98 protein-coding genes, 3 tRNA genes and 1 pseudogene (1 of these 102 only partly in view) are annotated in these 115,343 nt (G+C 48.0%); 28 read left to right on the top strand and 74 right to left on the bottom strand.

Translation table 11 applies throughout. The annotated features are described in order from the left end of the window. The 5 genes from MHI42_RS29745 to MHI42_RS29725 all read right to left on the bottom strand — a co-directional run. Positions 1-76, bottom strand: partial view of a helix-turn-helix domain-containing protein gene (locus MHI42_RS29745; protein WP_042139079.1) — the 5' portion only. Its footprint begins 1,508 nt before the window's first position; the window shows 76 of its 1,584 coding nt (coding positions 1-76); it begins with the start codon at positions 74-76; its stop codon lies beyond the left edge, outside the window. Further along, entirely contained in the window at positions 73-1,923 is a 1,851-nt protein-coding gene (locus tag MHI42_RS29740; protein ID WP_342421492.1) for a histidine kinase, read from the bottom strand. Before MHI42_RS29740 ends, MHI42_RS29745 begins: the two co-directional genes overlap by 4 nt. Before the next feature lie 215 nt (positions 1,924-2,138). Further along, positions 2,139-3,551, bottom strand: a complete 1,413-nt coding sequence (gene ascB, locus MHI42_RS29735) for a 6-phospho-beta-glucosidase (protein ID WP_342421491.1) — start codon at positions 3,549-3,551, stop codon at positions 2,139-2,141. A gap of 28 nt (positions 3,552-3,579) precedes the next feature. After that, positions 3,580-5,466, bottom strand: a complete 1,887-nt coding sequence (locus MHI42_RS29730) for a beta-glucoside-specific PTS transporter subunit IIABC (protein ID WP_039298794.1) — start codon at positions 5,464-5,466, stop codon at positions 3,580-3,582. Positions 5,467-5,617: 151 nt separating this feature from the next. Next, entirely contained in the window at positions 5,618-6,454 is an 837-nt protein-coding gene (locus MHI42_RS29725; RefSeq protein WP_039298791.1) for a PRD domain-containing protein, read from the bottom strand. Positions 6,455-6,873: 419 nt separating this feature from the next. Here MHI42_RS29725 and MHI42_RS29720 point away from each other — a divergent pair, with 419 nt between their 5' ends. Then, positions 6,874-8,523, top strand: coding sequence for an S-layer homology domain-containing protein (locus MHI42_RS29720; protein ID WP_340985884.1), 1,650 nt, complete (start codon positions 6,874-6,876; stop codon positions 8,521-8,523). Positions 8,524-8,646: 123 nt separating this feature from the next. On the opposite strand, the gene MHI42_RS29715 is transcribed toward MHI42_RS29720, so the two are convergent. Both MHI42_RS29715 and MHI42_RS29710 read right to left on the bottom strand, forming a co-directional pair. Next, complete coding sequence (locus tag MHI42_RS29715; RefSeq protein WP_042139085.1) at positions 8,647-9,594, bottom strand: oxidoreductase; 948 nt, start codon at positions 9,592-9,594, stop codon at positions 8,647-8,649. Positions 9,595-9,655: 61 nt separating this feature from the next. Further along, on the bottom strand, positions 9,656-10,117 hold the full coding sequence (locus MHI42_RS29710) for a MarR family transcriptional regulator (RefSeq protein WP_340985883.1): 462 nt from the start codon (positions 10,115-10,117) through the stop codon (positions 9,656-9,658). A 254-nt stretch (positions 10,118-10,371) separates the two neighbouring features. Here MHI42_RS29710 and MHI42_RS29705 point away from each other — a divergent pair, with 254 nt between their 5' ends. Together MHI42_RS29705 and MHI42_RS29700 are read left to right on the top strand one after the other, a co-directional pair. Beyond that, positions 10,372-11,523 (top strand): ABC transporter permease, encoded by a 1,152-nt coding sequence (locus MHI42_RS29705; RefSeq protein WP_340985882.1) that lies wholly within the window; start codon positions 10,372-10,374, stop codon positions 11,521-11,523. 66 nt (positions 11,524-11,589) lie between these two features. Then, the gene (locus MHI42_RS29700; RefSeq protein WP_042139285.1) at positions 11,590-12,117 is read left to right on the top strand and encodes a PadR family transcriptional regulator; all 528 of its coding nucleotides are present in this window, start codon (positions 11,590-11,592) and stop codon (positions 12,115-12,117) included. Between the two features lie 390 nt (positions 12,118-12,507). Here the strand turns inward: MHI42_RS29700 and MHI42_RS29695 are convergent, their stop codons facing one another. Continuing rightward, positions 12,508-13,074 carry a TetR/AcrR family transcriptional regulator gene (locus MHI42_RS29695; RefSeq protein WP_052422001.1) on the bottom strand — a complete coding sequence of 189 codons (567 nt, stop codon included), beginning with the start codon at positions 13,072-13,074 and terminating at the stop codon, positions 12,508-12,510. A gap of 114 nt (positions 13,075-13,188) precedes the next feature. Between MHI42_RS29695 and MHI42_RS29690 the strand changes: the two genes are divergently transcribed. After that, entirely contained in the window at positions 13,189-14,259 is a 1,071-nt protein-coding gene (locus MHI42_RS29690; RefSeq protein WP_342421490.1) for a TIM barrel protein, read from the top strand. A gap of 491 nt (positions 14,260-14,750) precedes the next feature. Further along, a complete protein-coding gene (locus MHI42_RS29685; protein ID WP_342421489.1) occupies positions 14,751-15,920 on the top strand; it encodes an MFS transporter in 1,170 nt (389 codons plus the stop codon). A 63-nt stretch (positions 15,921-15,983) separates the two neighbouring features. Here MHI42_RS29685 and MHI42_RS29680 read toward each other — a convergent pair whose 3' ends face one another. The 4 genes from MHI42_RS29680 to MHI42_RS29665 form a co-directional block, all read right to left on the bottom strand. Next, a complete protein-coding gene (locus MHI42_RS29680; RefSeq protein WP_342424829.1) occupies positions 15,984-16,583 on the bottom strand; it encodes an SDR family oxidoreductase in 600 nt (199 codons plus the stop codon). A gap of 299 nt (positions 16,584-16,882) precedes the next feature. Next, positions 16,883-17,263, bottom strand: coding sequence for a PfkB family carbohydrate kinase (locus MHI42_RS29675; protein WP_340985876.1), 381 nt, complete (start codon positions 17,261-17,263; stop codon positions 16,883-16,885). A gap of 294 nt (positions 17,264-17,557) precedes the next feature. Next, positions 17,558-18,931: an LLM class flavin-dependent oxidoreductase gene (locus MHI42_RS29670; RefSeq protein ID WP_342421488.1), complete on the bottom strand. Its 1,374-nt coding sequence runs from the start codon at positions 18,929-18,931 to the stop codon at positions 17,558-17,560. 189 nt (positions 18,932-19,120) lie between these two features. Continuing rightward, entirely contained in the window at positions 19,121-20,002 is an 882-nt protein-coding gene (locus tag MHI42_RS29665; RefSeq protein ID WP_039293497.1) for a LysR family transcriptional regulator, read from the bottom strand. A 167-nt stretch (positions 20,003-20,169) separates the two neighbouring features. On the opposite strand from MHI42_RS29665, the gene MHI42_RS29660 reads away from it, so the two are divergent. The 8 genes and pseudogenes from MHI42_RS29660 (at position 20,170) to MHI42_RS29625 (ending at position 29,272) form a co-directional block, all read left to right on the top strand. Beyond that, a complete protein-coding gene (locus MHI42_RS29660) occupies positions 20,170-20,856 on the top strand; it encodes a carboxymuconolactone decarboxylase family protein (protein ID WP_340985873.1) in 687 nt (228 codons plus the stop codon). 35 nt (positions 20,857-20,891) lie between these two features. Further along, entirely contained in the window at positions 20,892-22,082 is a 1,191-nt protein-coding gene (locus MHI42_RS29655; RefSeq protein ID WP_342421487.1) for an amidohydrolase, read from the top strand. Between the two features lie 159 nt (positions 22,083-22,241). Further along, positions 22,242-23,846 (top strand): ABC transporter substrate-binding protein, encoded by a 1,605-nt coding sequence (locus MHI42_RS29650; RefSeq protein WP_342421486.1) that lies wholly within the window; start codon positions 22,242-22,244, stop codon positions 23,844-23,846. Between the two features lie 82 nt (positions 23,847-23,928). After that, a complete protein-coding gene (locus MHI42_RS29645) occupies positions 23,929-24,873 on the top strand; it encodes an ABC transporter permease (protein WP_342421485.1) in 945 nt (314 codons plus the stop codon). A 25-nt stretch (positions 24,874-24,898) separates the two neighbouring features. Further along, positions 24,899-25,774, top strand: a pseudogene (locus tag MHI42_RS29640) (ABC transporter permease); the annotation flags it as partial. 42 nt (positions 25,775-25,816) lie between these two features. Then, positions 25,817-26,854: an ABC transporter ATP-binding protein gene (locus MHI42_RS29635; RefSeq protein ID WP_342424828.1), complete on the top strand. Its 1,038-nt coding sequence runs from the start codon at positions 25,817-25,819 to the stop codon at positions 26,852-26,854. Positions 26,855-26,857: 3 nt separating this feature from the next. Beyond that, entirely contained in the window at positions 26,858-27,853 is a 996-nt protein-coding gene (locus MHI42_RS29630; RefSeq protein WP_342421484.1) for a dipeptide ABC transporter ATP-binding protein, read from the top strand. A gap of 42 nt (positions 27,854-27,895) precedes the next feature. Then, on the top strand, positions 27,896-29,272 hold the full coding sequence (locus MHI42_RS29625; RefSeq protein WP_342421483.1) for an LLM class flavin-dependent oxidoreductase: 1,377 nt from the start codon (positions 27,896-27,898) through the stop codon (positions 29,270-29,272). A 216-nt stretch (positions 29,273-29,488) separates the two neighbouring features. Here the strand turns inward: MHI42_RS29625 and MHI42_RS29620 are convergent, their stop codons facing one another. Further along, entirely contained in the window at positions 29,489-30,097 is a 609-nt protein-coding gene (locus tag MHI42_RS29620) for a TetR/AcrR family transcriptional regulator (protein ID WP_340943476.1), read from the bottom strand. Between the two features lie 141 nt (positions 30,098-30,238). On the opposite strand from MHI42_RS29620, the gene MHI42_RS29615 reads away from it, so the two are divergent. Beyond that, positions 30,239-31,222 carry an NADP-dependent oxidoreductase gene (locus tag MHI42_RS29615; RefSeq protein WP_342421482.1) on the top strand — a complete coding sequence of 328 codons (984 nt, stop codon included), beginning with the start codon at positions 30,239-30,241 and terminating at the stop codon, positions 31,220-31,222. Positions 31,223-31,346: 124 nt separating this feature from the next. On the opposite strand, the gene MHI42_RS29610 is transcribed toward MHI42_RS29615, so the two are convergent. From MHI42_RS29610 to MHI42_RS29545, 14 genes are all read right to left on the bottom strand, one after another. Next, positions 31,347-32,075 (bottom strand): NAD(P)-binding domain-containing protein, encoded by a 729-nt coding sequence (locus MHI42_RS29610; RefSeq protein ID WP_340985864.1) that lies wholly within the window; start codon positions 32,073-32,075, stop codon positions 31,347-31,349. A 483-nt stretch (positions 32,076-32,558) separates the two neighbouring features. Beyond that, a complete protein-coding gene (locus MHI42_RS29605; protein WP_342421481.1) occupies positions 32,559-33,980 on the bottom strand; it encodes a glycoside hydrolase family 32 protein in 1,422 nt (473 codons plus the stop codon). 111 nt (positions 33,981-34,091) lie between these two features. Next, entirely contained in the window at positions 34,092-39,851 is a 5,760-nt protein-coding gene (locus MHI42_RS29600; RefSeq protein ID WP_342421480.1) for a GH32 C-terminal domain-containing protein, read from the bottom strand. A gap of 119 nt (positions 39,852-39,970) precedes the next feature. Then, the gene (locus MHI42_RS29595) at positions 39,971-42,247 is read right to left on the bottom strand and encodes a GH32 C-terminal domain-containing protein (protein ID WP_342421479.1); all 2,277 of its coding nucleotides are present in this window, start codon (positions 42,245-42,247) and stop codon (positions 39,971-39,973) included. Next, positions 42,244-44,712, bottom strand: a complete 2,469-nt coding sequence (locus tag MHI42_RS29590) for a PfkB family carbohydrate kinase (protein WP_342421478.1) — start codon at positions 44,710-44,712, stop codon at positions 42,244-42,246. The genes MHI42_RS29595 and MHI42_RS29590 overlap by 4 nt, the downstream gene beginning before the upstream one ends. A 28-nt stretch (positions 44,713-44,740) precedes the next feature. Beyond that, positions 44,741-46,366 (bottom strand): ABC transporter substrate-binding protein, encoded by a 1,626-nt coding sequence (locus MHI42_RS29585; protein WP_342421477.1) that lies wholly within the window; start codon positions 46,364-46,366, stop codon positions 44,741-44,743. Positions 46,367-46,472: 106 nt separating this feature from the next. Further along, positions 46,473-47,369 carry a carbohydrate ABC transporter permease gene (locus tag MHI42_RS29580; protein ID WP_342421476.1) on the bottom strand — a complete coding sequence of 299 codons (897 nt, stop codon included), beginning with the start codon at positions 47,367-47,369 and terminating at the stop codon, positions 46,473-46,475. Between the two features lie 14 nt (positions 47,370-47,383). After that, positions 47,384-48,343 carry an ABC transporter permease subunit gene (locus tag MHI42_RS29575; protein WP_342421475.1) on the bottom strand — a complete coding sequence of 320 codons (960 nt, stop codon included), beginning with the start codon at positions 48,341-48,343 and terminating at the stop codon, positions 47,384-47,386. Between the two features lie 180 nt (positions 48,344-48,523). After that, entirely contained in the window at positions 48,524-49,492 is a 969-nt protein-coding gene (locus tag MHI42_RS29570; RefSeq protein WP_342421474.1) for a LacI family DNA-binding transcriptional regulator, read from the bottom strand. Positions 49,493-49,671: 179 nt separating this feature from the next. Continuing rightward, entirely contained in the window at positions 49,672-50,076 is a 405-nt protein-coding gene (locus tag MHI42_RS29565; RefSeq protein WP_342421473.1) for a hypothetical protein, read from the bottom strand. A 29-nt stretch (positions 50,077-50,105) separates the two neighbouring features. Next, positions 50,106-54,632 (bottom strand): GH32 C-terminal domain-containing protein, encoded by a 4,527-nt coding sequence (locus MHI42_RS29560; protein WP_342424827.1) that lies wholly within the window; start codon positions 54,630-54,632, stop codon positions 50,106-50,108. Positions 54,633-54,950: 318 nt separating this feature from the next. Continuing rightward, positions 54,951-55,955 carry a LacI family DNA-binding transcriptional regulator gene (locus MHI42_RS29555; protein WP_342421472.1) on the bottom strand — a complete coding sequence of 335 codons (1,005 nt, stop codon included), beginning with the start codon at positions 55,953-55,955 and terminating at the stop codon, positions 54,951-54,953. A gap of 349 nt (positions 55,956-56,304) precedes the next feature. Then, the gene (locus tag MHI42_RS29550) at positions 56,305-56,952 is read right to left on the bottom strand and encodes a zinc dependent phospholipase C family protein (RefSeq protein ID WP_342421471.1); all 648 of its coding nucleotides are present in this window, start codon (positions 56,950-56,952) and stop codon (positions 56,305-56,307) included. Positions 56,953-57,143: 191 nt separating this feature from the next. Further along, positions 57,144-57,377, bottom strand: coding sequence for a helix-turn-helix transcriptional regulator (locus MHI42_RS29545; RefSeq protein ID WP_342421470.1), 234 nt, complete (start codon positions 57,375-57,377; stop codon positions 57,144-57,146). 99 nt (positions 57,378-57,476) lie between these two features. Between MHI42_RS29545 and MHI42_RS29540 the strand changes: the two genes are divergently transcribed. After that, positions 57,477-57,587, top strand: a complete 111-nt coding sequence (locus MHI42_RS29540) for a DUF6809 family protein (RefSeq protein WP_342421469.1) — start codon at positions 57,477-57,479, stop codon at positions 57,585-57,587. Then, the gene (locus MHI42_RS29535; RefSeq protein ID WP_342424826.1) at positions 57,551-57,790 is read left to right on the top strand and encodes a DUF6809 family protein; all 240 of its coding nucleotides are present in this window, start codon (positions 57,551-57,553) and stop codon (positions 57,788-57,790) included. Before MHI42_RS29540 ends, MHI42_RS29535 begins: the two co-directional genes overlap by 37 nt. 180 nt (positions 57,791-57,970) lie before the next feature. Here the strand turns inward: MHI42_RS29535 and MHI42_RS29530 are convergent, their stop codons facing one another. The 10 genes from MHI42_RS29530 to MHI42_RS29485 all read right to left on the bottom strand — a co-directional run bounded on the left by MHI42_RS29530 (position 57,971) and on the right by MHI42_RS29485 (position 74,132). After that, on the bottom strand, positions 57,971-59,407 hold the full coding sequence (locus tag MHI42_RS29530) for an alpha-L-fucosidase (RefSeq protein ID WP_342421468.1): 1,437 nt from the start codon (positions 59,405-59,407) through the stop codon (positions 57,971-57,973). Beyond that, positions 59,404-61,581: a 1,3-beta-galactosyl-N-acetylhexosamine phosphorylase gene (gene gnpA, locus MHI42_RS29525; protein WP_342421467.1), complete on the bottom strand. Its 2,178-nt coding sequence runs from the start codon at positions 61,579-61,581 to the stop codon at positions 59,404-59,406. Before gnpA ends, MHI42_RS29530 begins: the two co-directional genes overlap by 4 nt. A 21-nt stretch (positions 61,582-61,602) precedes the next feature. Continuing rightward, positions 61,603-62,691 carry a peptidylprolyl isomerase gene (locus MHI42_RS29520; protein ID WP_342421466.1) on the bottom strand — a complete coding sequence of 363 codons (1,089 nt, stop codon included), beginning with the start codon at positions 62,689-62,691 and terminating at the stop codon, positions 61,603-61,605. 24 nt (positions 62,692-62,715) lie between these two features. Then, on the bottom strand, positions 62,716-63,585 hold the full coding sequence (locus MHI42_RS29515; protein ID WP_342421465.1) for a carbohydrate ABC transporter permease: 870 nt from the start codon (positions 63,583-63,585) through the stop codon (positions 62,716-62,718). 2 nt (positions 63,586-63,587) lie between these two features. Continuing rightward, positions 63,588-64,466, bottom strand: coding sequence for a sugar ABC transporter permease (locus MHI42_RS29510; RefSeq protein ID WP_342421464.1), 879 nt, complete (start codon positions 64,464-64,466; stop codon positions 63,588-63,590). A gap of 236 nt (positions 64,467-64,702) precedes the next feature. Then, positions 64,703-66,838 carry a discoidin domain-containing protein gene (locus tag MHI42_RS29505; RefSeq protein WP_342421463.1) on the bottom strand — a complete coding sequence of 712 codons (2,136 nt, stop codon included), beginning with the start codon at positions 66,836-66,838 and terminating at the stop codon, positions 64,703-64,705. A gap of 153 nt (positions 66,839-66,991) precedes the next feature. Beyond that, positions 66,992-68,428, bottom strand: a complete 1,437-nt coding sequence (locus tag MHI42_RS29500) for a carbohydrate ABC transporter substrate-binding protein (RefSeq protein ID WP_342421462.1) — start codon at positions 68,426-68,428, stop codon at positions 66,992-66,994. A 185-nt stretch (positions 68,429-68,613) separates the two neighbouring features. Next, on the bottom strand, positions 68,614-70,209 hold the full coding sequence (locus tag MHI42_RS29495) for a response regulator (protein WP_342421461.1): 1,596 nt from the start codon (positions 70,207-70,209) through the stop codon (positions 68,614-68,616). After that, positions 70,202-72,013 (bottom strand): sensor histidine kinase, encoded by a 1,812-nt coding sequence (locus MHI42_RS29490; protein WP_342421460.1) that lies wholly within the window; start codon positions 72,011-72,013, stop codon positions 70,202-70,204. The genes MHI42_RS29495 and MHI42_RS29490 overlap by 8 nt, the downstream gene beginning before the upstream one ends. Positions 72,014-72,914: 901 nt before the next feature. Beyond that, complete coding sequence (locus MHI42_RS29485; protein ID WP_342421459.1) at positions 72,915-74,132, bottom strand: type I restriction enzyme HsdR N-terminal domain-containing protein; 1,218 nt, start codon at positions 74,130-74,132, stop codon at positions 72,915-72,917. Positions 74,133-74,282: 150 nt separating this feature from the next. Between MHI42_RS29485 and MHI42_RS29480 the strand changes: the two genes are divergently transcribed. After that, a complete protein-coding gene (locus tag MHI42_RS29480) occupies positions 74,283-75,011 on the top strand; it encodes a SprT family zinc-dependent metalloprotease (protein WP_342421458.1) in 729 nt (242 codons plus the stop codon). Here MHI42_RS29480 and MHI42_RS29475 read toward each other — a convergent pair. From MHI42_RS29475 to MHI42_RS29450, 6 genes are all read right to left on the bottom strand, one after another. After that, positions 75,006-75,497 (bottom strand): hypothetical protein, encoded by a 492-nt coding sequence (locus MHI42_RS29475; RefSeq protein ID WP_342421457.1) that lies wholly within the window; start codon positions 75,495-75,497, stop codon positions 75,006-75,008. The genes MHI42_RS29480 and MHI42_RS29475 overlap by 6 nt on opposite strands. Positions 75,498-75,509: 12 nt before the next feature. Then, positions 75,510-78,443: a type I restriction endonuclease subunit R gene (locus MHI42_RS29470; protein WP_342421456.1), complete on the bottom strand. Its 2,934-nt coding sequence runs from the start codon at positions 78,441-78,443 to the stop codon at positions 75,510-75,512. Further along, positions 78,440-79,675 (bottom strand): restriction endonuclease subunit S, encoded by a 1,236-nt coding sequence (locus tag MHI42_RS29465; protein WP_342421455.1) that lies wholly within the window; start codon positions 79,673-79,675, stop codon positions 78,440-78,442. Before MHI42_RS29465 ends, MHI42_RS29470 begins: the two co-directional genes overlap by 4 nt. After that, complete coding sequence (locus MHI42_RS29460) at positions 79,665-81,161, bottom strand: class I SAM-dependent DNA methyltransferase (RefSeq protein ID WP_342421454.1); 1,497 nt, start codon at positions 81,159-81,161, stop codon at positions 79,665-79,667. The genes MHI42_RS29465 and MHI42_RS29460 overlap by 11 nt, the downstream gene beginning before the upstream one ends. Before the next feature lie 159 nt (positions 81,162-81,320). After that, positions 81,321-82,052: a hypothetical protein gene (locus tag MHI42_RS29455; protein ID WP_342421453.1), complete on the bottom strand. Its 732-nt coding sequence runs from the start codon at positions 82,050-82,052 to the stop codon at positions 81,321-81,323. Positions 82,053-82,375: 323 nt separating this feature from the next. Then, positions 82,376-82,588 carry a helix-turn-helix transcriptional regulator gene (locus MHI42_RS29450; protein ID WP_342421452.1) on the bottom strand — a complete coding sequence of 71 codons (213 nt, stop codon included), beginning with the start codon at positions 82,586-82,588 and terminating at the stop codon, positions 82,376-82,378. Positions 82,589-82,724: 136 nt separating this feature from the next. Here MHI42_RS29450 and MHI42_RS29445 point away from each other — a divergent pair, with 136 nt between their 5' ends. Then, positions 82,725-83,015: a hypothetical protein gene (locus MHI42_RS29445; protein ID WP_342421451.1), complete on the top strand. Its 291-nt coding sequence runs from the start codon at positions 82,725-82,727 to the stop codon at positions 83,013-83,015. A gap of 187 nt (positions 83,016-83,202) precedes the next feature. Here MHI42_RS29445 and ltrA read toward each other — a convergent pair whose 3' ends face one another. From ltrA to MHI42_RS29425, 4 genes are all read right to left on the bottom strand, one after another. Further along, positions 83,203-84,369, bottom strand: coding sequence for a group II intron reverse transcriptase/maturase (gene ltrA / locus MHI42_RS29440; RefSeq protein WP_342421450.1), 1,167 nt, complete (start codon positions 84,367-84,369; stop codon positions 83,203-83,205). A 929-nt stretch (positions 84,370-85,298) separates the two neighbouring features. Then, positions 85,299-85,384: transfer RNA gene (locus MHI42_RS29435), tRNA-Leu, on the bottom strand. Positions 85,385-85,533: 149 nt separating this feature from the next. Next, positions 85,534-85,989, bottom strand: coding sequence for a WGxxGxxG family protein (locus MHI42_RS29430; protein WP_342421449.1), 456 nt, complete (start codon positions 85,987-85,989; stop codon positions 85,534-85,536). A gap of 76 nt (positions 85,990-86,065) precedes the next feature. Next, the gene (locus tag MHI42_RS29425) at positions 86,066-86,752 is read right to left on the bottom strand and encodes a M15 family metallopeptidase (protein WP_342421448.1); all 687 of its coding nucleotides are present in this window, start codon (positions 86,750-86,752) and stop codon (positions 86,066-86,068) included. 251 nt (positions 86,753-87,003) lie between these two features. On the opposite strand from MHI42_RS29425, the gene MHI42_RS29420 reads away from it, so the two are divergent. Beyond that, entirely contained in the window at positions 87,004-87,165 is a 162-nt protein-coding gene (locus MHI42_RS29420; RefSeq protein ID WP_342421447.1) for a hypothetical protein, read from the top strand. 36 nt (positions 87,166-87,201) lie between these two features. Here MHI42_RS29420 and MHI42_RS29415 read toward each other — a convergent pair whose 3' ends face one another. Next, the gene (locus MHI42_RS29415; protein ID WP_342421446.1) at positions 87,202-87,537 is read right to left on the bottom strand and encodes a YolD-like family protein; all 336 of its coding nucleotides are present in this window, start codon (positions 87,535-87,537) and stop codon (positions 87,202-87,204) included. 243 nt (positions 87,538-87,780) lie between these two features. Next, positions 87,781-88,371 (bottom strand): hypothetical protein, encoded by a 591-nt coding sequence (locus tag MHI42_RS29410; protein WP_342421445.1) that lies wholly within the window; start codon positions 88,369-88,371, stop codon positions 87,781-87,783. Between the two features lie 228 nt (positions 88,372-88,599). Here MHI42_RS29410 and MHI42_RS29405 point away from each other — a divergent pair, with 228 nt between their 5' ends. After that, positions 88,600-89,097: a PH domain-containing protein gene (locus MHI42_RS29405; protein ID WP_342421444.1), complete on the top strand. Its 498-nt coding sequence runs from the start codon at positions 88,600-88,602 to the stop codon at positions 89,095-89,097. Positions 89,098-89,114: 17 nt separating this feature from the next. On the opposite strand, the gene MHI42_RS29400 is transcribed toward MHI42_RS29405, so the two are convergent. Continuing rightward, positions 89,115-90,578 carry a glycosyl hydrolase gene (locus MHI42_RS29400; protein ID WP_342421443.1) on the bottom strand — a complete coding sequence of 488 codons (1,464 nt, stop codon included), beginning with the start codon at positions 90,576-90,578 and terminating at the stop codon, positions 89,115-89,117. Between the two features lie 228 nt (positions 90,579-90,806). Between MHI42_RS29400 and MHI42_RS29395 the strand changes: the two genes are divergently transcribed. After that, positions 90,807-91,247 carry a NucA/NucB deoxyribonuclease domain-containing protein gene (locus tag MHI42_RS29395; RefSeq protein WP_342421442.1) on the top strand — a complete coding sequence of 147 codons (441 nt, stop codon included), beginning with the start codon at positions 90,807-90,809 and terminating at the stop codon, positions 91,245-91,247. Between the two features lie 241 nt (positions 91,248-91,488). Continuing rightward, positions 91,489-91,626 carry a hypothetical protein gene (locus MHI42_RS29390; RefSeq protein WP_156118708.1) on the top strand — a complete coding sequence of 46 codons (138 nt, stop codon included), beginning with the start codon at positions 91,489-91,491 and terminating at the stop codon, positions 91,624-91,626. Between the two features lie 48 nt (positions 91,627-91,674). Here the strand turns inward: MHI42_RS29390 and MHI42_RS29385 are convergent, their stop codons facing one another. Continuing rightward, positions 91,675-91,830 carry a hypothetical protein gene (locus MHI42_RS29385; RefSeq protein WP_155991357.1) on the bottom strand — a complete coding sequence of 52 codons (156 nt, stop codon included), beginning with the start codon at positions 91,828-91,830 and terminating at the stop codon, positions 91,675-91,677. 174 nt (positions 91,831-92,004) lie between these two features. Here MHI42_RS29385 and MHI42_RS29380 point away from each other — a divergent pair, with 174 nt between their 5' ends. The 3 genes from MHI42_RS29380 (at position 92,005) to MHI42_RS29370 (ending at position 93,119) form a co-directional block, all read left to right on the top strand. Then, complete coding sequence (locus MHI42_RS29380; protein ID WP_171719981.1) at positions 92,005-92,181, top strand: YjfB family protein; 177 nt, start codon at positions 92,005-92,007, stop codon at positions 92,179-92,181. Between the two features lie 143 nt (positions 92,182-92,324). After that, positions 92,325-92,867 (top strand): ImmA/IrrE family metallo-endopeptidase, encoded by a 543-nt coding sequence (locus MHI42_RS29375; RefSeq protein WP_171719980.1) that lies wholly within the window; start codon positions 92,325-92,327, stop codon positions 92,865-92,867. Between the two features lie 87 nt (positions 92,868-92,954). Continuing rightward, positions 92,955-93,119, top strand: coding sequence for a hypothetical protein (locus tag MHI42_RS29370; RefSeq protein WP_342421441.1), 165 nt, complete (start codon positions 92,955-92,957; stop codon positions 93,117-93,119). A 100-nt stretch (positions 93,120-93,219) separates the two neighbouring features. Here the strand turns inward: MHI42_RS29370 and tnpB are convergent, their stop codons facing one another. The 5 genes from tnpB to MHI42_RS29345 form a co-directional block, all read right to left on the bottom strand. Beyond that, the gene (tnpB, locus tag MHI42_RS29365; RefSeq protein WP_342421440.1) at positions 93,220-94,293 is read right to left on the bottom strand and encodes an IS200/IS605 family element RNA-guided endonuclease TnpB; all 1,074 of its coding nucleotides are present in this window, start codon (positions 94,291-94,293) and stop codon (positions 93,220-93,222) included. Between the two features lie 9 nt (positions 94,294-94,302). Next, a complete protein-coding gene (gene tnpA, locus MHI42_RS29360) occupies positions 94,303-94,701 on the bottom strand; it encodes an IS200/IS605 family transposase (RefSeq protein WP_342421439.1) in 399 nt (132 codons plus the stop codon). A 397-nt stretch (positions 94,702-95,098) separates the two neighbouring features. Further along, positions 95,099-95,296: a hypothetical protein gene (locus MHI42_RS29355; protein ID WP_342421438.1), complete on the bottom strand. Its 198-nt coding sequence runs from the start codon at positions 95,294-95,296 to the stop codon at positions 95,099-95,101. Between the two features lie 116 nt (positions 95,297-95,412). Beyond that, positions 95,413-95,682 (bottom strand): hypothetical protein, encoded by a 270-nt coding sequence (locus MHI42_RS29350; RefSeq protein ID WP_171719978.1) that lies wholly within the window; start codon positions 95,680-95,682, stop codon positions 95,413-95,415. Positions 95,683-95,780: 98 nt separating this feature from the next. Beyond that, on the bottom strand, positions 95,781-96,140 hold the full coding sequence (locus MHI42_RS29345; protein WP_342421437.1) for a MerR family transcriptional regulator: 360 nt from the start codon (positions 96,138-96,140) through the stop codon (positions 95,781-95,783). 99 nt (positions 96,141-96,239) lie between these two features. On the opposite strand from MHI42_RS29345, the gene MHI42_RS29340 reads away from it, so the two are divergent. Beyond that, positions 96,240-96,950, top strand: a complete 711-nt coding sequence (locus tag MHI42_RS29340; protein ID WP_342421436.1) for an SDR family NAD(P)-dependent oxidoreductase — start codon at positions 96,240-96,242, stop codon at positions 96,948-96,950. Positions 96,951-97,022: 72 nt separating this feature from the next. Here MHI42_RS29340 and MHI42_RS29335 read toward each other — a convergent pair whose 3' ends face one another. The 4 genes from MHI42_RS29335 to MHI42_RS29320 form a co-directional block, all read right to left on the bottom strand. Then, a complete protein-coding gene (locus MHI42_RS29335; protein ID WP_042139313.1) occupies positions 97,023-97,412 on the bottom strand; it encodes a hypothetical protein in 390 nt (129 codons plus the stop codon). A gap of 180 nt (positions 97,413-97,592) precedes the next feature. Further along, positions 97,593-98,396 carry an undecaprenyl-diphosphate phosphatase gene (locus MHI42_RS29330; protein WP_342421435.1) on the bottom strand — a complete coding sequence of 268 codons (804 nt, stop codon included), beginning with the start codon at positions 98,394-98,396 and terminating at the stop codon, positions 97,593-97,595. A gap of 231 nt (positions 98,397-98,627) precedes the next feature. Then, positions 98,628-99,047, bottom strand: a complete 420-nt coding sequence (locus tag MHI42_RS29325; protein WP_245647916.1) for a hypothetical protein — start codon at positions 99,045-99,047, stop codon at positions 98,628-98,630. Positions 99,048-99,307: 260 nt separating this feature from the next. Beyond that, positions 99,308-99,496, bottom strand: a complete 189-nt coding sequence (locus MHI42_RS29320) for a hypothetical protein (protein ID WP_342421434.1) — start codon at positions 99,494-99,496, stop codon at positions 99,308-99,310. Positions 99,497-100,074: 578 nt separating this feature from the next. Between MHI42_RS29320 and MHI42_RS29315 the strand changes: the two genes are divergently transcribed. Continuing rightward, entirely contained in the window at positions 100,075-100,266 is a 192-nt protein-coding gene (locus tag MHI42_RS29315) for a DUF6199 family natural product biosynthesis protein (protein ID WP_342421433.1), read from the top strand. 569 nt (positions 100,267-100,835) lie between these two features. Here MHI42_RS29315 and MHI42_RS29310 read toward each other — a convergent pair. The 14 genes from MHI42_RS29310 to MHI42_RS29245 all read right to left on the bottom strand — a co-directional run bounded on the left by MHI42_RS29310 (position 100,836) and on the right by MHI42_RS29245 (position 114,162). After that, positions 100,836-100,909 (bottom strand) — tRNA-Ile (locus tag MHI42_RS29310). Positions 100,910-100,956: 47 nt separating this feature from the next. Continuing rightward, a tRNA-Met gene (locus MHI42_RS29305) sits at positions 100,957-101,033 on the bottom strand. An 83-nt stretch (positions 101,034-101,116) separates the two neighbouring features. Then, the gene (locus MHI42_RS29300) at positions 101,117-101,281 is read right to left on the bottom strand and encodes a hypothetical protein (protein WP_019909365.1); all 165 of its coding nucleotides are present in this window, start codon (positions 101,279-101,281) and stop codon (positions 101,117-101,119) included. Positions 101,282-101,653: 372 nt separating this feature from the next. Then, the gene (locus MHI42_RS29295; protein WP_342424825.1) at positions 101,654-103,003 is read right to left on the bottom strand and encodes an extracellular solute-binding protein; all 1,350 of its coding nucleotides are present in this window, start codon (positions 103,001-103,003) and stop codon (positions 101,654-101,656) included. A 51-nt stretch (positions 103,004-103,054) separates the two neighbouring features. After that, positions 103,055-103,219 carry a hypothetical protein gene (locus MHI42_RS29290; protein ID WP_342421432.1) on the bottom strand — a complete coding sequence of 55 codons (165 nt, stop codon included), beginning with the start codon at positions 103,217-103,219 and terminating at the stop codon, positions 103,055-103,057. Positions 103,220-103,509: 290 nt separating this feature from the next. Beyond that, entirely contained in the window at positions 103,510-103,635 is a 126-nt protein-coding gene (locus MHI42_RS29285) for a hypothetical protein (RefSeq protein ID WP_342421431.1), read from the bottom strand. Positions 103,636-103,813: 178 nt separating this feature from the next. Next, positions 103,814-104,455, bottom strand: a complete 642-nt coding sequence (pyrE, locus tag MHI42_RS29280; RefSeq protein ID WP_342421430.1) for an orotate phosphoribosyltransferase — start codon at positions 104,453-104,455, stop codon at positions 103,814-103,816. After that, positions 104,452-105,168, bottom strand: a complete 717-nt coding sequence (gene pyrF, locus MHI42_RS29275) for an orotidine-5'-phosphate decarboxylase (RefSeq protein WP_246354554.1) — start codon at positions 105,166-105,168, stop codon at positions 104,452-104,454. Before pyrF ends, pyrE begins: the two co-directional genes overlap by 4 nt. 195 nt (positions 105,169-105,363) lie before the next feature. Then, positions 105,364-108,585, bottom strand: coding sequence for a carbamoyl-phosphate synthase large subunit (gene carB, locus MHI42_RS29270; RefSeq protein WP_171719965.1), 3,222 nt, complete (start codon positions 108,583-108,585; stop codon positions 105,364-105,366). 1 nt (position 108,586) lies between these two features. Beyond that, on the bottom strand, positions 108,587-109,765 hold the full coding sequence (gene carA, locus MHI42_RS29265; RefSeq protein WP_342421429.1) for a glutamine-hydrolyzing carbamoyl-phosphate synthase small subunit: 1,179 nt from the start codon (positions 109,763-109,765) through the stop codon (positions 108,587-108,589). 76 nt (positions 109,766-109,841) lie between these two features. Continuing rightward, positions 109,842-111,122: a dihydroorotase gene (locus MHI42_RS29260; protein ID WP_342424824.1), complete on the bottom strand. Its 1,281-nt coding sequence runs from the start codon at positions 111,120-111,122 to the stop codon at positions 109,842-109,844. Between the two features lie 116 nt (positions 111,123-111,238). Further along, positions 111,239-112,147: an aspartate carbamoyltransferase catalytic subunit gene (locus tag MHI42_RS29255; RefSeq protein WP_342421428.1), complete on the bottom strand. Its 909-nt coding sequence runs from the start codon at positions 112,145-112,147 to the stop codon at positions 111,239-111,241. Positions 112,148-112,149: 2 nt separating this feature from the next. Next, positions 112,150-112,731, bottom strand: coding sequence for a bifunctional pyr operon transcriptional regulator/uracil phosphoribosyltransferase PyrR (pyrR, locus tag MHI42_RS29250; RefSeq protein WP_039304472.1), 582 nt, complete (start codon positions 112,729-112,731; stop codon positions 112,150-112,152). A gap of 609 nt (positions 112,732-113,340) precedes the next feature. After that, positions 113,341-114,162, bottom strand: coding sequence for an inositol monophosphatase family protein (locus MHI42_RS29245; protein ID WP_342421427.1), 822 nt, complete (start codon positions 114,160-114,162; stop codon positions 113,341-113,343). Positions 114,163-114,408: 246 nt separating this feature from the next. Here MHI42_RS29245 and MHI42_RS29240 point away from each other — a divergent pair, with 246 nt between their 5' ends. After that, entirely contained in the window at positions 114,409-114,999 is a 591-nt protein-coding gene (locus MHI42_RS29240; protein ID WP_342421426.1) for a GNAT family N-acetyltransferase, read from the top strand. Positions 115,000-115,343: the final 344 nt, after the last annotated feature.

Here is a 115,343-nt window from a genome sequence, read left to right as displayed (position 1 = left end):
CCGGAAGATATCGGCCTATGATCTTTATAAGCCCCTCTACAATGCCTCTCTCATCATCTACTATAACAATTCTCATATCCTATCCCTCCCGTTTCTCGGAATCAATATTTCAATTGTGGTTCCGTCCTTCACTCCGGCAACAATCGTCAGATAATACCGGTCACCATAATGTAGTTTTAAGCGTTCCGCGATATTTTGCAGTCCCAGCCCTTTTTCCGCGGGTTCATTCATATCTTCCAGTTTGTATTTGTGCGATTCCGCCCCGTCCAATAGAGCTTGAAGCTCGGATTGCTTATCAAGGCTCATTCCAGCCCCATTATCCGTAATCCGGAATAACATCTCTCCCCGTTCCGTCCAATGCCCCTCAATCACAATATTCATTCTTTGACTATAGTTTTCAAATCCATGATTGATACTATTTTCAACTATTGGCTGAAATACCAGGGGGATGATACTACATTCAAGCATCTCATCGGGTATTTTAAATTCAATCTTGAATGAATTATCGAACCGAATGTTCTGAAGCTGTAAATAATTCGCGGTATATTCCAGCTCATGTTTAACTGAATGGCGTTTTCCTTCCTTGGCTAATGCCAGACGGAACATGCGCGCCAGAATTTTAATCATGTCCGCAGTCTCGTCATCATCCTTTACCAGTGCCTTCATCCGAATTGATTCCAAGGTATTGTAGAGCATATGGGGATTAATTTGGTTCTGGAGGGCAATAAATTTAGCTTGCCGTTGTTTGATCTCCCCGATGTAAACATCTTCAATTAAAGTACGGATGGTCGTAATCATTTTGTTGTAGCTGTGCACTAAACTTCCAATTTCATCGTGAGCCTGCTCTTTCTCAATAGGGAGATATTGCCCTAATTCCGCCTGCTTCATACTTCTCCGGAGCGCCTTAATAGGCCTTGTAATCGTATAGCTTAAACCAAGTGAAAAGAGGGTTATGATCAGACAGCTCATTAGAATTACGATAACCGTCATGACTTTAATTTGATTAATTTTCTGTAGCAACCTTGAGCGAGGAATTTCAGTTTTGATCGATAACTCACCTTGTAAAGTGCTTCCTAATAACGTAATGTAATCTTTGCTTTCGTTATCCTTGATATAATCGCTTCCTGATTCGAGCACTTGTTTCCAGGACAAACGCCCGCTTGCAGCATCGGAATGGTATACAATTTGTTGTTGGAGATTACTTATAACTACGCTTATACCATACTTGTCACGTGCAAGGATGAATTCATGATCGAGCTGCAGCAATGTAAACGGATCCATGTCAATCAGCAGCATCCCTGCATATGCTCCTTCTGAGCTAAACAGCACCCTTCCTACTGTCACAACTGCCCCATCCCCTTTATCCTCGTAGTAGGAACGATCATGTAATCCAGTAATAAAGAAGGTTTCATTGGAATCACGAAGCTTTTTGTACCACTCCTGAGATAACAATAAGTTCTCGTTCACTTTATTCGTTGAAGTACTATACTGATAGACGCCATCATCTCTAGCAATCAGCATAATGGTTCCCATCTCTGATTTGAGCAAGGCAACCCGCATCAGCAACCGCTGTACAGCAAGCCTTTGATTAACGACCTCACTCAAGGGCAAACTGCTTGATTCACCGAGCTTGTAAATCAACTCATTATCTACCAATACTGACTTTGTGACCTCATCATACTCTTTAATAAATTCATTCAACGTAGTTCTTATTTGTGACGTATACAGCGAAGCAAATTCTTGGGAAGAATCTTCTAAACCCTTTGCTGCTTGCCGAAATATGAACGCGCTTACAAACAAGAGAGGAATTACACATACCAACACATATCCAAGCATTAATTTATTTTGAAATTTTATATTTCTTATTCGCAAAAAAAATTTTCGATAAAAACGACTCCAATTCATACCCAATCCTTCCTTCATTCAAAAGTTTCTCTAATCATACAAGAAAATATACTATAAGGATTTTGTAAATCAAGAGGCGTTTTTAATTTTTTTCGAGGTCATTTAAATGATTGTTCTTCATACAATGAATAGCTCTTGCCTAAAACCGAGCCTGTTGCGGGTATCATTATATATATTTCTTCTCGACAGAAAAGCCATCCTTAATGAAAGGACGGCTTTTATCTGTAAAATATTTAGTCTAAGTCAGACCCGTTAGAAGCAATTACCTTCTTGTACCAGGCAAAGCTTTTCTTCTTTATTCTTCTAAGGGTTCCTTTACCATCATTGTCTTTATCTACATAAATGTAACCATACCTCTTTTTCATTTCTCCGGTAGATGCACTGATCAAGTCAATCGGTCCCCAGCTGGTGTATCCGATTAAATCGACACCATCCTGAATAGCCTTCGAGACTTCCAAGAGATGCTCCCGCAAATAATTGATCCGATAATCATCATTAATCGTATCGTCAGCTTCTAGATTGTCTGCTGCACCCAGACCATTCTCTACAATAAATAACGGCTTCTGATAACGGTCATATAATAGATTAAGAGCAATTCTTAGACCCAGCGGATCAATCTGCCACCCCCATTGCGATGAAGGCAAATATGGATTTTTGACACCACCGAACAAATTACCCGCTGTAGTCTCTTTCCCCTCCGGATCTGCACTCACAGCACGGCTCATATAGTAACTGAAGCCAATAAAATCAACAGGGTAGCTTTTCAGAATAAGATCATCCCCGGGTTCTTTTTCAAGTACCACTTCATTCTCCTTGAAAAATTGCGCTGCATAGGATGGATAACCTCCTCTGGCCTGTACATCGCCAAACATCAGGATTTCCCTTTCACCTTGCAGGGCGGCAAAGACATCCTCCGGTACACTCGTCAACGGATATGCGGGAATATAAGCCAACATACAGCCGATTTGGGCATCAGGTATAATTTCATGACAAGCCTTTACGGCGAGTGCACTTGCTATGAACTGATGGTGTGCCGCCTGATATTGAACCTGTTTCTTATTCTCTCCTTCCCGGAGGATAATTCCACCACCTGTGAACGGATAATGGGCCAGAATATTAATTTCATTAAAAGTCATCCAATACTTGACTTTCCCTTTTAATCTCTCAAATAGAACCTTGGCATACCGTTCATAGCATTCAATGGTCTTACGGCTTCTCCAACCTCCATACTTCTTGGCCAATCCTAAAGGCATTTCATAATGAGAGATCGTAATGACAGGTTCTATATTGTATTTGAGCAACTCATCTATCAAGCCTTCATAGAAGCGGATGCCCTCTTCATTAGGAATCTCTTCATCTCCCTCTGGAAAAATACGTGTCCAGGCAACTGAAGTCCGAAAACAGCGAAAGCCCATTTCTGCGAACATTGCGATGTCTTCTTTATACCGGTGGTAAAAATCGATAGCTTCATGAGAAGGATATTCACCTTCAGGAATCTCCATGATCGGCCCTGTAATGCCACGTGGCATTACATCTGCTGTGGACAAACCTTTTCCATCCTCTAAAAAAGCGCCCTCTACCTGGTTGGCCGCTACTGCGCCGCCCCATAAGAAATTTTCTGGAAAACTGTTTGTGTTGGATTTCAAAGTGAGTCTCCTTTCTGGCCAGTTCTGCTTAGACCACAAGAGTCAGCAACTTATCTTGGGCTGTAACCGATGAGCTTGTTGTTTCAATTACATCCAAGTATTCAGCAGTATTTGAGATAATGATTGGAGTGATCGGATTGTAACCAGCTTCCCTGATCTTTTCAAGCTCAAATTCAATCAGTAGATCCCCTTTTCGCACCTGATCCCCTGCTTTAACCCGAGGGGTGAAATATTGCCCTTTTAATTGAACGGTGTTGATTCCAATATGAATCAATATTTCTGCTCCATTCTCGGACCGTAGAATTACAGCATGGCCTGATTTGAGAATGGTACCAACGGTTCCATTCACTGGAGATACGGCTTGGCCAACACTCGGAACAATAGCTATTCCTTTTCCCATAGCACCTTCTGCAAAAGCAGGATCGGGAACTTCAGTCAAGGATTTCACTTCCCCTGTTAACGGGCTGAGAAGCACCTCTTTCTTCAAGACAGATGAATGATTAGAAGAATTGGCACTTGCCTCCGGTTGAATAGCCTTCACTTCTACAGCAGGAGTTGCTTCAGTCACTGCAACAGTTTTTTTATCTTGGTACCCGAAAAGAAGCGTTAGAATCAAACCAATTCCCATAGCGGCGACAATCCCGATTAAATAGTAACCCACCGGTTCAAATGCACCGATCGAGAAAATATTCTGGAAGACAAATGCTGTAGCATAAGTATTGAAACCGCCATTAATTGCCCCGCCGACAGCTCCGGCAATAATAACATAGGGGATTGTGCGCTTGTAACGCAGCAATATACCATAAACAGTGGGCTCAGAGACCCCGGCTAACAACAGACTTAATGTAGAGGAACCAGCCAGTGATTTCAAAGTCTTTTCTTTGGATTTAAGGAAGACAGCCAGTGCCACCCCTGCCATTGCAAAGTTAGATGCTGCCCACATCGCAAGGATTGGATCGGTTCCATTCGTAAGATTTGCCAGCACGATCGGAATAATTCCCCAATGGAGCCCAAACACAACTAGGAAGAAGATTAACCCGCCAATTACAGCACCTGTTAACAGCCCGCTAACTCCCATGAGGTAATTGATAGCATCTGCGATCGCGTTTCCGAGATATACTCCAAACGGACCGAAGACTATCGCAGCAAGCGGCACAAGAATGACTAAAGACAACAACGGAACCATGAACGTCTGGAGCTCTTTATGAATGATTTTCTTTAAGTATTTCTCCACATAAGAGAAAATCCAAATGGATACGAATACCGGAAAGACCGTTGATGAATAATCCATTAAGACTACAGGAATGCCAAGAAAAGAAGAGGTGTCTCCATTCGCCAATAATCCCGTAAAGTTCGGTTCCATTAAAGCTGCACCAATAACTCCACCTACATATGGATTTGCCCCGAATTTGAACGATGCAGAAATGCCCAAGAATATAGGCAAGAAATAGAAAACGGCATTTGCTGCTGCTGCCAGAATGAGGTAGGTTCCACTATCCGCAGATAGCCATTCAAAGTTTGTGAATAAGGTTAAAAAAGCTTTAAGTATCCCCGCTCCAGCCATTGCAGGCAATAGGGGAGAAAGACTTCCAGAAATTACTGCGAAAATTCTGGACATGATCTTCTCCTTGGGTTGATCTGCATCTGCGGAAGCAGAATTTCCTGCCCCTAATTTGCTGATTTTCATAATTTCTTGATACACGTGAGCAACGTCATTTCCAATTACCACTTGGAATTGACCGCCACTTTCTACGACACTCAAAACCCCAGCTAAGCTTTTCAGCTTCTCCTTATCCGGTAGCTGATTGTCTTTGAGATTAAATCTTAACCGTGTTGCACAATGGACAAGATTGTTAACATTCTCTTCTCCGCCGATATTTTGCACGATATCTTTGGCTAATCTTTCGTATTTCATTTGTGCTCGCTCCTTTTGATCTCATTCTGGCTGGTTTTATGAAATAAAAAAGCCTGAATAGGTGATAAAGCACACTGAAAAACAGTACACTTATCACGTATCCAGGCTTTGCCCAACTAATGGTAACAACCCTGTTCTTTATTGTAATAGGTTAATCTCTGCTGGTCACACGCCTAATATGAAGCATAAAATAGACCATTTCACCTTCGGTTGTTTCAACTTGAAACTCTTCCCGTAAATAGAATCTTACCTTCTCACTACAGGCAAAAGCTTCAGGATATTTGGTAACGACTTGTTGGTAAAGTTCATCATCCTCAGAAGGAATCGATTCATGACGCATGGTGCGATAAGAAAAATATTTCAAGTGGGTCACAAAGCGGCTGTAATTTAACGAATTCTCATCCAGCTCTATCCCATAGTGAAGTGTTACTATATTAAGAATTCCTTGAACCATCTGGGTAACTAACAAGGTCTGTTCCATTTCCTGACCATCTTGCTGCCCATTCACGAAATGCATTGCGATAAATCCAGCTTCATCTACAGGCAGTTTAATTCCAGTTTCCTTTTCAATTAAATGTAATGCATGCGTTGCAGCATGAAATTCTTTCGGATAAAATTTCTGTATCTCCCATAGCAGTGCATTTTTAAGGCTCAACCCCTGTATGGTGCGCGTAATTGCGTAGCTAATATGATCTGTCAGAGCCAGGTAGATATTATTACTAAAGGTCGTGCTTAAATCCTTTGCTGCATAACGAATAATTTGATCTGTCAATTCCAGATGCTTTGGAGGAATCTCACTCAGTAATGTAGATAGCCGTTCAGATAACTCTTTGGTCTCCATCACGAAAGTCTTCTCTATTTTTAACGGATCTATATCTTCACCTGGAGTTTTCTGATAGGCTAGTCCCTTTCCAATAACAATGATCTCAGATCGATTTGGTCCTTCAACCAATGCAACATTATTATTAAATACTTTTTTTATCCTCATGAGTTCGCCCACTTTATATTTTTTTACGGACAAAAAAAGCCTAAACGAATCCATAACTAAAATTAAACTAGCATGAATTGGTTTAGGCTTTGCCTGCAATGCAGTTACAACCCTAATATAAATTGTATTTTTATTATATAAGAGGTGGAGAACGTTTTCAAGTGAAAGATAATGTAAAAATATGTTTTTTTATTTTGAAAATATTAAAAAAATAACTTGTTGACTTTTTAAAAGTTCATATATATGATTTCGTATGTAGATACGATGTGGATTGTAACCGCTTAATCGGGCAAAACCTAAATCGAATCAGACATGGATTTTTCCTATGTCGGTTCGAGTTAGGTTTTTTTCATTTTAAGCGACTTGATCCGACTCGTGTACAAATAACACAACTTTATAACTGGAGGTAGGTAGGTAGGATGCAATTGAGAAAAGGTACTGGTCTGATGTTATCGTTTGTTTTGGCGGTTGGCACCATACTGACCGGTGGACTGTCTGTGAAAGCCGAAGCGGCTTCACCTGTGCAAATTACGGCAAATACTTATATTGGCGATACGGGTAGGATGGTTGAATCATTTGATTTGCAGGTGAGCAGCGCAGGCTCATATGCCGATTTGAGAGCATCTGACTTTGTAATTACCGGCAACTTCGATGGTTATCCTGTTAACGAGAATAACGAGACTGTGCAAAACGATTATGCGGATGACGGGGTTGAACTGAGTTGGGCGGATAATATTTTATCACTTAAAGTAAAGCCATTTAAATATTCCGGGGGTCCGGTGTCAGTGTTTGCCGTGACGAATGGACGTTACCCCGAGTTGTCGTTTAATAAGGAATCCGTGACGGTAGTGAAGACACGGACATTCGATGATTTTGTCGCTGGGGAGTTTACAGGAACTAATGGAGAGAAGTTGAACTACAGACTTAAACTGACCGAATCTACAGCCCCACAACCCCTGATCGTATGGCTGCACGGCGGCGGAGAGGTCGGAACAGACAACCTCAAGCAACTCACCGAGAACAAAGGCGCCGTTGCCTGGACAGATTCTGGTTACGATACATCCGTTCTGGCCGTACAATTCCCAGAAAACTATGGGTGGAAAATCTATAACAATCCCGAAGAACTTTCGTTGATGCGTGATTACTTTGAGGTACAGGCGGAGTTAATCAAGGAGCTTATCGTTTCTGGCAAGGTAGACCCGAACCGCATTTATGTCGTAGGGGTGTCCAGCGGCGGCGGCGGTGCGCTTCGTTTCCTGACGCAGTATCCGGAGCTGTTCGCCGGCTCCATTATCGTTGCGGCGAAAGACGCCGTAGCTGATTACACCGGATCCGTAGATAAGTTTAAATCGGAACTGAAGGACCTGACGGATGTACCGGTATGGCTCGTACATGCACAAAATGACCCGATCACAGATAGCCGGACGAGTACGCTGACTTACGAGGCATTGACCGGTTTAGGCAACAACCAGGCCAAGCTAACTATTTATGATGATGCGTTTCTAGCCTCTCAACAGCTTTACGGAGATTTCAGACACTGTTCGTGGATACCCGTATTTAATGATAAGAATATGTTGGCATGGTTATTTGAGCAGAAAAAGCCAGCTGCGACATCGGTCTCTTTACTGCAGGATGCTCAAGTGACACGCGCGGAGTTGGCTGCGCTATTGGCTGACCAGCTAAAGCTAAGCGAGGTAATCGGTACAGATATTTACACGGATACCGTAAATTCGCCTGAGGATCTGGCTATTCGCCAAAATAAGACGGCCGGTATTATGAAAGGAACCGGTGCAGGCCTGTTTAACCCGGATTTGGCCGTAACGCGGGCGCAGCTTGCGATGATCGCTGATAATGTTATGCGGACTACGGGCCAAAAACAAGCTTCTTCTGTAGCAAACCCGGTAGCCTTCAAAGACGTGCCAAACGGGCATTGGGCTTCCGAAGCTATTGGGCGCTCCGTTGCGGCGGGGATTCTGAACGGTGATTCCGCCACCCAATTCGCACCGAATCGGCCCGTGACCGGGGCGGAAGCAACCAAATTTGTGGAACTGCTGACTGGTAGGATGTAACAAACCAAATACAGTCTGGATGAGCAGCGCTATTACAGAAATGATAAAGCGGCCTCCTCGGCCGCTTTTTCTGCATAATACTGCGCCGCATCCTTGGCAGAATAGTAACCGGCATGATTTTATTTAGGATATCCCCGATAATATCTTCTCGAAATCCACATTCGTCAACTGTTTGGAGATTTCCCATAATCGTATGGCAGTATTTACATCTTTTGCAGTAGCCGGTATTTTGGCAGGTGCTGGGAATCCCCTTGTTTCTTTAACTCCATCCGGTCCATAATACTGTCCGCTGACGGCCTCCGGGGAGGTTGCTGCAAAAAGCGTTGGCAAAGCCCCTTGTTCAGCCGACTGTAACATTATTGGTCCAAACAGACGAAGCGCAAGCGGCATCTTGCTTTTTTCTCTTGTTCCATTGTCAACCAAATCTGATCGAGATAAGCCCGGATGAACGGCAATGCTCATAACTCCCCACCGTTCAGCCATACTACGACGATGAAGCTCAAGTGAAAAAATCAAGTTAGCCAGTTTTGATTGACCATATACTGGCATGGGCTTATAAAGGAGTTCTGACTGCAGATCATCAAAATTAATTACAGCACTATTGGCGGCAAGGGCACAGACATTGACAACCCGAGGGTTGTGTCCTTTTCGTAAAAGCGGCATAAGATGAGCTGTCAACGCAAAATGTCCAAGGTAATTTGTGCCAAACTGCAATTCAAAGCCATCCTTTGTAACTTGTCGTTCCTGATTCATTATCACTCCGGCATTATTAATAAGGACATCCAGCCTTGGATACTTATCGCGTATCCGTTTTACGGAAGCTTCTATGGAGGCAAGATCGCCAAGATCAAGCTGTTCAAAATGTATATTTGCCGAAACAACATTTGACTGAATTTCTTTGATTGCCGCCTCCCCCTTACTTCTGTTTCGTCCTGCCAGAATAACTTCCGCACCTGCACGGACCAGAATTAAAGCGGTTATATAACCTAGCCCCCCTGTACCTGTGACAAGAATCAAGCGGCCTTTCTGGGAGGGAATATCGGAAATCGTCCAACGCTCTTTATTCTTCATGCATTCATAACCTCTTCCCCTTCTTTTGCTTATTTGAATATCTTCTCTCATTCATCCTGTCTTATTCGTTATTAAGTTTGTTTGTATACTCTATCATACGGCTAACAATCGTTATCATTTGTTTAACATCGTCTTCTCCGAGATGAGTTATGATTTTATCAAGCCTATCGTTAAACTCGTTATCCTTGTTCTTTAGAATCTCACGTCCTTTGGGGGTAAGTGTAACTACAAGGTTTCTACGATTATTCTTGTCTAAGTCTCTGTTTATATATCCTTTCTTCTCAAGTGTACCCAGCATTTGGGAAACTGCCGCTTTGGAGATTGACAGGTATCCCCGAACGTCGGGCAAACCGATGTTGTCTTCGGAATCAGTGGAATTGTCGGCGATTCCTTTCATTAGAACAAGTTCTGTCATGTTAATGTCACTCTTGTTCCCTCCCGTTTCCATTCCGAGTCCCGCTCCATGTAGCCTCTTTAATTGAAATATCGAATGCACAAATTGAGTTTTTAAGTTTTGATCCATTTTTTATTCCTTTCTTTTAACTGTCAGTTCAAGTCACTTTAAGTTAATAAGTTAACTGTTTAGTTGTTTACAGTATAGTACTTAACTCTTCTGTTTTCAATATAGGATTTTCAATTCTGCCTGCTTCCCTACACAATATGACAACCTCTTCAATATTAATATAATCCACTATTTCTCGAAACTATTGACAGCATCCATGAAAAGATATACTTTGAATAGAGTATTCTAAATAAAGTATATGGATGGTGTGAGCGATGAAATCATTTTTCAAAAACAAGGCAATTCTGAGTGGTGTTTTTATGATGATTTTTTACCAAATCATTATGATCGGAGTCTTCACTTCCGGTTATAGTGCGGTTCCGAAGAACATCGGCAATCTCTCGGTGGCAATTGTAAATGAAGATAAGCAGTACGGGATGGAATTTGCGAAGCAGCTTGAGCAGGAGCTGCCGTTTCAGGTGCAGACGGATACCGATCTAAAGACGGCTCAGCAAAAGCTTGAAGACCGGGACATTCATCTGATCATGCACATCCCTCAGGATTTTACACAGAAGCTCTCTGCTCCGGACCAGCAAGTTCAACTGGATTATTATATCAACCAATCCAATCCAGCTACCACCAACAGCACAGTACAAAATGTAGTAACGCAGATCACAGAAAAAATCAGTACCCAGCTGCAGACAAGCGGCATTGAAGGTGTACTGCAAAATATGAAGATGTCGGAGGTGCAGGCCAAGGAGATGGCCGCAGGCATTGTTAACAAAGTCCAGGCCAATGTAATAGATTCCAATCCTCAGCCAGCCGGGATGCATAATCAAATGGCTCCAATGTTTCTGACGATGTCCTCTTATGTCGGGGCTATGATATACTCCATGATGGCAATCGGTGCGTTGAACCAATTAAAGGGTAAGCTTGGAAAATGGAAAGCCTTCCTTTCGCTGCAAGGTACCAATGCTATCATTTCTCTGATCGTCCCCTTGATCGGGCTTAGCATTTATTTCGTCATACACGGATATGGAGCTGGTACGTTTGTTCATTTGTGGCTGTTGCACGCCTTCGAATTATTCGCAGCCATTCAGTTCACCAGCATTTTCTGCCTCCTCTTTGGACAGGCAGGCATGATGCTAAATCTACCGTTCTTGCTGATTCAGACCATCGCCAATGGATCGGTGGTGCCACAGGTTATGATGCCAGGATTTTATAAAGCCATTAGCCATATTTCCGTAATGTTTTATACCGTTCAGTTGGACTACAATTTGCTATTCGGCGGAGGGCGTTCTGCTGTACTGCTGTTAGGTCTTAGCCTTATCATGGTTTCAGCGCTTGCTTTGAATACTGTAATCCACCATTTCAAGCCGTACACTAAATTAAGCCCCGGTGATGCACCTCAGCCGCTCTTCATGTAAAATAGAAAGAGCCGAATGCCCTTTACGGCAGACGGCTCTTTTCATATATATTCTAGGAGGAGTCTTATGTCGCTTCAAATATTTATCCTTGGTATCCTGAGCGAGGGGGAGCATCATCCTTACGATCTGAAGAAGCAAGTTCTAAAGCCTCTCGATAATTCATTTCCGATCAACGATGGAACCCTTTATTATAATTTTGAGGTTCTTTTAAAAAAAGGACTTATTCAAAAAATCAAGGTTGAGCAGACCGACAACCGTCCCGAGAAAACGACCTATGGAATTACAGAAAAGGGCCGTGAAACACTGGTGGAAGAAATCTATTCCGCATTTCAAAACTTAACAAATTTCACTTCCCTGTACTCCTCCCTCTTTTTTCTGGATAAGGTTGACAGCAGGAAGCTTGCTTATTTGATCGAAGATGCCATTGAACGACTGAATAGAAGAAAGCTTTTGATTGAAAATGGCGATTCTGAATTATCAAACATTCCCGATTCTAAAAAATTCTCCGTCCGGCTGATTTCAGAACATGCCCATCAATCAGTCCAAAATGATATTGCTTTGCTGCACAAGCTGCTCCTAGAAGTGAAAGGATGAGCATACAGCAGAAAGCAACTCCAAACTTAGTTCAGTGAGACAAAAAATGCGCGTTACGCCCTTAAACACAAAACTAAATACTTTAGTTCTTGTCCAATTGCGTACCGCGCAAAATTGATGTCAGTTCTGCTGAACCCGCAGGCATTTATTTTCAAATCAAACACTTAGTTTGTTTTTCCTGAATTCTCTGGGTTTGCAGCCCACGAGCTTTTCGAACATCCTTGAAAAATGCTCTATATCTGAATATCCAACCATCTGGAAGATTTTTGTATATATTCAAACACCACAACTGGAGATCTGTGGGATTCATTCATGGCATGTCAACTATCCCTTGGAATATCTCGTAGATTGTCTCTTCAGAATCAGCATGGCTCTGATTATTGCAGGCGGTTATCCGTTACCAATCGTTCTTCCAGCCATTTTCAGAATTAATTTCACTTCTTCTTCCGGTGACTCTAAACAATCTGTGAGAATCCATTCTTTAAGAAGTCTTACTGTTCCATACTGGACATACGAGGCAATTGCCTTCTTTTCCTTCAAATCCAATTTTTCCGGTAAATGTTTAATGACCATTTGATCAAACTGCGGCAGTGAGATAGTGATGCGGGAGATTAGATCATAATTCTCCATATCTATTACAAGTTTTATAAATTCAAGATTGTCTTTTATGTATTGTAGTATTCCAGTCAGACATTCATCGATATTTATACCTGCTGCAAGATCTTTGATAACAGTAAATGAAGTATTTTGTATGTATGTCTCAGCGATTTCATTTAACACATCATATTGACTTCCATAGTGATTATAAAATGTAGTGCGATTAATTCCTGCAACCTGGCATAGTTCCCGTATGGATATTTTATTAATATTACGCGTCTTTAACATTTTTAATAAAGCTTCGCCAACCAAGCGTTTCGTTAGCATCACCCTCTGGTTGACATTATTTTTTTCTGACATAAGGCCTCCATTGTATTCGACATTTCCGAAGAATCTGTCGGTTGTAAAATAGACAGATGTTGATATTATTGTAAAGTACTCATGAAATAAGTCAATGAAACGGAGATGTACAAATTGAAAAAAAACAGAAAAAAGGTACTAAAAGTAATCATTGCGTGTATTAGTCTCATAATAATTCTTGTTGCCGGGTATGAAATCAAAGAAAAAATCCGCATTAATAAAATTGTCAAATCACACAAAACGGAGCAAAGCAATATTGTAAAAAGTAAGGGCCGGAATAATTCACAGCATATAACAACTGCAGTTCAACAGATTATGATAGGAACAATGAGTAATAATTATGATAATGCTTTACAAACATTACTTAATATTAAAAATGCAGGTTATGATTCTATCGAATTAAATGATTTTATGATTCACAAGTCTTCCATTCTTGTAAAACTAATGACAAAGTTCTCAGGAATGCCTATTGGCAATGGCGGCAAGCTTGATTGGCCTAAGCTGATTAAGGAAAGCGGACTGAAGGTCGTAAGCCTACATAGTAATCTGGGGAGCATTGAGAAGGATGCAAAAGCGATAGCCGTTGAAGCGAAAAAATTCGGTACAGATACAGTAGTTATTACCGGTATGTACAAATTTGATTATAGTAGTTTAGATGACGTGGAAGAACTTGTTCAAAGTCTGAACCAGGCAGGAAAAGCCCTTTCTGAAGAAGGGATACATCTTTTATATCATAATCATAATGTTGAACTGCAAAAGGTAACCCCCGATAAAACAGCTTACGACATTATTATTGAAAAAACATATCCTGCATATGTTAATTTCGAGTTTGATAGTTACTGGATGGCCGATGGCGGGGCTAATGTTCCGGCTTTGATGGAAAAACTGGGCAGCCGAATGAAATTATGGCATATCAATGACCGCGGACATACCAAATCAGGTCCCTATATGACACCCATTCTGAAAGAAAATGCTACTGAATTAGGATATGGAAATATGGATCTGGATACTCTCTCAGCAATTGCTATAAAAAACGGAGTAGAAGGTGTTATATTAGAAACTCATAAAAATTGGGTGGATAACGACCCAATCAAGAGTATCCAGGTTAGTGCAGGATACATGCAAGAAAAGTTTGGTGGCCAAGAGAACGAAGTACAGAAAGATAATGCTACCGAACCATTTTAAATTGTAATAGAGCCATTGTGGGATCACCAATCTGAAAGAACTGCGGAAACACAGTGTTGATCACCGCTGCCAGCATCATAGGCACGATGAGCAGCCCGCCACCACGTTGTTGTTCACGTTCTTAATCACCTTCATACATACTCCCCCCCTGCAAAATAAAAATGACCGAAAACGATTACAGGTTGAGTAATCGAAATCGGTCATGCCTGGTTCGCCCAGTAACAGTCCGTGTAAGGAATATAACCTTATTGTAGTCGGCCGCGCCAGAATGTCAATCATCCATTTTCATGAAACTGCTTTCTCCACGAACCCCTCTGTCTTCAGACTCGTTTGTTCTTGCTATTCAAAGCTCGCTGCTCCTAGATAAAGGCTCTTACCCTTACGAGGACATCAAAATAGTGTTATTTATTAATTGATTATTGCTATTTAAGATAGATTTATATTGTTATAATGCTATTGCAAAGTGTATACAAATTGAGGAGAGATTAGAGATGGTTACGTTATTGCTGATTATTATTTACCTGGCATTCATAGGTCTCGGATTGCCTGACGCCTTGCTTGGAAGTGCATGGTCTATTATGAAACTTGATATTGGTGCCACAACAGAAATGGCAGGTTATATATCGTTAACGGTTTCATTCTGTACGGTTGTATCCAGTTTATTTGCAAGCAGATTGTTGCATAGATTTGGCACTGGAAAGGTAACATTGTTCAGCATTCTATTAACAACGATTTCCTTATTCGGATTTTACTTCTCAAACGAGTTCTTATTCTTTATACTTCTGGCGATTCCTTTGGGATTAGGTGCTGGTTCTGTAGATGCAGCATTAAGTAACTATGTAGCGCTACATTTTAAGGCCAGGCATATGAGCTGGTTGCATTGTTTCTGGGGGATTGGAGCAATGACGGGACCTATTGTAATGTCATTTTCACTGGATAATGGAAATAACTGGCGCATGGGATACCTTACTATAGGGATAGTACTTACTATCATAGTACTAATATTATTGGGATCGCTGTCTTTATGGAAGGTTTTTGAGAACGGTAAGATAGAAGAAGGAGACGAGAAGACACTCATCAGTAACAGAGAAGCCTTACGAATCAGGGGTGTACGAATGTCCATGGTCTCCATGCTTTGTTACAATGGTTCGGAAACAGCCGCTGGTCTATGGATGGCATCCTTCTTTATTGAAAGCAAAGGAACTACTCCTGGCACAGCAGCGGCCTTTTCTTCCCTGTTTTATATTGGAATCATTATAGGACGGATTTTTTCCGGATTTCTCTCGACTAAGTTATCCAGTAAAAGGCTGATACGATACGGTGGGTTAATTGGCTGTGTCGGACTTCTAATTCTTATTTTACCGGTTCCACATTGGGTTGCTGCAGGAGCATTGCTCATTGTGGGACTAGGTGGAGCGCCAATCTATCCGAGTATTGTTCATGCCACACCGGAACGGTTTGGGGAAAAAGCTTCTTCGAGTGTAATTGGACTTGAAATGGCAAGTGCTTATACAGGTTCTACATTGATACCTTTATTAATGGGGTTTATTGCAAGCCAATTTGGTATGTTTATGGTACCCATTATCTTGCTTCTACTTTTTAGCATCATGTTTGTATCTTCAGAAATGGTTAATAGGGTTTACAAACATAAGCTTATATAAAGTATTGCACTAAAGTAGCAATCTCTTTTCCATTTCACTGTAAATGGGAACGCTGAGCTTCTCCTAGATCAAATCCTTCATTTTATCAGCAATAAGATCTGACGCTCTTCTAGGACTCAAACGATAGAGTTTATCCATTATTTTGGAATCCTTGCCCGCCAAAACTCGAATCTGGTCATTTTCAATTCCTTTCACAATAATTTTGGCAGCTTCTTTAGGCGTTAACAATCGGGAAAATTGTTCCTTACTTATCTCCTTATTATCTGCAACATCCAATCCGGAATTTATCATAATGTTTGTGCTTACTCCTCCAGGAAAAACAAGGGTTACTTTCACATTTGTATCTTTAAGTTCAGCCCGAAGAACCTCTGTCAAAAGTTTCACAGCAGCCTTGGATGCGCCATAAATGGTTTGACCGGGGACCGGAAGAAATCCTCCCATACTGGATACATTGGCAATATGCGCAACTGGTCTTTTCAACAGATAAGGAAGAAATGATTTTACCATATAAAGTGTCCCATAAAAATTGATATCCATAACTAACTTGATTTTATCGTATTCCAATTCATTGACTTTCAAAAACGGATGAATAATACCTGCATTATTTATGATTCCATCCACTTTTCCATGCTGATCAATCACTTGCTCCGGGAGCGCCCCGATAAACGGAAAAATAGTATATGAATCCTCAAATCATCCGTTTTTTAATCCTCTTTACGAGAACCAAAAACAAAAATTATTTGCGCAATTGAATTTCTATGCGAGTAAGCCATATGAATTTCCATTAATTAAGAAGTCGACATTCTTGAAAAATTCATCCTTATTAGTATTTTTAACAATCAAACATTTGAAGGTACCTCATTAATCGGCCCCTCTGTTTCCTATCCTATATCAGAGGATAGAGTGAAAGGAATAATCCATGATTCACGCGGATTTTTTTATCGTTATAAAATCCTACAATATTACAAGTCGATCCCTATTGTTCTGCACGAAAAACTGTTAAGCATAACGGGCGTCTCCTTACTCTTCGTGATCACTACCATGCTGGTAGATTCGTCCACCCGCTGGACCCCGCTTGTATTCATTCCTGCACTTTGCAATTCATTTACCAGAAACGTCCCGAGACTGTCTCTCCCCACCGCCGAAGCAACCTGCGACCGGATGCCCAGCTTCTTGACATTAATGGCAATATTGGAAGGCGACCCGCCAAAATATCTGGTATATCCGCCACCTTCTGAAGCCCCGCCGTAATCGTTGGAGATCATATCAACTAGCAGTTCGCCCACCGTTATCAGATCGTTCGCTCTATCTTCCAATGGTATGGCCTGACTGAGATTAAACACCCGTTCTCCCCCTAAAACTCCAGTATCCTTTCGTCATAATTCCATTCTATTGTTTCCGCCTAAGCAATACTTCAAAAAAAACGTGCTCTTTTTTCAATTCACAGGCACAACACGGAACGTAACAACACACATCTGGGTACGCTTAATCTTAAAAAGCCCAAACCTCTAAGGTCTGGGCCTGATATTCAAATCAAGTAACATTTATATCTGTATATAGAAATTCACGCAGAGCCGTTTGCCGTATTAAAATAACCGGACGGCCTCTCCATCATGGCTCTTGTTCAATGCTAAGCTCTATTCCTCCAGCCTACGGAAGGCTGCCCCCGGATGTGTATCCGCCAGGCGCGTGGCTCCCTTTCCGAACAGCCGCTCACGGAGCGTCGTTTCCTCGTACCGCTCACGGAATATCCCCCGCTGCTGCAGCACAGGCACAACCTGCTCGACGAAGTCGCGGTGTCCTCCGGGCAGCACGTAACGTTCTAAGTTGAAGCCGTCCACTCCCGTCTCCTCCACCCAATACTGCATTTGGTCCGCGATCTCTTCTGCTGTGCCCGCGACAGTAATTCCCCGGAATTCCTTGGCCGAAAAGTTGTCGATGACGTCCTGCACCGTAGGAATGAAGCCGCTGTGCTTCGTGTATCTTTCCGTATGGGTACGGCCTTGCTCTGTCTGCAAATTGGTGAACGGCGCATCAGGGTCAAGGGCTGTAAGGTCGATGCCCGTCGAGGTCTCATAGGTGAGCAGTGCCGCTTCCTTGCTGGCATAACTCCGGTAGGATTCCAGCTTCCGCTGCGCTTCCTCCTTCGTCCGTCCGACGACGGCGGACAAGCCGGTGAAGATCTTGATCTGCTCCGGACCTCTCCCATAGGCTGCCGCCCGCCGGCGGATATCCTGCACTTGTGCGCGCAGTGCCTCGGCGGTAGGGGCTTTGAGGAAGACGCCTTCCGCATGTTTGGCTGCGAAATCGCGTCCACGGTCCGAGCTGCCCGCCTGGAAGAGAACCGGTGTCCGCTGAACCGACGGTTCGCTTGAGTGGGCTGCGGTCATCTGGAAGTAACGCCCTTCATGCTTGACGATATGCACCTTGGAAGAATCGGCATAGCGGCGGCTGAGCTTGTCACCGGTGACAGCATCCTCTTCCCAGCTGCCCTCCAGCAGCTTGTAGCTGACTTCCATGAACTCCTCCGCCTGCTCATAGCGCTCATCATGCGGCAGAATACCGCTTCGGCCGAAGGCCTCCGCCCCGCTGATCCCTCCCGTGGCAACCACGTTCCAGCCGATCCGGCCATTGGTGAGATGATCCAGTGTCGAGAACCGGCGGGCGTTCGGGAAAGGCAGCTCATAGACGGGAGATGCCGTAGTCACGAAGGCCAGATGTTTAGTCGCCGCTGCCAGCGCGGGGATCAGGAGCATCGGGTCGTTGGCTGGCGCATACACCGCCTCCCGGTAGGTGAGCTCCCTCTTATGATTGGGATAGCCGTACGAATCGGCAAAGAACATGAAGTCGAACAACCCCCGCTCCAGCAGCTGGGCCAGCTCAATCCAGAAATTCAGCTCCTTATACCGGTAGGACTGATTATCCGGATGTGCCCACAAGCCCTGAGTCATCTGATTCAGCGTGTTGATATCGAAGATGCCTAAATGGATTTTTTTCACCTGAGAACTCATTCCTTCCTGCTCTATGATCCGTTTGTTAATAGAATATGAATATCTATAAGTACAGAGGATATCCGATGCCAAGGCGATTGTACAATAGAAAGAAGTGAATCCGGCAATTAGAAATAGTAAAGTCCGCCCCTTTTCGCAGAAAAGCCCCGGGCGAATGCAATGATTGCACCCGCCCGGGGCAAAGCTGTTTCAGGCATACATCCGTTTGATCTCCTCCACCAGCCCTTGGCTGATCCGGCTCATGGAAGCCTGATTACGGCGGGTCAGAATTCCAAGAGACGGCCCCTCCATCAGATCGGCTACATCCTTCACCACTGTACCCGGGATGGGCGGCATTACCGCCACTTCCGGCGCAAGCGCAATACCCAGCTTCGATTGGACGAAGTATTTGATCACGGTAATGCCCGCTACTTCTATACTGCTCTGGCGCAGCTTGCCTATATGCTTGGTAATCATCTCTTCAATCCGGATGCGGAAGGCGCAGGAGCCGGGGGTGAACAGGAATTTCTCATCCTTCAGGTCTTTAAGATGAAGGTCCTCCCGCCCGGCCAGCGGATGATCATCAGGTACGATCAGCTTGAAGGTCTCCTTGAGCAGCGGGTAGAACTCCAGCTCCAGGTGCGGATCGGGCTGGTTGCACAAGACCAGGTCAAGCCTGTCCTCCAGCAGCATGCCGGCAAGCTCTTTCGTTGTACCGATCGTCACCTTGGTCTGCACCTTCGTCTTCTGCCGGGTGAAGGATGCCAGGATGTCAGGCAGGCGTTTGCTGGCCGACGGCTCAGAAGCGCCGACACGGATAAGGCCGGTCTCCCCCTGAATGAAATCTACCAGCGCGACGTTCAGATCATCGTATTCCTGCAGCAGCGACCCTGCTCTCTCATGGAACAGGCGGCCCGCCGTCGTCAGTGTAATGGTCTTGCCCCGCTCAAACAGCTTGACACCAAGCTCTTCCTCCAGTTTTTTGATCTGAATCGTAATGGTGGGCTGTGAGTACTGCAGCGCCTCCGCCGCCCGTTGAAAATTGCCAAGCTTCACGATGGTTTGAAAGGTTTTGATAAGTCGAATTTCCAAGCGCGTCACACCTCCCAATCACAACGATTTACTATTTATAAACCGAAGCTTTATATATTTCAATTATACAACTCGTTTCTTTTCCCCTATTATAGCAGACAAGCCGTTAAATAATCCAAGCGGATTACAATGAATTAAAAAATATCATAAAAAGTGAGGCCTCTATTATGAATAACCCAAGCAGCTCAGTTCCGGAAAGCAACAATAGCCTGTACACCCGCCACACCCCAAGTTTCTCCGCCAAGCTGTTCGCATACTCTCCCGAAGGCTTCAAGGCATTCGGTGAATTCAACAAGCAGGCTCTGGCAGCCGGAGTGCTGAGTGTGAAGACTAAGGAGCTGATTGCAGTTGCCGTATCACATATCACCGGATGCCCTTACTGCATCGAAGCCCACATCGGCAAGTCCAAGTCCGAGCAAACCACCTTCGAGGAAATCTTCGAATCGGTGACTGTTGCCGCTGCCGTCAAAGCCCACTCCGCCTTCTTCAACGCTTCGAACGCGCTGAAGGCGTTCCAAGGCAGCACGGATGCCGATCTCTTCCCGCTCTCCAATATTGAACTGGCTGACAAGCTTGAGGACGTGAACGGGGACCTTTACAACGGGTTCCACGAATTCCTGCAGATTTCACTGCGCGGCGGAAGTATCCCGGAGAAAGAGAAGCTGCTGATTGCGGTCGGAGCCGCGCTCGTCGAGGGCAGCGCGTATTCCATCGAAATCTTCACCCGCCGCGCCAAGGAGGCGGGCATTACCCTGGAAGAGCTGGCCGAGACAACCCTTGTGGCCACGGTGCTCAAAGCCGGTTCCGCAATGGCCCACCGCGTAAACGCACTGCAGGCCTATGAGAGAGAATAGGCAGTATACGCATCAGACAGAGAGGGGTGGTTCCTATGACAGGGCAAACGAATAACCGGGAAGAATGGCCGGAGGGTCTGGCGGAGCAGCTCGTTGCGTGGCGGCGGCATCTCCACCGCCATCCCGAGCTCTCCTTCCAGGAGGAGAACACCGCCCGCTTCGTTACTGACACACTGACAGGCTTCGGCGGCCTTGAGCTCAGCCACCCGACGCCGACCAGCGTCGTCGCACGGCTGACCGGCGCCAAGCCGGGCAAGATTCTTGCTCTGCGTGCAGATATGGATGCCCTGCCGATTCTGGAGGAGAACGAATTCGAGTTCGCTTCGGGCAAACCGGGCGTCATGCACGCATGTGGCCATGATGGCCATACAGCCATGCTGCTGGCTGCGGCCCGGCTGCTTACAGAGCGGCGGGACAAGCTGCACGGCGAAATCCGCTTCATCTTCCAGCATGCCGAGGAGCTGCCGCCGGGCGGTGCCATTGAGCTGGTCGGGGCGGGGGTGATGGACGGCGTGGATTGGGTCTTCGGCGAACACCTGGCCTCCCAGCTGCCGGTCGGGCAGATTGGCATAGCCTACGGCGATATGGCCGCTTCACCGGACAATTTCACCATTGTCATCAAAGGCTACGGCGGCCATGCCGGCTTCCCCCACCGGGCTGTCGACACCATCGCGGTCGGCGCCCAGATCGTGGCGAACGTGCAGCATATTGTCTCCCGCTACACGAATCCCCTGGACCGGTTAGTTGTCTCTGTGACTCAGTTCACTGCCGGGGCATCTCACAATGTCATACCGGACACGGCCATTCTCAAAGGCACGGTCCGCAGCTTTGGAGAGCAGGTCCGCCGGGATGCGCGTGAACAATTACTGCGCATTGTGCAGGGCATTACGGCGGCGCATGGCGCTGAGTTCGAATTCGATTACGTCCTCGGCTATGAGCCTGTCGTTAATGATGAAGCGCTCACCAGGATCCTTGAAGAAGCTGCAGGTGAGCTGGTCGGCCAGAATGCCGTCATCCATACACCTCCAGGCATGAGCGGTGAGGATTTCTCCGCCTATCAGCAGAAGGTACCCGGCACGTTCGTCAACATCGGGGCCGGCAATCCGGATAAAGGCATTGTATACCCCCATCACCATCCGAAATTCACTTTCGATGAATCCGCACTGGAAACCGGTGTCCGGTTGTTCGTACGGGCGGCGGACAAGCTGCTGGACTGGGATTCCTAGCCGTAATCCCCTCAGACTTTAGTTTTATTGATCGCATCCATTAAAAGGATTCAATATACATCTTTAATAAAATCATATATATTTAATTTTAATATATTAAATCCGATTATACTAATTGGATTAATAAAGTTTAGATAAAAGACTAAGGGGAGAAACCAGATGAATAAGCTATACCGCCATTCCATTCTAGTACTGCTGCTTGTCTCGCTGCTCGCCGTATATGGCTGCTCTTCGGGCAACGGCAATAACAATGCAGCCTCAGGCGCTGATGCCAACGCTCCCGGAACGGCTGAGCCGGCCCCGGAGAACCTGGCGTCAGAGCTGCGCTTCCCGCTCGCCCAGCAGGTGCCGACGCTGGACCCGCACTTGTCGCTTAATACCAATGTGTATGTAACGCTGAATATTTTTGAAGGGCTGTTTGCCTTCGATGCCAACTTCAACCCGGTTCCGATGCTGGCCGAATCCTACGATCTGAGCGAGGACGGCAAGACGTATACCTTCCATCTGCGTCAGGGTGTCAAGTTCCACAACGGCAAAGAGCTGAAGGCAGAGGATGTCACCGCTTCCCTCAACCGCTGGAAGTCACTGACCGGCCGTGCGCAAGCTTCGCTGGGAGAATCTGAGTTTACGATACAAGATGATTACACCGTCGAGCTTGCGCTGAGCGAGCCCCGCAACGACATTATCTCTCAATTAAGCCATGTGCTTAACAATGCCGCGATCTTGCCTAAGGAAGTCGTAGAGGCAGCCGGACCGGACGGCGTGAAGGAATACATCGGTACCGGCCCGTTCAAGCTCGTTGAATGGAAGCAGGACCAGTACGTACATGTTGCGAAGTTCGATGACTATCAATCCGTCGACACCCCTGCTTCCGGGCTCTCCGGCAAGAAGGAAGCCTATCTCCAGGATATCTATTTTGATATCGTCACAGACAGCGCGACACGCTTCTCTTCGTTCCTCGCGGGCACTTACGATTACGTTGATGTTACCCTGGACAATCTGCCGCAGGTTGAAGGCCTTGCAGGTGTGACGGTGAACAAGAACCTCGGATCGGATATCAACCTGGTGTTCAATAAGAAGTCTCCGCTGTTCTCGAACATCAAATACCGCGAAGCGGTAGCCGCCGTGCTGGACGCCGACGAGATTCTGCTTGGAACAGTGAATTCTCCGGACTTGTACCGCCTTAACCCTAGCTACATGTATCCGGAGAATACGACCTGGTACAGCGAAGCCGGCAAGGAGAACTATAATCAGAAGAATCCGGATAAGGCGAAGCAGCTGCTTCAAGAAGCCGGCTACAGCGGCCAGGAAGTAACCCTGCTTACGACCAAAGAGCTTGGCGGCTCCTTCTATAACGCAACAATCGTCCTCCAGAAGGAACTGGAAGCCATCGGTGTGAAGACCAAGCTGGATATCAACGACTTCGCAACCCTGCTGAAAAAACGCGCTGACCCGAACGCCTGGGACATCTATGTTGGACTGTTCACCATGCCGTCCACCCCTTCCCAGCTGCTCTACCTGAATCCGACCTACGGCTTCGCTGAAGATGCTAAGCTCGCTGAGCTGACCAAGCAGCTGACCGCAGCCTCCACACCGGAGGAGATCAAGACAGCCAACGATGCGCTGCAGCAGTACGAGTGGGAATATCTCGCCGCCGTCAAGATCGGTGATACCTACTCCCAGAGCGCAACACGTGACAAGCTGACAGGATTGACCACGCTGGCCGGTTATCCAAACCTGGCCAATACGAAACTGTCCCAATAAAGCAAACAGGAGCCGCATGAATCCCCCAGGGATTGCATGCGGCCCTTGTCCTTCAATACCCGCCTGGAAGGAGGCGCCATTCTTGGCATTTTACATCACAAGACGGCTGCTGGCCATGATTCCTGTACTCTTCGTCCTGTCCGTGATCGTCTTCCTCATCATCTATCTGATTCCCGGTGATCCGGCTGCCGTCATGCTTGGCGATGGAGCCAGCCCGGAAACGATTGAGGCACTGCGGGAGCAAACGGGTCTGAACCTGCCTCTTCTCCCGCAATATCTGCGGTGGATCGGACATACGCTGCAAGGCGAGCTTGGTGACTCCTTCTTCATGAGGCAGCCGGTCCGCACAGCGCTGGCCGAGCATCTGGGTCCGACCTTCTCGCTTGCATTGCTGGCAGAGCTTATCGCCATCGTCATCGCGGTTCCCCTCGGTGTTCGTGCGGCCTCCAGAAGAGGAGGGCTTACGGACAAGGCGTTGACAGGATTTTCGCTGTTTGGGATCACGGTTCCCGGGTTCGTACTCAGCATGTTCACGGTGCTGCTTTTTTCCGTACAGCTTAAGTGGCTTCCCGTGTCCGGTTACAAGCCGCTCTCTGACGGCCTGATAACACACCTGAAGTATCTGATCCTCCCGGCCCTCTCGCTCGGCATTGTCCAGGCCGCCTTGCTGGCAAGAGTTACCCGCTCCTCGATGCTTGAAGTGCTGAACGAAGGCTTCGTCAAGACGGCGCTTGCCAAAGGCGTCAGCGAGCAGGGCATTGTATACCGTCACGTCCTGCGCAACGCGCTGCTGCCGATTCTGACGGTGATTGGCGGATCATTTGGTGCTCTGCTTGCCGGAGCAGCCGTCATTGAATCCATTTTTAATATCCCCGGTATGGGACAATTGCTTGTCAACTCGGTACAGCGAAGGGATTACGCGGTTATCCAAGGGGTTATCCTGTTCGTCGCCTTCGCTTATGTAATGGTCAATCTCGTCGTGGATCTGCTCTGCACGATCGTCGATCCGAGAGTCAGACTCAAATAACGGAGGGAAAGGAGAACTATTGCTAATGCCCCTATTGGAGATAAAGGCGGATGAATTGGCTGCCCGCAGGCTCCGCCTGAAGCGGGAGAACCGCAAACTGTTCGTGCGGAGATTCTTGGTCAACAAGGCCGCTGTTACCGGCAGTGTGCTCATTGCACTGGTCGCTGCCGTTTCGCTGTTCGCGCCCTGGATCGCAAGCCGCGATCCCTACGCCATCGACGTCGTCAACCGTCTTAAGGCTCCAAGCGCCATATATCCGTTCGGTACGGACAACTTTGGCCGCGACCTGCTGACGCGGGTCGTATACGGAACGCGGATGTCGGCCGAAGTCGGCTTCGCGGTCGCGCTTGGCTCGTCGGCAATCGGTCTCGTTATTGGCCTGTACGCCGGCTATTTCAAATGGCTGGATCAGATTCTGATGCGCGTGATGGATGGTCTATTCGCTTTTCCGGCCGTGCTGCTGGCGATAGCAATGATGGCCGCGCTAGGGCCGAGCGTCGGCAATCTGATCCTCTGCCTGATCATCGTCTTCGTCCCTTCCATTGCCCGGATCGTCCGTTCCTCGGTGCTGACTGCCAAGGAGACGACCTATATTGAAGCCATGCATACCTTGGGCGCGTCACACAACCGGATAATCTGGAAGCATATTCTGCCCGGCTCCCTGTCCACGCTTATTGTTCAAGGCTCCTTCATCTTTGCCGAGGCAATTATCGTGGAGGCGGCGCTCAGCTTCCTTGGTGCAGGCATTCCTGCTCCGACGCCAAGTCTCGGGAACCTGCTGTCGGACGGCAAGCTGTATATTTACAACTCGTCATGGATGACCCTCTTTCCCGGCCTTGCCCTTGTCCTCGTCGTGCTCGCGATGAACCTGTTCGGCGACGGGCTGCGGGATCTGCTCGATCCCCATGCCCGCCGTTCGTTGACCAAACGCTTGGTTCAACCGCTGAAACAGCGTCCCGCCCCGTTTCAAGCGGGTTCCGCTGCGGCGGATGAGCCGCTTCTGCAGATTAGGGAGCTTAAGACTCAGCTCCATACGGAACGCGGCCGGGTACCCGCAGTGGACGGGGTATCGTTCGAGGTGGGCAAAGGAGAGGTCGTAGGCATCGTTGGGGAATCCGGGTGCGGCAAAAGCGCCACTGCCCAGTCCGTACTGCGGCTATTCGACGAGAAAAGACTCGCAGAATACGAAGGAGAGATTCGCTACAACGGCATTGATCTGCTTAAGCTCACCCCTAAACAGATGCGCAGTGTCCGCGGCAATGAAATCTCTATGATCTTTCAGGACCCGCTCAGCTCTCTGAACCCGGTTCACACCATCGGAGAGCAGATCGTCGAGACGCTGCGGCTGCACCGGCCCATTGGCAAAAAAGAAGCCTGGACGAAGGCCTTAGAGCTCCTGCGGCTAACCGGTATTCCTGCTCCCGAACGGAGAGCACGCGAATATCCCCATCAGCTCTCCGGCGGCATGCGCCAGCGCGTTATGATTGCCATCGCTCTTGCCTGCGAGCCGCAGCTGCTCATTGCCGATGAGCCGACGACTGCACTGGACGTAACCATTCAAGCGCAGATTCTGGAGCTGATCTTAGACCTTAACCGCAGGATGGGCATGAGCGTCATGCTCATCACCCATGACCTCGGCGTCGTGGCCGAAGCATGCAGCCGGGTCGTCGTCATGTACCTTGGCCAGGTGGTCGAGAGCGGCGATGTCCGTACCCTGTTCGAGAAGCCGCTTCATCCTTACACGATCGGGCTGATGCAATCGGTTCCCCGTCTGGACGGAGACCGCTCACAAGAGCTGGCTGCCGTGCCGGGAAGTGTCCCCTCCCTTGATCAGCTTCCGCAGGGCTGCCGGTTCGCGCCGCGCTGCACCTATGCGGACGACAAGTGCCGGACTGTTATGCCTGAGCTTGCCGCACTGCCGGGCGGCGATACCCTGGTCAGATGCTGGCATGCCGGCAAGCTGAGTGGAATGGAGGCCTGACAGATGATAACGACAACGATACAACACAGGGAATTAGCGGCCGAGCCGCTTCTGCGGGTCAACGGTCTGAAGAAATATTACTCCGCCGCCAATCAGGCAGGCTTCCGCCAGTCCGTCGTCAAGGCTGTCGACGGTGTCTCCTTTGACCTCCGGGAAGGAGAGACGTACGGACTGGTCGGGGAATCCGGCTGCGGCAAGAGCACGCTGGGCAAGTCACTGCTCCGATTGACAGAGACTACAGACGGAGAAGCGTTCTATCAGGGGGTCGATCTGTTCAAGCAGCCGCGCAAAGCGTTTCAGAACTACCGCCGTGAGCTGCAGATGGTATTCCAGGACCCCTTCTCCTCTCTGAACCCCCGCCAGATTATCGGCCAGGCGCTGGAGGAGGCACTAGCCATTCACCGCATCGGTACGCCAAAGGAACGGACCCTGCATGCGATGGAAATGCTCCACACCGTTGGCTTGCAGATGGAGCATTATTACCGGCTGCCCCACGAGCTGTCCGGCGGACAGCGGCAGCGGATTGGACTTGCCCGCGCGCTTATCCTTAATCCGCGGATCGTCATCTGCGACGAGCCCGTATCTGCACTCGATGTTATTATCCAATCTCAGATCATTAACTTGATGCGCCGGCTGCAGGCCGAGCTGAAGCTCACTTATCTGTTCATCGCCCACGACATTGCTGTCGTCCGGCACATCTCCGACCGCATCGGGATTATGTATCTTGGTAAGCTGGTTGAGGAGGCGGATACGGACAGCCTGTTCGCGAACCCGCTTCATCCATACACACAAGTCCTGCTCTCGGCTGTTCCCGTACCGGACCCGGCAGCACGGCGCCAGCGCATCATTCTGGAGGGCGATCTTCCTTCACCGCTGGACCCGCCCTCCGGATGCGCCTTCCATACCCGCTGTCCTTACGCCATGGACCGGTGCCGCACCGAGACACCGGTCCAGAGGGAAGCATCCGAGGGACATTTTGCCGCATGCCATTTGATATAGGACCATCCTCCAACCCAATCACCAGGAAAGGCAGGAATTAACATGAAAAAGATCCATCTCGGCGTATTCGAGGTCAATAGTGTCAATCATCTTACCCAGGGGATCTGGGCACATCCTGACCAGCAGCGCGTCCATTACAGCAAGATCGAGTACTGGAAGAACATCGCCCAGCTGCTTGAGAGAGGAAAGTTCGACTTCATGTTCTTCGCCGATACGTACGGCTACCCGAAGCAGCGGACGGAGATGGCCTTCCGGGAGGCAACCGGCTTACCCGGAAATGACCCGATGATGCTTATTCCCGCGCTCGCCATGGTTACCAAGAATCTGGCATTCACGATGACGACCTCGACCAGCTACGAAGCCCCTTACTCGAATGCGCGGCGCTTCTCCTCGCTTGACCATGTTACCAACGGCCGGATTGGCTGGAATGTCGTGACCACCAGCAACAAGTCTGCTGCTGACCTATTCGGACGCGAGGATCTGTTCCTGCCCCATGACGAGCGTTATGATATGGCGGATGAATATATGAGCCTCAGCTACAAGCTGTTCGAGGGCAGCTGGGAGGATGATGCCGTGCTGATCGACCGCGAGAACCGCGTATTCACTGACCCGGCCAAAGTGCACAAAATCGTTCATGAAGGCAAATACTTCAAGCTTACCGGCTATCACGGGACCGAGCCTTCCCCGCAGCGGACACCGGTTATCTTTCAGGCGGGCAGCTCGAACCGGGGCCGCGCTTTCGCTGCCAAGCATGCCGAGGGCATCTTCCTGAAAGCGCCGACCGTTGAAGTGCTGCGGGATCAGATCAGCGACATCCGCCGCAGAGCTGCCGAATATGGCCGTGACCCTTCGGCCGTTAAAGTATTCACGGGCCTGTCGGTCGTCGTCGGGCGGACCAGGGAGGAAGCCGAGCGCAAGCATGCGGAGTACCTCTCCTATCAGAGTGCAGAAGCGACGCTGTCCAGCTATGCCAATGTCACAGGTATCGACCTGACCCGGCTCGATCCCGATTCCTATTTCGAGAATATCCACACCGAGATGGGTCAGACCCATACCGACCGGTTCACCAAGCACAGTAAGTCGAAAAAGACGGTCCGTGAGGTAGCGGAGGACTTCCTGCAGAAAGGCTTCCGCGGCTTGACGGTGATTGGCACCCCCGAAGAAGTAGCCGACAAAATGCAATACTGGATCGAAGAGACAGACCTCGACGGATTCAATCTGGAGCCTTACATTCTGCCTGCTTCCTATGAGGACTTCATCGAGCTGGTCGTCCCGGTATTGCAGCGCCGGGGTATTTTTAAAGAGGAATATGAGGAAGGTACCTTCCGGGAACGTCTATTCGGTAAAGGCGCTTCCCGCCTGCCCGATCACCATCCGGGCGCTGAGTTCCGTGACCCCTCGCGGCTAACGCAGGAATAAAGCTATAAGATTATTGAGGTAGAAGATGGCCCGGATCTGTAAGTGCTGAGGCGATTATGCCCTGCTTTCAGGTGTAGGAGCGAGCTTACACAATCATAAAAAGAGCCGGAGAGGCCTATGCCCCTCCGGCTCTTTTCTTCACTATCTCTATGAACAGAGGCCGCGTTCCCCGCAGATAGATCTTACAAGGAAGACCTGAGTTCTGACCGTTCATGATCAAACTGTAGGCTGTGGCTGCGGCACCATCTGATTGCGTTCCATCAGCGCCCACACTTGTTCTGCCAGCTCTGCTGCGGAATACGGGGTAGCCCGGGTAACCAGCTGTTCAATCATACCGGTCATCGCCACCGCCAGAAATTGCACCAGTATTCCCTTATTCATCTTCCGGTTAATCCCGCTCATATCCATCTGTTTGTCGAACCCCCGCAGCAGTACGGCCTGCAGACGGTTTCTGAACGCAGGAACCCCTTTGTTGGCCAGTGCCGCGGCATAGAAGGAGGCATGCTGATCCAGGTACTGGAACGTGTAGAGCAGAGCTGCCTCTGTAGGAAAAAGCGCCTGCTCGCCGCATGGCAGGCAGCTGTCAATCAACTGGACAAAATGGGTTCTGATGCACTGATCCAGCAGATCGTATTTGTCGGTATAATGCAAATAAACGGTGCCCCGGCTTACATCGGCCCGCTCAGCAATTTCGTTTATCGTGATTTGTTCAAAGTTCTTCTCTGCAATCAGCAGGATAAAGGCCTCGATAATAGCTTCCCGCGATTTACGTATCCGTCTGTCCATAAGCAGCTCCTTCTTGGCCCCGTTCTCTTGATTGAACATTTCTCCCGATTCTGTACAGTACTGAACGGATTCCGGAATTTTAGCAATTGATGCAGCCACACAGCATTGGTACGATCATTATATTGAACGTCTATTCGTAAATCAACAGATGTTCAAACATAGAGATCGGAGGCTTCTGTCATGAATGCTATTGTTATCCAAAATTACGGAAATCCCGGAGTGTTCACCCAAATGGCTCTCACTTCCCCCGCCATTACCGATACCCAGGTGCTTATCGAGGTGTATGCCACAACTGCAAGCTCCGCAGACCAGCTGGTCCGCTCAGGCGCATTCAAGCAGGTGATGCAGGTCCGGTTCCCGCATGTGCTGGGCGTTGAAGTAGCCGGAATAGTGAGGGAAACAGGAAGGAATGTGTCACAGCTTAAGATTGGCGACCGCGTCATGGGACTATCCAGAATGGGCGGCGGCTACGCAGACTTCGTAGCTCTGGAAGAGAACTCAGCCGTTGTCCTTCCGCCCGGGCTTCCCCTCCAGGAAGCTGCCGCCCTGCCGGCTTCTGCTCTGTCGGCCTGGCAATCCTTATTCCAGTATGGCAAGCTGGAAGCCGGCCAGCGGATTCTGATTCATGCAGGCGCAGGCGGCGTAGGCCATCTGGCCGTTCAAATGGCCAAACAACATGGCGCCTACGTTATTGCCACAGCGAGAGCGTATAATCACGAATTCGTGCGGCACCTTGGGGCAGATGAAGTCATTGACTACACGACGGCTGATTTTGCAGAAGCAGCCGGTACAGTAGATATCGTGCTGGATATGGTGAGAGACGCAGCTATAGATGCAGATACAGGAATAGGAGCAACCGAACAGAAGAACATCCGGATTCTGCGGGACAACGGCAGGCTAATTTCTCTCGTAGACCCGTCGATCGCCGCTCACCCTAAGATTCGCGGCATCGAAGCCCAGTTTGCCTATATAGAGCCTAGCCGCAATGATCTTGCTGCCATCATCCACCAGGTCCGCGAGAATAAACTTAAAGTCCATGTGGATGAAATTTTCCCGTTTACTGTACAGGGAATATCCGAAGCACATGATCATTATGAAACCGGGAAGTTCCGGGGGAAGTTAGTGATCGTCAACAACGAATCTTTACAAAAAGATACGCCATAAACAAAAGAACATGTTAGCCAAAGCACTTAAAAACAAACAAGGGTCCCAGCTCAAAATGAGCTGACCCTTGTTATACTAATGCCGGGGACGGAGGGCAAATGGAGCTGCTATTGGAATACTTAATTTAACTATATATTTCTCTGTTTAAATTAACAATATCTTCATGTGAATATCTTCCTGCAGCTGTTGACAGGTTCTCTATCACTTTGTCCCTTAGGAATGGAGCTTTTTGTTTATTTGCTTTTTTTAATGCAGAGGATAATTCCTCTTTGGTTAGTTCTGTGCAGTATGCCGGAGTTCCTGGCTGCTGTCTCCATGATTCATTTAGAGAACCACTATCTACCGGATCAAAGCCAAGTTCATTTACTATACTCATAACTTTTTGCTTTTGCTGCAGATCATTACCGGCAACCGCTGTGGCAATACGTCCACTACTGCCCTCTGGAGTTCCGCCATATTCTAAAGTATAGGCTAATAAATTGTTGAAGGCTTTAATAATGGGTCTGCCTAATTGATTTGAAACCCAGACACTTTCAACCATCCCGATCTCAATTTCTTCAATTATACCGCTTATTTGAGGATAATAATTTGAAGTGTCAACCACAACAACTCCCTCTCCAGCTTTATCTACAACTTTACGAATGCCAGGCAGTGCGTGGAAAGGGATGGATATGATCAGAACATCAATATTAATAATTACCTCTTCTACACTCACCGATGTTCCTGTTAGTTTTTTACCTTCCAAATGTTCAATCCCGCGAGCATCTGCAATCTTCACATCATGCCCATTCTCAACTAATTTCCTAGAGATGTTTGACCCGATTGGCCCTGCACCTATAATTCCAAACTTCATTTTGATTCCTCCCAAGTATCCGTTCATGATTCTATTTAGCCTGCTAAGTAAATTCGCGAGTATAACTTACAACAATTTCCTATCCATCTGCTTTAAAAGCTGTCTTAAAAGCAGGCGCCACATCACTTGATGGCCTTTTACTTGTTGGCATATCCCTGCTTGTTTAAGGGGATTAGGCTGCAATAATCATTAGCTTGCTAATTATATAACAATGCTTGTATTTGGTTATCAGCCTTGAAACCATCATAAGCTCAAGTGATCCATTTGCAAAGAAGGCAATTTAAATGAACATAGTACATCTATTTGTACCTTTAGAGTAGGAGCGATATCATGAGGGTATGCAATGAAGGATAAAAGCTGCCCTTCTGTCTCATAGTCGAACGCAAGCGCCGGCTCCACATTCTGAACTAAGGGGTAAAGGGCGCCAGGGCGCCCTATGTAACCAAATAGACTTTGTATAACATTTTCTTATTCTGAACTCTCTTAGAGAGTTTCTACCTTGACCTTTTTAAACTCCGCTGTACCCTGACTGACAAATACGGCAAGCTTTCCTTGCTGAATGTCGTACATTCTGGCACTCATCGCCACTTCCCCGCCGACATAAATTTCGCAAATCGTGCCGTCTATGAACACCTTCAGCTCATATTCCTGTTCCGGCAGCAGCTTGAGCGGACGTTCCAGCTCCACATCATAAGGGAAGGTTTTACCTCCCTCTTCAGATTGCATAATTGGCCCACGGAAGGTAATCCGGCTGCGCTGGGGCTCCAGCGTGATATAGTAGGCAAAATCAAGACTTTCTCCGGCCCGAAGCATGAACCCCAGCCCCTGGGTCGCCCCCGAGAAACGAACGGCTGTAGAAATCTTGCACTGACCGGGCAGCTCCTCCTGTGTGATACAACCTGCAAAAGCATAAGGAGATTCACAGAGCAGCACATCGTCCGTGATCGACCAGTCTCCGGCGACTCCGTGGAAGTCCACAGGCACCTGCTTGGCAAAAGCAGAATCAACGCTTTCGGGGACATTCACGCCCAGCGTTCCGTCTTGGCGTTGTACAATTTCATGCACAATCATATTGCCGCCCCAATCCCAGGTGTCATAGTCTTTGCCTGTAGCTTTGGGCGGGTTCCAGCCGAACAGATCGTCATCCTTCGTCGGATTCCAGCCGAACAGATAACGTTTCTGCCCATCCGATACCGTCTTGGCCGCATAATAAGCCCGTCCATCAAAGGCTTCTTCCTGCGGTGTAATCCACGGTCCGTTCAAGGAACGGCTCATCCGGTAAAAGGTGCCGAAACGCCCTGTATAGGAAGAGTAGATCAGGTACCACCAGTCTCCCATCCGGAACAAGTCCGGGCACTCATGCGCGCCTACATGCAGGTTCGGTGCATACAGCGGCTCCCGGTACTCCCAATGCTTGAGATCCTTGGATGACAGCAGACCGGTGCAGCCTTTCCGGCTCGTAGGTCCTTTCGCCAGGGCAGCGATCAGCATCCAGTATTGGCCTTCTTCTTCATTCCAGAATACAAAGGGATCACGCCAGTCCGCCAGTTCATAAATTTCGCCGTCCGGACCAAAAGTGTCTTCAGGAATCGGCTCCCATGTTTGCAGATCCTTGCTGATCGCATGGCAGGCGAACTGTTTCCCTTCTGGAAAGATACAGTAAAACATATGATAGACATCATCCACTTTGAGAATATGGCCGGTCCCGCCTTCAATTTTGCAAGCTCCATCTTCTCTGTAATTCACGAAATCTTTCGTGCCAAGCAAATGCCAGCCATGATCAAGACCTTCCCGGTAGTTGTCTCTCCACCCGTGCAGATAAAATAGCTTAAACTCTCCGTCTTCATAATAAGGGATGACATCCCCTACCCAAGCGTTGTCCGGACGATAAAAAAATTCTTTCATTAATAATTCCTCCATCCTTCTTGAGTATGATGATACTCGGTATACATTAGAGAAAGCCGGAGTCATGGCGAAGGCGGACATCACCTTGCCTCCCCGGCTTTCCCTTAGCCATTATTTATTGACTTTATCCAGCAACAGCGAGATGATTTGCGCGCTTTCCGCACGATTTACCGTTTCATGTGGCATGAATAACTGGTTGCCGCGCCCGGTAACTAATCCGAGCTCCTGTAAGGCAGCCACTGCATCTACAGCCCATGCACTAATCGTACCGGCATCTTTGAAATTACTCCTTTGACCGAAGACAGGATTCTGTCCTGTATGGAACAGATACGCCTTGTTGATCATGGATGCCATTTCTTCACGGCTTATCGTTTCCTCAGGTGCAAAGGTGTCTGTGCTTCTTCCCGTTACAATCCCCGCTTCGTATGCTGCGGCAATAGAAGAAGCATACCAATGCTCAGGTTCTACATCCTTGAATGCGGTTAAGTTCGTCCCTGTTATTCCAAGTGCCCGGGTGATCAGGGAAGCGAACTCCGCTCTGCTTACCTTTTGCTTCGGTGCGAAATCCGTCTCACTCACACCCAGGACAATTTGCTTTGCAGCCATTCTTTTGATTACGTCATAGGCCCAATAAGAGGCATTCACATCTTCAAAGGATTTATCATAAGTAAGGACGGCAAACTTGCTGAAATGACTCACCTTTGCCGTCCATTTACCGTCCGCATAGGTTCCACCCATATATTCCAGTCTGCCGTCATCTGGGATGTAATAAATGCCCGTTATATCTTGGCGGGAAGTATTCCCCTGTGCGCCCAATCTGATTGTGATGGGTTTGGAGAACTTCTCAAGCGTCAGCTTCGTTCCGTCGGGCTTTACAATAGACAATTTGAATTCGTAGATCTCTCCAGCCACTGAAATGGCTGCCTGATTTCTTTGTCCGATTTGCCCAACCAGCTCTTTGCTCTGCTCTGAGGTTAAAGGTTCCATTTCAAAAGAGATCTTCGCCTGCCCAAGCTCACTGTCCGGAACCATTGCCTGTAAATCCTTCAATACTTCTGCGGGAACTTCAATCTCCACATCTGCATGCTTGATCTTCAGCGCATTCTTACCGTCATTGGCTGCCAGAGTCGCAGGGAATAGTACCTGTCGCTCGCCTTTTCCCAACTCGAATAACAGGCTGTTCTGACTCTCCGGCTTGCTTGCCGGAACCACCGGTTTACCCGGAGGACTGCTTGGAACGGCTGTGTCAGTCGGGTTGGCTGGTTCACTTGGTTCACTTGGACCGGTTGGGTCAGGTGGACCGGCAGGGTCAGTTGGATCGGTTGGATCAGTCGGGTCAGTCGGATTCACCCCATTCTGCACCTTAACCGGCACATTGAAATCATCGACATTAATATGTCCGAACCCGCCTGTGGATTGGTCAACTACCTTAATGTAGAGCTCCTCGCCGATATACTGCGAAGCATCCCATATCTTACGCTGATACTCCTCATAATTCGTGGCAGTCTCTTTAAACAGCTCTTTGCCGTCAGATGCCCGGACTAGCGCAACATACAGCTTATCGATATCACGCCCGCCGCTAACCAGGAAATTGAGCTTGCCGTTCCCGCCAAGGACGAAATTCTGTGATTTCAGCGTTCCCGTTAAGCTGTCACCTCCGGCTTCTTCGTTAAAGCCCCATAAATGATAGCCGCCCGGAATTTTATGCGACGGATTGAAGTAGATCGTGTCCCAGAAGAACTGGGCATCGGTCACATGGACATCCTGGAAGGCGTCTCCTTCAGTAATCCAGCCCGTTAGGTCTCCTGTAGCAAAATCATGGTTAGGCAGGTCCGTAATATCGGTATACACCGAATTGTCCCAGTTGTCAGGCACATCGACCGGAGCAGCCGGTTCACCCGTCAAGGCATTCATATTCCATACTTCCATGGACTTGACTGTAATATCGTTGTCAGCCCAAACCTGCAGGCCCAAAGAATCGTACCGGCCTACATAGACTCTGGTTGTCAGCTTTTTCTTATCATTGGCAAAGGCTTCAACAACCGAACGGTCAAGGAAAATATGCAGCTTCAGATTCTCTCCGTCCAGATCCACGGCCCCGCCTTGAATCCCGTCTACGCGCACATCCGGGTCAATGCTGCTCTTGGTCCGGTCCACATTGAAGGTCCCGTTCGTCTTGTCATAGTAAATCAGTGTTTCCTCCTGGCCGTTATCGGAGCGACGTACCTTGAGACCGAATTTCTGGGCTTCACCCGGATCAATTTCCATCACAATTTCCAGCATGTCGCCTTTGACACTCCGGATCAATTGATTGGCGGCAGCCAAATTTTCGTCCGTGAAATCAACTACCTTATCTCCCCGGAGACTCTGCAATTCTTCAATGGGCTCAATGCGAAGTTCATCGTGTTCATCCAGGCTCAGGGAAACGGGCAGTGCCAGATTATGAGCCCATCCAGCCTGATATTCAGCCTGCGGCGTTCTTACATTTTGCACCATGGAGTATACGACCGTTCTTCCGTCAGGTGTAACCATCCCGCTCTCGGCGGTTAAATATCCATCTCCCACATCCATTTTGGCGGGTGCGTCCTGATCAGGTATAAACTTGAAGTTATCTCTATCCCAGGTTCCAATCCAGTAAAAGACTTCAACATCTCTTAGCACATCATCAGCTGGAGGAACCTGCTCCGGCTTCTCATGGGGATTAACCATGAAAATGTATTTTTGTTGTCCTGTACTATCCTCACCCAGCGGCAATAATACCGGCAGTTCCCATACCGTACCGAGCTCCGGATAAAGATTTCTGTCACTAACGTATAAAGGCCCCTTATACTCCCAGTTGTACATATCGTCAGACACATACACCAGAGCTGTACCGCTGCTGAAGTCTTGAAGGCCGGATGTCACCAGCTGATACCACTTATCTGTCTCTTGGTCATACCATACAAAAGGGTCGCGGAACTCATTATGAATGCCATTCCCGTTCTGCTCCGTCACCGGCTCAGGATATTTCACCCATTGCTCCAAATCAGGGTCCGACAGATCTGCCGGAGTCGCCAGGCCTGTTCTTTGATTGGGTGACAAAGCGTCATTGCCGGCAGTATAGAAAAGCACGGGATTGCCGTCACGGTCATAAGCTGCGCTGCCAGACCATGCACCATCCGGATCAAGAGTACCCGCTTCCGGCGCAAGTGCAGGCCTCACATTCTCCCAATGCACCATATCGTCACTCACCCAATGTCCCCAGTGGATTTGATGCCAGAATGGACCTTGCGGGTTATGCTGATAAAATAAATGATACTGGCCGTTATAATAAATCGGTGCATGCGCTTCATTCATCCAGTTTTGCGGAGGCATCGCATGGTACTGCGGACGGTGCTGATCACCGTCAAACACACTTGGGTCCTCATCAATATCGCCATTTGGAATCTCAGGAACCGTGCCGCCGTGAAGCGACTTTACAGTCTCGTATTCAGCAAGGATCTCCTGACCCGTAAGCGCTTTGTTCTGCACTTTAACTTCATCGATAAGTCCGCTGAACATATTGTAGGAGAACAATCCTGCAAACTCTGCAGATCTATTGTTTTTTCCGATAATCAGTTTTTCCGTAGAAGGTGTAACCGGAACGTTGACAGGAGTTGCCTGAGAAGCTACTTCCTGACCATTTAGATATAATTTAATAATTCCGTCCTTTTTGTCGAACGTAGCTGCAACGTAATTCCATTTGTATTTTTCGAGCGGATGGTCCTTGACCCATACCTGAATCCACTGTCCGCCAATTCCGGCCTGCATGGACCATGTACCATGCCGGTACATCCCCAAAGCGAATCCTTCCGTCTTATCCTGATCGGACTGGTTTACGATAGCAGACAGCTTGTTTCCGTCTCCCCATTCGTAGCTGCGCGGGGCAACCCAGGCTTCAAGCGTTAACGCGTCACTTACAGGAACGGTATCCTTTGCGTCGACCTCAATATCATTTGAGTATCCATCGAATAGCAAGGCCCCGCCTTTTACTCCGCGCGGAGTCCATCTTGGATCTTTGGAGTCCATATATCTGGCGTCATTAAATACATAGTTTACATCATGCTCAAGATTGCTTACTTCCTCAAGCGCCTTTTTTCCTGCGCCTTCATCAAGGCTCATGTAGAAAATGGTTCCTGTATTATTCGCTTGAAAAGCGTCAACGGAAATACGGGCTTGATTGGATTGATCAATAACCTTGATATAAAGCCTCTTATTGTAGTGCTTCTGCATTTTCCAGGATATCTGCTCATTCGCACTGACGTTCCCGGTCTTCTCAAGCAGCGTGTTCGTGCCGGCATCATATAGTGCAACGTAGGCATCCTCCGGATGGACGATGTCTACTACCGTAAAGTTAATAGTCCCGGTTCCCTGAAGTGTGAAGGTACTAGAGGTAATCGAGCCCTGTCCTTCCAAGGAGGATTTGGCATAATAGTTACCTTCTTTACCAGCCTGGGCATCATTGCTCACTTGAAAAGCGCTGCCCTGGGCAGCCCAGCTCTCCAAATTCCCGATTTCAAACCCGGGATTCCGGATTTCGTTCGGCATTATATTATCTGCCATCACTCCTTCTTCAGGTACCAGTTCATTGAAGGTGTGAAAGGCATCCGCAAAGATTACTCCCCAATCTGCGTACCCATTATCAACGATCTCCACATACAGCTTCTTCCCGATGTACTTGGAGAGATCAGCTTTATATTGCTCCATATTCGCGAGTCTCAGGCCTTGTGCCGGATCCGGAAACCCTGATTCATTAAATTCGCTGTTGCCGTATCTGGCGATCAGGTTTCCTGTATCCGCATCGATAACACTCATATACACCTGATCTGTATGCTTGCCTCCGCCCAGTCTGAAGGTAATCCAGCCTGTTCCGCCCAGCTCGAAGGTACTGGAACGAAGCTTCCCGGTCGCAGTCTCGTTATACTTCAGTCCGTTTAAATGATAAGTGCCTTCCTGGTTATACGGGATTTGTTCAACCCAATAGGTGGTTTCGTCCGACACGCTGTTCGGACCAAACGCTTCTCCTTCTTCAACCGTCCAGCCTGTTAAGTTCCCGGTTTCAAAGCTGGGATTCTCAATTTGATAGCGTTTGAAATCCGGCTTGATATCCGTGGCGGCAATTCCTTCAGCCGGCTCGGCTTCATGGTACATGAAGAAGGCGTCCGCAAATACCACTCCCCAATCCGAGGTAGCATTATCAACGATTTCCACATACAGCTTTTTGCCCAAATGATCCGACAAATCCGCCTTATATTGCTCCATATTGGCAAGCCGCAAGCCTTGTGCAGGATTCGGGAATCCGACATCAGCAAAGGCGCTGTTGCCATACCTCGCAATCACTTGGCCCGATTCAGCCTCCACGACATTTATATAAGCCTTGCTTGGATTTTTCGCACCGCCAAGCTTGAAGCTGATCCAGCCGCTGCCCCCGAGCTCGAAGGTGCTGGAACGGAGCACACCGGTCGCAGCCTCGTCATGCTTCCAGCCGTTCAGATGAAAGGCCCCTTCCTGGTTGTACGGAATTTGTTCCGCCCACCAGGTGGTTTCACCCGATACACTATCCTGACCGAATGCTTGTCCTCTGACAACCGTCCAGCCTGACATATCACCTTCCTCAAAACCCGGGTTCTGAATCTGATAGACTGCATCCGTAACTGACAGTCCCAAAGAACTCTGATAGACCGTATCCGTAACTGACGATCCTATGTCCACCTGTGGAACAGAAGCTTCCCCGCCTTCTAATACAACTCCTGCTGCGGCTGCACCCTGGATTGCCGGAGCCATAAGCTGAAGAGCCATTACCCCAACAACTATTTTGGAGATCCAAGATTTATTACTTTTGGCGTCCCTCATTAACAAGCCTCCTTAGTCGCTTTTATTTCACATCAAATAATGAAGCGCTTCCATATAGCGGTTTACATGACTGAGGTTTTGTTTTCTTCATGGGGTAAGGAGCGCCGGAGCGCCCCGCGTTACCAACTAGACTGCATATCCCATATTTCCATAGACTTCACCAATGTCTTGCCGTCCCCCCAGAGCTCAAGCCCTAATGCATCCTTACGGCTTGGATATACCCGGGTCGTCAGGCTTTTCAACCCGTTGGCATAAGCTTCGACCATGGAGCGGTCCACATAGATATGCAGCTTCAGATTCTCTCCTAACAATTCCAGCTTGCCTCCTTGAATCCCCCTACACTTTTCACCCGGATGCAGTGTCGTTTTCGTGCGGTCGGCCAGGAGCTTAGCTTCATTGAAATCGTAATACAGCAGGGTTTCTTCTTCTCCATCCGGTGTACACCGGACCTTGATTCCGAGTTGTCCAGCATTGCCCGGCTCCAGCTCCACTTGAATTTCAAGCATGTCGCCTTGTACATCCTTAAGCAGGACATTAGCTTCTGCCAATGACTTGTCCCAGATCGATAACCGTTTCTCGCCCCGCAGCGATTGCAGCTCCTGAATCGGTTCGATGCCCAGCCGTCCATCCTCCCGCAAATACACGCTTAACGGCAAACCGCCGTTATGAGCCCAACCCGATTTGTATTCCAGCTCCGATGTACGGTCGCCCTGCGCAATTGTAAAGACAATATTCCGGCCGGTCTTCGGATCCACCATGCCGCTCGGACCGGTGAAATGAAAATCACCGACATCTATCAATTGCGGTTCTTCCTGATCCGGGATAAATGACAGCTCATTCTTGTCCAGCTGTCCGATCCAATAGAAGACCTCAACATCCGCACCCTTTCCCACAGGACTAACCAGCAGAAGATGCTTGTTGTCCCCCTGCTTGTCATTGCCTAAGGGAAGAAGTACAGGGAGCTCCCAGATAGGCCCAAGATAAGGAAACTTCTGAATATCCGCTTCAAAGAATGGGCCCTTGTATGTCCAATTCAGCATATCCTCTGAGGCAAATGCCAGCGCTGCCCCGCCTTCACCTTCAATTCCCGACCCGACCAGGGCATACCAGCCCTCTTCATCCTTCCATACGAACGGATCACGGAAATCTCCGAATGCGCCCATTCCCTGCTTCTGAACGATAAGCGGCTCCGGATGTTTAATCCACGTTATCAGATCCGGGTCTCCATCCTGCGGGTAAGTGCTACGGGCAAGCGCCACACTCTGATTCGGCGAAGCACTGTCATTACCAGCTGTAAAGAACAAGGCAGGAAGTCCGTCCGCATCATAGGCCGCGCTTCCCGACCAGATTCCGTCGGGTGCAAGCTGATCCTTCTCAGGTGACAGAGCCACAGGAAGATCACGCCAATGTACCAGATCTTCACTCACCCAATGTCCCCAATGGATATGGTGAAAGTACGGTCCTTGCGGGTTGTGCTGATAGAACAAATGATACTGCCCTTCAAAATATATTGGCGCATGAGGCTCGTTCATCCAATGTGCCGGCGGGCTGACATGATACTGCGGTCTGTGCCGGTCCGTCAGCAGAGGTGTACGATCCAGCTTGATGTCGTCATAGTTCAACTGCGGCCGGACGCCTCCATGTGCGGAATCCAACACTTCCTGATAAGAAGCGGCAGCCTCCTCATTGCTCAAGGCCCGGTTATAAATCTTCAACTCATCCATGATCCCGCCGAACATATGAAGGTTGAACACTTCGATAAGCCTGCTGCTGTGATTGTTCTTGCCAATAAGCAGATCCGTGTCCGCAGCGGCTATACGGGAACCGCGGGGCACAGCAGACGAAGCGATTACTCTACCGTTGAGAAACAGCTTCATTTCCCCATCGTCGCCATTGAATACAGCATTTAGATAAGACCACTCATTCTTCGGCAATTCACAGCCGTCCGGAGACCAGATCTCTGCCCAGTCTCCCCCCTCAAGTCCGATTTGGAAGGACCAGGAGCCGTGACGGAACATGCCAAGCAGGAATCCCTGTTTATTATCCATATTGTGTTGGTTCACGATAGCTGCGAGCTTGCTTTCATATCCCCATTCATACGTCCGCGGAGCAACCCAAACCCCAATGCTGAGAGCCGATAGAAATTCCGGCTCTCCGTTATGCTCTTCCCCGTGGACAGGATGGGCGATATATGTTGAGTAACCATCGAAGAAGAGGCCATTTCCCAACACTCCCTGTCTCCACGGCGGAGTAGAAGGGTTGGTAAACTCCGCATTGTTAAATACATAATGTATCTCATCTACCGTCTTAGTAACGCTCTCCAGAGCACTGGCTCCGGTTCCTTCATCAAAGGCCCAATACATCATTAGTCCCCGGTTGACAGCTTGGCTGCTCATGCCTCATTCCTCCCTGAAGTCTGCCCTGTTCTAACACTCGGAATTTGAATGGACTTCAGCGTATGGATTTGAAGCGAGTTCAGGACAACCTGTCCTGCTCGTGTGCTCACCTGAATATTCTCAATTGGAGCGTCCGGGAAAATCTGATCCGTCAGCACCACCAGGCCATTATCCGCATAAACTTCAACTGCATTACGATCCAGCCAGATGTGCAGATTAAGCTTCCCGTTCGTAGCGGCCAAGCTGGCACCGTGACGGCTTGCGAATGCCGGGTGGAAATCAGTCTGACCGCTTTTGGAACGGTCGATGAACAGCCATTCCTTTGCAGGATCATATCCGATTATAACCCCGCTCTGTCCGCCAGATTGCAGATGGATACATACTTCATCCCCGGATTGGATATTAATCTGAGCTTCAATCTCTATCAGTTCACTCTTCATCTGCTGTATAAAAGGAGTCTCTGACGTAACTGTGACATTGTTCCAGCTCATTGATTCATTGCGCAGCTGCTCAATTTCCCGGACAGGCATTTGGCACAGCACGATACTTCCGTCCTTACTGGTCAAGGACAAGGTGCGGGGCAAAGTCATTGCGCCTCTCCAGGAGCCGGTAGGTGTCTCGTTAGCATATTTCCAGTTACTCATCCATCCGATGATTACGCGGCGTCCATCCTGCTCCGGAATATCGGACCAGGTAACTCCCGCATAGTTATCTCTGCCATAATCCAGCCACAGTATATGATCAGCAGGATTGTCGTTAATGAACGTATTCCCGTCGAAATCCCCTATGAAATATTGCGTGCGTGATCCTTCCGGACAGTTTGGATGATCTCCAATGCTTATAACAAGCACCCATTTGGAACGTCCAGTGTCATCAATTGGCAATTCAAACAGATCCGGGCACTCCCACACACCATCGTGTGAGCCTTCACCTTTGCCGAATTCTCCTGTCAGCGACCATTCCCGCAAATTAGCAGATTGATAGAATCGCGCATGATCTCCAGCAACAATAGCCATAACCCACCGCTCACTTTGCGGATGCCAGAACACTTTTGGATCCCGGAAGTCTATCAGTTCTTCCTCGACGAGCACCGGATTTCCGTCATACTTGTGCCAGGTCTTGCCCTTATCCCTGCTGTATGCCAGGCTCTGCCGCTGGCGCGGCTGCCCCGTCTCCGGATGGGTATCTGCATGGGTAAAGATGGCAACGAGTCCATGCGAATCTTCGAATAGACCGCTGCTATTATTCCAATCCACTACACAGCAGCCAGAAAATATGGCCCCATGCTCATCAGGGAATAGAGCCACAGGTGCGTGTACCCAGTGAACCAGGTCTTCACTAATAGCATGTCCCCAGTGCATGGGTCCCCATTTATTACTGTAAGGATGATATTGATAGAATAGATGATAGCTTCCCTCAAAGTAGACTAATCCGTTAGGATCATTCGCCCAATTGGAAGGAGGTGAGAAATGAAAGCCCGGTCTGAAGCGATCGGCATTACTCTCTTTACTGGACTCTATCATCTGGTTAATCTCATCTGTTGTCGGCATAGACATAAGAGCCCCTTTTCGTGTTGTAACTGCCGCTCCGCCAGCATTAGCAAAGGTCAGCATGCTGCTCATTTGCTGGTTTGTTAGATTTTGCAATGAACTTCCACTTTCCAGGATCTTATACAAGAGGCACCCCAGAAAAGCGTCACCGGCTCCAGTCGTGTCGATGGGCTTGACCTTAACCCCAGGCACATATCCAGCGTGACCAGCCATACGGTAGTAACAGCCTTTTTCCGCTAGAGTCACAATGATTAAGGCGATTTCGAATTGCTGCTGTAGCTCAAGTGTGCCTTTTTCAACATCGCTGGTCCCTGTTATAAAAGAAAGCTCTTCTTCCGAAATTTTCAGGATATCGGCGTAATTCATGCCCCAATAAATACTTTGTCTGGCTTCCTCTTTACTCTCCCATAACGCAAACCGGATGTTCGGATCGAACGACAGCATCACTCCTGCTTCCTTAGCTTTGAGCACTGCTGCCTTTGTTGCGGTACGAGCAGGTTCATGGGTCATGGACAACGAGCCATAATGCAGAACACGGCAAGCTCCAATCCGCTCAAGCGGGATATCCTGCGCGTGCAGGAAGGTATCAGCCCCCGGCTTCCGGAAGAAGCTGAACGATCTGTCTCCCTGTTCATCCAGATGGACAAAAGCCAGCGTCGTGCCCGCTTCATTTGTAAAAGTTACATCGGAGACATCAACTCCGCTACTTAGCAGTGTCTGGTGCAGCAAGGAACCGAATGAATCCTCCCCGACCTTGCTGATCAAAGCTGTTCTGGCTCCTAATCGGGATAGCGCAGCTGCTACGTTAGCCGGAGCCCCTCCCGGATTGCATTCAAACTGCTCGTTTCCCCCGGCCGAACGCCCTGCCGGAGTAAAGTCTATCAACACTTCTCCGATAGCGATAACATCAAGCACAGTTTCTCCCCACCTATCATCTATTTATTTATTTTTTCAGATTCGCGTTATAACGGTCCAGACCCGTTTGATAAATTTCCATGAGTTCGTTTAAGCCCATCTTATCCAGTGTCTTCAGGTAGCTGTCCCAGCCTTTATCTGCACCGCCATCCACAATAAATCTTCCTCTTTGGGTATTTACATACTTAATGAGCTCAGGCTCAATCTTGTTGATTTTGTCCAACTCCTCCTGCTCAAAGAAGATGTTCGGATAATTTTCTTTTTCCATATACGGATCATAATATTGCTCCAGATCTTTAGAGCGCTGCTGGGCCCGCGGTTCCATATCTACGACTTTACCGAAGTCATCGAAAGTAATGACGCCAGGTGCCCCCGATCCCGGAGCAACCTTTTGACGGAATTCACCTGCAGAGGCTCCCTCAGGAAGCGGCAGATTTACGAGTTTTCCGTTTTCATCCTTCTTGTACACGATATCCAGCGGACCCCAGTGAATTTGAGCAGCCATATAAGGTTCGAACTGCTGGTCAATCCAGCGCATCGTGATTTCCGGATTGCTGTTCGCTTTGGTAATAACGAACGATCCGCGTCCCGGGCCGCCGCCATTAGCGCGTCCAATACTTTGTTTCCCCTCTGGTCCCTTCAGTGGAGCCAGCAGAACATAATCCTTGGCACGCTCGGTTCCGACAACTTCTTCGACTTCCCACCAGACATAAGATCCCAGTGTCTCATCCGTTGTTTTGCCCTTGGCCAGATATTGTGCTGCATCCTGGGTAAAGGACTCTGGATCAATCAGGCCTTGCTTATACCATTTTTCATGGAAGTAATTCAGAGCTTCCTTGTACTCAGGCTGAGTTGCGGTAAAAATCACCTTTCCGTCACGCACAACACGGTGCTCCAGATTATCCGGAAGTCCAAAGGCCCCGAATAGTCCGGCAATATCCATACACCACTGCATATGCATGAAGCTTAGCGGAATCTCATCCTGCTTCCCGTTGCCATTCGGATCCTGCGTTTTAAATGCCAGCAGGGCCTCCGTATATTCATCCAGTGTTTGTGGTACCTTCAGCCCCAGCTTATCCAGCCAGGTTTTATTGATGACGTGGAAGAAGGGATTGGTCCCCAGGTTATTCTCTTCAAAGGATGGCAGTCCGTAGATATGCCCATCCGGTGCTGTGATCGAGGATTTGATATCAGGACGACGGTCGAGAAGCGCTTTCAAATTAGGCGCATACTGATTAATCAAATCCTCCAGCGGAATAATAGTTCCGTCCTTACCATAATTGATTAACTCGTAATCCGTGAATCCGGCTGCATAGAAGGCATCCGGCAAATCTCCGCTCGCCAGCAACAGGTTTTTCTTTTCTGTATAATCGGTATCAGGAATGTTCTCCCAGTTAATTTTTACATTGGTGTCCTTTTCCAGACGCTTGAAAATTTCCATTTCAGGAAATTCCGGTGCCAATGCAGCTTTCGGGGATACCATCCTTAAAGTCACCGCTTCTTTAACAATCGGAAGACCCGTTTGATTGAAATTCGCTTCCTGATTCTGATTACCTGACTGATTATTAGCTCCATTACCATTTCCCGAACATCCGCTTATAGCAAATGCTCCGGCCAGCATTACAATTCCTGCACCTTTGAATACAGATTTCATTCTACATAACCTCCCCTTATTTCGTTCCACAAGCGAAAATCATATGTTGCTGTCCACCAGTTTTCACCTAATCCAGTACATCCCCCCTTTCAAGTCCCTGTCAGCCTCACCCCTTGATCGAACCGATCATTACACCTTTAACAAAGTACTTCTGAAGGAAAGGATACAAGATAAGCAGCGGCAGACTGGATACCATGATGACACCGTATTTAATTAGTTCTGTAACACGCATCTTGGCTGCATAGGATTCCACATCGATCATCATGCCGGAGTTGACCTGATTCTGAACCAGGATGTTGCGGAGCACCAGTTGCAGCGGATACTTGCTCTCATCATTAAGGTAGATCAAAGCGTCGAAGAACCCATTCCAGAAGCCGACAACATGATATAACACCATTACCGCCAGGATGGACTTGGACAAGGGCAGGACAATGCTCCAGAAGAACCTTGTATTGGAGCATCCGTCAATCGATGCCGCTTCCCACATTTCATCCGGGATGGACGATTGAAAAAAGGTTCTTACAATGATGACGTTGAATACACCACCCGCCCCTGGAATGACTAGAGCCCACATCGTATTCAGCAGGTGAAGATCCTTGATCAGCAGATAGGTAGGGATCAGCCCGCCGCTAAAAAACATAGTAACCAGCAAAAACCACATAATCAGCGACTTTCCGGCCAGTTCTCTGCGGGCTAACGGATAGGCTGCAAACACAGTCACCGCTACTCCGATTAATGTTCCGAGGGTCGCATAGATCAGCGAATTGGCGTACCCGATCCATATGGAGGAATCACTGAATATCCGCTCATACCCGTCCAGTGTGAAGCCTTTCGGAAACAACCAGACCTCACCTGAGTAGATATAATTGGGATCACTAAATGAGGCAATCAGTACAAAGTACAGTGGAAATAATACAAGCAGCATAATTACGGTCAGCATAAAATAGTTGATGATGTCAAACCATATGTCCCCTCTGCTCTTTCTCTTCAATAATTGATTCATAGATAAACTCCCCCTTACCACAGACTGGTTTCTGTCAGCTTTTTGGCGATCCGGTTAACGGTGAAAATCAGGATAATATTAATCAGTGAGTTAAACAGGCCAACCGCTGTGGAGAAGCTGTATTGCGCCTTCTGAATCCCCATTTCATATACATAAGTAGGGATAATATTGGAGGTGGCGTAGTTCAAATCACTCTGCATAAGGAATGCTTTTTCAAACCCGATACTCATAATGTTTCCGAGTGCGAGAATTAGCAGAATAACGATTGTAGGCAAAATACTTGGAATATCCACATTGAGTATCCGCTTCCATTTATTCGCCCCATCCATAGTTGCAGCTTCATGCAGTTCGGGATTGACCCCGGCAAGAGCAGCCAGGTATATAATCGTGGCGAAGCCTGTCTCCTGCCAGATCCCGGATAAAATATACAAAGGACGGAACCAGCCTGCATCGGCCATAAACAGAATGGGATTTCCTCCAAGCCAGGTGATGAGGTGATTCACAATTCCGCTGTTCGGCGACAGAAAGACATTAAGCATTCCGACCAGGACTACGGTAGATATAAAGTGAGGGGCATAGATTACAGTCTGCACAAATTTCTTGTATGATTTGCCCATCATCTGATTTAGCATAATGGCGATAATGATGGGAGCCGGGAAACCAAATAACAGCGAAAGGAAGCTGAGGGAAAGCGTATTCTTGATAATGGTCCAGAAGTTGTAGGAATTAAAAAAGTCTGCGAAATGCTGAAATCCTACCCACTCACTTCCCCAGATTCCCTGACTTGGCGAGAAATCCTTAAAGGCAATTTGCACCCCGTACATCGGGTAATATTTAAATACGAGATACAGGATAATGATCGGCAGTAAAAACAGGTATAGTTCGTAGTCGCGTTTGACCCGGCCCCATCTTTTCCGTTTTGGTTTGATCACTGCCCCGCTGGTTGTTGAATTCACGTGTATTCTCCCTTTCATGTAAAAGTAATCAGTAAATTTGAAACGTTTCCAATTTTGGGTAAGAAGCGATTTTTTTATTTTAAAATAATCTATGCAGGCTTAAAATTTATTTTTGAAACGTTTCCAATTTTGAAAGAAAAACGTCAGTTTATTTATAATCCATACCGGATGAGCTGATGTTTTCCGATCCCCCAGGGATCATGTAGTTTCACCTTGCTTGAACATAACAGGGATACGATACACTTGCTTGTCTAAGGGTATACCTTCGATCTTGTTATAGAGAAGTCTGATTGTCATACGTGCCATTTCTTCCACCGGCTGCCTGATCGTTGATAAGATTGGATGGAAATAAGGATTATCCTGAATCCCGTCGTACCCGATAACCTTGATATCTTCCGGAACACGCTTGCCCTGCCTGCGGGCTCTTTCAATATAATTGGCAGCTAACATATCGGTAATCGCAAAAATGCCATCCACGTCGCCATGCTCATTCAGGAATTCGTTAAAATAGGCGTTATCATCCACAATGGGGTCCGGCTTCTCATAGATTATATAGTCGATTCCCAAAGCCTCTGCCTCATCAATGAATCCCTTTCTCCTGTTCATCGTTTCACTGAATACAGAAGTGACGCTTCCCAGAAACGCAGGTTTCTTTACCCCTGCTTTAACGAGCTCCCGTAAAGCCAGCCGTCCACCTTCATAATTATCCGATGTTACACAGGTGATCTTCTTGTTGAAGTGCCGGTCAATGCTCACAATTGGAATGTCATTGCTGACATTATTCTCGATATCGTTATAAGTTATCCCAACAATACCAGCCACTTTGTTCTGCCGGAGCATTTCCAGATAATACAGTTCCTTCTCTGGTTTGCCACCGCTATTGCACAGCATAAGCTTGAAGCCTTCCCGGTCCAGTTCATCCTCAATGTAATAAGCCAATTCTGAGAAGAATGGGTTCCAGATGCTCGGGAGCAGCAACGCTACCATCTTGGATTTCTGCATCTTGAAATTCCGGGCCACTTCATTAGGGAAATAATTCAGTTCTTGTATGGCTTCCTCTACTTTTTTACGTGTCTTGGGTTTCACAGCGCCGGAGTTATTAATGACTCTGGACACGGTACCTACAGCAACGCCGGCTAAGCTGGCTACATCTTTAATGCTTGTCATTTAACACCCCCAAACTCTCTATGGAAAATATAATAGCACCAAATTGGAAACGTTTCAATAGTTATTTTGAAACGTTTCCAATTTGGTGGACTAGCTACAGAACAGAACACATCTCCAATAATCGAAGACGTGTTCTGTTTAATATATTGGCTTATGGAACACCCTTACACGTTAAACACTTAGTAGCTTATCGTTGCATAGAAATTAACCCATGAGCTGCTTGTCGTTGTTATTTTAAGGCGGTGAAGAATCCCGTTATCTGTAGAATAAAAAGTGTTACTCCCATTGGAGGAGATGTAAACATCCCCCCGATCCTCGAACAGACCGGTAGATGGATTATATTTTTGAATGGTTACTTTCAGATTACTGCCACTTGAAAGTCCGGACAATGAATTTACATTGAGTATGGCTTTAAAATCTGGCCGGTTAGGTGTGAAGGTCTGACTATACCGTGTTTCCATTGGAAACACATTGCTGACAGAAAGATTTTCAGTTGCAGCACTGACCATATTAGGAATCAGGAACAGGCAAAACACCAAACAAAACATCGTGATTTTTCTCGTTTTATTTATTATCCGCATCATTATATCCTCCTGTTAACCTTTTTTTAGTTCTAATTCACAAGTACCGGCACGTTCACATCATCCACATTAATATGGCCGAAACCTCCGGTAGCATTGTCGACAATCTTAATATAGCAATCAGTCCCTACAAAAGAAGCAGCCTCCCAAGTAATGCGGCTATAGGCCTCATCGCTGTTGCCTGTCGCTTTTAGCAGCTCAGTGCCATCCGATGCCCGGACCAAAGCAATGTATAAATTATTGATATCGTTCCCTCCGCCGATCAGAAAATCAATCGTTCCATTACCGCCAAGGGTAAATGACGCAGATTTCAGCACTCCTACCTGAGAATCACCGCCATCCTTAAACCCCCAGAGATGATACGCACCGCTTTGATTAAAGGGCCCTCCCCATCCCCAGTTCGTATCCGCTGCAACATCGGCATCACTGAACGCATTACCACTTACAATTGTCCAGCCGTTAAGGTTACCGCTCTCAAAGTCATGGTTTGTCAAACTGCCAGTCGCCTGTGCAGCTTGGGTGGTTGCTGTGACACTGTTGCTTGCTGCCGAGATATTTCCCGCAGCATCCTTTGCTTTGACCGTATAGACATAGGGTGTATTGGTTGTCAGTCCGCTATCTGTATAGGTTGCTGTTGTACTAGTAGCTACCTGTACTCCATTCCGGTAAACCAAGTATCCAGTTACTCCTATATTATCTGTTGAAATCGTCCAACCCAGGGATACAGAATCCTTAGTTGTGCCGGTTGCTGCCAGATTCTTCGGAGCTGCCGGAGCTTCGGTGTCAGCAGCTCCACTGCTGACCGGAACGTTCACATCGTCCACATTGATATGGCCGAAACCTCCAGTAGCACTGTCGACAATTTTGATATAGCATTCTTTTCCAATATAAGCAGCGGCATTCCAAGTAACACGACTGTATGCCTCATTGCTGTTGCCTGTCGCTTTTATCAATTCAGTGCCGTCCGATGCCCGAACCAAAGCGACATATAAATTATTGATATCATTCCCTCCGCCGATCAGAAAATCGATAGAACCGCTGCCACCGAGGGTAAATGTAGCAGACTTCAGTACACCTACCTGAGAATCTCCCCCATCCTTGAACCCCCAAAGATGGTATTTGCCACTTTGATTAAACGGTCCTCCCCATCCCCAGCTCGTATCCTCCGCAACATCCGCATCGCTGAACGCATTTCCACTTACAATTGTCCAGCCGTTAAGGTTACCGCTCTCAAAATCATGGTTTGTCAAACTGCCAGTTACCGCCGCAGCCTGGGTGGTTGCTGTTACGCTGTTGCTTGCTGCGGAGAGATTTCCCGCCTCATCCTTTGCTTTGACCGTATAGAGATAGGCCGTAGCTGCTGCCAGCCCGCTATCTGTAAAAGCGGCTGTCGTACTCGTCCCTGCCTGAACTCCATTCCGATAAATTACGTAGCCGGTTACTCCTGCGTTATCTGTTGATGCCGTCCAGCTAAGGGATATGGAATTCGATGTGGTCCCTGTCGCTGCAAGGTTCTTAGGTGCTGTCGGTGCTTCTGCATCAACAGCTCCACCTTGAACCGGGACATTAAAATCATCAATATTAATGTGGCCCCACTCATCCGTTCGTTCATCGACTATTTGGATATACATGGATGTACCTATATATTGAGTAGCATCCCAGTATCTCTTGGTGTACCCTTCCGTAACCCCCTTGGTGCTCGGCCAGTTCCAATAGCTTCCCGGTCCGCTTGATCTGAAGAGCTCTTTCCCGTCCGAAGCACGTACAAAGGACACATATAATTTATCAATATCAGACCCTCCGCCGATCAGGAAGCTAACCTGGCCGTTGCCTCCGAGTGTAAACTCCTTAGACTTTAATACTCCTGTGGCAGCATTCCCACCGCTTAATTGTCCGGATAGGTGGTAATTACCCTCATGATTATACGGTTGGTTGTTTCCGAATACCGCTGCATTTGTAACTCCCGCATTAGTAAAGGCTGTACCGCTTTCTATGATCCAACCCTCTAAGTTACCGTTTTCAAAGCCGCTGTTTGAAATTTTCCCAGCTGGCGCCGCAACAACAGTAACTAAGCGTGAAGCTGTTTTTGCACCGTCTCTTGTTTGGATCATAATGGTTGCAGTCCCGACGGATTTACCAGTAACCACTCCGTTAACAACCGACGCGACTAAGGTGTTGCTGGAAGTCCATATTACATCTTTGTTCGTAGCGTTTGCCGGTGCAATTGTAGCATTAAGCGTTTTTTTGCCGCCTACGGCTACCTCCAGATTTGCAGGACTCAAGCTCACACCACTGACTGCCACTGGGTTATATGCAGAATTCATTGCCCAAACCTTAAGTGACTTAACAACGATTGAGCTGGTGTTTGCATCTCCCCACAATTGAAGACCTTTGGCATCCGCTCTGGTAGAATAAGTACGCGTAGTAATAGATTTAAGTCCATTCAAGTAAGATTCAACCATGGATTTATCCAAATATACGTGTAGTTTGACATTCTCACTGCCGATATCTATAGTGCCTTTTTGGATACCCTTATTTTGACCGGCAATGGTCTTTGTTCGGTCAACACCATATTCCTTAGTACTGTTTTTGTAATAAATTAATGTCTCTTCTTCGTTGTTAGGAGATTTTCGAACTTTGATTCCTACACTGTCAGCAGAACCGGGGCTCAATTCCATTTCAATCTCCACCGTATCGCTTTGAATGGAAGAAAGGGCAGCATTGGCAGATGCAAAACTCGTATCTGTTGTAATATTTACAAGTTGCTGGCCTCTTAAGGACTGCAGCTCGGAGATTGGATGAATCCCCAATTTACCATCCGGGCGAAGCGAAAGTTCTACCGGCAGACCGGCATTATGTGCCCAACCTGCATCGGACTCTTCCTGAGAGTTCCTTTCCCCTTGAGCAATGGTGAACATAATATTACGTCCTGACTGCGGATCGTTAAACCCGCTTGGACCTGTAAAATGAAAATCTCCAAAATCCATCAATTGAGGCTTGGGATCATCAGGTGTGAACTTCGCCGTAGAAGCATTCCAAGTACCAATCCAATAATACACCTCCACATTCGCTCCGCTTCCGACCGGACTAATAGCCAACAAATGCTTGCCGTTTCCCAGAGACATCATAACCGGCAGTTCCCATACGCCGCCTAATTCCGGATAAGTTGATGGATTGGTTTGGTAGATGGGTCCGCGATAGGTCCAATTCATCAGATTAGGATCCGTTGTGGAGTAGACAGCTGCAGATCCACCCTGGCCCTCATAACCCGTGCCTACCAGCATAAACCAGGTTGAACCCTCTTTGAACACATACGGATCTCTGAATTCACCGAATTTCCCGTATTGCTGGGCAACAGCCAGCTTCGGCTCTTTTACCCATTTCTTCAAATCGTTATCCCCATCCGTCTGAACCGTACTTCGGGCAACTCCCACGTTCTGGTTGCTGTTAAGGTACGCTCTTGAATCATTGCCGGCAGTGAAGAAAAGAGTAGGATTTCCTGAATCATCAATGACTGCACTTCCAGTCCAATCCCCATCGGGATCTACCTGGAACAATTCTGGTGATAAGGCAGGCTGCACGTCTCTCCAATGCACCATGTCTTCGCTGACCCAGTGCCCCCACTGCATATTATGCCAATAAGGTCCATGCTGGTTATTCTGATAGAACAAATGGTATTGCCCATTATAATACAACGGTGCATGGGGTTCATTCATCCAGTGCCCCGGAGCAATAGCATGATACGTGGGGCGATAGCGGTCACCATCATAGACATTTCTGTCAAAACTAAGGTTTGGCGTCGGCAGGTTTCCTCCAAGGGCTGACATGTAGCTCTGATAGGAATTTTCCGCTTCAGCATTTGTATACGCTCCGTTGTATATTTTCACATCATCGATAAGTCCATTAAACATGTTCAACGGAAATACTCCAAGTTGTGTACTTTGATTGTTTTTTCCGATGAATAGCTGATTCCCTGACGATGTGATTGTGGAATTTGCAGGAATACTGCTCCTACCCACTTGACGACCGTTGAGGAAAAGCTTCATTGTGCCGGATGCTCCGTCTACAGTGGCAATCAGATGAGACCATTCATTTCTCGGTATCGGCTCATAGGACCAAACCTCATACCATTGCCCACCCGAGCCGATTTGAAACGACCAGGTTCCATGCCGGAACATTCCAAGGACAAAACCTTGTTTACCAGATTTATCGTGCTGATTGACGATTGCTGAGAGGGTGCCGTTGTCGCCCCATTCATAGGCTCTGGGAGCAACCCAGGCTTCAATCGTCATACTCTGAGAAGGAGTGGTGATCGGTGAGTGTGTCACCCAATTCGAGTACCCGTCAAATAGCAAGGACTTGCCTGAAATCCCGTCACTACGCCATATTGGATCACTCGAGGGCTTGTAAATTGCATTATTGAAAACATAATGAATTGAATCACTCGAATTGCTAATATTATCCTTTGTCGTCTTTCCGCTTCCCTCATTAAAGTTCCATTCTGCAATTTTAGTAGCTGCAGCTTCAACTCTAGGCGTATAGCTTCCATAAGGTATCATTAACAAAACGATGAGCATGCTTGTCAATACTCGAACAAATTTTACTTTTCTTTTCACAAAACACCCTCCCACTTTTCACATAGTTCTCCTTCATCCTTGGCAAATAATCTTTTATTATCTTCCTTTAGCAATGAAACCTAATTCAAATAATTATCAATAAGTAATTATCAATAAGCCTCACCGCCTCTCAGATTGATCTGCAGCCTTCATAAAAACGCTTACAAGAAGGTTGAAAGCTATTTCAATGATTTGTAGCGTTTGTACTGCTAAAATCATTGAAACGTTTACGCAATCGTTTACTTAATAAAGAAAAAAAAGTCAGAGCGATTGTCTGACTATCAAATTGGCATCTAAGCGATATTCCACTTTTCCTAAAGTTCCATCCTCAATTCGCTGCAAAATTACTTCAGCAGTTTTTACGCCAAGTTGAAATGACGGCTGTTGGATAACGGTCAACGGCGGATGAGTGACCAGCGTCCACTGAAAATCATCAAAGCCTACAACAGCTAACTGGTCCGGTATTCGAATCGAATGTTCTTGAAGATATGTCATCACGCCCATTGCCATGACATTATCCGTTACAAAAATAGCTGTTGGATTCAATTCCAGCAAATCCTCTATACTCTTATACCCGTTCTCAAAGCTGACATCTTCAAAACGAATTAACGAATCATCCATTTCAAGACCTGCGCTCATCAAAGTTTCAGTAAACCCTTCATATCGTTCAATCGTTGTTGTAACCGATAGAGGGCCGGATAAAAAAGCAATTCTTCGATGGCCTTTATCTATAATTTTTTGTATTGCTTCCTTAGTAGCTGTTTTGTTGTCAATGAGTACAGAATCTCGTTCACAATGTTTAGGAACTCTATCAATGTATACCACCGGGTAATCTCCGAACAAGCGCTCGTAATCACAATCCATGCTAGCCGGAGCCACGATCAGTCCATCAATCATTTGTGAATCAAACATCCCAATTTCTTTACTTTCTATTTCAAAATTATCACTGGAGTCACTCAAAATCAGATGATAGCCTCTTTGTTTCAATACACTTTGAACTCCGGCTGCTACCGACATAAAGTAAAAGTTAGATGTTTCTGAAGCAAGGATCGGTGCCAGAAACGCAATAATATACGACTTGCGGCTGCGCAGTGAGCGGGCAACAGAGTTAATTCGAAAGTTTAGTTCATTCATTGCAAGATCAACCTTCTGTTTCGTCTCATTGGATACAAACCGCGTTCCGTTAATAACATGGGAAACAGTCGCTGTAGATACATTCGCCCTTAAAGCCACGTCTTTAATACTAACATTCTTTTTTTCAGCCATCTAAGCTACACCTGTTTCATTTCGCATTAAGCATCATTCGCTTCATTGGTATTCCTATTGTGATTAGTAAAGTAAACGATTACTTACTATATAATATATTTTCACTAGAAGCTTTTGTCAAATATTATTGTAAATGGGATTACACTTCAGAAAATAAGCGAATCTCCAGTATAGAAGTGTAAATATTGTAGGATAATCTGCGAATGGATTTAAATACTTTAAGAATGTGAGGAAATGAGGGCTCATTCAACTGAATGTGCCCTTTCAATGTTAAAATGGACGCCGAGTTCCTCTTCGTCCTTTCTTTTTTATAGATTTCCTTTCGAGATATATCTTGACTTGTAGAGGTTCACAGCATCCCTATGAAATTAGTATGAGCTTGGATCTTGTATACTGTCTCCAGAACAAAATCATCTACTTCTACTTCCTTAATGTATGTAGGTTCATAATCAATGGGGACTTCATTATTGCAGTAGAACTGAATAATATTCTGGATTTGCTTAAAGGTTTGTCCTTCCGGAAAAAATGGCAAGTACTCCGGATATTGCTGAATATATTGAAAATCAGTCCAAAAAACATGCCCGCTGTTTAGCTTCAAATATTTAAAATCCAGCCAGTACCAGTCTCGCTTAACAAGTTGATTGTATTCGGGAGTGCCTATGACCGCTTGATGCACCTGCTCCTCCTGCTTTGTCCTGGTTAGCTTGACCCATTCCACATCGGTAATAAGGTGACAATAATACCCCAGATAATAAGAACCTTCATTCGAAGCAATATCAAGATTGTTCAATTCATGCTGCTCAAAAAAATGCTCAGGCTGAATTCCCCGGACGTCCTTAAAGTGTGTAATCCGTTTGGGAGGAGCAATCTTGCCTTCCTCATCGGCTAAACCGCAATCCGGGCCAATATTACCAACCACAAAGTCAGCCTTGGATACCGGCAGCCCTCTCTTTATTAATTCTTCAGCAATTCTAAAATGAGTAACCCATGTGGCCATTATTTACTCCTCCTGAAGTAGATTTGCATTCGCACAATTCAAACTTATATCTTATATATTTTCCATAATTTTCATTGTAACACAGCTTTTGAAGTTACCAAAAATGAATAATGACGCAAGAAAAAACCTTGATATCTCAAGGTTTCGTTGGTTCGTGATGGGAGGAATATCGCACGGTCCTCAAGTGGTGTTCATTTCGATTTAGCAATCTCTTCCTCCACAAGCTTCACTAACTCCGAAGCCTTCATGTTCAAAGCCCCAGCAAGAGACAGCAAAGAATTCAGAGTTGGCTGGTGAACACCACGTTCCAGCATGGATATGTAAGTTCGGTCAAGGTTACTTTGGAAGGCTAAATTCTCTTGGCTCATCTTTTGCTTCTTTCGAATTGTCCTTAGCACTTGTCCAAATATTTCTTCTGATTTCAAGGTAATACCTCTTTTAGATTCATTATCTAGTTGTCTTATCCATTTATTCCACGTAGTATACTCTACAAAAAACACACTTAAGAGAGAAGAGGAAAAGGAATGAGGAGTCTTATAGAGCAGTTATATTATGGTGGCTTGCATCCAAAGGAAAAAGTTAAATCTAATGACCCGCAATATTTTCAGTTAAGCCAGAAAACAATGAAGCCATAAAATTTTGGAAGGACAGACTCTCTGAGGAGGAATTTAACGAATTCGAAACGTTATTAGACCTATATGCCCAAACTCATGACATGGAGTTAGCTTCTATTTTCAAATATGGGTTTCGTCTGGGAGCAGGCATCATGGTAGAGGTCTTAACCGGAGAAGAAGAGCTTGCCAGTAAGTTGAGCAGCTTCCCTGACAAAATTCCATAAATAACGGAGTAGAGTAAATCCTGTGCATTTAACAATGTTCCAAAACAATTTTCATTTGAATTTAATCCAAGAGAAGCAAAAAAACCTTGATTTCTCAAGGTTTCCATTGTAATGCAGAGGACGGGGGTCAAACCCGTGCGGAATCGAGAAATTTCTTCTCCTGCGTCGGCCACTCATCCATCAATCCTCCATACAAAGTGCACAAATATGAGTCAGGGTGGGGAAGCCGCGGAACTGCTTGAATACAACCTTCAGGCGGCTGACGCGTGTCTGCGGAAGCCTGATGATTTTTTTGTAGCCGATGATCGTCCCTTCAGCCAGCTTACTCCACTCCTTCTGATCCGCCGCCCAGAGCTCGAACGCCTCCACGCGCTGGCCCAGCATAATCTGTTCCTGCAGGATCACTGTGTTAAGGACGGCTTCTTCCGGGAAGCTAACTTCCACCCACGGTTCGCTGTCCTCCTCCGCCGGCTGCCAGGAGTAGAGCAGATCCGGCTGCTCATACCCGCCGGTCAGCTTAATTGCCGCCTCCGGGTCTCCCATGGAGCTGGAGGTGCGCACCTCCACCCCGGACATCAGTGAAGTATCGTTTAACCCGGCTATTCTTCTGCCTAAGTCCTCCAGAGCCCTGCGGTCCGGTTCAGCAATTAATCCTTCCCTGGTAGGCGGTATATTGAGCAGGAAGGTGGCGTTGCCGCCTACGGCATTCAGGTAGATTCCGAACAGCTCGCTGCCGCTCCTCACCTGCGTATCTTCTTCCTCATGATAGAACCAGCCGGGACGGATGGATGTATTGACCTCGGCGGGATACCACACCCACTCTCCCTCATACGCTGCTATTGCAGCACGGCTGCCCAAATCCTCATCCATCGAATTCAGGGAACGTGAGAAGACGCCGTCATCCGCCTGCTGTGACTTCTCGGCAGTCTTCTCAGCATCCTGAAGAAGCTTCGGAACCACGCTCCATTCCTCCGCCCGGGTCTGTCCTGCCTCATTACCCACCCAGCGGATATCCGGGCCGCAGACGCTGATTACACACCCGGGCTGCAGTCTGCGGATCGTCTCATAATACCGGTCCCAGTCATAATACTGCCGCTTGCCGCTGGGGCCCTCGCCGTTAGCTCCATCCAGCCACACGCAGCCAATCTCGCCATAATTCGTGAGCAGCTCGGTCAGCTGCTGCACATAGAAGTCATCGTAGGCTGGGCCTTCTCCATAGCTCTGCTCAGTCCGGTCCCACGGAGACAGATATACTCCGAATACCAGCCCCTGCTGCCGGCAAGCCTCTGCCACATCCTGCACCAGATCACCTGCGCCGCCGCGCCAGGGCGTACCCGCGACGGTATGTTCGGAATACCGGCTGGGCCACAGGCAGAAGCCGTCATGATGCTTGCAGGTGAGGATCACCGCCTTCATCCCCGCAGCCTTCAGCACGGAGACCCACTCCCCCGCATCCAGCTTCTCCGGACTAAACTGCTGCAGGTCCTCATGCCCTATGCCCCATTCCACACCGGTCATGGTATTCATGCCGAAGTGGATGAATCCGTAGAACTCCAGCTGTTGCCACCGCAGCTGCCTGCCTGCAGGCTTCACATTGAATATCTCTTCCAGCTTCATCTAAGCTTGCCCTCCCGGATTGGCTGCCATAGAATACCGCCTGCTTCAAGCTCTACAGACGATGTATTCCCCTGTCCGTCATAGACGGTAGTGGACTGTACTTCGTGTGAGTTGTTGACGACCGCATACCTTCCGCTTCCGGGATAGGCATGCACCTCGCAATACGGATTGGCCGCATACCATGTGTGCAGCTCCGCTTCCTTCCCGGCGGCATAATAGAGGCTGCGCATCAGCAGCCTACTGTTCTCCGGCGAATAAGGCAGGCCCGCGATGTACACCGCCCGGCCTTCGCCGGCCTGATTGGCGGACAGATGAATCTCCCCGCCCGAATACTCCAGAATATCCACCCCGCCATACAGCGCATATACATTCTTCATGCTCTCACCGAAGTTATATCCGGTCATGCCCTCGGTAATGAAATGCCCGTTCGTCTGTCCCGTGAAATATTTGTCTGTGGACAGGCTGAAGCCGGTCTCTTTGTCCACGCCGAAGCAATCGGCCAGCTGAAAGTATCTTCCCTGATACGATACCGCTGTCGGTTCACCGACTCCAATCAGCCCGCCGCCGCTATAGACCCATTCCCGCAGCAATTCAATCAGCCGCGCATTCTTCCAGACTTCTCCGCCGGAGAACGCGGTATTCACATCGCCCGCATTAATGATCACATCAATGGATGGGTCAATGCCGTTCTCCAGCACATCCCCGAAGCTGATGAATTCCACATCCACGCTCATTCCGCTGAGCGATTCCAGGATTCCGTAATAGGAATAGGCCTGCTTGGAGTATAGGCTATGTGCCACAGTGAAGGCCTGCCAGGTCCGCAGGGCGCCCCAGCAGTTCAGTACAGCCACCTTCATGCCCGTATACGGCTTCGTCTGTTGAATATGATCATGAATGCCTCTGAATTCATCCGTGATCTTCTCCACGTAATCTACGAATTCCGGGAATTTGTAGGCCAGACTCAGATAGCCGCCGTAGCCCATCCGGTCGATCGGTTTACGGAGAATCGCCCGCCGCGCCGTCAGCCAGTTCTCTTTGGCCTCTACAACAGGATCATTTCCTTCAAAGAAGACATCCGGGAAAAAGTAAGGCAGGAACCGCCCTTCCGTATACTTCACATGCGGAATATCGGATATCATCCGCAGTGTTGTACCATCCCCGACACTGCCCACCACCGCATCCAGGCCGATGGATGCGAAGTACGGTCCGTAAGGCTCCACCCCAATCCACTGGTCCCCGAGGAACATAATCGCTTCCTTCTTGCTGTCATGCACCAGATCTACCAGCTTCTTCGTCTCAACGGAGACAAACCGGGAGACAAAGTCGACATACTCCAGATAGGTCTTGGTCGGCACTCTGAAGGAAGAATTGTAATACCCCTGGTCTACGAAATCCTCTGCGGTCAAGGTATAGCCCTTCTCCTTGCGGAAATCCTCCATCATCGCCACAGAGACACTTGCCCCGTAACCGAACCAGTCGACGAATTTCTCTTTGCCATACTGGTTGAAGACCAGGCTGAATTGATAGAAGAACGTGGTGAATCTGACCACATCGACCTCCGGATTGTCCTGCAGCCATTGCTTCATGGTGTCGTAGATGAAGGCATTGGTGTGCGGCTGTTTGACGTCGAACGGAATCTCATGCGGCTTGTCGCCCCAGTCATTCGTGATGTGATTATACATCTGCACCGGGTCCCATTGGATATAAGCAAGGAACGAGACACTATACTCATGCCATGGCGTAGTATGCTGAATGATTACCTTATTGCCCTCCTGCTGCACCTTCCAGTCCTGTTCCGGTACGAGCTCTCCAGTCGTCCGGTCTGTTACCTGCCAGTAGGTCTTGGGATCATGGATATAATCCACATCGAGTTGTTCGTTATAATACGATTGAAGCAGATCAATGACGAGCTCCTCCGCACGTGCCATCGTGAAGTCCGACAGCAGATAGATTTGCGGACATTCCTCCATATGTTCTTCAATGAACTCATTGTGGCCTCTGGTTGGAAAATAAGCTGTATAGATCTTGGCATCCAGCGCCTTAATCTCAGCATCCAGCGCGGTTCCATCACTGTCGCGGATGGCATCCGCGCCCCACCGCTCCATCATTACCTTGGTCTCTTCCACGAATCCTTCTTCACTCGGGAGGGTTACTCTTCCTGCTGGCTTCGTCATACCTGTTCGCTCCTTCTATCCTCAAGGTGTTGTTATGGAATCATAATTGCCTGTACTCAGCCTAATATCATTCTGCTGAACCTGCTCCAGCATGTATGTCTCGAATTTCAGATGCAGCGCTTCTGCCTTCAATTGGCTGGCTACCTCTTCGATGGGCACTTCATAATTCTCCGTCTTATTCACTAATTGGACGATGGAGTAACGGTCGCCTGCATCCATAATGGAGGACCAGCTTCCTTCCTCCAGCTTCATTGCGCTCTGCAGAAGCAGCCCCTCCGAGGATAACGGACTGAACTGCCCGGCATCAATTGCCGTATGTCTGGTGAGCCGGATGTGAGCATTGCTGTCACTTACGCCTGCGGAGGATTCCCCGCTGTTCACCTGTCCAAGTGCAGCCTGAATGGTAAGCAGCGCTTGGCTCTTCTCCTCTTGTCCGGCATAGGGGACAGACAGCTCTTCAATCTCAAGCCGGGTCTGGCCCTGATAATCCTGCGCATGCGCCTGATACACCTGCTCAATCTCAGCATCGGTTACCTGCAGCTCTCCCTTGCCCATAAGCTCCTCTAATTCAAGTCTCAGGTTACTAAGCGTATAGAAATAGAACTGGCTCTGCTCATACTGTCCCAGCCCGAAGACGGCTTTGTTCTGGCTGGCATCCTGCTTGCGTTCACTATTGTTGTCTGCAAAGTCCTGCAGGAACTGTTCATATGAGATATGCTGCACCAGCCCCTTGCTAAGCGCGATGGACTGCAGCAGCTTGCCCTTGACCGCTTCGTCCGCCGCACGGCTTTTGAGCAGTTCAATCGGCCTCTCGCCCCCGAAATCACTTGTCCAGTAATCCGGCTGATCCTCTGCTTGATAGGTAACGCTGAAGTAATTGGTGACCGCGCCCTTCTCCTTATCCATGTACAGCTGGAACTCCTGTCTGGTTACGGGTTCTTCATCCACATACAGGATAACATCGCTTAATCCGGGTTCAGCCGGTCCGGCCAATGTTGGAGCAGCCGTCCGCAGATTCATGATGCCAATAATGATCAACACTGCAAGAAGGGCAAGACCTGCGCCCCCAAGGAGATACCTTGAAGCACCCGCTTTATCCTTACGGCTCATTTACGCTTCCTCCCGCTGCCTGACTTATCCTTTCACCCCGCCGAGCATCATGCCTTCTGTCAGCTTCTTCTGCAGCAGTACATACACAAGAATGGTTGGTGCCAGAACAATGACCAGACCGGCGAACAATGACCCCCAGTCCGTAGCATACTGCTGAATCTGCATCAGATTGGATAATCCGACGGGAATTGTCTTCTTCGCATCACTGCTGATGAACGTCATCGCCATCACATACTCATTCCAGAAGTCGAAGAAGCTGAACACAATCAGGGTAATGATTCCGGGACGGGCCATCGGCACAATAATGCGGAACATCGTGCTGAAGTACCCGCAGCCGTCGATCATTGCCGCTTCCTCATAATCATGAGGGATGGACTTCATGAAGCTGGTCAGCAGGAAGATGGAGAACGGCAGACTTCCCGTTGCATATACAGCACTCAGCCAAAAACGGTTGTCCAGCATATGCAGACTGTTCATCAGAATGAACAGCGGTACAATCACATACACGCCTCCGACAAACAGGCCGGCCATGTAGAAGTTAGTGAAGAAGGAACGTCCGCGGAACCGCATTCTGCCCAGCACATATGCAGAAGGCACAGCAGCCACCAGCAGTATAGCCATGGAGAGAATAACCACCAGCACGGAATTCAGCATATAGTCCCCGATCCGGGCACTTGTGAAGGCATGGGCGTAGTTGATCCATTCAATGCCCTTAGGCAGCTTCCACGGATTCTCCATAATCTCCGCATTGGTCTTGAACGATGCCAGTACATTCCACAGCAGCGGATAGACTACCGCGGCAGTCTGCACAATCAGCAGCAGGCGGAGGAGTGTTTTGCCGATCATGCTGCCAGCTCTTTTCTCAGGACGGTTCAGAGTACTCTCAGTAGCCATAGTTAGTCAGTACCCCTTTCAGTCAGCTTGTTGCTCAGCAGCGCCAGGATCATAGATATCACAAAGATAAATACGCCAATTGCCATCGCATAGCCAAAATTCGAATTCGTGAAGGCCTGGGAATACAGATAAGTCATGACAACCTCGGAGTGGTGGTCCGGCCCGCCGGCAGTCATAACCGAGACGATAACAAAGCTTATACTAAGCACACCGTTGATGCTGAAAATAATCGTAACCCGGATAATCTCCCACAGCATCGGAATGGTGATATGAATGAATTGTTTGATCCGGGTCGCCCCGTCCAGCTCGGTTGCTTCATACAGCTCAGGGGAGATCCCGTCAATTCCGGCCATATAGATGACCATGTAATAGCCGGCGGCCTGCCAGATCAGCGTGACAGCCAAGGCCCACAGCACTACGCGCTGGTCTCCTAGCCAAGGCAGCGCCCACTTATCCAGTCCGACAGCCTCCAGCCCGGAATTCAGGAACCCCATCGTCGGATGATAAATGAAGGACCAGAGAATGGCGATCACCACGAAGGACAGAATGCTCGGGAAGAAGAAAACGGTACGGTAGATATTGCGCTCCTTCAGTTTCGATTTGGTCAGAATCGAAGCGTTAACCAGCGCAATCAGCAGCGTCACAATCGGAACAACCAGCATCAGGAGACCGGTGTTCTTCAGGGACAGCAGAAACGTATCATCGTGGAACATATCCGTATAATTCTGCAGGCCGATGAACTTCGGCTTATCACTGAGCCCGGTCCACAGATACAAGGATTTCTGAAAGATCTGCAATGTGGGATATACCTTGAATAAGAGAAATAAGAATAACCCCGGAAGCAGGCATGAGGCGATAAATATGCTTTTTCGGGTCTTCATTGTCATGTTCGTATCCAGCCCCTTTCCTCTTGATGCTCTAATTATAGGGCGGTTGGCAGACGGACCATATTAACAAAAGGAAGGATGTTCATGGAGGATTTTAAGCAAATACACAGAAATATTAACTCCCCTTGTCAGCTTTGCGGCAATCTTAAAATCGTACAGGTTTGCTTTGAAAAAAAGGCTGTCCAAGCGGGTCATCTTCACTCCGTCCGGGACAGCCTTGGTGGTCCGAATTAGTTGTACAGTCCGATTTCCGCGAGCTGAAGGTTCGTTTCTCCGTTGTTAGCAGATACTGTTAAGCGATAATACGCATATGCCGTGGTATTGCTAAACGTATAGGTCTTCTTCAGGAAGCGGGTAGCGAAGGTCTCGTTCGTCCGCGTATCCAGGGTAGTCCAGCTTGTGCCGTTATTGGAGCCCTGCAGAGTCCAGTTCTTGGGATCGCGTCCGGGAACATCATTAGCTGATGTAATAGAATAGGAGGTAGCTATCTGCGTAACCCCTGTAGCGAACTTATACTGAATCCAGCCCGTACTCGTCGTAATCAGCCATTTGGTAGACGGATTGGCATCAAAGGCCTTCTCCTTCTCTTCCCCGGACGGACTGCTGGTTGAGCTCGACGTGACCGTTCCTCCCACCGTTACGGACACCGGCTCTGTCGATCCTCCGGCAACTGCGGATTCGAAGGCTCCGATATCCGGAGTGGCCCCGTTATACAGCGTATTGCCGTAGAAATCCTTGGTTCCTAATTGGGATACATACAGTCCGGCATTAATGAGCGGAGACGTATCCTGCAGCTTATAGCCGTTCCATACAGTAGCACCGCTGGTATAGCCATTAGCTCCGGTAGTCGGCGCTTGTCCGGGATTGACCATTTGCGGCGGGAGAATAACCTTGGCGGCATCGCTTGGTTCTCCGGCGGCATGGCTTCCATTCGCTACATAGAAGGCATTGTTTCTGAATACGGCCGTCCCGTAGCTGCTCGGGCTGCTCGGCCAGAAGCTGGAGGAAGGCTTATTCTTATCGTAGAAGACGTTATTGTAGAAATAATAAGGGACACTTTTAAAGTAGGTTGAGGCTAAATTGGCGTTGGAGCTGGTGAACTTGGTGACTGCCCCATCGTAGATGAATACATTATTCAAGAAATACGTAGGTGAAGTATCGACATCGAACCAGCCGAACTTAATCAGATAGGCAGCATTATCGTCGCTGATGTTATAGCGGGCAATATTATTGCTGCTTCTGCCCAGGTACGACATCCAGCCCATCGGATTGTTATGCGTGTAATTGAACTGATAGACGATATTCACATTCGGGGAATCGAAGTCGAAGGCCGTCCCGTCTCCGTTGTTCGCTCCTGTCGTTGTCGGTCCTCCGTATACCTCATTATTCTGGAAGGTGACATTGTAGGATTTCCAAGGATAGATCCCTGCGCTCTCTGCATTATACCGGCGGGACCAGCCATCCACTACGTTGTATTCAACGATTGCATCCTTGGCATCGCAGATGTCAATCGCACCCTGTCCAATATTACGCATGTAATTGTGCCCGATATAAATATTGGTCTGCCAGAGATTATACGTGTCGATCTCATCCTGAAAAGCCGACGGAGTCGTATAATTGAAATTGGCAATCGCGAGCAAGTCGACTTTTTCAATCGTATTATTCTCAATCCGTACATCATTAAAGGTCATATTGGCCTTCAATGAGCCAATCACGTAGAAGATGATCCCGCCGTTAAATGAGGCATTGCCGTATTGATTCGGCCAGACGTTAGGGCTGTCGACATCATGCACATAATTATCATGGATATAGATATGATCCATAATCGTGTCCGCACTGGCGGCAACCTGATCGGTATCCAGTACAATTAGAATTCCGTCGCGGATATTGGAGGGCTTGCTGTTCGCGTACGTCACAGCACTCAGATCTGTATTGAAATTATCATCATTCGTGACCTCCAGATTGCTGATCTCCCAGTACTGCTGATTCCGCAGCATAACAGCGCCTGTCGACTGATAGTCACGCTGGATCCCTCCGCCATTGATGATCGGGCGCACCGTACCTCCGTACAAGTCCATTTTGATCGGCAGGCCCGAACTTCCTGAGCCTTTGGGCCAGAGCTGACCGTTCCACACCCCGCCGGACTTGAAGAGAATCTGGTCACCCGGCTGGAAGGTGGTCGCATTGACCTTGTCCAGGGTCTTCCACGCCGCGGCGGTGGAAGTACCGCTATTCGAATCATTGCCGCTTGCTGAATCAATATAGTAAGTAGTTCCTGCTGCACTTGCGGTTGGAACGGGGCCTGCGGTGAACAGTACGGACGACAGCAACATAAGGGACAATACCAGTGTTACAACTTTTTTCACCTTGGATTTCCTCCTTATTTATAGTAATCCCTCCGAAAAGTCTCTGCCTCCTTCCTTGTGAAGCGCCGGGTGAAGGCGTTCACACCCATGTTTATACCAAAAACCTGCCCTTACAGGAAAGGCAGGTTTTGAGTACTTGCAAGGCGGGACGATTTACTGCTGGCCTTGTTCTTGCAGCTCTTTTTGAATTTGTGTGTAGACCTTGTACAGCTTCGCCGAGTATTCATCCAGCGTCAGTTGCTTGCTCATGATGGAGGATATCGGTTTGTATACTTCATCGCTGGCATTGAATTTACTTCCCTTGGCTACCGGCTTGAAGGAACCGCTGACGGCAACCATACCGCTGTCAACCGCTTTGTAGATATTGTAGGTCGTCTCGGAGATATATTCCTTCACCAGATCAGGCGCTCCGTTAACTGCCATAACGCCCTTGGCTTTTTCTGCATTCAGCTTAATGCTCTTCTCGCTGTAGAGATATTTCAGGAAGGCTTTGGCCAGCTCAGGATTCTTCGCCTTAGCTGGTATCACCATCTGCTCTACCTGCGTCAGCGCCATAACCTTACCGTCTGCTCCCAGTGAAGGAACTCCGAGGAAGCCGAACTGGAAGCCGTCCTCACGCGGTGCATCCTTCATCTCATCCTCGAACCAGGTGCCGTTCGGAATGAACATTGATTTCCCTTGCAGGAAGGAGGTCTGGGATTGAGTATGATTCAGGGCAACAGTACCCTTCATGAGCGCGTTGTCCTCTGTCGCAATCTTCTCGAGTAGCCCCCATACCTTGGTGTAGGTCTCACTCTTCCAGAACTCCGGATCATAGTTGAAGAACTGGTCCAGGGCTTCCTGTCCCCCTGCACTGGCAATGGCCGGTACAATCATCTCCTCCAGATAGCCCGGATACAGTCCCTGATAGGTGAAGAGCGCACGGTCATTCTCTTTCGCTACAGCGTTGTCCGCGAACAGCTCATCCCAAGTCTTAGGCGTTGCGATCCCCTTGCTGTCGAACAAATTCTTGTTGTACCAGAGGCCCATTACGCCAAAGTTATAAGGCGCGAGATATATTTTGCCGTCCCCGTAAGGAGCGATAGAGCTGGATGTCAGCACCCCGGGCAGAATCTGCAATTTCAGCGGTGTTCCGGCTTCGGTATTGGAATCGAACACATCGGTCAGATCCAGCAATGCCTTATCCTTCACCAGCCCATCCAGAATAGGCGTGTTGTCGCTCCCCGAGATATACATGAAATCCGGCGGATTACCGGCAACGATCTTCGGACGGACCAGCTCGGCAATCTTAGGACTCGCGGTGATGTTGATCTTGGTGCCCGGATACTCCTTCATGAATTCAGCAGCTACGCTGTCCCAATAATCACGGCCATACCCGCCTTGGAATACGGCGATGTTCAGTTCAGGGTTGCCAAATGTCTCCGCCGCTGCTCCCGGTGATGCGCTGGCCGAACCCTCCGCAGAAGCTTCAGCAGCCGCCGTGGCAGACGGTGCAGCATTGTTACTGGTGTTATTAGAACCGCAGCCGGCAAGCGGCAGCGTCAGGAGGACCGCAGCCATAGCAAGAGTAATCCAATTTTTCTTCGACATCTTTATTTGACCCCTTTCTGGATTTGGATGTCTCTAATTATAGGTTCACAGGGGATTTCACCATATTAACAAAAGGACGGAGGTTCATGGACGATTTTATGCACAAAGCTGACTTTAGATGAAAGAATTCATAGACAAGCCAAGGAAACTATACTTTTTTTACCGGTTTCTTAAAATCCTCCATATTAGCGGATGTTCTTCACCGTCTTCGGCGCTACGCCGAATCTTTTCTTGAACAGGCGGTTGAAATAGAAAGGGTCAGGGATACCGATCTCCATCGCCACCTGCTTGATCAGATAGTTGCCGGAGGACAGCATCTCATAGGCCTTGGTCATTCTGATCTCATTAAGCCGCGTCAAGATGCTGGAGCCGGTTTCGGCCTTGAATACCTGGCACAGATACGGCTCGGAGAATCCGACATGCGCGGCGACCTCCGAGATAAATACCCGTTCAGCGAAGTGCCTTTCCAGATACGCATTTGCGAGTCTAATCTCTTCGCGCATGAATTTATAGCTTGCAGTCTTGCCGATAATGTTCGTAATCTCATCGTACATGTCCTCAATGATAAGCAGGATATGCGAGTCCGTATGGGCCGATTCAATCTTCTCAATCCACTGGCTCTCATTCCATGAGGCATCGCTGCTGACAATCTTTGAATTAGCAATCCCCCAGATCCCGCCGATAATTGCCCTTTTGAGTAAGCTTGGCGGAATGTATAGCTCGGCGGCCGACCGGATCAGAACAACCGCGCTCTCCAGCCATAGATCAATCTCTGTTCCGTTCGTATGGCGCAGACTATCCTTGAACTCATTCTCCAGCATCCTGAATCCATTCTCCTCTTCTCTCGGTCCGCTAACAGAACCACTGTATATGCAGTTGTCCTGGTGCCTGGTATAGAAGGAGAGATACTCCGCCTCTTTATTCCTTCCAATCTGCTCGACTACCGCCTCATAATCCGCCGCAGGATTGCCGAAGACTACGGTAATATCCACATTGTAATACAGCTTGGACAGCCCTTTGATCCGCTGTGCCAGCTCCTCCACCTTGGGGGAATCCCCGCTGCCGGGCTGGACAGGTGCAAGCAGCAGCAGTCTGTCCGGATCTGTAGCTGTGACATAGAGCCCGTGATTACCGGGGAAGAGGCCCTCCGCTATCTTGTAGAAGGTCTCCTGGTACTGTGCTGCCGCGAGACTATGATTCGAATCCTTCAGCACATGGATGCAAAAAGTATAGGCATGGAGTGCAGGCGGTCCCGCGAGCACTTCTAGCAGTGTCTGCCGGCCAGCCGGGCTGCCGCCTGGGACAACGCCGGCATCAGTCTCCTTCAGCCATTCTCCAATCTTCCCCTTGCCGATGGTCTGCCCCTCTGGAAGCTGGGCCTGGTCGCTGCGGTGGTGATTCTTGAGATCCAGCTTGTGGGCCATTTCCTCCAGTGCCACCATGAAGTCCTCTGTCTTCAGCGTCAGCTTGAGCATGTAATCATGGGCTCCGCATCTCAGTGCTTCCCGGACCAGATCGTAATCGTTATAATTGCTGAGTACGAGCACCTCTCCGCCGAAGGATGACTTCATCAGCAGCTTGATCAGCTCCAGACCGTCCATCTCACTCATCTTGATATCCGTGATTACGATATCCGCTCCCGTTCTCGGGATCATCTCCAGCGCCTGGGCTCCGTTCGCAGCCGAGCCTACATATTCAAACCGGCTGTCCTCCCACCGGATCAGTGATTTCACCGCATGTCTGACGATCATCTCATCGTCTACAATAAGTACTTTATACATAGTCACTCTCCCCCTCTTTCCGCTGCAGGGGCAGCCGGATCACCGTAACCGTCCCCTTGCTGGGCTCACTTGTGGTCACCATTCCATACGGCTCGCCGACATGCATGCGGATGCGTTCCTCCACATTCACAATCCCGATGCCGGACAGCTTGTTATCGGAATGCCTGCGCAGCTGAACCTCCTTGATATCGAAGCCCTTGCCGTTATCCGAAACCGTCAGCTGCAGAATTCCCTCTCCGCTGGATATCCTCACGCTGATCTGGACCATCCGCCCTTCAATGCCTCCGGTATGAATAATAGAGTTCTCGACAATCGGCTGCAGGATGAATCTCGGAACCAGACATTCGTACAGCTCCTCCTGCTCCACAATGCAGTTCAAATCAAACGACTGGCCGTACCTGATCCGCTGGATCACTGCGTAGTGGAGCAGATTATCAATCTCTTTGCGGAGTGGAATCATCTCCTCCTGATCCAGAATGGTATTGTGCAGCAGTTCGGACAGGGAGGCGATTCCTTCCTCGACAATGCTATTCCCGCTCATCATTGCGCTCCATCTCAGGGAATTCAGCGTGTTGAACAGAAAATGCGGGTTAATCTGCGCCTGCAGCATATTGAGCTCCGCATCCCGCTTCGCCTTCTGCTCGATCTCCACCTGATAGATCAGCTGCTTCAGCCGGGCCACCATCTGATCAATCGTATCGGTCAGCTTGCCCATTTCATCCGAAGTATTCCCGGAGGAGAGAGTGAAATCCAGCTGGCCAAGCTTAATATGCTTGGCATACTGCAGCAGCTCACGCATGGGGGTAATGATGCTCCGGTAGACCCACATCGCCATAATGGTGGTGAGCAGCAGGATGAACACGCTGATGTACAGCAGGTTCCCCCGGATTTCCAGCAATTCGGACACGATGAAGGAATGCGGAATTAAGCCGACCATATACCAGTCAGCCGAGCGGATATAGGTGTTGGTCACCAGCACCTTCTTGTCATCCATCTGCGTATAGAAGGACTGGTTGGTTTTGCCTTTAACAATCTTGGCGAACACGTCCTGCTGCTGGTAACGGGTTCCTTGCGGAATGCCGGGATCCGCCGAAGAGACCACTGTGCCGAATCCGTCCACGATATATAACTTCCCGCCCGTCCCCAGGTCCACATGCTCATATGTATTCCGGGTGAACACCTTGCCGTCAATCACGATGATCAGATATCCCAGTTTTTTGTTCAGGTTATCCGCCGAGAAAATGACCCGGCTCAGTGCTATCTTGTCGGTACCGCGGTTGGAGCGCAGATAGTTCCAGGTCATGTTGCCCGAGAACTGGTTGATCCGCTTGATCGAATCCTCGATCTGGCTGCCGGGGTACCATTCATATCCCATATCATAGAAGGGGTCCAGCCCCTCCGTTAAGACCACTACATTGGACAAATTGCTTAACCTGAAGACCTGTTCCCCGAGATCATTATTAATCCTTGTCTGGAACTCATTCCGTTCATAGTCGGTCATGCTGTCCGCCTGCATCAGCCCGCTCTGGATCTCCTTATTCACAATAATAGATTCGCTGAGCGTCTCATATTGGGCCAGCTCCCGCGATACATTGACCGCCGATTCCGACAGGACCTGAAGGGAGAACGCGCTCAGCTTATCGGAGATGGATTCCTCGTACCGCACATTGGAGTAGAGGGTTACGAAGATTACAGGCAACAGTGAGGTTATGAAAAAAGCGCCGAGCAATCTATTCTTGATCGAGAATCTCCTTAGATACGAGGCGCGGTCCGGCGGTTTGAAGGTATTTCGCGGTACATTCATGTCAGATTCCCCCTAATTCGCGACATATTCCCTATCATTCTATCACAGTATTTCTAGCTATCTATAGAGTTTATACTGGCAATTCAATGACATGTCTATGCACTCAATCAAAGCCCGTTCGGAAAGTATTAGCGATTTATTCCATCTAGAAAAAGCATCTGAACGGGAATCCACACCCTAAGAGCAGCCCTGATCCACAATCCATCTCCAGCCTGCTTGAGGCGCTCTGTCAAAATATCTTCGCGGCTCATTCGCGGCATTCATCCTACACCTCCCTTCACCTATAGAACGATGAAATTTCACTTTAATATCTGTGGATATAAAAAAACGCCAACACCTGTCAATACTAGGTGTTGGCGGAACTCTTAAAAGAAATAAATTTGATTGTGTGCATGTAATATTTCTGTATGTTGAATTCCATAAAACCATGAGCAATTAAAATGATATCCACTCTTTTCTAACCCATTGCAGTTCCAAAGTATCTTCAGCATCAAAAATGAGTGGTGTTTTGGTCTTTTAATCAAAAAGATCGCACTGCCCTCAATGTTCCATGAGAGTCATGCGATCTCCTCCTCGTTCTCTCCTTCGGAAAAAGGAGAGAACTGCAGGAGAGAACTCGATCAAAAGTTCTCTCCTAGGCTGTTTCAAAAACCAAGATTTCTCGAAAAAAAACCTTATACATCAAGGATGCCGAGGACGGGGTCGAACCCGTACGGTACTCACGTACCGCAGGATTTTAAGTCTTGTGCGTCTGCCTGTTCCGCCAAACCCTTGCTATGAGTGCATTTTGGGCTATCTGTTCAATGTTAGCTTAACAGGATTCACTAATGGTGAGAAAACATAAATCCTGTGTGCTTAAGATAAATTTATCATGTTTAAAACAAGAACTCAAGTTCGCCTATCATTTTAATTTTCTATATTCATCACGAATAATCGCATACTTCAACAACCTTAAAATAAACTCATTAGAGTTTTGAGTTCCCCATGTAATTCCCACTGAATTATCAAAAACTCCGAGGATAATTTTGTTACCATCAGATGACATTAACTCTGGAGCTCTTTTACATACAAATTCTAAAACATCACTTTTACGTACTGCTCCTTGTTTTCCTTTTGTTAATGTGCCATCATGCCATATAGTATATCGGTTATCTTCAACTGTTATATACTTATCAAGATTCAACTGAATAGAGTTATGGCTTATCTCATAATCATCGATGGCTACAATAAGTGTAGTCGTTCCTTTACGTGTTCCGAAGACAGGATGATCAACACATTTCAGAGAACCCAGAACAGTTATACTGACGATTTGATTATTTCCCTCATTGTCCTCCAAAATAAAGTAACGATACTCCCCCCCCCAGTTACCTCCAGCAGCATTTCCGAATGTTGTATATCTTATACCACCATCAGAGATTACTTTCAGACCATAGGACTGCTGCGAATTCAGCGTACCTGAGGTGTCTCTAATAAAGCAGGCTAGGTCTAATAAGAATAGTTTTAAAAATTCAGGAGTATCCTCCCCTATCCAATTTAAATTCATGAATTTGTCAAATAATTCAACCGATTTCAACTCATCTTTTGTTGGCCGAATCCATTCGGTGGGTTGTTCAAAATTAAACTCAAGATTCTGACGTGAACCCAACTCATCATATAAAGGTAATGACTTTAGTGGGAAATAACAATGCTCTTCATCATTCCATGAGTAAATATAAAACTCATATCCATTTGTAAGCATTATTGTATTGGCGGAGAGAACATTATCATACCTTACAACCTGATTAAATACATCATCAGTCAGCGGTATATGTGGAGCTTTACACTCAACAATTAATACTGGTATATAGTCAGTCTCAATTGTATTATATACAATGATGTCAGCTCGTCCCTTCGCCCCTTTGCTGAAGTATGACAATGGTACTTCTAGCTCAATCATTTCGTACGGCACATTCATTTCTTTATGTAAAAAGTGCACCATTCGTTGTCTAATGATCTCCTCAGGTGTGACAACAATTAGTTTCTTTCGAATGGAGTCAAGAAAACATTCACTGCCATTTCTTTGGTATATTTCAGGCAGGGAATAACCACTAAATCTTACCGAATCAAACAATGATTCCATCCCCTTCTATAGTTGATAGTTATTCAGCCAAATCATTATACTGTATCAATACTGCATCATAGAAATACACTGGTTGCCAGCGAACAAAAGTTTGGTCTATACTTTTTATACTGACCGCAAAAGTTCAAAAAATCTAAAGGAGCGTTATAGATGCAGCATCAAATGACTTACGGTACAACTACCATAGAATATACTCTGATACGTAAGCCAGACAAAAAAGAAGTCTCCATTTCCGTAGATATGTACGAAGGGGTACGGGTGGTAGCGCCTCAATCCCTTGAGCAAGCTCAGCTTGATGAAATCATGTACAACAAAGCTCCTTGGATATTAAAGAAGCAGTTTGGCTTCCGTGAGATTGAGGAGCAATTAGCGTATCTCGAATTCCTAAGCGGTGAAAAAATCCGTTACCTTGGCAGAACCTACCGTCTAAAAGTCACGAAAAAGCCGATTCATAAACCGACACTTCATTTTAAGAATGGGAAGTTCAATGCGGAGCTTCCTCATCATTACAATCAGGTACAACAGACTACAGAGCTGAAAGCCCTATGTATTGAATGGTACAAAGCCTATGGAACAGCTAAAATACAAGAACGCATCAGACGCTACAGTAAGCTTATGGGCCTAACCCCTACTTCTTTGCTCCTTAAAGATCAAGAAAAACGCTGGGGAAGCTGTACGCAAAAAGGAGAGCTCCTGATCAACTGGCGTATCATGATGGCTCCCCTGCGGATTGTGGATTATGTAGTTGTTCATGAAATGGCTCATTTAAAAATACCTGACCACTCTGAAGCTTTCTGGAGCTTTATCAGATCAGTTATTCCAGATTATGAAGAACGAAAGGAATGGCTGCGAGTAAATGGTCCAATGCTAAATCTATAACTTTTTTGACACTAACATTTGAGCACCCTTTTCGAGCAACTCCTTGTTTTTGCCTTGAGACGCTAATAAGATTCCTACTCCAGCTACAATAACAACTGACCCAATTGCATATTTAGATAGGTCCCTATAAAATTCACGATTTTCCTTAGACTCCTCTCTAATCTCTGTGATCATCGTTCCTAACATAGCATGAATCCTATCTCTTTGATCATCAGTTAACTCACGTGCGAGCTCTTCTTTTAGAACATCGGAAATTGCCGCTAACATTTCTTTCACATTATGAGATGAATTTCTTTGTGCTTCAGCAAAAGTTTTAAGAGCATCTAACAAGGCAGTCGCTGTCGGATTAACACTATCCAAGTAATCTTTGATCATATCAGCGGTGAATTTTTTGTCTTTCGAAAACTCATTAAACTGAGCATTCAGATCATTAGCATTGCTTTGTTGTTTTTTATTAAACTTGAATTTACCCTTATTTAAGTCCACATGTTTACCTCCCTATTTTTTATAATGAATTCCTGCCAGATCGACGAGCTGAATGGTCAATGACTCCAGCTTGTCCTCTGGACACTTGAATACCCGCAGTTGACGCTTGGTCTGCTGACGCATTTCCCGCTTTACATCATCCTTTTGCGTCCATTCAATTACAGACAGCTCTTGAATCTTTTCCGTGATGACTTCGGTTAAGGCTTTAAGCGCCTCTTTATTATCCTCTTCAGGAAGCTGCTTTTCCAGCATTAAAAAGAATGGATATTGCTCTCGGGTAAGCCCAAGGTGCTCCCCCTTCCTGGCTGCATCCCGCATCTCGCCCATAATCTCCTGCATCTTCTCCATCATTTCAAAAATATCCATTTGCTTCAGCTTCCGAGCTTCGATCAGCTCTTCCAGCTTCTTCTTCAGTGAGGTATACAGTACAGGGTTTTCATCTAGCTTCACCCGAATTTCATGACGGATGGCATGCTCCATCTCAGAAGCTTTGGCTTCACCTTGGTACTGGCTCAAATGTTGCTCGAACTTACTGGACAAGATATCAATGGGATCATGCAGAATTTCCACTTTTGAAGCCCGCAGGTGATCAGCGATCAGTTGTCTGACCTTTTCTCCCAAGTCGCTGATATCCATATCTTCTACCTTATATCGGGACTTGGCAGCTTGTCTTACTTTACCGAGAAAGGCCAGGTCGTTCACATACGGCTGTGCCATCGGATTCGGTAAAATCATGTCCATACTCTTAGCAAATAACTTGAAGGCATGTTCAAATTCGCTACGTACATCTTCTGGCTCAAGGATTTGAATGCAGCTCTCCAGATCTTCTTTACGGATATAGTCAAAATATCTCATGGCTGCACGATGACGGCTCTGTAATCTAGGAAGTTCACTGCCGATTGGCATAAGTGCTCCTTGAATGTCATCCTTGGAGAAAATATCAAGCGCCTTTTCCAGAAAGTTGGATACGCCAAAGTAATCCACGATGAGGCCATAAGTTTTACTGTCGTATGTGCGATTGGTACGAGCAATCGCTTGCAATAAGTTGTGCTCCTTAAGAGGCTTATCCAAATACATGACCTGCTCAACTGGTGCGTCAAAGCCTGTCAGCAGTTTGTCGCATACGATCAGGAAGGACAGCTTGTCTTCATCCATCGGCTTTTTAAAACGTTCAATCAGCAGCTTTTCTTCATCTTTGGAGATTGCATACTCCTTCTTACGGTCGTCATCATCGTTGCTGGTTGAATAGATGACCGCTGAATCCAGATCACTGAGTTCATCCATCTTCTGTTTATAGGTCACTGCAGCATCTCTGGAAATGGCGACTATCTGAGCTTTTAGCCCATTCGGTTGAATGTGTTCTTCATAATGTTTGATAATGTCGAGTACAATCTGCTCAATCCGTTTCGGGCTTGCGATAATAGCTTCTTCGTCAGCATACTTTTTCTTAATTCGCTCTCTGGTCTCTTCGTCGTATTCACGGAATTTGCGGTCAAATAACTGATCCAGCGTTTCCCCTTCCACATGCAGATGCGATAGTCGTGCTTCGTAAAAGATAGGAACTGTTGCCCCGTCATCCACCGCCTGCTCAATCGTGTATTTGTCGATATAGGAGCCAAATGTGCGGGTTGTACTTTTATCTTCTTTGTCGATTGGGGTACCTGTAAATCCTAAGTAGCAGGCATTCGGGAGAGCGGTGCGCATGTTCATGGCAAGACCTTTGTACTGCGAGCGATGAGATTCATCAATCATAACAATTATATTAGAAGCGGTAGAAAGCACAGGGAACTTATCTTGGTCTTTGTCCGTTTGAAATTTCTGAACCAGCGTCATAATGGTTGAGCCTGGTCCCTGCTTAAGCAATCGTTTCAGATCACGTACGCATTCAGCCTGCTGAGGATTAGCAAACCCGCAACGACGAAATGTATTCGTTATCTGATTATCCAAATCTTTTCGATCCGTAACAATGATTATAGTCGGGTTACTTAACGCTTCAATTCGTCTCAGCTTGACTGCCAGGTATAACATGGTGAGTGACTTCCCACTGCCCTGCGTATGCCATACAACGCCACCGCGATCTCTTGGATCGTGTGCCGTCAGAATGCGGTTTGCTGCCTTATGTACGGCACGGAATTGCTGATAGCGGGCCAGCTTTTTGATGACACGGCCACCTTCAGGTTCGAAGACAATAAAGTTTAGGATGAGATCCAGCAAGTTCTCTTTAGACAACATCCCTGCGATAAGAATATCCTGAGGTGTGGGGTTGATTCCAACTTCAGGACTGGTCAAAGGGTATGGATCTTTCCATTCTCCGAAGTGCTGTACTTGGGCTCCAATCGTTCCAGCTTTAGCACGGTCATTGCTTGTAGCGATTAGGATTTGATTATAGTGAAATAGATGCTCATAGCCCTTCTGATAGCGCAGCATCTGCTTGACAGCTTTGCCGATCTGTTCATCGATGGAAACCATCGGGCTTTTGCATTCGATTACAACAAGCGGCAAGCCGTTGACAAACAAGATGAGGTCGGGACGGATCGGCTTTTCACCACCAGTGATCGTAAATTGATCAACGACCAAAAACTCATTATTTAACGGATTATCAAAGTCGATCAGCCTTACGGTCTGACCTTTCTTTCCCTTGCCGAGATCCTGTTGGATGGAAATGTAGTTCACCAGCATATCATGGATTTTTTCATTGGTTTCCATCAAGCTTGCTGCTTCCGCATGCTTAATAGAGCGGACAATTTTACTCAGGTTGTTATCCGAAAGCCAGGGATTCAGAGTCCTGATCGCTTTGGTTAGCCGCTGAGTCAGTACTACTTCACGTCCAGTCTCACGCTCTGCATCCAGTGAAGGGCCATGCAGATGCGCATAGCCCATATCCTGAAGTTGCTGAATAAGACGGTTCTCGACCAGTTGTTTTTCGTTCCAATCACTTGTGCTCATAACAGCACCTCTTCGGGTTGGTCAGTTTTCACTCGGACTTTTCCAGTGAGGAGGGAATTCATTAATCCTTTTTTTAAAATTTCATAGCATTTGCGTTTAGATACTTCAATTGACAGCTTCTTTTCTATAGAGTCTAAAACATTTATTATACTAATTTGTTCAGCTACTGGTGGTACAAGTACAGGAAATTGTTTAAGTTGCGTAGAATTTATAGATGCAAGGTTAGTCGTTTGTTTTGCACAACTTAAAAAATATGACTTACCATAATTACTCGAGCATAAGTAGCTCAAAAATTTAGGAATAATTAGATTTGAGGTTACTCTCACACGAAAAACATGGTTTTGATGAATGAATATCTTTCCTTGGTCCTTCCAGATAAATCCTCTGCCTAATTTATCAATATCTCCACCTTCTGTTAATAGAAGGTCCTCCTCCATGAGGGAGTATTTTTGTATTTCTTCTTCTGTTGCATCAATATATTTTATTTCAGAAAGGTCTATATAGCCATCCTGAACGTTAGCTACTCTAATATATGGGACACTTTGCATATTAGAGTTAGTTGTTTTTCTACCTTTTGTGATTCCTGACTTTATATCAGAACAACTATCCATTGATACAACTTCCCAGGTAACAGGGATAATTCCAATTTTCGTCTTCTTAAACTCCGTATGCCCAATTCCCTTTGTCAGCAACTGCTGCATTAAGCCTTTCTTTATCGTTTCAGTTTTATAGATAATCGTTTCTGTCTTTTCAATGGCTTTGTCGACAGAAGAGAGAATTTCGGCGATATTTTGTTGTTCATTTTTAGACGGCAATACCAAAACCAAATTTTCAATATCTTTTTTAGATAAATGTTTTACCGTAGTCGCAGGAGTAGTTTCTTCTATTCTTTTAAGTTCACTTTGTAATCTATAATAAATAAAATCCATGTCTAACGTATTAAAGTTTTTTGTAGTAATTTTTGCTACCCGTTGATTGAGAAGAGAATCTGGTCCTTTCCATTTAATAATGTTAAACTCACCATCCATACCCACTAATACTTCGCCTGATTTGACAATATATTTCCCATCAAAAGGTCCATCATAGAATGTAGTCGGATTATTGGTCTTTAAATCTCTTATGCGAATCAATGGTATGCCCTTATCTTTTGTAAAGAGATTTGAACTAAATGGCGAACCTGTAAGTATCTCCAATTCAATTTTCATTTTACTTTCTTTCCAATCACACACCATACCCCAACTCCTTCAAAAACCCATACATCTTCGCTTCAACTTCTTCCCGCTCCTGCTCTAACTTCCGAAGTGCTGCAATTGCTTCTTCTACGTCGATTTCTTCCTCTACCTCAGCAGAATCTATATAGCGGGCAATGTTCAGGTTGTAGTCATTCTGCTTTATTTCATCGAGACTAACCACACACGCATATTTCTCAATATCCTGCCAAGCGTCGTAAGCCGAAACTATCTTCTCAATATCCTGATCACGAAGCACATTCTGGTTCTTGCCTTCCTGGTAATCCTGCGCTCCATTTATAAACAAAACATTTCCCTTCTTGTGCTCTTCCTTATGACGATTCAGGATGACGATACAAGCAGGTATTCCCGTACCGTAAAAGAGATTGGATGGCAGACCAATTACGGCTTCGATCAGTCCTTGTTCTCCGTGCAGACCTTCAAGCAGCCCTTTTCGAATTTGCCCTTCGGCTCCACCACGGAACAAAATACCATGGGGCATCACAACCCCAGCTTTACCGTTATGATTCAGTGTAGCCGCCATGTGCTGAACAAACGCTAGATCCCCTTTATCTTTCGGAGGAATACCAAAACCAAAACGTCCATAGGAATCAGCTTCCGCTTCTTCACGCCCCCAGTTACTCAATGAAAATGGAGGATTAGCGATAACACGGTCATAAAGAATAAGTTCGCTGTCTTCCGTTAGCTTCGGATCACGAATCGTATCTCCCTTTTCGATACGGGGATCACTCAATCCGTGTAGAAGTAGGTTCATTTTACAGATAGCCCAGGTGTTGAGATTTCGTTCTTGACCGTGCAGCGTCAGGTTACGTGAATTGCCACCTTTAGATTTGATATAGTCTACAGACTGGATCAGCATCCCCCCAGATCCTGCCGTTGGATCGCATATACGCATGCCTTCTTCAGGCTTGATCAGCTTGACGATCAATTCAACCACTTTACTAGGGGTATAGAATTCTCCTCCCTTTTTCCCAGCATCATCTGCGAACTGCTTGATTAGATATTCGTAGGCACGCCCTAACATATCAGGTTCAGTAAGATTGTCATTACGCAGGTTAATGGTGCCAAAGTGCTGAATCAGTCGTAAAATCAGCTTGTCAGGCAGCTTTTCTTTATCGTTAAAGTCGATGCTGGCAAGAACACCTTGCAGCTTCGTGTTTTCTTCTTCAAGGCTTTCAAAAGCAACATTTATGGCTTCGCCTACATTGCTTGTAACTGTGGATAAATGGGACCAACGTGCACGCTCAGGTACGAAGAACTGGTGCTCGTCACGGTCTGTCCAGCCATAGGTTTTGCCTTCTTCACGCTCGATTTTTTCGGCCACTTCTACAAATACATCATTCAGCCGCTTCAGAAATAACATGCCAAAGATATAGTTTTTGTAATCGGATGAATCAATACTTCCGCGCAAGATATTGGCGGACTCCCACAAATGGGATTCAAGTTGCTGTTGGGTAAGGGTACTCATGTTGGCCTCCATGTATTTCATCTTCTCGCTGCTACTATAGGTCTAATTATCTATTAAATAAAACAGATATTTAAATAATACTATAAACCTGCTGGTTAATATAGTAATATAAGTGTTCTCTTAGCAAAGAATGACCCTATCCGCCCCCGAGAATGCATATTAATTCTCTACCTTCCAACCCTCAAAAGGCTTCGGTGAAGCCAACCTCGTATCAAATTCATCAACGAAGTAAACATAAACCCTGTCCTCACCTGTAATAATATATATGTAATCCAATATCACCTGCGAAATTAAAGTTCCATACGTTTCAACAAACCGCTCTTTCTGAAAATCTTGAGTGTAGTACCAGGCATCTGAAACTGTGACTTCAATTTGACTCCAGCTATTCTCGCGGGGTTTTATTTTTAGAATGATGCCATCGGCCTGCTTATAGATTTCTTTCAGCTTTGTTGTCATTTTCTCAGCATTTTGTTTCAGCCGATCAAAGGTATATACCACTTGATTGTTATTATCCACCACCTTATAGACCAAGTAGTTTGTACGCCCTTCTTTATAGGTAAGGCTCGCTACAGCGCCTGAAATGGATTGAGCTGTTTCTTTGGCAACTTCCTTTTTAGCTTTGTTAAGAATGATCTTTATTGTCTTGTCCTCATCTGATATCAAATAGTAGTTAATCAAAGGATACCAAGTTGTTTCAATGAAATTGTATTCCATTTCATTCTGCAAACTACCTGGAGTAAACAACAGAATTCCATCTCCGCTACTACTTACTTGAGCAGGAACCACTGCTGTCTCTGGGGACTTCATAGCATTAGTACCAAAGAAAATGCCCAAGAGTACTACTACCACTACACCAAATAGTGAGATCCCTTTGCCTTTATTACTTCTCATGTTCACTCTCCTAAGCTAACATACTAAAGTTACAATAATATTAACCATTCTTATAATTTGATATATTTCCTGAATATGAAATAAAAAGCACCGCCATGGGTACTTTTTAAGTTCAGATATTCATTTATATATGTCATGACCCTCAACATCTTGTCATCACTTCGTTCAAAGTATCGGAGTTCTTACTTGCATCAAATTGAGGAAATCATCCTCCAGAACAACATACTAGCAGCACTTTGAGAAACTCCTTCTTGGCTCAATAGCTTCCTGACTATGAAGCAAAACATGTAGAAAAAGAGCACTTTCAAAGGTACTCTTTCATTTTATTCCTCCGGGCTATACTCAATCAATTCCGACAACTTACATTCAAAAGTATCACAAAGCTTAAATAACGTCTCCAGCTTAATAGTCTCTAATTGGGTTCCTCTGTACAGCTTATTGATGGAATTTCGGCTTAGTCCTGATTTCTCCATTAATTCGGTAATGTCGTCTATCCGATGTTCAGCCATTAGAATTCTTAAATTGCTTTTCAACAAGAAGTTCCCCTCCAGCTATTATGTATGATAATTGCAGACAACGGATTGACCTTATAGAGTTAAAATTCAACTTTACAACTAACCTCACGAGGTTATATAATGACCTTGTAAAGTTAATGGTTTGGAGGTGCCTCGTTTGTATGAATCTTTAGAAACTTTAACCGACCCACTGATCCGCATTCGGCTTGAAGGAATGTACCGCGAACTGTCCAACACCGATCCTAATTATAAGCTTCTCGTATTGGAAAGCGATGAGTTCTTCCAGCAGCTTAGGAGTGTTCTCCCGGAGGATCTGCAAAAGGCTTCATTCCTCTATGAGGATACTCAGATATCGCTTCAGGCTATTCTTGAACGCTCCATCTATCTGCAGGGATTTAAAGATGCACTCTATCTCTTCAATGAACTACAAATTTCGTCACATGATTAATTCGATCTTTTATTTACAATATCCTTTTTCTAACCGGGGTAGTAGGGTAAGACGAGGGATTACTCCCTCGGACTCCCCGTCAAACCGTGCATGCAGATTTCCCGCACACGGCTTTCCTTCGTCAGTTCCCCATCTTCAGGAGTGAGTTTCCTTCATCCATCGCCGGATTGCCTATTTCACTCCTGAATTAGGAACGCGTGGTGAGTAAGCTTGTTAGAAATACCATTCCCGCTGCTTCCAGTTCCTTATTTGGAATCAACCGGTTTGACTCCGTAGATTTCTTTTTGCGCCTGAAGGCTCGCACCCTCATCCGCGTCCATTTATCCAGACGTTCAAACTTTTTCTTTACATCTCCTATCCCAAAATAGTTTCCAAATCCTCGGATGATTTCGTTTAGCTTCTTGAGCATTCCCTCCAGGTTGGTTCCTTGCTGCCTTCGGGTCGCGTTTCGGATTTGTTCCTTATATTTCTTCATTTTCGCTTCCGGCAAGCTCACATAGTTCCTCCTGAAGTCAAATCCCAGAAAACGAAATCCTTCTTTAAAATCCACCACTTTGGTTTTCTCCGGGTGCATCCGCAGCCCTAGGTCCTCTTCCAGGATCTTCTTTGCTGCCAGATATGCCTCTTTTGCCTTCTCCTTACTCTTGCATAGGATCACAGCATCGTCTGCATATCTGACAACGGCAAATCCCTGCTCCTTCATTCCCCAGTCAAACGTATTCAGATAGATATTTGCCAGCAGCGGCGAGATAACCCCGCCCTGTGGAGACCCGATTTCCGTTTCATGGAACTGATCATCTTCCATGATTCCCGCCGTTAGCCATCCGCGAATGAGCGTCAGCACTTTTCCGTCGGTGATCCGCTCTCCTACCTTCTCCATGAGTCCTTCGTGGGGAATTTCATCGAAGAAAGATACAATATCCAGGTCCACTACATATTCATATCCGTTACGTTTGGCCCGCCGGATCGTGTGTATGGCTTGATGCGCCGAGTATCCTGCCCGAAACCCAAAACTATAGTAGTAAAAGTCCTCTTCAAAGATAGGCTCAATGATTTGGCGTACCGCTTGCTGACATACCCGATCCCGGATCGTGGGAATGCCTAACGGCCTTAACTTCCCATTCTCCTTCTCGATGTAATGCCGCCTCACGGGATCTGGAACGTAACGCCCCTGCTGCAATAACCTTTGGAGTTCTCTTAGGTTCATGCTCACATTCTTCTCGTACATTAGGGTGCTGACGCCATCCACACCGCCACTTCCTTGATTCTTCTTTACCGATAGCCAGGCTTCGTGCAGATTGTTCATTTGGTAAACCTTATCGATTAAGGAATAATAACGTCTTTTCGGTTTCATTGGTGTTTCACCACCTTTACCGCTACTCACCAAGCTGGTCTTGTTTCCGCTACATAGATCGATTCCTTGCTTATTCCATCCCGGCAACTGCGTGTTAGAAAAAAAAACTTTCAATCGCTCCTGCTGCCCTGGATGTACTCAGGTCGCCAGTTTGCCTCATCCCCAAGCGCTCTTTCGCTCTCGGCGGGACGTACCCCCTCGGTCAAACCCTCGCTGGTTTAAGACGTTTACGATCTCCACTCACGAACACTCACAGGCTTTGACGAAGCACGTTCCCTTCGCCTCTGTCTCTCCTCTTTTGGAGTGAGAGCAGGGTATGCGACACCACTTTTTTTTCTGGCTAATTGCCTTTCAAAAAAAAAAATCCAGGCGCATACTCATCCGGGTTTTCTCCTCCAGTCTGTTACCAGCTTTCATTGGCCCGGATTTACTCACTACTACGAAACGATCCGCCATCTCGCAATCCTTCGGCTTGGCTTTCCCTTTCGGTTATACCTCCCCTACCTTGTCCGCGTTTGCGTCAAGGAGACTACGAGACTTCCCTCAGTTATCTGCACCTTCTATTCCATCCATCCTGACCCTAATCACGTCGATGAGTTCTACAGGTCATTTCCCTTTGGTTGTTTTCCTGTAAAATATACGTTCTCGTATAGGCTTCCCCGTTTTTCGGGCGGGTCGCCCGACATCGCCGCCACCTCTGGTTCACTGCATTCCGGGCTGGACTTTGCCTGCAGGCCCTTCGGATTCTTCCTCACGGAAGACACCCTGCCTATCCGTGCAACCTTCGGTTGCCGGATATCTACTTCGGCTACGGCACTTTAAAGGGTAAAGTTACCGGGTGGATTTGAACCACCTAGATGGTGCGACTGTGAGGCGCACCAAAAAAAGGGCTCATTCAACTGAATGTGCCCTTTCATTGTTACTATGTATGCCGAGGACGGGGGTCGAACCCGTACGGTACTCACGTACCGCAGGATTTTAAGTCCTGTGCGTCTGCCTGTTCCGCCACCCCGGCATGTTATGTGCGTGGTTAACGCGACAAGAAATATAATATCACGTATTATGGGGATACGCAATAAATAATTACCATTAAATTTTCCTGTATCCAGACAAACAGCCCGATCAGCCGAAACTGATGCGGGCCCTTTGCTGTTACTACCCTGTCTAGTGGCGTTCCCGCTCGCCGCTTCTGCTGCGCATACCGACCAGCCCCAGAAGTCCGAGCAGGCCGAGCCAGCCCCAGTTAGAGCCGTTATCGTTATCGCCTGTGGTGCTCTGTGCCCGGTAGATGCCGGTTGGAGTGCTGTTGTTCAGCGGAGAGACAGAGCTGTTGTCTCCGGTACGGATTTTATCCTTCATGATCGTCTCGTTCTTATGCATTGTGCCTGTCGTCTGGTTCATCATGGTATTGCCCCGGCCGTTCGTCATCGGTGTGCTCCGGCCATCCATGTCCCCCATGTTGCCCATAGTACCCATTCGGGTATCCGATGTGGTGCTGTTGGTAACGGGTGCCGTTCCGCCCATCCCTGTCGTGCTAGCCGCAGCAGATGTGTAACCGGCTCCGAGCAGACTCATGGAAAGTACTGTGCCGCATGCAAGGCTTGTAATCAGCTTGTTCAAGATGGTATGCCTCCTCTGTGGTTGTGGTTTATCGCTGATAATTTCCCCACACGGCACATCATCTATGCAACGCAGATTATTCCTTTATGATGTTCACGGTCTTGTTCACAGGGTCATAAGTTACCTTGGCTCCAAGCGCTTCTGCTATAGCACGCACAGGAGCATAGGTGGTGACGCTATCCAGCACACCAGTTGTAAGCTTCTGGCCATTCAAGGTGATGTTTACTTTAATATCGGTATTCACTTCTGGCTCACCTCCATTAATCCGGCTTAATGCGTCCTTCACCTGCTGAACAGTGGGGTGCTTACCCGCCCGAAGCTCAGCAGTGGTTAGTCCGAAGGTCATCTGCAGATGAGAGTAGTCCTTGAAGGAACTCCAGTCCCCGCCCCACTCGAAACCGAGCTTCTTCGCCTCCTGTGCAACCTCTTGCCAGTCCGCTACCTTATCCCCGTCTCCGTCACGCTTCATATCCCAGGATACGCTTTTGCCATCCGGCAGCAGCAGTGCGAAATCAATCGCCAGGCCGTAATTGTGATAGCTGTTCCCGCCCTTGGCATTGGTTACAATAGCGCCTTTCTTGGTTCTTCCTTGCGCGTATAGCGCATTCTGTTCGGCAATGGTGCGCATTCCCTGGGTAATGAGGATCGGAATCCCTCTGGCATAACTCCGCCGGATGAGCTCTGTAGCACCCGCCAGCAGCACCGGATGCAGATTGCCCAGCCACCCTGCCGATTTACTCTTCACTTGATCCAAAGTCAGCATATACTCACCCCCTGGTATAGTAAATGCCCCCTTGTACAATGTTGCATGTACACTTTCACCCCTGCATCCGCCCAAGTTTGCCAGGCTCCCTGAAGCATACGAAATAAGCCCCCAGGCAATCCTGAGGGCTTTAATGAGGCTTGATCCAGCTTAACGTAAATAGGAGCCAACAAGGATGAATTGCTGCACCACAGGCCACACTAACATGGAGTACCGTTAATCCTTAATCCCGCATGGAAAGGTGGACAACCATGGATATTCACAGTGACAGCTATAAGGTAGCCGCGCTTAGCGATCAGGAGGATGTTGTTGAAGTGATCCGCGAGGCCGAGTCGGCCATCGCCCGGATGACCGGGATTCCCGGAGTCACGCTGATTGCTTATGAAAAGACGGAAACCGCCGGGAGAAATTAACCGCTCCGTCCGCTCCGGCCAGCTTCGCCTGTACCCTCAGACGATATAGGCGTCCACAATATCATCCACGTTCAGCCACTTCCATTCCTCCGCCCACTGCAGCTTGATTTCGCGCGAGTGGGTGTGAATGGAGGTCACAAATCCGCTAAGCAGCTTGTGCTCGAGAGGGTCAAACAAGACTATCGTTACCCGCACATGACTCCGCAGCGACAAAGCCAGTGTATGCTCAATTTCCTCCAGCTTGTGCTCATCCGGAACCGGCCTGACGCTCTGCCACGTCTCCCGTTCACCTCTACTGATTACGCGCATCTGCTCCGGCAGTACTGTCCGGTTGCTGTCCCACAGGTTATTGCCCTCCAGCTTTTTGCCCATTGCCGCTCCCCCAATCTATGGTCTGTATACAATACGCAATACGTTGTCCGCCCATGTACCGAACGTATGTTTGTATTATATCCGTGATCCGGCTTTTTAAGCAAGCAGAAATATATGTAAGCACCCAGACCTGGAAGGAACGATACCGGACTCCGCCAGCACAGCAAAATAACCCCACAGCAGTGGGGCTAGTTTGAATTCATTCTGGTAATTACTCAGGCACTAAACGGGGATGAATACTTTTTAATTGGCCGTGTTTCCTGCCGTGCTCCCTGTCGTTGCAGCTCCCGTATCCGTCTTCGCAGCCGCGCCCGCCTCTGACGGGTCCACAATTAGACCTTCTGTGCTCTCTTCCGGATCAATCAATCCTGCGGCCGCTCTGGCTTCATTCAGCTTGGAGATGCCGTACAGCATCGCAACATCCGCCTGCTGGTTCATCGCATTGAATTCCTCGGCAGTTACATCAGGAGAAACCGCGCTTTTGGAGGCCTGCTCTTTAATGGAATAGGCACTTTTAAAAGCAATAATAGAATCTCTGAGCAGCGTCTGGATGGTGTCCGGCAGGCTCTTGGAAATCTTCACGTCACTCACCTGATTGGCGATATCGGAGGCGGTATCCTGGAACTCGTCCACGGCCTTCTGCAGCTCCTTGTCGGTCGCATCTCCGGTTGAATACGAAGTTAAGGTGGTGTTGAAATTTTCCAGCGAGGATTTACCCATTTCATCGAATTTTGACATTTCATTGTAGAAGCTCTGAACTGTATCCTGCACTACTTCCTGCGAAGCAGGTTCTGCGCTGTCATTGCTGCAGGCACTTAGGACTACAACGATCATAAGTAATCCTGCAAATAAAAATCGTCTCATATTTATATCCCTCCACTTAACAGAATAATATCGAATTTTGTTAAGTGCAAATGAAATTAATGTAAAATCGGCCGGGATGAAACATTTTCCTGAGATAAAGCGTATTCACAGAAAGAAACACAAGAGGAACCCGGTAGTGACTGGAAATTCTTGTTATACTATAATCAAATTATCCGTTATACGAGAGGAAGATATCTTATGCCTTATTGCACAGCCTGTGGTGCGGAATATAAGCAAGGTGCCAAATTCTGCGGAGAATGCGGAGCAGGTACAGAGGATAATAACGCTCCGGCAGCAGCACGCCGTCCGTCGGCAGACCGGGTCTCCGGAACAAGCACAGAAACCGAGCTGTGGCAGGGTAAGCCTGCGGGCATATCCGACCGGCTCAAGGGGCTTATTGGACTCAATACCACCAGATACACGATTACTACCCAGCGGATTATGGTGAAGAGCGGACTGATCGGCAAGGATGTCGAAGAAATCGAGCTGCTGCGGGTCAATGATTTTTCCGTCACGCAGTCGATTCCCGACCGTATATTAGGCATTGGAACGCTTACGATCCTCTCGGATGACGCCTCGTCGCCGCAGCTTCCTTTCCGCAAAATCCGCAAGGTTCAGGCTGTAAAAGACGTGCTGCGACAAGCGGTCCGCAACGAAAAAGTCGCCAACAACATCAGCTACCGCGAACAAATCTGACCTAAGACCTTCCCCTGTCAAGGAAGATACAAAGCCCCTGCCGGAATTACGCCTTTGACCTGGCTGGGGCTCTCCCACATCAGCACGGCCCGCGCATCCCCCTGGTTCTCGTAATACTCTACTTTCAGCTCATGCAGCTTACCCGCAATCAGCTTCACACTGCCTTGCCGTTCCTGCCCGCTCTGCTTCATCCAGCTGTCAATAATCAGCTTGCCGTCAATCCATACCCGGATGCCATCATCCGAAGAAGTATAGATGCTGTAAGTCTCACTGTACACCGCACTTAACCTGCCGCTCCATCGTACCGAGAACATATCTGCACCAATAGCCGGATCAGGGGCTGCCTGTCTCCAGATGAAGTTGATGTTGGCATCCGTCCGGGTGAGGGCGGGCTTACCGCTGAGCGTAATGTTATTGTAGTACTGGCCATACAAGCCCGGCTTAGGAATGCCGCCCGTTGATGGATCCATTGCTGCATATTCATCTCTGGTGAACACGAAATTATCCTTCATAAAAGCTTTGATCACCGCATCACTGTTCTTCTCATACAGCAGCTTGCCCCAGGTCATCTGGTAGCTCCATTTGTTCTGGGAACCAGCCAGCAGGGCTGCCGGAGGAAGCTCCCCATTCTCGCCTATGGCGATCAGCTTGCCGCGCCCCAGATCCCAGAGACTGTCATGATGGCTCCCCTTGAAGTCCGCTTCATAGATATCCAGGGCCAGCACATCCACTCTTCCGCTGCCCGGGTAATATTTCGCAGGTTCATCACACCACTGATTCTTCGCATTCGGACTCCACACCCACAGCAGATTATGCAGCTTGTGATATACGGTATACCGCTCGAACATAATCTCCCAGAGGGTGCTGAAGGAAGACTTCTGCCCCCACCAGAACCAGCCGCCGTTCATCTCATGGTAAGGTCTCCAGAGCACAGGTACACCGGCATCATTCAGCTTTTTGAGATACACGGCTACTTTGTCCAGTTCGGTAATCATTGCTGTGTATTGAGCCGTTCCCGGAGTAATATATTTGCTGAAATCAGCTTCGCTGAGACTCATTGAGACATTCGCCCAGGCCGGAGCGGTTCCCGGCAGATTGGCGTGATAGCTCATCGTCACGATTCCCCCGGCCTGATGCCAGCGGACCGCACTGTCCGTGACGCCCTGCCGCTGGCTGCTGATTTGCTGCTCCGTCTGGTTACTGATGGGTCCCATTTCATAGCCGTGAAGTCCCGCATAGCTCCCGCCGGTATTCTTCAGCTTCACGCTGAATTCATCCGGGCTCTCCAGATAATCATGCTGTCCGCTGATCACGCCTTGCCCCTGCAGCCAGTATAAGGTGTTCAGCAATTTACGCGCAGGCAGGGCCAGCTCCTCATCCGCAGGACTCATCAGCACACTGCGGAAGGCGGCCTGCCACTGTACATCGCCTACCAGCCGTGACGCGGAATCCAGCAGATCTCTGAGTACACGCTGTTCCACTTTTCCCACCATCCTTTTCCATCTGTTTGTACATTTTATGGCGAATTATGTAACATCAGAACGGCGGATAGACAAGAATTACGTCTGTTCCAACTCCGCAGTCATACGCTATACTATTGTGAGCGCAGGCTTCCTGCGCCCACAATACTTAAGCGTATGCTTCCGAAGCGAGTTTTGCCGGAGCTTATCACTTGGAAGCTATGCTAACAAAACTTTAAAGGAGCAGATATGAAAGCCAAAAAATTCATCACCAGTCTCATTATTGTTGTTCTGCTCAGCCTGGCTGCGTACTACTTCGGGGAGAATGGTCAGCTCCCGTCTCAGACGCCGTCTTCTGACAATTCGGAGGTTGTCCGGCTGGAATTCCCGTCTGACCGTTATCCGGAGACCGCCAGACATATTCAGGAAGCGATTGAGAACGGGGAGTCCCCCATCTGCACGATTGACCGGAATGAAGCCGAAGAGAACCGTAAGGAATCCCTGAAGGGCGTACCCACCAAAAAAGGTTATGACCGCGATGAATGGCCGATGGCGATGTGTGCAGAAGGCGGAGCCGGAGCCGATATTGAATACATAACCCCAAGTGATAACCGCGGGGCAGGAAGCTGGGTAGGCAATCAGCTGGAGGACTTCGCAGACGGTACCCGCGTAGAGTTCATGTTCAAATAGGCAGAATGACTGACTACTCCCGCGCTACCGCTATCGCAAATAATTGCTGATAAGAAACAGATCTCATATTAGCCGCTCTCCTCTCCGTCATATAAGGACATTTGCATGCCTGTTATGCGAACGACAGTTCTTTATGCAATTTCACCCGGATAAAGCGTAAAATAGGGTGGGATATTATTCCATAGACGGAGAGCCGGGAGTGTTCTATATCTGTTATCGGGGGAAAAGGCTGTACGGCCCTATGTCCGAGGCTGAAGCCTTACAGGAATGGTTTGCACTTGCAGGTACAGTCAAGGAGTTGTATATCATTGAAACGGATGAGCATACAGGCAGAATCAAACGCCAGATCGGTCCGGCGGCACGCAAAAAAAAGAAATAGCCCCATCCGGCCACAGGCCAGACAGGGCAGCACTTGTTCAATGCGGTTCTAGAACAAACAGGCTTTAGTGATAATAACCAGCAGAATGAACAGAACCAGAATCGCACCAGTCGAAGTCCAAGGGCTTACTACCGGAACAATCGGAGGACCCTGATTAACTCCACCGACGTTATTTCCACAACCGCAACCATACTCTGCTCCCATAATTTAATTCCTCCTCTTGAATATTGAATACAGCACAGAATATGTGGAAATCTAACCGGTGGCATGGGCCAATCGGCAAAGAAATGCCATTTACCTAACGGCCAAGCCCCAATCAGTCGATATAAAAGGTGGATGCGCTGCTTCAAAGAAAGGAAACTTTGAGGAGGAACACAAATGGATATTGCTGCGTTATCGGTTGTCATGAACCAGTCCTCATTATTGCAGGCTGCGGGACTACAGGTAATGAGTATTGCCAAAGATCAGGCACAGACGGATGCCCAGAATATGGTCCAGATGCTGAGTCAGGGCGTACACCCCACCTTGGGAAAAACACTTGATATTCGCGCCTGATTGCTTTATGCTTACAAACATAGGAACACCCGTTCCATATCCATTCAGCTGCTGAATGTTGAGTGTGCTGATTGCTTAGCCCTTCTGGGCTTTTCTTTTGACCATTAATACGAACATACGATCTTATATTGAGGTGATTGATTATGCAATCCTATTATCAGATGACTGCGTTGGAGAAATGGACAGAGGATTTATATCAGCGCATCGGTGTCCGCCAGCCGTCAGACATATCCATTGAATACATAGCCGAGCGGCTGAATATCTGGATTCATTATCTGGATGTCCGTAGCAAGAGCATTGAGGCCAGCGCGGGAATGTACAGCATGTTTATCGACAACAGGCTCCCTCCCGAACTGCAGCGGCTGGAGTTCCTCCATGAGCTCTGTCATCTGCTCCGCCATGCCGGCAAGCATACTCTGATGCCTGAACAGTTCACGCAGGCGCAGGAGGATGAATCGGAACGGTTTATTCTCTATGCCGCCATGCCCTATTCCATGATTTCTGCACGGACACTGCCTGAACTGCGTGAGGATGCCGTGGCTGAGCTTGCCAGTACCTTCCAGGTGCCTGTGGAGCTGGCTCTGCAGCGGATTGACCAGATCCAGCGGCGGATTTTCCAGGGGCAATTAATGGCCGTAATGGAAAGAAACGAAGACAGAAAATTAATCCATAGACATATTCGCTAAGCGCTGCGGGGATAATACCGGCATAGACATTAGAACAACAGATGTACCTCTATGCATGGTTACATTTCAACCGTAAAGGGGAGCGACATGGAAGCCATAAAAGTCATTCAATTATTGCTGACCCATCCGGATTACAGCGTAGATGCAGTTCATCCCGAAATTCCGGATTTTGTCGGCATCGAGACCATTGAAGTGGACCACGAAACGCAGACCTTCTCCATCTTACTGCAGGAACCCAAGGAGTACGAGTGAACTACACACCACCTAAGAGGTGGGTGCTTCTTGGTCAATAGAGCTACTGCTCCAAGTTTACCCAAGCTTATAGGCTAGTTCCTAACCCGCTAAGGGCCATTTACATGGCTAGTTGTAGAAGATTCAGTGCCGCATTCCGGTCTCTGTCATGCTCCGTATGACAGGCAGGGCAGGACCACTCCCGTACGGCTAGGTTCTTTACTTCTGCATTTTTGTAGCCACAGCAGGAACACAATTGACTGCTTGCAAAGTGTTTGGGAGCAATGATTAATTCTCTGCCGTACCATTTCGCTTTGTAGGTCAGCATGTCTCTGAACAGGCTCCAAGACACTTCGGATATGGCTTTGGCTAACTTATGATTCTGCATCATGTTCTTTACACGCAAGTCCTCCATCACGATCACTTGGTTTTCGTTTATCATTTGGGTGGACGTTTTGTGTAAAAAGTCTTTCCGTTGATTCGCTATTTTTTCATGCAGTCTGGCGACCTTCAGCCTTGCTTTATACCGGTTACGGCTCCCTTTCTTCTTTCGTGACAAGTCCTTTTGCAGCTTGGCTAATCGTTGTTCAGACTTCCGCAAGTACTTCGGATTCGGTATGATTTCGCCATGTGAAGGAATCGCAAAGTCTTTCAACCCCAGATCCACACCGATCTTCGTCTCGAGTGGGGGCAATGGGATGATATCCGTTTCCACCAATACGGAAGCGTAATATTTTCCCGTGGGTGTTTTGGAAATGGTGCATGATTTAATACGTCCCTCGAATGGACGGTGCAGCTCGATTTTGATTTTCGTTTTTAGTTTGGGAATTTTGATCCTTCCCTCTGTAATGGCAATGGTTCCCTTCTGGTTATTGGTTGTGAAGCTATGGCTATTCTTCTTCTTGCTCTTGAATTTTGGAAATCCCGCGTTCGGTTCACGGAAAAAATTCTGATAAGCCTTCTCTAAGTGAAGCTGGGCATTGGCTAAGGCTAGACTATCCACTTCTTTCAGCCAGGCAAAATCCTTTTTGTATGGCGCAGGTGTCGTTTTGAGCATCGTTTCCGTTTGCTTGTAATGTTCAATCTTATCTGCAAGCATTCGATTGTAGATGAAGCGAACAGCGCCGAATACTTTAGTGAAGTACTGCTCTTGCTCATAGGTGGGATGGATTCGATACTTATAAGCCTTTAACACCTGCCCACCTCATTTCTGACCTTGAGATTCGATGTACTTCCGGATGACTTCAATCGGCGCACCGCCAGTCGTCAGTAGACAATAACTTCTGGACCAGAAATATTCCTTCCACAGCTGTTGACGAATTACAGGAAATTCTTTCTTAATTAGACGGGAGGATGCACTCTTATAAGCGTTCAGAAATTTAGAAATATCGCTATTGGGGTGAGCTTTCATTAGAATGTGAACATGATCCTTGTCATGCTTCCATTCCTGCAGGGTGATATTGTAATTAGGCTGAATAGACTCAAATATCTCTTGTAACCGATTCGAAATGTCATCGTCTATTACTTTTCTGCGGTACTTCACGACTAGAAGAAGATGATAATGAAGAGAGAATACTGAATGATTATTTGTGTCTAATTCCATGGATATCACAACCCATTTCATAATACTACTGAATAGTTTTATTGTAATATTTTAGGTTGTATTTGTCTATGAGAAAGACCGCTGACATTCATCCCGCCACTTAGAGAAGTGGGGGGAATTCTGACAGCTAACTGTTAAACCTCCGTGAAGAATAATCAGCATATAGAGAGCTAGCTCAGTCCGTAACCTTTCATCCTATAAAAAAGTGACCCCGCCAACGTCCGGCAGGGTCTAAGGTTTCTATCAGGGGGTATGTATACAATATACTCACCGTTGCTTAAACCAACCTTAAATCTGGCTGAGCCTATAATAATATCTTTCAGATGATCGCAATGGGCATCATGCTTATTGTAACGCTGGTCTGCACTTCTCTGCTGATTAATGACAAGAATAACGACTAGCCGCTGCTGACAAACTGGATAATCCCGATACCCGCCATTGCCAGGAAGATTCCGAGTATTACCGCAAGCATGATCCAGACTACCTTTTTGGTGGACTGCGGGGGCGGGTTATAGTTCTCCATCACAGCAATCCGTTTCTCCAGCGCAGCAACCCGCTTCTCTAGTTCAAGATTATTATCCTCTGCTTCACTCATTGCCACTCTATCCTCCTCTCCTTTGGTTATATATTTTTAATTATTTCATCATGATTCTGTAACTTATATCTGTGAAGTCAACATCTCCCTGAGCCTGCCTTCGGAACTTCGGAACTCTACTTTGCTCTTCTGCGAGCTATTAGCCAATCGAACAATAATCCAAACCCCAGCCAGAAGAAGAAGTGAATGCCGTATAGTATAAACTGGAACAGAAGTTCATTGTCCATGGTGTAATGCAGATCTGTCAGCTGAGGGTTAAGCCATAACAGCAAAGGACTTGTCAAAAAAAGCAGCAGGTTTTTATCATCTTGCCCTGACAGATTAATCATACATACCGCTACAGACAGAATCGGTAACCACAAACCCAATCTCTTCATTAATTTCATTTTAGCCCCTCCATTTACTAAATACTACCATATAATGATAGACGGGGACCATGACATACATCTTGAATCCATAGAGAACCTCGCCAGAATATTATCTATTAATAATTCTCCCCGGCATAATACCGCTCCAGCTTATGCTCCAGATGAATGAGCTGTGCTTTCTTCGCTTCTATATCATCCAGGAGCTGTTTCTTCTGATTCTGAATAAGCGTAATCCGCTCCGGTAAGGTAGCCGTACCGGCTCTGACCATGTCATGATACTTCTTGATCTCCTCCACACTCATTCCCGTTTCACGCAGACATCTAAGGAAGATCAGCCAGGTAATTTCCTGCTCGGTATACAGTCGGTTGTTCTGCTCATTGCGGGCTACTGCATCCAGAAGTCCTTTTCGTTCATAAAAGCGGATCGCCCCTATGCCCACCCCAACTTTTTTGGCGACTTGTCCTATCGTAAACATTCCGTTTCACTCCCGAATTTTTATGTTGACCTACACTAAGTGTAGCATAATACACTTTGAATTGTTGCTAGACCATATCCCGCAGAAAGAAGGATTACGATGAACAGAACCGCTTTTGTAACAGGCGCCAATAAAGGAATTGGATTTGAAATTGCGAGACAGCTCGGTGAAGCGGGCTGGAAGGTGTTGCTTGGTGCACGCAGTATTGAACGGGGGGAAGCCGCAGCTTCCGAACTAAGAAACCAGGGATTATACGCAGAGTTCGTGCAAATTGATATGACTAATCAAGAAAGTATTGAAGAAGCGGCCGGCAGCATTCGGGCCAACTACGCTGATCTGAAGCTTTTAATTAATAATGCCGGCATGCCGGGAGCCTTCTCAAGCTCATTCAGTGCAACCCGAGAGGCCGATTTGCGCAATGCCTTTGAAGTAAATTTCTTCGGAACATTCCGCCTGAATCAACAGCTGTTCCCCTTAATCCAAAAGAATGAAGGAACCATTGTGAACGTATCGACCGATATGGCCTCACTTCACTTCATGCAGAGCTCTGCATATGCGCTTAATGCTTTTGACTATAACGCCTCCAAAACCTCCAACAATGCAATGACCGTGGCCATGGCGATTGAATGCAAGGACAGCAATGCTCAAGTATTCGCCGTCACTCCCGGCTTCACCAAGACGGATTTGAACGGCAATGCCGAAGGCGGCAAATCCAAAGCAGACGGTGCAGCTATTATTGTCGGCTACGCAACAGATGGTAAACGGCATAACGGGGAGTTTCTCGATGTAAATGGGGTTTATGCCTGGTAATGCAGGTCAGACTTGCCACGAAAGAAAAATGCCCGCCAACGGATTACGGTTGACGGGCCACTATATAATAAACTATCGTGTCACTTCCATGAAAAACTGCTGTAAATCCAATTCGGATTTTATATTTTCAATCACATTTTTCAAACCAGGAACCCAGAGCAAAGTATCTTGCCGAATATAGTTTAAAACTAAGGCGCAACTCCGTTCAAATTTTTCAATATGAGGGCTGTGTTCATTTTTCAAAACTTTTCTGACCTCATCTGCTAATTCCATATAATCAGAGTCAATGTGATCTTGCTTATTTATTTCAGCGGGTTTTAATTTGGACCAGGCGTAAGCTCCTCCAGCCACTACTTCTTCAGATCCCTCCACATATTCCAGAGACGAATCCTCGTTAATGAATTCATTAATCCGCGCCTCTAAACCTTTGAAGGTTTGGACAAAATCAATTACGTCTTCCAAAAAGACACCTCCCAAATAGATAAGAAGATGTGATTTTCCGCTGCTGTAAAATTCCTTCAGTTAGCAATCACAATCTTGTGTGAGTCCAGTGTATCGCATTTTTAAACAAAAATACATTGTGAAAATTTGAACCTTCTCCAGAAAACTCACATTAGATCCTTAACAACTAAATGGAACTAATTAATGTATGACGATGAAATAGAATAGAGCTGCTAATACAAACCGATAGAGGGCAAACCATTCCAAGCGAAGACGTTTAATCAGTTTGATAAAGGTCACTACGGCAATCATTGCCACTATAAAGGATGCCGCAAAGCCAATTAACATTAGAAGTAAATCGTCAGAATTCAACAAATCACGGCTATCATACAAATCCAACAAGCTTGCACCAAACATCACAGGGACGGAAATAAGAAATGTAAAATCTGCGGCGGCTTTTTGGCTAGTGCCTAGCAAAAGGCCGCCTGAAATCGTCGAACCCGATCTCGAGAATCCCGGCCACAACGCCAGGCATTGGAACAGACCGATTCCGAGGGCTTGTTTATAGCTAATTCCATCCATCGTATCAGCGGTTTCTGTCCGCCTATTCCGTGCAGCGATGATCATCAACAAGCCCCCGACTACTAGACCGATCACGACAGGAGTCGGGCCGAATAAACGGCTTTTTATAGTATCCTTGAAGAGGAGATACAGGATTAATGCAGGCAACATAGCTAATATCATATGAATGATGTTTAATCCTTTACTTTTGGAGAAATCCATTCTAACCATATTAAACCCAATCTCCAAATACCTTTTCCAGTAAAGAATTAAAACCGCCATTACTGCACCCAGCTGTATAACAATCTTAAAAGTGATTGCAGCTTCTCCCTCAAAGCTAAGCAAATCACCTGCTAAAATAAGATGTCCGGTAGATGATACCGGTAGAAATTCAGTTAAACCTTCGATTATGCCGAGAATGATTGCTTTCATAATATCAGTCACCGGTGGATAGCCCCCTTTCGGTAATGGAATCTTTTTTTCCAGTATACGGGGGATGTACTTATTTCCCCATCGATTTACATAACAATCTTACATGCGGTAAGACATTATTGTCACATGGCTATTGTTCAGTCTTAATTCCAAGCTTTTTTTATGTATAAAAGCGAATCACAAGAAAAGCCACCAAGCTAATGGTGGCAGCATTTTATTAATTATCTATTTGTAAGGTAACCGCTAGGCAAGTTGCGTGATGACAAGATGTGCTGAAACGGGTCTTGTTCCTCCAGCAAGAGGAGTAATCGTAAGTGCCGTGGAATTACCCGCTGGATTTCGAACTGTCAGTATGCTATTAATAACTGTTGTTTGCACTATAGCCATTTCTACGATTTGAGAGGTACCAGTTGCACGCCCAACCACGGTATAGGCAAGATCCGCACCATTAAGAGTTAAGATGAGTTGCCCTGCCTCGGTTACGCTAACCTGAAACAGCACCTGATAAGTCCCGATTACCGCTAAATTAAATGAGCTGGGTCCGATTCGGGTAATCGTCGTCCCGCTGGTTGGGCCATCTTGAGGAAAGCTCACATCTGTGCCCGGTGCTACAGTTGCTGCATTATCCGGGGGCATCAGAGCAAAGAAATCAGCAAATCCCAATACCCCTCCAGCTGCTCCTGTGGCCCCGGCTGCTCCTGTCGCTCCGGCAGGTCCTGCGGCTCCTGCTGCTCCTGCTGCTCCTGTTGCCCCGGCTGGGCCTACGGGTCCGGCAGGTCCTGTCGCTCCTGCATTACCCTGTGGTCCTATCGCTCCTGCAGGACCAGGTACACCTTGCGGGCCCTGGGGACCAACAAGCCCTTGTGCGCCCGGTACTCCTTGTGCACCTTGCGGACCAACGGGCCCCGCTACACCCTGTGGTCCTATCGCCCCCGCTGGCCCGGGTTGACCTTGGGGTCCTTGGGGTCCTGGAGGCCCGCCGGCGGGTCCTGGAGGTCCTTCTGCTCCTTGCGGGCCCCGTCCCCCTTGGATTCCTTGGATTCCTTGTATTCCCTGAGCACCCTGTGCTCCTTGAGGACCTGTGGGACCAATGACTGTCGGGGTAGTGACATTTACTTCAGGTGGTGGACATGTTACTTTAACAACCTTTTTTATAACTTTTCGGCAATGTTCTTTTCTTTTTCTTTTCGAAGGAGCAATGGTGACGATTTTTTTATGGTGACATTTTTTATCGTCTGGACAACTCAATACGTACACCTCCCTATTAAGATAGTTTAGTGTACTCATCTCATCAGATTTAGACATGGACGAACAACTAGTTATAACTAGCCAGCAACCTATTTACGCAAAAAAGGGCGCTAACCCCAGTAGCTCCGCCCTTAAGTCCATTTCAATGTCCACACCAAATTTATTTATTATCGTATTTTATAGTAGGACAACTGGAGCCTCCCTGTTTGACCCAAATTCCTAATTTGGGTCTTTTTTTTGTTAATCCCCTTCAAATCCATGGCATAACTTGCCCTCTCTGCTGCTGCCTTCCGGTAGGATGATCGTAAGCAGCTGCTATATTCCTTCATCTCCTCTCTCTTGTGTCTCAGGCGTAGCTATTTTTGGGGCTAGAAAACGACATAACTATGCAACTTCATATACTCATTCTGTGTAAAAGGAATGAAGGAGTTGGTAAATATGGTTGTCTATTCTGTTCATGCTGATTGCGATACTGAATATTTTCTTCCCGGCAATGGGCTGGCATATGCGTTATGGATGGATGGCACAGGGTGAATCCGAACCCAGCGATGCCTATCTCTTGATGAGTAGAATCAGCAGCGTTATCGTACTAATTGTCTTTCTCCTATTCTTTTTGCCTATAATTTTTAGTTAGGGACTTACTGATTCCTTATAATAACTGCATTTGTCCGGAGGCTGCGTTTTAACGATTTCACTTGATCAATCCGAGTAAACAAAATACCCGTCAGGCACTATGCCTGGCGGGTATTTTCAATAACATTGGATGCTGTTCCTGTGCCAGGCTGCTTATTCGCGTACCCGTATCCACAGCAAATGCTGGCGCTCTTTGCTTACCCGCCAATGCTTCGAATTGTTTAGATTTTCTCGTGTAATGCTGTTCCATAACCACCAAAAGTGATCCCCCTGTGATACAAGCAATCTATTAAGCTTAGTTCATTGCTTATTTTCTAAGTAATTATATGGTTTATAGCAAATGAAAGAAAAAGTGATGCATATAACTCATATCCACGAGTTATGGAGGAATCCCCCAATGCATTTCCGTTAAACAGGACTTCTAGTGCTGTTTCAGAGGCATACCCTTTTTTCAAAAGATCGGTGTACATCCATTTAAAGATAAGCATCCTCTTTCCCACTCAAGCCATATTCGCTCCGACGAGCCTACATATAGCAAAAAACCCTTACAAAGTAAGGGTTTTAGTGAAGTGGGCCCTACAGGACTCGAACCTGTGACCAATCGGTTATGAGCCGACCGCTCTAACCAACTGAGCTAAGGGCCCGGACTAGGATATCCGTATTATACAAGTGCTGTCTGATGAAATAAAATTGGTTGCGGGGGCAGGATTTGAACCTGCGGCCTTCGGGTTATGAGCCCGACGAGCTACCGGGCTGCTCCACCCCGCGTCAGTAATCATATTCAAACAGCGACAATAGATAATATACAATATAAGCATAGATAAAGTCAAGGATGAATTTGGTTAATTTGTTTATGGCAGAAAACGCACACCGTAGCGGCCCTTGCGCGAACGGTAAATTTCCACAAAACGCGGATCATGATAGCCGTAGATCCAGCCGTCCTGTTCGAGTCTTTTGGCCAGACAACCCGCTTGAAATCTTGTCCTGAACAATTTCGCGAAGTATATCCAATTCATGATGCCCTTCTCCTTTTTCGTATTAATGTATGCTGCTCTGATCATTATCATGCCCAGTTTTTCATTAATAACAGGAAAAAAGCCCTGCGGATCGGCTGGCAATTTCTGCAACGCATGCCTTGTTCCCTCTTCCGCAGGCCGAGTCAGCTCCCCACCGGGAACAGTTGGATTTTCTACACTTAAATTGATCGTATCTTATATTTTGGCGAAGACAAGTGGATTTTCGTCATCTAGTTCTGACCTAACTTTATCAAACTCCATTTTGGGCGAAAGCAAGTGCTGTTTATCCACCTAGCTCCTTCAATACAGGGACTGAGCTATAATTAGATGACATTTTTCCACTTAGCTTCCCTCGTCCCCCACATGCGGACACTACTTGCCCTTCGCACTTCGCTCCAGCCAGCCGTTGTCCAGATTGAACAAGACTGTGGGATCTTTGCGCATCGCGTTAAGCATATGGTTGCCCTGCTGCTCCCAGGCCTTGAGGGCATTCGCTACCGTCCGTTTGCCTTGAATGACTTCGCTGAACAGCATCTGTCCGGCCAGATTGATCTGATAAATATTAGGCATCTTGTACGCCAGACTCTCCACATTAGCGTCCGTCACCGGCACAGGCTTCACATGGTAAAAGGGTTCAAGGCTTACTCCAGCCTTCTGTGAACGGTTGAAATCCATCCGGGAGGTAAGCTGATATGGATTAGCCGCCTTGATTCTGGCTACTTCGTTGCTGTTCACAAACTTGATCAGCTCCCAGGCATCCTCTTCATTCTGCGCGGTACTGCTGATGGTCAGCATCTGTTCCAGTCCGGCACCTACAGCCACGCCCGGCTTCTCGGCAAACGTAGGCACAGCGGCGATTCCCCAATCCACATGTCTGAAATGAATGTTCTTGATCAGGAGCGCATTGCGGTCCGCAGCAGCCAGCTCGTTGATATAACCATATTCTCCGATGACCATTGCCGCTTTGCCCGTCAGAAACCAGTCTCCCAGAAACGGGTTAAATTCGCTCTCAGCAGGTTCGGCAACAGCTGCGGCTGCGGCTTCAATATCATCCGGGCCGGGGATAATCTTCTTCTGAATCAGATTGCTGAAGGTAGTCCAGCCTTTGCTCCACAGTGCATTATTTACTGTCATTGCCCCGCCTTGGTTATCGTACATAGCAGCTTGCAGAGGAGAGAGATACGCCTGCATATCCCCGAACGGATCGCCAACATAACGGCTCCTTGAGAAGCCATATATCCGCTCATCCATCTGCTTGGAGGTCTTCGTCACCATACCTGCAAGCTTGAAGAATTCATCCCAGGTCATCCCGTCCGTTGGATAATTCACTCCGGCAGCATCGAATATCCCTTTATTGTAGAAAACTACGCTGGCGTTGAAAGTCGGTGCCAGCGCAAACAGATGGCCCCTTCCGAGCTCACGGACACCATTCAGCATCGTCGGTGCCATATTGCTGATATCATAGCCGTCACGGTCAATCAGCGGCTGCAAAGGCTCAAGCATGTTCTGGGCTGCCAGACTCCTGATCAGGCTACTGTCTCCTATGACCACATCTACCGCATCACTGCCAACCATGATGTCACGCATATGCCCTAATGCTTCCGGTCCTTCCACCATGTACGTGTTGGTGAAGCGGAACTGCTCCTGATCCACCGCCGGAACAAACTCCAGCTTCACGTCCGGATGCGTGAACTCATAGAGGTCAGTCAGGTTCTGGCGCAGATAGGTATCATCGCTGTTACTCCACAGACTGCCGATCCGCAGGACCCGCTGTCAGACCGACGGCTGCGTCACCACGGATGCCGCCAAGGGTTTGGCCGAAGTGGCAGAGCTGACAGGGGCCGCCGCTTCAGCCGAAATAACAGGCAGCAGTACCGCCGCACAGAGTGCCAACGGAAGACCGCGCCTGAGCAGAAGAGGAATCGTTGATTTAACCATATTTATAACCCCCTAATGAAATATCATGAGCCTGGACAGCCGGCTGAGCATTCCTTTATTTAGCATTATATAGCCTATTCGAATATCGGAAGTGACATCCCGTTAAAACTAAAAAGACAGTTTGTTCACCTTCGCACAGACTGCTTTTGTCTAACGCAAAAAAGAAGCCCCGCTGTACCTGTGAAGGCACGGGGCTTCTTGCTGTATTTCTGGCCTGCTTCCGGGCGGCGGCTGTTGTCGCATGAATTTCCCGATTCATCCGCCTTCTATGTGGTAGGGATCCCTTATCATTACACAAAATCCTGCACAGAATACAACATTTTCCTCATCCTATCGGCCAAAATCGAAGATTGTTGTAGAAAATGCAGCATTTCCTCTTCACCAAGCGGCTTAGCAGGAGGATTGTTGTATTTCATACAACAATCCTCCTAAACACCTGGCTATCCATGAGACAAAGTTGTAAAACGTACAACATTAATGTCCACACCACTCACTAAGAAGTTTCAAATGAGCCGGTAACAAATCAAGTGTGAGGAATGGACGTGTTGTAGTGTATTACGCCGCTCATAAGCCGCTGACAGCCCACAATCCAGCTTATACGCCGAACGCTGCCGGGTCTTTACGCCACGATTGCAGCAGCGCTACATCCGAGTCAGCGATCGTGCCTTGAGCCAGCGCCACATCAATGAGTGTGCTGTAATTGGACAGGCTCTGCAGCGGGATATCCGCAGCGGCGAAGGCATCTACGGCGCGGTCCAGCTCGTAGCTGAAGATAGCCAGTACGGCCAGCGGTACGCCGCCAGCTTCCTGCACAGCCTGTGCGGCCTTGATCGAGCTGCCGCCGGTGGAGATCAGGTCCTCGATCACGATCACCTTCTGGCCGGGAGCGATCAGGCCTTCGATCTGGTTCTGCTTGCCGTGGCCTTTGGCCTTGTCGCGGATATAAGCCATCGGCAGACCGAGCTTATCGGCCACCCAGGCCGCGTGCGGAATTCCGGCGGTTGCAGTCCCGGCAATCACCTCAGCGTCCGGATAGCTGGCTCTGATCAGCTCTGCGAAGGCGTCGGCAATGTAGCCCCGGACAACCGGGAAAGACAAGGTCAGGCGGTTATCGCAATAGATCGGCGATTTGATGCCGGACGTCCAGGTGAACGGCTCCTGCGGACGCAGGGCTACCGCTCCAATCTCCAGCAAATAACGTGCAACTTGTTCACTTTTATTCTCTAATGGGCTCATACTTCGCTCATCTCCTCAATAATGGTAAGTGCTGCGGCGCGCGGATCTGCTGCCGCTGTAATCGGCCGGCCCACTACCAGGTAGTGGCTGCCCTGCCGTATAGCTTGTCCGGGTGTCATTACGCGGGACTGGTCGTCCAGCGAGGCACCGGCAGGCCGGATACCCGGGGTCACTGTGCGGAAATCCGGTCCGCAGGCTGCTGCGATCACCGCTGATTCCTGCGGCGATGCCACCACACCATGCAGCCCGGCTTCCGCTGCAAGCTTGGCGTAGCGTACTACGGTGTCCGTCACCGTACCGTTGATGCCGATTTCGCTGTTCATAACCTCCTGGCTGGTGCTGGTCAGCTGAGTCACCGCGATAATGAGCGGAATATGCAGCGACGGATGCAGGCTGACGGCCTTGGCGGCACCTTCCAGTGCAGCAGCCATCATGGCGGCTCCCCCGGCGGCGTGCACGTTGAACATATCAACGCCCAGCATGGTCAGGCTCTCCGCCCCGCCCCGAACGGTGTTCGGGATATCATGCATTTTGACGTCCAGGAAGACCGAATAGCCGCGTTCCTTCAGCTCCCGGATGAAGTCCGGCCCGGCAGCATAGAACAGCTGCATGCCGACCTTCATATAGCAAGGGATACCTTCCAGCTGGTCCAGTAACAGCCTCGCCTGCGCCGCATCCGGGTAGTCCAGGGCAACCATCAGCCGTCCGGCCATTTCATTACGCTTTTCTACTTGTCCGATGTTCTCATGTTCGTGTTGCTGCTGTGCTGCGGTCCCGTCCATTTGCCAGCCTTCTTTCTGTAATCAAGTGGTAATGAGCTCTTCAAGGTCCCGGGCATAGGTGAACGGTCTGCGCTAACGCAAACCGTCCTTGTAGCAGCCTGTAGCGGCTGCCCTCACCCTATTTTATTATTGTCCGACAAAAGCAGGCATCGACTGTGACGAGAAGTTGATCGTCTGCAGCATTCTCAGCAGCGCGGTTACGGTATCCAGCGAAGTCATACATACAACGCCGTTCTCAACCGCTTCCCGGCGGATACGGAACCCGTCACGCTCAGGCGTCTTGCCTTTGGTCAGTGTATTGAAGACGAAGTTCGCCTGACCGCCGCGGATCAGATCCAGAATGGTCGGCTCACCTTCATCCAGCTTGTTAACGTTCATCACGTTCAGCCCGGCCTGCTCAAGCGCAAGCGCGGTACCGCCGGTGGCGATGATTTTGTAGCCCATGGCATGGAAGCCTTTCATCAGCTCAACCGCTTCAGCTTTGTCTTTATCTGCTACGGTAACGATGATAGCTCCGGTGGCTGGAATCTTCATTCCCGCACCGATCAGCCCTTTGTAGAGTGCTTTGGCATACAACTTGTCGCGGCCCATAACTTCGCCGGTAGATTTCATTTCTGGTCCAAGTGTCGGCTCAACTCTGCGCAGTTTGGCGAAGGAGAACACAGGTACTTTTACCGAAACGTAGTCGCTTTCCGGCCACAGCCCTTCTGTGTACCCGTCTTCCTTCAGCTTGCCGCCGAGGATGATCTTGGTTGCCAGATTAGCCATTGGAATGCCTGTCACCTTGCTCAGGAAAGGAACCGTACGCGAGGAGCGCGGGTTAACCTCGATCACATACACTTCGTTCTGATAGATGACAAACTGGATGTTAACCAGTCCGATCGTCTTCAGTTCCTTAGCGATCTTGATCGTGATCTCGGAGATCTTCTGCTTCAGGCCTTCATCCAGATATTGCGGCGGATAGACGGCGATGGAGTCACCGGAGTGAACCCCTGCGCGTTCTACATGCTCCATAATTCCCGGAATCACTACGGTGTCGCCATCACAGATCGCGTCAACTTCAACCTCTTTGCCCAGCATGTAACGGTCGATCAGCACCGGATGCTCCGGATTAACCTTCACCGCTTCAACCATGTAGCTCAGCAGCTCTGTATCATTGTAGACAATCTCCATCGCACGGCCGCCGAGGACATAAGATGGACGAACCAGCACCGGATAGCCCAGCGCCTGCGCCGTTTCAACGGCTTCGTCAATGTTGATAACCGTCTTACCTTTTGGCTGTGCGATATCCAGACGGGCCAGCAGTGCTTCAAATTTCTTGCGGTTCTCTGCTTCATCGATGCTCTCCAGGCTCGTGCCCAGAATGTTCACACCTGCTGCTGCGAGCGGTGCAGCCAGATTGATTGCGGTCTGTCCGCCGAACTGTACGATAACCCCGATCGGATTCTCCTGGGCGATAACGTTCATGACATCCTCGAAGAACAGCGGTTCAAAGTACAGGCGGTCTGATGTATTGAAATCCGTCGACACTGTCTCTGGATTGTTGTTGATAATTACGGCTTCATATCCGGCTTTCTGGATCGCCCATACTGCATGCACAGTAGAATAGTCGAACTCAATACCCTGGCCGATACGGATCGGACCGGAGCCGAGCACGATAACCTTCTGTTTATCGGAATGAATGACTTCATTCTCGGTCTCATAGGTCGAGTAGTAGTATGGAGTTGATGCTTCGAATTCTGCGGCGCAGGTATCGACCATTTTGAATACCGGAACCAGACCCTGCTGCAGACGCAGCACGCGTACTTCGGATTCCTTGGTGAATGCCCCGCCCGGACGTCCTTCGGCACGGATCTCGGCAATCGCCCGGTCGGTGAAGCCCTTGCGCTTAGCCTGATAGAGAATTTCTGCGGACAAGGTTTCTTCCGCGCGGATCTCGTCCTCGAAGTTCACGAGGCCTTCGATCTTGGACAGGAACCACCAGTCAATATTCGTCGTATCCTGAATATCCTGCAGTCCGTAGCCGCGGCGGAACGCTTCTGCGATCAGGAACAGGCGCTCATCATCCGCTTTGGCGAGTCTATAACGCAGCACACTGTCTTCAAGCAGCTCTGCGCCAGGCAGACGGAAACGGTGCACACCGATCTCCAGCGACCGGATCGCCTTGTGAATCGATTCTTCGAAGGTCCGGCCGATGGCCATCACTTCTCCGGTTGCCTTCATCTGGGTACCGAGCTTACGGTTCGCAGAGATGAACTTGTCGAAGGGCCAGCGCGGGATTTTGCTGACGATATAATCCAGTGTCGGCTCGAAGCAGGCATACGTCTGTCCGGTAACCGGATTGACGATTTCATCGAGCGTGTAGCCGAGGGCGATTTTGGCGGCCATCTTGGCAATCGGATATCCGGTCGCCTTCGACGCCAGCGCCGACGAGCGGCTTACGCGCGGATTCACTTCAATGACATAATATTGATAGCTCTGCGGGTCCAGTGCGAACTGTACGTTACAGCCGCCTTCGATATTCAGCGCGCGGATAATCTTCAGGGAAGCGCTGCGCAGCATCTGGTACTCACGGTCAGACAACGTCTGGCTTGGCGCTACTACGATACTGTCGCCTGTATGTACGCCAACCGGATCAAAGTTCTCCATGTTGCAGACTACGATACAGTTGTCATTCTTATCACGCATGACTTCATATTCGACTTCCTTCATGCCGGCGATGCTCTTCTCCACCAGACATTGGCCGATCGGACTGTAACGGATACCTGCTTTGACGGTTTCGCGTAGCTCTTCCTCATTGTCACAGATCCCGCCGCCTGTTCCGCCCAGCGTGTAGGCCGGACGGACGATTAGCGGATAGCCGATGCCGGCGGCGAAGCCCATCGCTTCTTCCACACTTGTGATGATGGCACTCTCAGGAACAGGCTGATCCAGCTCACGCATCAGATCGCGGAACAAGTCGCGGTCCTCCGCTTTCTCGATGGATTCCAGCTGTGTACCCAGAAGCTTCACATTCTCGGATTTCAGTACGCCTGCACGGGCCAGCTCCACTGCCATGTTGAGGCCGGTCTGTCCGCCCAGTGTCGGCAGCAGGCCGTCCGGACGTTCCTGGCGGATAATCGCCGTCACGAATTCGAGCGTGATCGGTTCAATGTATACTTTGTCAGCCATATTGGTATCGGTCATGATCGTAGCCGGGTTGCTGTTGATCAGCACAACCTCTACGCCTTCTTCTTTGAGCGCCTGGCAGGCTTGCGTACCCGCATAGTCAAATTCGGCGGCTTGGCCGATGACAATCGGACCGGAGCCGATAACCAGAATTTTTTTGAGTTTATCGTTCTTAGGCATGTTATAGTGCTCCTTTCACGGCTTCAAGCTGTGCTGCAGGTTTCGGTGCCGTGATTCTGGCATTGGCCGCAAGCTGCGCCTGGCGCGAGCCTGCCGGCAGTTTCGCCTTGTGGTCTGCGATCATCTGCAGGAAACGGTCGAACAAGTAGCTGCTGTCATGCGGTCCCGGCGCCGCTTCCGGATGGTATTGCACCGAAAAAGCGGGGTAACGGGTATGCTTCAGTCCTTCAACGGTCTTATCATTGTTGTTAATATGCGTAACTTCCAGCTCCGTGTTCACTACGGATTCTTCATTAACCGTGTAACCATGGTTCTGCGATGTGATGAAGCAGCGTCCGCTCTCCAGCTCTTTGACCGGATGGTTACCGCCGCGATGGCCGAATTTGAGCTTCTCGGTATCGGCGCCGCATGCCAGCGCGAACAGCTGATGACCCAGGCAGATGCCGAAGATCGGATATTCGCCGAGCAGCTCGGAAATGGTCTTGACCGCATAAGGTACATCCTTAGGGTCCCCAGGGCCGTTCGACAGCTGGATTCCGTCCGGATTCAGGCGGCGGATCTCATCTGCAGTCACATCGTGAGGCACGACAACCACATCACAGCCGCGGCTGTTCAGCTCGCGCAGAATGCCTGTCTTCGCGCCGTAATCCACCAGGACAACGCGTTCTTTGTTCCCAGGACTGCTATATGTCTTGGTTGTGGAGGTACGGGCTACCTGATTGCGCAATTCTTCAATTGTAGTATCGCCCATCATTTCCATCAGTTCTTCCACACGTTTATTCGAAGTGGTGAGGATCGCCTTCATCGTGCCGTGATGGCGGATAATGCGGGTCAGCATCCGGGTATCAATCTCGCTGATTCCGGGAATGCCGTATTCCTTCAGCAGATCGTCTACACTGTATTCAGCACGCCAGTTGCTGGGCACAGTCTCGTGACGACGCACCACAAAGCCGTGCACAAAAGGGCGCACAGATTCGAAATCATCACGGGTAATGCCGTAATTTCCGATCAGCGGATACGTCATTGTGACGATCTGGCCGCAGTACGAAGGGTCCGACAGCACCTCCTGATATCCCGTAATTCCTGTGTTAAATACAACCTCGCCCGTCTTTTCGCCTTCCGCGCCAAATGCGGTGCCTGTAAACAGCGTTCCGTCCTGAAGCAGCAATCTCGCCTGCATTCCCTTCCACTCCTTCTTGTTTCTGTAGTCTGATGCTTATGTCACGGCCGGCAGCCTGGCTGCCAGTAACCGTCAGTTATACTTCACTCCATACGGCTCTGCCGTCTACCCAAGTCTTCACCGGCCAGCCCTTAAGCTTCCATCCGCCAAAAGGAGTATTCCGCCCTTTGCTGGCAAACGTTACCGGGTCCACTTCCTTCTCTTCATTCAAATCAATCAGTGTCAGATCGGCAGGCGCCCCTACTGCAAGGCTGCCAGTGTTCAATCTGAACACCCGGGCCGGGTCAGCGGTCATCCGCTGGACCAGCAGGGACAGATCCCATTTGCCAGTGGCCACAAAAGCGGTATACAGCAGCGGGAAGGCTGTCTCAAAACCGACAATGCCAAACGGTGCAAGCTGCATGCCTTTTGCTTTCTCTTCCGCACTGTGCGGTGCGTGATCGGTAACGATGATATCTAGTGTGCCGTCCAGCAGTCCTTCGATGCAGGCCTCCACATCGCGGCGCGAGCGCAGCGGCGGGTTCATTTTCCAGTTCGCGTCCATTCCCGGAATGTCTTCCTCCGAGAGCAGCAGATGATGCGGGCACACCTCAGCGGTCACCTTGATGCCGATCTGCTTAGCCTGACGGATCAGCCGTACCGATTGCTCGGTGCTGACGTGGCACACATGGTAGTGAACGCCTGTAGCTTCAGACAGCAGTATGTCGCGGCCTACATGGATGGCTTCCGACTCATTCGGAATTCCCTTAAGTCCATGCTTGTCGGCAAACGTTCCTTCCGCTACCGCGCAGCCCTCAACCAGCGAGTTGTCCTCGCAGTGGGCGATGACCGGCATATCCAGTCCAGCCGCCAGCTTCATGGCATCCTTCATCATTTGTGCGCTCTGTACGCCTACACCGTCGTCGGTGAAGCCGATCGCTCCAGCCGCTTTCAGTGCGGCAAAGTCAGTCAGCTCAAGTCCCAGCTCATTCTTCGTAATGGCCGCGTAAGGCAGCACCTTCACGAGTCCGGCTTCACGCGCCTTATCTTTTACCAATTGGACAATCTCTGCACTGTCTGTTACCGGGCGTGTATTCGGCATGCAGGCGATGGTTGTGAATCCGCCCTTGGCCGCCGAACGTGCGCCGGTCTCAATCGTTTCCTTATGCTCAAACCCCGGTTCACGTAAGTGCACATGCATATCAATCAGTCCTGGAATCAGCAGCTTGCCTTCCGCTTCGATGATCTCTCCTGCTTCCTCAACCGCTTCTGCGGCATCCAGAATCTTAGAGATTACCCCGTCCAACACGACAATATGCTTGCGCTCCAGCATGCCTTCTTGGCCCAGTACACTGGCGTTTTTAATGATCACGGTTATGATTCTCCTTTGTGCCTCTGGCCGCAGCCGTAAGCTCTTTAGTTATTATATAATAAAAATTCATCTTTGTGTATATTTATTAGTAAAGTTATGTGAGGTTTTTTTGCGGAATCTTGCTACTGAAGTGCTCTCTCCATCACTGCCATCCTTACCGGGACTCCATTCGCCATCTGCGGGAAAATCCGTGACTGGCTGCTCTCCACCACTGCGTCATCGATCTCAACGTTGCGGTTGACCGGCGCCGGGTGCATGATGATCGTCCCCTTGTCCAGCTTCGCAGCGCGTTCTTCCGTAAGTCCGAAGTGCTCCCGGTACTCTGCTGCCGATAAAATAATACCGGAGGAATGCCGTTCCAGCTGCACTCTCAGCATCATAACCACATCCGCTTTCAGCGCTTCTTCCATTGAAACGTATGGGGCGTACGCGGCAAGCTCAGGAGCCTGCATATTCGCCGGTGCACAGAACTGGACGCTTGCGCCCATCTTGGTCAATGCCCACAGGTTGGAGCGTGCGACCCGGCTATGCATAATATCTCCGATAATCGACACTTTCAGGCCCTTCAGTTCTCCAAAATGCTTGCGCATCGTGTAGAGGTCCAGCAGCGCCTGCGTCGGGTGTTCGTTGTTGCCGTCTCCGGCATTGATCAGCGGGATGCTTACCTTCTCGGCCAGCTGCTGCAGCACGCCTGCCGGCTTCAAACGCACAACTCCGGCATCGATCCCCATTGACTCTAAGGTGCGTACGGTATCGTAGATCGACTCGCCTTTTTCTACACTGGAAGCTGCCGCCGTGAAGTTCAGGACCTGAACGCCCAGCCGTTTCTCGGCCATTTCGAAGGAGAAGCGGGTCCGTGTGCTATTCTCAAAAAACATGTTGGCAACAAAATGCGCTCTCAGTACCGGCGTGAGCTTCTCGCTCTGATTGTCCCAGTAAGCCGTTCTGTTCAAAAGCAGGCTGATTTCCGAAGCGTCCAGCTCCTTAATCCCCAGCAGACTGCGTTCCTTCACTTTGGTTGCCGTCATCATTGTTATCGTTCCTCCCGGTTTGAAATAATGTACACTTCGTCCTTGCCGTCGTATTCGGTCAGTGACACTTCAATCTGCTCATGCCTGGAGGTAGGTACGTTCTTGCCGATATAGTCGGGGCGGATGGGCAGTTCCCGGTGTCCGCGGTCAGCCAGTACCGCCAGCTGGATCATCCGCGGCCGTCCGCAATCCATCAGCGCATCCATCGCCGCCCGGATCGTTCTGCCGGTGTACAGCACATCGTCGAACAGAATCACTTTCTTGTCCTGGATGCCGTTGCTGCCCGGGGGCAGGGTCAGATTGCTGTTGACCACAGCCTTGTCCATCGACTCCCTGTTGTCACCGCCGCCTTCGCGGTCATCGCGGTAATGCGTGATATCCAGCTCACCGTAAGGTATATCCACGCCTTCAATCTCCTTGATGCGCTCCGCAATCCGCTGGGCCAGATAAATCCCTCTTGTACGGATGCCGACCAGCAGACAATTCTCAATACCCTTGTTCTTCTCCAAAATCTCATGTGCAATGCGTGACAGTGCCCGGCGAATCGCCGTTTCGTCCATAATGACATTTTTTTCAGTAACCATCATCGTGCCATCCTCCTGCTTGATCGCCTGTTCAAGTTCCCGGATAAACAAAAAACTCCTTGCCCGAAACAGGCAAGGAGTGAAATCCGCAGATTCAAAAAGATGGCGTGTCCGCGCGCATAAAAAGGCCCTCCGTACTCATACGGATTCCTGCTTCCATGTTCGCGAACCTCGATTCACGTTACCTTGCCAGCCTCACGGGACTGAATTAAAGGCGCATATTCAACTATAGGGAATTATGACAGATGAAAGGGGTGGTGTCAAATGGGAATGAAAAATTCTATGAGGGGGAGTTTAGGTGAATGGCGCGGCTGCGGTGATTTTGGACTTCCGGCCGCTGTTGTCTCCAGATTTATTTGATTAACCGCTAAGCGGATTAAATCCGGAGACAAAGGCGGATGCTACCGCTCCTACAGTTCCAAAATCCCCTCCGCCGCTTCCACCTAAACGGGGTGCAAGAGCAAATTGCCACACCCGAGGGGGTGAGGCAGGCAAAGCGGCACTATAGCGCTGCGCTGATAGTGCATGCTTACATTAGCTAACCAAGGACGAGAAAATAAAGTCCAAAATCTAAGAACATGCAACAATGCTGCAAAAAGAATGAACCTTTTATTCAGATTCCTTCCGCAATAATGTCAAAAGATCATCAAAGATTCCGGGTGTCGTGAATACGGCCTCTTCACCATAGAGTTCATTAGGGATGTGATCGGGCACCACATGTACATTGCAACTTAATGCTCCCGCCTCCCGTGCAATCAAGCCTGCGGCGGCTACGTCCCACGGTGAAAGACTTTCCGTATGCGCATCTAATTTTCCGGACGCCACATAACAAATGTCTACTGTCGGTGCGGCAAAACGCCTAATATCACGACAGTTTCTTCTGAGTCGGTTCACTCTTTCGATTGCTGGTTCGACTTTTGCTGGATCATGCGGAAAACCTGTGCCTATGACAGCATCCAGCAGCGAAGTACATGTACGAATTCGTAAACGCTCACCATTGCAATAGGAGCCTTCCCCTTTAATCCCAACATAAGTACAGTGCAAATCCGGCGCATATACCGCTCCTGCCAGTACTACGCCATCAAGGGCAAAAGCCAATGAAATGCCGTAATGCGGCAGGTTGCGAGCAAAATTAACTGTTCCATCTAAGGGATCAACTACCCAAACCGGACCGTCAAACTTGAAATTATCCCAGTTATGTACTCCATTTTCCTCCGAAAGAATTCGATGACCTTGAAATTTACCCATTATGGCTTCTTGAATGATTCTTTCCGATAACAAATCAGCGGATGTCACAAGTTCACCATAATCCTTGTAATTCACTTCAATTTTTTCCCGGCTGCGCAATTCGGAAATCTTGTCACCCGCTTTTGTTACAGCCTGCTCTGCAAACAACGCTAATTCTCGAAGGTCGAACTTCATTTCGTTCATATTCCTCCTTATCGTGCGTTTCTTTTAAGTAATTTCTTAAATACAGTAATGATTATGGTATCTGCTTAATAAGGAATCATCAACATTTTGAGAGACAACTTGATGATCTCGCTTGCTTCAATTTAATCATACCTTCAAAAAATAATCATTGCGTAATTTATAAAATTATCCAGCTTATAAAAAATTCGTAAAATGATTGAACTATCCTGCCCGCTGGCTTATTTTCGTTCCCGCCCCGCCTCTGCTATGATTAAAAATGGAGGCGAACAGATCATGGACCTGGAGTTTATTACAGTAGATAAATGGGATGAACAGCTCTGGAAGCAGATGGAGCCGGTGTACCGGGAGGCTTTTCCCAGCGGAGCCAAACCGGAAGGGATTCTCCGCAGTATGCTGGAGCGGCGGATTGCTTACTTACATGCGGGACTGGGTCAGCAAGGGCAGGTTGCCGCCATGGCCGTTACTGGGGTCGTGGGAAGGACTGGCGATAAGGTACTGATCATAGATTACTTGGCAGTCGATAAGAAGCTGCGCGGGGCGGGTACGGGAACCTGGTTCCTCGGACAGATCAGGGACTGGGCAGTGCGAGATCACGGCATCCGAGGGATTATTATCGAAGCTGAATCCGGAACCTCGGATACACACAAGGAGCGCATTCATTTCTGGGAGCGGAACGGATTCGTCCTGACCTCCTACGTCCACCAGTATATCTGGGTGCCGGAGCCGTATCAGGCGATGCTGCTGCCGCTGGATGGTAGCGGACATGTACCGGATGACGGCGAAGCACTGTTCCGTCATATTAATGCCTTTCACAGCAAGGCCTACCGGAAAGGTTAGGATATTGTTCATTAGGTCAGCCAGAAGTTCCCGGCTGGCTTATCTTTATATCAGAGGCTGCTAACGCCCCTCACTCTCACCACCGTCACATGCATGCTGTCCCCCCTGTTACCGGCTTGCCTGTCCAAGTAATGTTGCACATTTTACAGGATTTTTGCTCCGCAAATGCATCATTGGGCTAAATGTTGTATTTTTTACAGCATTTAGGATGAATATTTACTTTTCTGAAGCGGATTGTTGTAAAAAATGCAGGATTTGCGCTTTCAGGGCCTGTTTCGTCTGAGTAAAGTTGCAGTTTGTACAACATTTGACCAGACCGGAGCGGATAGTGAGGCTCGGGAGCG

Source organism: Paenibacillus sp. FSL E2-0178, assembly GCF_038593005.1.
GTDB lineage: Bacteria > Bacillota > Bacilli > Paenibacillales > Paenibacillaceae > Paenibacillus_AQ > Paenibacillus_AQ phytohabitans.
This window is presented reverse-complemented; position numbering and strand designations above follow the sequence as displayed.

What these genes read in the sequence shown, in the direction of transcription:
- MHI42_RS29420 (WP_342421447.1), top strand. Translation starts at nt 87,004, where the DNA reads ATGGATATTCACAGTGACAGCTATAAGGTAGCCGCGCTTAGCGATCAG.
- MHI42_RS29485 (WP_342421459.1), bottom strand. Translation starts at nt 74,132, where the DNA reads ATGGAATCATTGTTTGATTCGGTAAGATTTAGTGGTTATTCCCTGCCT.
- MHI42_RS29580 (WP_342421476.1), bottom strand. Translation starts at nt 47,369, where the DNA reads ATGAATCAATTATTGAAGAGAAAGAGCAGAGGGGACATATGGTTTGAC.
- MHI42_RS29405 (WP_342421444.1), top strand. Translation starts at nt 88,600, where the DNA reads ATGCCTTATTGCACAGCCTGTGGTGCGGAATATAAGCAAGGTGCCAAA.
- MHI42_RS29465 (WP_342421455.1), bottom strand. Translation starts at nt 79,675, where the DNA reads ATGGTGTGTGATTGGAAAGAAAGTAAAATGAAAATTGAATTGGAGATA.
- MHI42_RS29415 (WP_342421446.1), bottom strand. Translation starts at nt 87,537, where the DNA reads ATGGGCAAAAAGCTGGAGGGCAATAACCTGTGGGACAGCAACCGGACA.
- MHI42_RS29585 (WP_342421477.1), bottom strand. Translation starts at nt 46,366, where the DNA reads ATGAAATCTGTATTCAAAGGTGCAGGAATTGTAATGCTGGCCGGAGCA.
- pyrR (WP_039304472.1), bottom strand. Translation starts at nt 112,731, where the DNA reads ATGGTTACTGAAAAAAATGTCATTATGGACGAAACGGCGATTCGCCGG.
- gnpA (WP_342421467.1), bottom strand. Translation starts at nt 61,581, where the DNA reads ATGACGAAGCCAGCAGGAAGAGTAACCCTCCCGAGTGAAGAAGGATTC.
- MHI42_RS29300 (WP_019909365.1), bottom strand. Translation starts at nt 101,281, where the DNA reads ATGAATTGGATATACTTCGCGAAATTGTTCAGGACAAGATTTCAAGCG.
- MHI42_RS29285 (WP_342421431.1), bottom strand. Translation starts at nt 103,635, where the DNA reads ATGAAATACAACAATCCTCCTGCTAAGCCGCTTGGTGAAGAGGAAATG.
- MHI42_RS29625 (WP_342421483.1), top strand. Translation starts at nt 27,896, where the DNA reads ATGAAAAAGATCCATCTCGGCGTATTCGAGGTCAATAGTGTCAATCAT.
- MHI42_RS29500 (WP_342421462.1), bottom strand. Translation starts at nt 68,428, where the DNA reads ATGTCGAAGAAAAATTGGATTACTCTTGCTATGGCTGCGGTCCTCCTG.
- MHI42_RS29655 (WP_342421487.1), top strand. Translation starts at nt 20,892, where the DNA reads ATGACAGGGCAAACGAATAACCGGGAAGAATGGCCGGAGGGTCTGGCG.
- MHI42_RS29380 (WP_171719981.1), top strand. Translation starts at nt 92,005, where the DNA reads ATGGATATTGCTGCGTTATCGGTTGTCATGAACCAGTCCTCATTATTG.
- MHI42_RS29470 (WP_342421456.1), bottom strand. Translation starts at nt 78,443, where the DNA reads ATGAGCACAAGTGATTGGAACGAAAAACAACTGGTCGAGAACCGTCTT.
- MHI42_RS29710 (WP_340985883.1), bottom strand. Translation starts at nt 10,117, where the DNA reads ATGGATCAAAACTTAAAAACTCAATTTGTGCATTCGATATTTCAATTA.
- MHI42_RS29575 (WP_342421475.1), bottom strand. Translation starts at nt 48,343, where the DNA reads ATGAAAGGGAGAATACACGTGAATTCAACAACCAGCGGGGCAGTGATC.
- MHI42_RS29715 (WP_042139085.1), bottom strand. Translation starts at nt 9,594, where the DNA reads ATGAAGAATAAAGAGCGTTGGACGATTTCCGATATTCCCTCCCAGAAA.
- MHI42_RS29630 (WP_342421484.1), top strand. Translation starts at nt 26,858, where the DNA reads ATGATAACGACAACGATACAACACAGGGAATTAGCGGCCGAGCCGCTT.
- MHI42_RS29555 (WP_342421472.1), bottom strand. Translation starts at nt 55,955, where the DNA reads ATGGCTGAAAAAAAGAATGTTAGTATTAAAGACGTGGCTTTAAGGGCG.
- MHI42_RS29730 (WP_039298794.1), bottom strand. Translation starts at nt 5,466, where the DNA reads ATGAAATACGAAAGATTAGCCAAAGATATCGTGCAAAATATCGGCGGA.
- MHI42_RS29660 (WP_340985873.1), top strand. Translation starts at nt 20,170, where the DNA reads ATGAATAACCCAAGCAGCTCAGTTCCGGAAAGCAACAATAGCCTGTAC.
- MHI42_RS29455 (WP_342421453.1), bottom strand. Translation starts at nt 82,052, where the DNA reads ATGAGAAGTAATAAAGGCAAAGGGATCTCACTATTTGGTGTAGTGGTA.
- pyrE (WP_342421430.1), bottom strand. Translation starts at nt 104,455, where the DNA reads ATGAGCCCATTAGAGAATAAAAGTGAACAAGTTGCACGTTATTTGCTG.
- MHI42_RS29720 (WP_340985884.1), top strand. Translation starts at nt 6,874, where the DNA reads ATGCAATTGAGAAAAGGTACTGGTCTGATGTTATCGTTTGTTTTGGCG.
- tnpA (WP_342421439.1), bottom strand. Translation starts at nt 94,701, where the DNA reads ATGGAATTAGACACAAATAATCATTCAGTATTCTCTCTTCATTATCAT.
- MHI42_RS29605 (WP_342421481.1), bottom strand. Translation starts at nt 33,980, where the DNA reads ATGAAAGAATTTTTTTATCGTCCGGACAACGCTTGGGTAGGGGATGTC.
- MHI42_RS29290 (WP_342421432.1), bottom strand. Translation starts at nt 103,219, where the DNA reads ATGGTTAAATCAACGATTCCTCTTCTGCTCAGGCGCGGTCTTCCGTTG.
- MHI42_RS29705 (WP_340985882.1), top strand. Translation starts at nt 10,372, where the DNA reads ATGAAATCATTTTTCAAAAACAAGGCAATTCTGAGTGGTGTTTTTATG.
- MHI42_RS29600 (WP_342421480.1), bottom strand. Translation starts at nt 39,851, where the DNA reads ATGAGGGACGCCAAAAGTAATAAATCTTGGATCTCCAAAATAGTTGTT.
- MHI42_RS29425 (WP_342421448.1), bottom strand. Translation starts at nt 86,752, where the DNA reads ATGCTGACTTTGGATCAAGTGAAGAGTAAATCGGCAGGGTGGCTGGGC.
- MHI42_RS29390 (WP_156118708.1), top strand. Translation starts at nt 91,489, where the DNA reads ATGTCCGAGGCTGAAGCCTTACAGGAATGGTTTGCACTTGCAGGTACA.
- MHI42_RS29255 (WP_342421428.1), bottom strand. Translation starts at nt 112,147, where the DNA reads ATGATGACGGCAACCAAAGTGAAGGAACGCAGTCTGCTGGGGATTAAG.
- MHI42_RS29520 (WP_342421466.1), bottom strand. Translation starts at nt 62,691, where the DNA reads ATGAGCCGTAAGGATAAAGCGGGTGCTTCAAGGTATCTCCTTGGGGGC.
- MHI42_RS29480 (WP_342421458.1), top strand. Translation starts at nt 74,283, where the DNA reads ATGCAGCATCAAATGACTTACGGTACAACTACCATAGAATATACTCTG.
- MHI42_RS29245 (WP_342421427.1), bottom strand. Translation starts at nt 114,162, where the DNA reads ATGAACGAAATGAAGTTCGACCTTCGAGAATTAGCGTTGTTTGCAGAG.
- MHI42_RS29700 (WP_042139285.1), top strand. Translation starts at nt 11,590, where the DNA reads ATGTCGCTTCAAATATTTATCCTTGGTATCCTGAGCGAGGGGGAGCAT.
- MHI42_RS29340 (WP_342421436.1), top strand. Translation starts at nt 96,240, where the DNA reads ATGAACAGAACCGCTTTTGTAACAGGCGCCAATAAAGGAATTGGATTT.
- MHI42_RS29530 (WP_342421468.1), bottom strand. Translation starts at nt 59,407, where the DNA reads ATGAAGCTGGAAGAGATATTCAATGTGAAGCCTGCAGGCAGGCAGCTG.
- MHI42_RS29550 (WP_342421471.1), bottom strand. Translation starts at nt 56,952, where the DNA reads ATGGCCACATGGGTTACTCATTTTAGAATTGCTGAAGAATTAATAAAG.
- MHI42_RS29650 (WP_342421486.1), top strand. Translation starts at nt 22,242, where the DNA reads ATGAATAAGCTATACCGCCATTCCATTCTAGTACTGCTGCTTGTCTCG.
- MHI42_RS29595 (WP_342421479.1), bottom strand. Translation starts at nt 42,247, where the DNA reads ATGAGCAGCCAAGCTGTCAACCGGGGACTAATGATGTATTGGGCCTTT.
- ltrA (WP_342421450.1), bottom strand. Translation starts at nt 84,369, where the DNA reads ATGAAACCGAAAAGACGTTATTATTCCTTAATCGATAAGGTTTACCAA.
- MHI42_RS29615 (WP_342421482.1), top strand. Translation starts at nt 30,239, where the DNA reads ATGAATGCTATTGTTATCCAAAATTACGGAAATCCCGGAGTGTTCACC.
- MHI42_RS29510 (WP_342421464.1), bottom strand. Translation starts at nt 64,466, where the DNA reads ATGAAGACCCGAAAAAGCATATTTATCGCCTCATGCCTGCTTCCGGGG.
- MHI42_RS29515 (WP_342421465.1), bottom strand. Translation starts at nt 63,585, where the DNA reads ATGGCTACTGAGAGTACTCTGAACCGTCCTGAGAAAAGAGCTGGCAGC.
- MHI42_RS29385 (WP_155991357.1), bottom strand. Translation starts at nt 91,830, where the DNA reads ATGGGAGCAGAGTATGGTTGCGGTTGTGGAAATAACGTCGGTGGAGTT.
- MHI42_RS29395 (WP_342421442.1), top strand. Translation starts at nt 90,807, where the DNA reads ATGAAAGCCAAAAAATTCATCACCAGTCTCATTATTGTTGTTCTGCTC.
- MHI42_RS29370 (WP_342421441.1), top strand. Translation starts at nt 92,955, where the DNA reads ATGGAAGCCATAAAAGTCATTCAATTATTGCTGACCCATCCGGATTAC.
- MHI42_RS29355 (WP_342421438.1), bottom strand. Translation starts at nt 95,296, where the DNA reads ATGAGTGAAGCAGAGGATAATAATCTTGAACTAGAGAAGCGGGTTGCT.
- MHI42_RS29375 (WP_171719980.1), top strand. Translation starts at nt 92,325, where the DNA reads ATGCAATCCTATTATCAGATGACTGCGTTGGAGAAATGGACAGAGGAT.
- MHI42_RS29560 (WP_342424827.1), bottom strand. Translation starts at nt 54,632, where the DNA reads ATGATACCTTATGGAAGCTATACGCCTAGAGTTGAAGCTGCAGCTACT.
- MHI42_RS29410 (WP_342421445.1), bottom strand. Translation starts at nt 88,371, where the DNA reads ATGATCGTTGTAGTCCTAAGTGCCTGCAGCAATGACAGCGCAGAACCT.
- carB (WP_171719965.1), bottom strand. Translation starts at nt 108,585, where the DNA reads ATGCCTAAGAACGATAAACTCAAAAAAATTCTGGTTATCGGCTCCGGT.
- MHI42_RS29725 (WP_039298791.1), bottom strand. Translation starts at nt 6,454, where the DNA reads ATGAGGATAAAAAAAGTATTTAATAATAATGTTGCATTGGTTGAAGGA.
- carA (WP_342421429.1), bottom strand. Translation starts at nt 109,765, where the DNA reads ATGCAGGCGAGATTGCTGCTTCAGGACGGAACGCTGTTTACAGGCACC.
- MHI42_RS29240 (WP_342421426.1), top strand. Translation starts at nt 114,409, where the DNA reads ATGATTAAAAATGGAGGCGAACAGATCATGGACCTGGAGTTTATTACA.
- MHI42_RS29490 (WP_342421460.1), bottom strand. Translation starts at nt 72,013, where the DNA reads ATGAATGTACCGCGAAATACCTTCAAACCGCCGGACCGCGCCTCGTAT.
- MHI42_RS29345 (WP_342421437.1), bottom strand. Translation starts at nt 96,140, where the DNA reads ATGTTTACGATAGGACAAGTCGCCAAAAAAGTTGGGGTGGGCATAGGG.
- MHI42_RS29320 (WP_342421434.1), bottom strand. Translation starts at nt 99,496, where the DNA reads ATGTCACTACCCCGACAGTCATTGGTCCCACAGGTCCTCAAGGAGCAC.
- MHI42_RS29620 (WP_340943476.1), bottom strand. Translation starts at nt 30,097, where the DNA reads ATGTTCAATCAAGAGAACGGGGCCAAGAAGGAGCTGCTTATGGACAGA.
- MHI42_RS29695 (WP_052422001.1), bottom strand. Translation starts at nt 13,074, where the DNA reads ATGTCAGAAAAAAATAATGTCAACCAGAGGGTGATGCTAACGAAACGC.
- MHI42_RS29565 (WP_342421473.1), bottom strand. Translation starts at nt 50,076, where the DNA reads ATGATGCGGATAATAAATAAAACGAGAAAAATCACGATGTTTTGTTTG.
- MHI42_RS29570 (WP_342421474.1), bottom strand. Translation starts at nt 49,492, where the DNA reads ATGACAAGCATTAAAGATGTAGCCAGCTTAGCCGGCGTTGCTGTAGGT.
- MHI42_RS29460 (WP_342421454.1), bottom strand. Translation starts at nt 81,161, where the DNA reads ATGAGTACCCTTACCCAACAGCAACTTGAATCCCATTTGTGGGAGTCC.
- MHI42_RS29610 (WP_340985864.1), bottom strand. Translation starts at nt 32,075, where the DNA reads ATGAAGTTTGGAATTATAGGTGCAGGGCCAATCGGGTCAAACATCTCT.
- MHI42_RS29670 (WP_342421488.1), bottom strand. Translation starts at nt 18,931, where the DNA reads ATGAGTTCTCAGGTGAAAAAAATCCATTTAGGCATCTTCGATATCAAC.
- MHI42_RS29740 (WP_342421492.1), bottom strand. Translation starts at nt 1,923, where the DNA reads ATGAAGGAAGGATTGGGTATGAATTGGAGTCGTTTTTATCGAAAATTT.
- MHI42_RS29540 (WP_342421469.1), top strand. Translation starts at nt 57,477, where the DNA reads ATGAGGAGTCTTATAGAGCAGTTATATTATGGTGGCTTGCATCCAAAG.
- MHI42_RS29685 (WP_342421489.1), top strand. Translation starts at nt 14,751, where the DNA reads ATGGTTACGTTATTGCTGATTATTATTTACCTGGCATTCATAGGTCTC.
- MHI42_RS29350 (WP_171719978.1), bottom strand. Translation starts at nt 95,682, where the DNA reads ATGAAATTAATGAAGAGATTGGGTTTGTGGTTACCGATTCTGTCTGTA.
- MHI42_RS29495 (WP_342421461.1), bottom strand. Translation starts at nt 70,209, where the DNA reads ATGTATAAAGTACTTATTGTAGACGATGAGATGATCGTCAGACATGCG.
- pyrF (WP_246354554.1), bottom strand. Translation starts at nt 105,168, where the DNA reads ATGGCCGGACGGCTGATGGTTGCCCTGGACTACCCGGATGCGGCGCAG.